Origin of the sequence: Zhongshania aliphaticivorans (assembly GCF_902705875.1) — a bacterium.
In the GTDB taxonomy this organism is placed as follows: Bacteria; Pseudomonadota; Gammaproteobacteria; order Pseudomonadales; family Spongiibacteraceae; genus Spongiibacter; species Spongiibacter aliphaticivorans_A.
The window spans coordinates 1-115,343 of sequence record NZ_CACSIK010000001.1 but is presented as its reverse complement, the minus strand read 5'-3'; the positions used below and the strand labels follow the sequence as shown (position 1 = coordinate 115,343).

111 protein-coding genes, 1 tRNA gene and 1 pseudogene (1 of these 113 running past the window's edge) are annotated in these 115,343 nt (G+C 47.4%); 50 read left to right on the top strand and 63 right to left on the bottom strand.

Annotated features, from left to right (window positions below):
* From AELLOGFF_RS00560 to glyA, 4 genes are all read right to left on the bottom strand, one after another.
* Positions 1-419, bottom strand: partial view of a riboflavin synthase gene (locus AELLOGFF_RS00560; RefSeq protein WP_159266835.1) — the 5' portion only. The gene continues 241 nt to the left of window position 1, outside the view; the window shows 419 of its 660 coding nt (coding positions 1-419); its start codon is at positions 417-419; its stop codon lies beyond the left edge, outside the window.
* Complete coding sequence (gene ribD, locus AELLOGFF_RS00555; protein WP_159266834.1) at positions 420-1,583, bottom strand: bifunctional diaminohydroxyphosphoribosylaminopyrimidine deaminase/5-amino-6-(5-phosphoribosylamino)uracil reductase RibD; 1,164 nt, start codon at positions 1,581-1,583, stop codon at positions 420-422.
* A 2-nt stretch (positions 1,584-1,585) separates the two neighbouring features.
* Positions 1,586-2,059, bottom strand: a complete 474-nt coding sequence (nrdR, locus tag AELLOGFF_RS00550) for a transcriptional regulator NrdR (protein ID WP_159266833.1) — start codon at positions 2,057-2,059, stop codon at positions 1,586-1,588.
* A gap of 128 nt (positions 2,060-2,187) precedes the next feature.
* Entirely contained in the window at positions 2,188-3,450 is a 1,263-nt protein-coding gene (glyA, locus tag AELLOGFF_RS00545) for a serine hydroxymethyltransferase (protein ID WP_159266832.1), read from the bottom strand.
* Between the two features lie 227 nt (positions 3,451-3,677).
* Here glyA and ettA point away from each other — a divergent pair, with 227 nt between their 5' ends.
* From ettA to AELLOGFF_RS00515, 6 genes and pseudogenes are all read left to right on the top strand, one after another.
* Positions 3,678-5,339 carry an energy-dependent translational throttle protein EttA gene (ettA, locus tag AELLOGFF_RS00540; RefSeq protein ID WP_159266831.1) on the top strand — a complete coding sequence of 554 codons (1,662 nt, stop codon included), beginning with the start codon at positions 3,678-3,680 and terminating at the stop codon, positions 5,337-5,339.
* 535 nt (positions 5,340-5,874) lie between these two features.
* Positions 5,875-7,569, top strand: a complete 1,695-nt coding sequence (locus tag AELLOGFF_RS00535) for an AIPR family protein (RefSeq protein ID WP_159266830.1) — start codon at positions 5,875-5,877, stop codon at positions 7,567-7,569.
* A gap of 73 nt (positions 7,570-7,642) precedes the next feature.
* Entirely contained in the window at positions 7,643-8,293 is a 651-nt protein-coding gene (gene lepB / locus AELLOGFF_RS00530) for a signal peptidase I (RefSeq protein WP_159266829.1), read from the top strand.
* Positions 8,294-8,947: 654 nt separating this feature from the next.
* Positions 8,948-9,166, top strand: coding sequence for an addiction module protein (locus AELLOGFF_RS00525; protein WP_159266828.1), 219 nt, complete (start codon positions 8,948-8,950; stop codon positions 9,164-9,166).
* 92 nt (positions 9,167-9,258) lie between these two features.
* Positions 9,259-9,474: pseudogene (locus AELLOGFF_RS18180) on the top strand (hypothetical protein); the annotation flags it as partial.
* Between the two features lie 73 nt (positions 9,475-9,547).
* A complete protein-coding gene (locus AELLOGFF_RS00515) occupies positions 9,548-9,709 on the top strand; it encodes a hypothetical protein (RefSeq protein ID WP_159266826.1) in 162 nt (53 codons plus the stop codon).
* Between the two features lie 114 nt (positions 9,710-9,823).
* Here AELLOGFF_RS00515 and AELLOGFF_RS00510 read toward each other — a convergent pair whose 3' ends face one another.
* The 7 genes from AELLOGFF_RS00510 to AELLOGFF_RS00480 all read right to left on the bottom strand — a co-directional run bounded on the left by AELLOGFF_RS00510 (position 9,824) and on the right by AELLOGFF_RS00480 (position 15,291).
* Entirely contained in the window at positions 9,824-10,093 is a 270-nt protein-coding gene (locus AELLOGFF_RS00510; protein WP_159266825.1) for a BrnA antitoxin family protein, read from the bottom strand.
* Positions 10,080-10,379, bottom strand: coding sequence for a BrnT family toxin (locus tag AELLOGFF_RS00505; protein WP_159266824.1), 300 nt, complete (start codon positions 10,377-10,379; stop codon positions 10,080-10,082). Before AELLOGFF_RS00505 ends, AELLOGFF_RS00510 begins: the two co-directional genes overlap by 14 nt.
* Positions 10,380-10,621: 242 nt before the next feature.
* A complete protein-coding gene (locus AELLOGFF_RS00500; RefSeq protein WP_159266823.1) occupies positions 10,622-11,368 on the bottom strand; it encodes an SDR family oxidoreductase in 747 nt (248 codons plus the stop codon).
* 72 nt (positions 11,369-11,440) lie between these two features.
* Positions 11,441-12,133: a histidine phosphatase family protein gene (locus AELLOGFF_RS00495; RefSeq protein ID WP_159266822.1), complete on the bottom strand. Its 693-nt coding sequence runs from the start codon at positions 12,131-12,133 to the stop codon at positions 11,441-11,443.
* Positions 12,133-13,206, bottom strand: coding sequence for a phosphotransferase family protein (locus AELLOGFF_RS00490; protein ID WP_159266821.1), 1,074 nt, complete (start codon positions 13,204-13,206; stop codon positions 12,133-12,135). The genes AELLOGFF_RS00495 and AELLOGFF_RS00490 overlap by 1 nt, the downstream gene beginning before the upstream one ends.
* Entirely contained in the window at positions 13,196-14,011 is an 816-nt protein-coding gene (locus AELLOGFF_RS00485; RefSeq protein WP_159266820.1) for an SDR family oxidoreductase, read from the bottom strand. Before AELLOGFF_RS00485 ends, AELLOGFF_RS00490 begins: the two co-directional genes overlap by 11 nt.
* 59 nt (positions 14,012-14,070) lie before the next feature.
* A complete protein-coding gene (locus AELLOGFF_RS00480) occupies positions 14,071-15,291 on the bottom strand; it encodes an acyl-CoA dehydrogenase family protein (RefSeq protein WP_159266819.1) in 1,221 nt (406 codons plus the stop codon).
* 99 nt (positions 15,292-15,390) lie between these two features.
* Here AELLOGFF_RS00480 and AELLOGFF_RS00475 point away from each other — a divergent pair, with 99 nt between their 5' ends.
* Positions 15,391-16,308 carry a LysR family transcriptional regulator gene (locus AELLOGFF_RS00475; protein WP_235035557.1) on the top strand — a complete coding sequence of 306 codons (918 nt, stop codon included), beginning with the start codon at positions 15,391-15,393 and terminating at the stop codon, positions 16,306-16,308.
* A gap of 77 nt (positions 16,309-16,385) precedes the next feature.
* Here the strand turns inward: AELLOGFF_RS00475 and AELLOGFF_RS00470 are convergent, their stop codons facing one another.
* Entirely contained in the window at positions 16,386-17,633 is a 1,248-nt protein-coding gene (locus tag AELLOGFF_RS00470; protein WP_159266818.1) for a malic enzyme-like NAD(P)-binding protein, read from the bottom strand.
* Between the two features lie 336 nt (positions 17,634-17,969).
* Positions 17,970-18,188: a 50S ribosomal protein L31 gene (gene rpmE / locus AELLOGFF_RS00465; protein ID WP_159266817.1), complete on the bottom strand. Its 219-nt coding sequence runs from the start codon at positions 18,186-18,188 to the stop codon at positions 17,970-17,972.
* A gap of 211 nt (positions 18,189-18,399) precedes the next feature.
* Here rpmE and AELLOGFF_RS00460 point away from each other — a divergent pair, with 211 nt between their 5' ends.
* The 6 genes from AELLOGFF_RS00460 (at position 18,400) to AELLOGFF_RS00435 (ending at position 25,521) form a co-directional block, all read left to right on the top strand.
* Complete coding sequence (locus tag AELLOGFF_RS00460) at positions 18,400-20,583, top strand: primosomal protein N' (protein ID WP_159266816.1); 2,184 nt, start codon at positions 18,400-18,402, stop codon at positions 20,581-20,583.
* Positions 20,584-20,684: 101 nt separating this feature from the next.
* Positions 20,685-22,439, top strand: coding sequence for an arginine--tRNA ligase (argS, locus tag AELLOGFF_RS00455; protein ID WP_159266815.1), 1,755 nt, complete (start codon positions 20,685-20,687; stop codon positions 22,437-22,439).
* A 3-nt stretch (positions 22,440-22,442) separates the two neighbouring features.
* Positions 22,443-23,039: an SPOR domain-containing protein gene (locus AELLOGFF_RS00450; RefSeq protein ID WP_159266814.1), complete on the top strand. Its 597-nt coding sequence runs from the start codon at positions 22,443-22,445 to the stop codon at positions 23,037-23,039.
* 117 nt (positions 23,040-23,156) lie between these two features.
* Entirely contained in the window at positions 23,157-23,696 is a 540-nt protein-coding gene (gene hslV / locus AELLOGFF_RS00445) for an ATP-dependent protease subunit HslV (RefSeq protein WP_159266813.1), read from the top strand.
* Between the two features lie 27 nt (positions 23,697-23,723).
* Entirely contained in the window at positions 23,724-25,040 is a 1,317-nt protein-coding gene (gene hslU / locus AELLOGFF_RS00440; RefSeq protein WP_159266812.1) for an ATP-dependent protease ATPase subunit HslU, read from the top strand.
* A gap of 85 nt (positions 25,041-25,125) precedes the next feature.
* Positions 25,126-25,521, top strand: a complete 396-nt coding sequence (locus AELLOGFF_RS00435; RefSeq protein WP_159266811.1) for a gamma-butyrobetaine hydroxylase-like domain-containing protein — start codon at positions 25,126-25,128, stop codon at positions 25,519-25,521.
* Positions 25,522-25,523: 2 nt separating this feature from the next.
* On the opposite strand, the gene AELLOGFF_RS00430 is transcribed toward AELLOGFF_RS00435, so the two are convergent.
* A complete protein-coding gene (locus AELLOGFF_RS00430) occupies positions 25,524-25,772 on the bottom strand; it encodes a hypothetical protein (protein ID WP_159266810.1) in 249 nt (82 codons plus the stop codon).
* 149 nt (positions 25,773-25,921) lie between these two features.
* Complete coding sequence (locus AELLOGFF_RS00425) at positions 25,922-27,307, bottom strand: PhoH family protein (protein WP_159266809.1); 1,386 nt, start codon at positions 27,305-27,307, stop codon at positions 25,922-25,924.
* A 357-nt stretch (positions 27,308-27,664) separates the two neighbouring features.
* Between AELLOGFF_RS00425 and AELLOGFF_RS00420 the strand changes: the two genes are divergently transcribed.
* Entirely contained in the window at positions 27,665-29,554 is a 1,890-nt protein-coding gene (locus tag AELLOGFF_RS00420; protein WP_159266808.1) for a VacB/RNase II family 3'-5' exoribonuclease, read from the top strand.
* Between the two features lie 82 nt (positions 29,555-29,636).
* Here AELLOGFF_RS00420 and AELLOGFF_RS00415 read toward each other — a convergent pair whose 3' ends face one another.
* Positions 29,637-29,993 carry a group I truncated hemoglobin gene (locus AELLOGFF_RS00415; protein WP_159266807.1) on the bottom strand — a complete coding sequence of 119 codons (357 nt, stop codon included), beginning with the start codon at positions 29,991-29,993 and terminating at the stop codon, positions 29,637-29,639.
* 90 nt (positions 29,994-30,083) lie between these two features.
* On the opposite strand from AELLOGFF_RS00415, the gene AELLOGFF_RS00410 reads away from it, so the two are divergent.
* Entirely contained in the window at positions 30,084-30,509 is a 426-nt protein-coding gene (locus tag AELLOGFF_RS00410) for an Rrf2 family transcriptional regulator (RefSeq protein ID WP_159266806.1), read from the top strand.
* Positions 30,510-30,613: 104 nt separating this feature from the next.
* On the opposite strand, the gene asnS is transcribed toward AELLOGFF_RS00410, so the two are convergent.
* The gene (gene asnS, locus AELLOGFF_RS00405; protein ID WP_159266805.1) at positions 30,614-32,008 is read right to left on the bottom strand and encodes an asparagine--tRNA ligase; all 1,395 of its coding nucleotides are present in this window, start codon (positions 32,006-32,008) and stop codon (positions 30,614-30,616) included.
* 161 nt (positions 32,009-32,169) lie between these two features.
* On the opposite strand from asnS, the gene AELLOGFF_RS00400 reads away from it, so the two are divergent.
* The 3 genes from AELLOGFF_RS00400 (at position 32,170) to AELLOGFF_RS00395 (ending at position 34,012) form a co-directional block, all read left to right on the top strand.
* The gene (locus AELLOGFF_RS00400; protein WP_159266804.1) at positions 32,170-32,910 is read left to right on the top strand and encodes a glycerophosphodiester phosphodiesterase family protein; all 741 of its coding nucleotides are present in this window, start codon (positions 32,170-32,172) and stop codon (positions 32,908-32,910) included.
* Between the two features lie 286 nt (positions 32,911-33,196).
* Entirely contained in the window at positions 33,197-33,322 is a 126-nt protein-coding gene (locus AELLOGFF_RS18120; protein WP_268818541.1) for a hypothetical protein, read from the top strand.
* Positions 33,323-33,556: 234 nt separating this feature from the next.
* Positions 33,557-34,012, top strand: coding sequence for a DUF962 domain-containing protein (locus AELLOGFF_RS00395; protein ID WP_200842574.1), 456 nt, complete (start codon positions 33,557-33,559; stop codon positions 34,010-34,012).
* A gap of 16 nt (positions 34,013-34,028) precedes the next feature.
* On the opposite strand, the gene AELLOGFF_RS00390 is transcribed toward AELLOGFF_RS00395, so the two are convergent.
* Positions 34,029-34,808: a methyltransferase domain-containing protein gene (locus tag AELLOGFF_RS00390; RefSeq protein ID WP_159266803.1), complete on the bottom strand. Its 780-nt coding sequence runs from the start codon at positions 34,806-34,808 to the stop codon at positions 34,029-34,031.
* Between the two features lie 272 nt (positions 34,809-35,080).
* A complete protein-coding gene (locus tag AELLOGFF_RS00385) occupies positions 35,081-35,281 on the bottom strand; it encodes a YdcH family protein (protein WP_159266802.1) in 201 nt (66 codons plus the stop codon).
* A 229-nt stretch (positions 35,282-35,510) separates the two neighbouring features.
* Here AELLOGFF_RS00385 and AELLOGFF_RS00380 point away from each other — a divergent pair, with 229 nt between their 5' ends.
* The gene (locus tag AELLOGFF_RS00380) at positions 35,511-36,638 is read left to right on the top strand and encodes a nitronate monooxygenase (protein ID WP_159266801.1); all 1,128 of its coding nucleotides are present in this window, start codon (positions 35,511-35,513) and stop codon (positions 36,636-36,638) included.
* Between the two features lie 41 nt (positions 36,639-36,679).
* On the opposite strand, the gene AELLOGFF_RS00375 is transcribed toward AELLOGFF_RS00380, so the two are convergent.
* Positions 36,680-37,294 carry a riboflavin synthase subunit alpha gene (locus AELLOGFF_RS00375; RefSeq protein ID WP_159266800.1) on the bottom strand — a complete coding sequence of 205 codons (615 nt, stop codon included), beginning with the start codon at positions 37,292-37,294 and terminating at the stop codon, positions 36,680-36,682.
* Between the two features lie 119 nt (positions 37,295-37,413).
* Here AELLOGFF_RS00375 and AELLOGFF_RS00370 point away from each other — a divergent pair, with 119 nt between their 5' ends.
* Together AELLOGFF_RS00370 and AELLOGFF_RS00365 are read left to right on the top strand one after the other, a co-directional pair.
* Positions 37,414-37,680: a DUF1145 domain-containing protein gene (locus tag AELLOGFF_RS00370; protein WP_159266799.1), complete on the top strand. Its 267-nt coding sequence runs from the start codon at positions 37,414-37,416 to the stop codon at positions 37,678-37,680.
* Positions 37,681-37,769: 89 nt separating this feature from the next.
* The gene (locus AELLOGFF_RS00365; RefSeq protein WP_159266798.1) at positions 37,770-38,567 is read left to right on the top strand and encodes a ParA family protein; all 798 of its coding nucleotides are present in this window, start codon (positions 37,770-37,772) and stop codon (positions 38,565-38,567) included.
* Between the two features lie 53 nt (positions 38,568-38,620).
* Here the strand turns inward: AELLOGFF_RS00365 and AELLOGFF_RS00360 are convergent, their stop codons facing one another.
* The 6 genes from AELLOGFF_RS00360 to AELLOGFF_RS00335 all read right to left on the bottom strand — a co-directional run bounded on the left by AELLOGFF_RS00360 (position 38,621) and on the right by AELLOGFF_RS00335 (position 45,469).
* Positions 38,621-39,094: an LEA type 2 family protein gene (locus AELLOGFF_RS00360; protein WP_159266797.1), complete on the bottom strand. Its 474-nt coding sequence runs from the start codon at positions 39,092-39,094 to the stop codon at positions 38,621-38,623.
* A gap of 85 nt (positions 39,095-39,179) precedes the next feature.
* Complete coding sequence (locus AELLOGFF_RS00355; protein WP_419183919.1) at positions 39,180-39,842, bottom strand: OmpA family protein; 663 nt, start codon at positions 39,840-39,842, stop codon at positions 39,180-39,182.
* A 165-nt stretch (positions 39,843-40,007) separates the two neighbouring features.
* The gene (locus tag AELLOGFF_RS00350) at positions 40,008-42,746 is read right to left on the bottom strand and encodes a CehA/McbA family metallohydrolase (protein ID WP_159266795.1); all 2,739 of its coding nucleotides are present in this window, start codon (positions 42,744-42,746) and stop codon (positions 40,008-40,010) included.
* 11 nt (positions 42,747-42,757) lie between these two features.
* Positions 42,758-43,144, bottom strand: coding sequence for an MAPEG family protein (locus AELLOGFF_RS00345; RefSeq protein WP_159266794.1), 387 nt, complete (start codon positions 43,142-43,144; stop codon positions 42,758-42,760).
* A gap of 156 nt (positions 43,145-43,300) precedes the next feature.
* Positions 43,301-44,440: an alpha/beta hydrolase family protein gene (locus AELLOGFF_RS00340; protein ID WP_159266793.1), complete on the bottom strand. Its 1,140-nt coding sequence runs from the start codon at positions 44,438-44,440 to the stop codon at positions 43,301-43,303.
* A gap of 255 nt (positions 44,441-44,695) precedes the next feature.
* Positions 44,696-45,469, bottom strand: coding sequence for a ferredoxin--NADP reductase (locus tag AELLOGFF_RS00335; RefSeq protein WP_159266792.1), 774 nt, complete (start codon positions 45,467-45,469; stop codon positions 44,696-44,698).
* Between the two features lie 124 nt (positions 45,470-45,593).
* On the opposite strand from AELLOGFF_RS00335, the gene AELLOGFF_RS00330 reads away from it, so the two are divergent.
* The gene (locus AELLOGFF_RS00330) at positions 45,594-46,472 is read left to right on the top strand and encodes a LysR family transcriptional regulator (protein ID WP_159269220.1); all 879 of its coding nucleotides are present in this window, start codon (positions 45,594-45,596) and stop codon (positions 46,470-46,472) included.
* Between the two features lie 13 nt (positions 46,473-46,485).
* Here the strand turns inward: AELLOGFF_RS00330 and AELLOGFF_RS00325 are convergent, their stop codons facing one another.
* Positions 46,486-47,697, bottom strand: coding sequence for a multidrug effflux MFS transporter (locus AELLOGFF_RS00325; RefSeq protein WP_159266791.1), 1,212 nt, complete (start codon positions 47,695-47,697; stop codon positions 46,486-46,488).
* A gap of 129 nt (positions 47,698-47,826) precedes the next feature.
* Between AELLOGFF_RS00325 and AELLOGFF_RS00320 the strand changes: the two genes are divergently transcribed.
* Positions 47,827-48,324: a MarR family winged helix-turn-helix transcriptional regulator gene (locus AELLOGFF_RS00320; RefSeq protein ID WP_159266790.1), complete on the top strand. Its 498-nt coding sequence runs from the start codon at positions 47,827-47,829 to the stop codon at positions 48,322-48,324.
* Positions 48,325-48,337: 13 nt separating this feature from the next.
* Here AELLOGFF_RS00320 and AELLOGFF_RS00315 read toward each other — a convergent pair whose 3' ends face one another.
* From AELLOGFF_RS00315 to AELLOGFF_RS00300, 4 genes are all read right to left on the bottom strand, one after another.
* Positions 48,338-49,966 (bottom strand): ShlB/FhaC/HecB family hemolysin secretion/activation protein, encoded by a 1,629-nt coding sequence (locus tag AELLOGFF_RS00315; RefSeq protein WP_159266789.1) that lies wholly within the window; start codon positions 49,964-49,966, stop codon positions 48,338-48,340.
* Positions 49,967-50,020: 54 nt separating this feature from the next.
* The gene (locus tag AELLOGFF_RS00310; protein ID WP_159266788.1) at positions 50,021-50,914 is read right to left on the bottom strand and encodes an OmpA family protein; all 894 of its coding nucleotides are present in this window, start codon (positions 50,912-50,914) and stop codon (positions 50,021-50,023) included.
* A gap of 186 nt (positions 50,915-51,100) precedes the next feature.
* Positions 51,101-51,910 (bottom strand): DUF4126 domain-containing protein, encoded by an 810-nt coding sequence (locus AELLOGFF_RS00305; protein WP_159266787.1) that lies wholly within the window; start codon positions 51,908-51,910, stop codon positions 51,101-51,103.
* Positions 51,903-52,295 carry a DUF4345 family protein gene (locus AELLOGFF_RS00300; RefSeq protein ID WP_159266786.1) on the bottom strand — a complete coding sequence of 131 codons (393 nt, stop codon included), beginning with the start codon at positions 52,293-52,295 and terminating at the stop codon, positions 51,903-51,905. The genes AELLOGFF_RS00305 and AELLOGFF_RS00300 overlap by 8 nt, the downstream gene beginning before the upstream one ends.
* A gap of 131 nt (positions 52,296-52,426) precedes the next feature.
* Here AELLOGFF_RS00300 and AELLOGFF_RS00295 point away from each other — a divergent pair, with 131 nt between their 5' ends.
* A complete protein-coding gene (locus AELLOGFF_RS00295; RefSeq protein WP_159266785.1) occupies positions 52,427-53,212 on the top strand; it encodes a DUF2889 domain-containing protein in 786 nt (261 codons plus the stop codon).
* Positions 53,213-53,418: 206 nt separating this feature from the next.
* On the opposite strand, the gene AELLOGFF_RS00290 is transcribed toward AELLOGFF_RS00295, so the two are convergent.
* Positions 53,419-54,126: an SIMPL domain-containing protein gene (locus AELLOGFF_RS00290; RefSeq protein WP_159266784.1), complete on the bottom strand. Its 708-nt coding sequence runs from the start codon at positions 54,124-54,126 to the stop codon at positions 53,419-53,421.
* A gap of 78 nt (positions 54,127-54,204) precedes the next feature.
* Here AELLOGFF_RS00290 and AELLOGFF_RS00285 point away from each other — a divergent pair, with 78 nt between their 5' ends.
* The 5 genes from AELLOGFF_RS00285 to AELLOGFF_RS00265 all read left to right on the top strand — a co-directional run bounded on the left by AELLOGFF_RS00285 (position 54,205) and on the right by AELLOGFF_RS00265 (position 59,834).
* A complete protein-coding gene (locus AELLOGFF_RS00285; RefSeq protein ID WP_159266783.1) occupies positions 54,205-55,650 on the top strand; it encodes a coniferyl aldehyde dehydrogenase in 1,446 nt (481 codons plus the stop codon).
* A 133-nt stretch (positions 55,651-55,783) separates the two neighbouring features.
* Positions 55,784-56,236: an ATP-dependent zinc protease gene (locus AELLOGFF_RS00280; protein ID WP_159266782.1), complete on the top strand. Its 453-nt coding sequence runs from the start codon at positions 55,784-55,786 to the stop codon at positions 56,234-56,236.
* Between the two features lie 60 nt (positions 56,237-56,296).
* Positions 56,297-57,202, top strand: a complete 906-nt coding sequence (rimK, locus tag AELLOGFF_RS00275; protein WP_159266781.1) for a 30S ribosomal protein S6--L-glutamate ligase — start codon at positions 56,297-56,299, stop codon at positions 57,200-57,202.
* Positions 57,203-57,212: 10 nt separating this feature from the next.
* Positions 57,213-58,277: a succinylglutamate desuccinylase/aspartoacylase family protein gene (locus AELLOGFF_RS00270; protein ID WP_159269219.1), complete on the top strand. Its 1,065-nt coding sequence runs from the start codon at positions 57,213-57,215 to the stop codon at positions 58,275-58,277.
* 504 nt (positions 58,278-58,781) lie between these two features.
* Entirely contained in the window at positions 58,782-59,834 is a 1,053-nt protein-coding gene (locus tag AELLOGFF_RS00265) for a helix-turn-helix transcriptional regulator (RefSeq protein ID WP_159266780.1), read from the top strand.
* Positions 59,835-59,965: 131 nt separating this feature from the next.
* On the opposite strand, the gene AELLOGFF_RS00260 is transcribed toward AELLOGFF_RS00265, so the two are convergent.
* The 6 genes from AELLOGFF_RS00260 to ahpC form a co-directional block, all read right to left on the bottom strand.
* Complete coding sequence (locus tag AELLOGFF_RS00260) at positions 59,966-60,796, bottom strand: hypothetical protein (RefSeq protein ID WP_159266779.1); 831 nt, start codon at positions 60,794-60,796, stop codon at positions 59,966-59,968.
* Positions 60,797-60,942: 146 nt separating this feature from the next.
* Complete coding sequence (locus AELLOGFF_RS00255) at positions 60,943-62,706, bottom strand: ATP-binding protein (protein WP_159266778.1); 1,764 nt, start codon at positions 62,704-62,706, stop codon at positions 60,943-60,945.
* Positions 62,707-62,776: 70 nt separating this feature from the next.
* A complete protein-coding gene (locus AELLOGFF_RS00250; protein WP_200842573.1) occupies positions 62,777-63,349 on the bottom strand; it encodes an HNH endonuclease in 573 nt (190 codons plus the stop codon).
* A gap of 111 nt (positions 63,350-63,460) precedes the next feature.
* A complete protein-coding gene (locus AELLOGFF_RS00245; protein ID WP_159266777.1) occupies positions 63,461-64,249 on the bottom strand; it encodes a hypothetical protein in 789 nt (262 codons plus the stop codon).
* A gap of 511 nt (positions 64,250-64,760) precedes the next feature.
* A complete protein-coding gene (gene ahpF / locus AELLOGFF_RS00240) occupies positions 64,761-66,356 on the bottom strand; it encodes an alkyl hydroperoxide reductase subunit F (RefSeq protein ID WP_159266776.1) in 1,596 nt (531 codons plus the stop codon).
* Between the two features lie 62 nt (positions 66,357-66,418).
* On the bottom strand, positions 66,419-66,988 hold the full coding sequence (gene ahpC / locus AELLOGFF_RS00235) for an alkyl hydroperoxide reductase subunit C (protein ID WP_159266775.1): 570 nt from the start codon (positions 66,986-66,988) through the stop codon (positions 66,419-66,421).
* 148 nt (positions 66,989-67,136) lie between these two features.
* Here ahpC and oxyR point away from each other — a divergent pair, with 148 nt between their 5' ends.
* Positions 67,137-68,033, top strand: a complete 897-nt coding sequence (oxyR, locus tag AELLOGFF_RS00230) for a DNA-binding transcriptional regulator OxyR (RefSeq protein ID WP_159266774.1) — start codon at positions 67,137-67,139, stop codon at positions 68,031-68,033.
* Positions 68,034-68,048: 15 nt separating this feature from the next.
* Here oxyR and AELLOGFF_RS00225 read toward each other — a convergent pair whose 3' ends face one another.
* From AELLOGFF_RS00225 to AELLOGFF_RS00180, 10 genes are all read right to left on the bottom strand, one after another.
* The gene (locus AELLOGFF_RS00225) at positions 68,049-68,561 is read right to left on the bottom strand and encodes a DUF1993 domain-containing protein (RefSeq protein WP_159266773.1); all 513 of its coding nucleotides are present in this window, start codon (positions 68,559-68,561) and stop codon (positions 68,049-68,051) included.
* Positions 68,562-68,727: 166 nt separating this feature from the next.
* Positions 68,728-71,331 carry a DUF6351 family protein gene (locus tag AELLOGFF_RS00220; protein WP_159266772.1) on the bottom strand — a complete coding sequence of 868 codons (2,604 nt, stop codon included), beginning with the start codon at positions 71,329-71,331 and terminating at the stop codon, positions 68,728-68,730.
* Between the two features lie 561 nt (positions 71,332-71,892).
* Complete coding sequence (locus AELLOGFF_RS00215; protein ID WP_159266771.1) at positions 71,893-73,668, bottom strand: sugar phosphorylase; 1,776 nt, start codon at positions 73,666-73,668, stop codon at positions 71,893-71,895.
* Positions 73,669-74,889, bottom strand: a complete 1,221-nt coding sequence (locus AELLOGFF_RS00210; protein ID WP_159266770.1) for a glycosyl transferase — start codon at positions 74,887-74,889, stop codon at positions 73,669-73,671.
* Positions 74,890-74,955: 66 nt separating this feature from the next.
* Complete coding sequence (locus AELLOGFF_RS00205; protein WP_159266769.1) at positions 74,956-75,780, bottom strand: HAD-IIB family hydrolase; 825 nt, start codon at positions 75,778-75,780, stop codon at positions 74,956-74,958.
* The gene (locus AELLOGFF_RS00200; protein WP_200842572.1) at positions 75,777-76,685 is read right to left on the bottom strand and encodes a phosphoribulokinase; all 909 of its coding nucleotides are present in this window, start codon (positions 76,683-76,685) and stop codon (positions 75,777-75,779) included. Before AELLOGFF_RS00200 ends, AELLOGFF_RS00205 begins: the two co-directional genes overlap by 4 nt.
* Positions 76,686-76,909: 224 nt before the next feature.
* A complete protein-coding gene (locus AELLOGFF_RS00195) occupies positions 76,910-78,346 on the bottom strand; it encodes a hypothetical protein (RefSeq protein ID WP_159266768.1) in 1,437 nt (478 codons plus the stop codon).
* 287 nt (positions 78,347-78,633) lie between these two features.
* Entirely contained in the window at positions 78,634-79,098 is a 465-nt protein-coding gene (locus tag AELLOGFF_RS00190; RefSeq protein ID WP_159266767.1) for an FKBP-type peptidyl-prolyl cis-trans isomerase, read from the bottom strand.
* 182 nt (positions 79,099-79,280) lie between these two features.
* Positions 79,281-80,237, bottom strand: a complete 957-nt coding sequence (locus AELLOGFF_RS00185; RefSeq protein WP_159266766.1) for a LysR family transcriptional regulator — start codon at positions 80,235-80,237, stop codon at positions 79,281-79,283.
* A gap of 186 nt (positions 80,238-80,423) precedes the next feature.
* Positions 80,424-82,607 carry a malate synthase G gene (locus AELLOGFF_RS00180; protein ID WP_159266765.1) on the bottom strand — a complete coding sequence of 728 codons (2,184 nt, stop codon included), beginning with the start codon at positions 82,605-82,607 and terminating at the stop codon, positions 80,424-80,426.
* Between the two features lie 329 nt (positions 82,608-82,936).
* On the opposite strand from AELLOGFF_RS00180, the gene AELLOGFF_RS00175 reads away from it, so the two are divergent.
* The 7 genes from AELLOGFF_RS00175 to AELLOGFF_RS00145 all read left to right on the top strand — a co-directional run bounded on the left by AELLOGFF_RS00175 (position 82,937) and on the right by AELLOGFF_RS00145 (position 90,861).
* Entirely contained in the window at positions 82,937-84,535 is a 1,599-nt protein-coding gene (locus AELLOGFF_RS00175; protein ID WP_159266764.1) for an isocitrate lyase, read from the top strand.
* 234 nt (positions 84,536-84,769) lie between these two features.
* Complete coding sequence (locus AELLOGFF_RS00170) at positions 84,770-85,333, top strand: hypothetical protein (protein ID WP_159266763.1); 564 nt, start codon at positions 84,770-84,772, stop codon at positions 85,331-85,333.
* 135 nt (positions 85,334-85,468) lie between these two features.
* Positions 85,469-85,954: a ribonuclease E activity regulator RraA gene (gene rraA, locus AELLOGFF_RS00165; protein ID WP_159266762.1), complete on the top strand. Its 486-nt coding sequence runs from the start codon at positions 85,469-85,471 to the stop codon at positions 85,952-85,954.
* 56 nt (positions 85,955-86,010) lie between these two features.
* On the top strand, positions 86,011-87,045 hold the full coding sequence (locus tag AELLOGFF_RS00160) for an LLM class F420-dependent oxidoreductase (protein WP_159266761.1): 1,035 nt from the start codon (positions 86,011-86,013) through the stop codon (positions 87,043-87,045).
* An 86-nt stretch (positions 87,046-87,131) separates the two neighbouring features.
* Entirely contained in the window at positions 87,132-88,865 is a 1,734-nt protein-coding gene (gene aceK / locus AELLOGFF_RS00155; RefSeq protein ID WP_159266760.1) for a bifunctional isocitrate dehydrogenase kinase/phosphatase, read from the top strand.
* A gap of 249 nt (positions 88,866-89,114) precedes the next feature.
* The gene (locus AELLOGFF_RS00150) at positions 89,115-89,942 is read left to right on the top strand and encodes an alpha/beta fold hydrolase (protein ID WP_159266759.1); all 828 of its coding nucleotides are present in this window, start codon (positions 89,115-89,117) and stop codon (positions 89,940-89,942) included.
* Positions 89,932-90,861, top strand: coding sequence for a sensor domain-containing diguanylate cyclase (locus AELLOGFF_RS00145; RefSeq protein ID WP_159266758.1), 930 nt, complete (start codon positions 89,932-89,934; stop codon positions 90,859-90,861). The genes AELLOGFF_RS00150 and AELLOGFF_RS00145 overlap by 11 nt, the downstream gene beginning before the upstream one ends.
* A 163-nt stretch (positions 90,862-91,024) precedes the next feature.
* Here AELLOGFF_RS00145 and dtd read toward each other — a convergent pair whose 3' ends face one another.
* The 3 genes from dtd to typA all read right to left on the bottom strand — a co-directional run bounded on the left by dtd (position 91,025) and on the right by typA (position 94,446).
* On the bottom strand, positions 91,025-91,462 hold the full coding sequence (dtd, locus tag AELLOGFF_RS00140) for a D-aminoacyl-tRNA deacylase (RefSeq protein ID WP_159266757.1): 438 nt from the start codon (positions 91,460-91,462) through the stop codon (positions 91,025-91,027).
* 87 nt (positions 91,463-91,549) lie between these two features.
* Positions 91,550-92,521 carry a prolyl aminopeptidase gene (gene pip, locus AELLOGFF_RS00135; RefSeq protein WP_159266756.1) on the bottom strand — a complete coding sequence of 324 codons (972 nt, stop codon included), beginning with the start codon at positions 92,519-92,521 and terminating at the stop codon, positions 91,550-91,552.
* Between the two features lie 119 nt (positions 92,522-92,640).
* Positions 92,641-94,446, bottom strand: a complete 1,806-nt coding sequence (gene typA, locus AELLOGFF_RS00130; RefSeq protein WP_159269216.1) for a translational GTPase TypA — start codon at positions 94,444-94,446, stop codon at positions 92,641-92,643.
* 199 nt (positions 94,447-94,645) lie between these two features.
* Here typA and AELLOGFF_RS00125 point away from each other — a divergent pair, with 199 nt between their 5' ends.
* Together AELLOGFF_RS00125 and AELLOGFF_RS00120 are read left to right on the top strand one after the other, a co-directional pair.
* Positions 94,646-95,956: a sodium-dependent transporter gene (locus tag AELLOGFF_RS00125; protein WP_159266755.1), complete on the top strand. Its 1,311-nt coding sequence runs from the start codon at positions 94,646-94,648 to the stop codon at positions 95,954-95,956.
* A 14-nt stretch (positions 95,957-95,970) separates the two neighbouring features.
* Positions 95,971-96,411, top strand: a complete 441-nt coding sequence (locus tag AELLOGFF_RS00120; RefSeq protein WP_159266754.1) for a hypothetical protein — start codon at positions 95,971-95,973, stop codon at positions 96,409-96,411.
* A gap of 32 nt (positions 96,412-96,443) precedes the next feature.
* On the opposite strand, the gene thiI is transcribed toward AELLOGFF_RS00120, so the two are convergent.
* Positions 96,444-97,898, bottom strand: a complete 1,455-nt coding sequence (gene thiI, locus AELLOGFF_RS00115) for a tRNA uracil 4-sulfurtransferase ThiI (protein ID WP_159266753.1) — start codon at positions 97,896-97,898, stop codon at positions 96,444-96,446.
* Between the two features lie 326 nt (positions 97,899-98,224).
* Here thiI and glnA point away from each other — a divergent pair, with 326 nt between their 5' ends.
* The 4 genes from glnA to ntrC all read left to right on the top strand — a co-directional run bounded on the left by glnA (position 98,225) and on the right by ntrC (position 102,976).
* Entirely contained in the window at positions 98,225-99,631 is a 1,407-nt protein-coding gene (glnA, locus tag AELLOGFF_RS00110) for a glutamate--ammonia ligase (RefSeq protein WP_159266752.1), read from the top strand.
* Positions 99,632-99,740: 109 nt separating this feature from the next.
* Positions 99,741-100,244: a DUF4124 domain-containing protein gene (locus AELLOGFF_RS00105; RefSeq protein ID WP_159266751.1), complete on the top strand. Its 504-nt coding sequence runs from the start codon at positions 99,741-99,743 to the stop codon at positions 100,242-100,244.
* 234 nt (positions 100,245-100,478) lie between these two features.
* Complete coding sequence (gene glnL, locus AELLOGFF_RS00100; protein ID WP_159266750.1) at positions 100,479-101,555, top strand: nitrogen regulation protein NR(II); 1,077 nt, start codon at positions 100,479-100,481, stop codon at positions 101,553-101,555.
* Positions 101,552-102,976: a nitrogen regulation protein NR(I) gene (gene ntrC, locus AELLOGFF_RS00095; RefSeq protein ID WP_159266749.1), complete on the top strand. Its 1,425-nt coding sequence runs from the start codon at positions 101,552-101,554 to the stop codon at positions 102,974-102,976. Before glnL ends, ntrC begins: the two co-directional genes overlap by 4 nt.
* Positions 102,977-102,997: 21 nt before the next feature.
* Here ntrC and AELLOGFF_RS00090 read toward each other — a convergent pair whose 3' ends face one another.
* Genes AELLOGFF_RS00090 through AELLOGFF_RS00075 form a run of 4 tightly spaced genes read right to left on the bottom strand, consistent with a single transcriptional unit; the run spans position 102,998 to position 104,756 of the window.
* Positions 102,998-103,459 carry a tRNA (cytidine(34)-2'-O)-methyltransferase gene (locus AELLOGFF_RS00090; protein ID WP_159266748.1) on the bottom strand — a complete coding sequence of 154 codons (462 nt, stop codon included), beginning with the start codon at positions 103,457-103,459 and terminating at the stop codon, positions 102,998-103,000.
* A gap of 55 nt (positions 103,460-103,514) precedes the next feature.
* Positions 103,515-103,994, bottom strand: a complete 480-nt coding sequence (gene secB, locus AELLOGFF_RS00085) for a protein-export chaperone SecB (protein WP_159266747.1) — start codon at positions 103,992-103,994, stop codon at positions 103,515-103,517.
* Between the two features lie 50 nt (positions 103,995-104,044).
* Positions 104,045-104,299, bottom strand: coding sequence for a glutaredoxin 3 (gene grxC, locus AELLOGFF_RS00080; protein WP_159266746.1), 255 nt, complete (start codon positions 104,297-104,299; stop codon positions 104,045-104,047).
* A 46-nt stretch (positions 104,300-104,345) separates the two neighbouring features.
* The gene (locus AELLOGFF_RS00075) at positions 104,346-104,756 is read right to left on the bottom strand and encodes a rhodanese-like domain-containing protein (protein ID WP_159266745.1); all 411 of its coding nucleotides are present in this window, start codon (positions 104,754-104,756) and stop codon (positions 104,346-104,348) included.
* A gap of 159 nt (positions 104,757-104,915) precedes the next feature.
* On the opposite strand from AELLOGFF_RS00075, the gene gpmM reads away from it, so the two are divergent.
* From gpmM to AELLOGFF_RS00060, 3 genes are all read left to right on the top strand, one after another.
* Positions 104,916-106,475, top strand: a complete 1,560-nt coding sequence (gene gpmM / locus AELLOGFF_RS00070; protein WP_159266744.1) for a 2,3-bisphosphoglycerate-independent phosphoglycerate mutase — start codon at positions 104,916-104,918, stop codon at positions 106,473-106,475.
* A 46-nt stretch (positions 106,476-106,521) separates the two neighbouring features.
* On the top strand, positions 106,522-107,628 hold the full coding sequence (locus AELLOGFF_RS00065; RefSeq protein WP_235035561.1) for a murein hydrolase activator EnvC family protein: 1,107 nt from the start codon (positions 106,522-106,524) through the stop codon (positions 107,626-107,628).
* A gap of 78 nt (positions 107,629-107,706) precedes the next feature.
* Positions 107,707-109,053: a S41 family peptidase gene (locus AELLOGFF_RS00060; RefSeq protein ID WP_159266743.1), complete on the top strand. Its 1,347-nt coding sequence runs from the start codon at positions 107,707-107,709 to the stop codon at positions 109,051-109,053.
* A gap of 183 nt (positions 109,054-109,236) precedes the next feature.
* Here AELLOGFF_RS00060 and AELLOGFF_RS00055 read toward each other — a convergent pair whose 3' ends face one another.
* The 6 genes from AELLOGFF_RS00055 to hisB all read right to left on the bottom strand — a co-directional run bounded on the left by AELLOGFF_RS00055 (position 109,237) and on the right by hisB (position 112,959).
* Positions 109,237-109,581: a type II toxin-antitoxin system RelE/ParE family toxin gene (locus AELLOGFF_RS00055; RefSeq protein ID WP_159266742.1), complete on the bottom strand. Its 345-nt coding sequence runs from the start codon at positions 109,579-109,581 to the stop codon at positions 109,237-109,239.
* Entirely contained in the window at positions 109,574-109,798 is a 225-nt protein-coding gene (locus AELLOGFF_RS00050) for a type II toxin-antitoxin system Phd/YefM family antitoxin (protein ID WP_159266741.1), read from the bottom strand. The genes AELLOGFF_RS00055 and AELLOGFF_RS00050 overlap by 8 nt, the downstream gene beginning before the upstream one ends.
* A gap of 328 nt (positions 109,799-110,126) precedes the next feature.
* Positions 110,127-110,903 carry an imidazole glycerol phosphate synthase subunit HisF gene (hisF, locus tag AELLOGFF_RS00045; RefSeq protein ID WP_159266740.1) on the bottom strand — a complete coding sequence of 259 codons (777 nt, stop codon included), beginning with the start codon at positions 110,901-110,903 and terminating at the stop codon, positions 110,127-110,129.
* Between the two features lie 12 nt (positions 110,904-110,915).
* Positions 110,916-111,650, bottom strand: a complete 735-nt coding sequence (gene hisA / locus AELLOGFF_RS00040) for a 1-(5-phosphoribosyl)-5-[(5-phosphoribosylamino)methylideneamino]imidazole-4-carboxamide isomerase (protein ID WP_159266739.1) — start codon at positions 111,648-111,650, stop codon at positions 110,916-110,918.
* A gap of 35 nt (positions 111,651-111,685) precedes the next feature.
* Entirely contained in the window at positions 111,686-112,354 is a 669-nt protein-coding gene (gene hisH, locus AELLOGFF_RS00035) for an imidazole glycerol phosphate synthase subunit HisH (protein WP_159266738.1), read from the bottom strand.
* Between the two features lie 11 nt (positions 112,355-112,365).
* Positions 112,366-112,959: an imidazoleglycerol-phosphate dehydratase HisB gene (hisB, locus tag AELLOGFF_RS00030; RefSeq protein ID WP_159266737.1), complete on the bottom strand. Its 594-nt coding sequence runs from the start codon at positions 112,957-112,959 to the stop codon at positions 112,366-112,368.
* Between the two features lie 81 nt (positions 112,960-113,040).
* On the opposite strand from hisB, the gene AELLOGFF_RS00025 reads away from it, so the two are divergent.
* From AELLOGFF_RS00025 to AELLOGFF_RS00010, 4 genes are all read left to right on the top strand, one after another.
* The gene (locus tag AELLOGFF_RS00025) at positions 113,041-113,439 is read left to right on the top strand and encodes an acetyl-CoA sensor PanZ family protein (RefSeq protein ID WP_159266736.1); all 399 of its coding nucleotides are present in this window, start codon (positions 113,041-113,043) and stop codon (positions 113,437-113,439) included.
* Positions 113,436-114,512 (top strand): A/G-specific adenine glycosylase, encoded by a 1,077-nt coding sequence (mutY, locus tag AELLOGFF_RS00020; protein ID WP_159266735.1) that lies wholly within the window; start codon positions 113,436-113,438, stop codon positions 114,510-114,512. Before AELLOGFF_RS00025 ends, mutY begins: the two co-directional genes overlap by 4 nt.
* 2 nt (positions 114,513-114,514) lie before the next feature.
* A complete protein-coding gene (locus AELLOGFF_RS00015) occupies positions 114,515-114,787 on the top strand; it encodes an oxidative damage protection protein (protein WP_159266734.1) in 273 nt (90 codons plus the stop codon).
* Between the two features lie 84 nt (positions 114,788-114,871).
* Positions 114,872-114,947 (top strand) — tRNA-Phe (locus AELLOGFF_RS00010).
* 55 nt (positions 114,948-115,002) lie between these two features.
* On the opposite strand, the gene AELLOGFF_RS00005 is transcribed toward AELLOGFF_RS00010, so the two are convergent.
* Positions 115,003-115,343, bottom strand: a 341-nt coding sequence (locus AELLOGFF_RS00005; protein WP_200842571.1) for a transposase, incomplete at its 5' end; no start/stop codon positions are given.

Here is a 115,343-nt window from a genome sequence, read left to right as displayed (position 1 = left end):
CATATCGACCCTTTGGACGCAATATAGTGCTCAATACTTTTCGGCGCTTCCACGGCAAGTCGAATCGAGCGCGCATCAGCCACGCAACTTAATACACTGCCAACCCCGTCGACGTGGCCACTAACAATATGGCCATCTAGACGACTGCTCGCCAACATCGCTCTTTCCAAATTTACCGATTGCCCAACTTTAGCCTTAGCAAAGGTGCTCAGCGATAAGGTCTCATTCGAAACATCCGCCCAAAACCCATCAGCGAGTATAGACACCACCGTTAAACAGACACCATTACTGGCAATGCTATCACCTAGCTTTACCTCTGCCATGGGCAAACTAGCACTGCTAATTTGCACCCGCATATCACCACCGCGCAGCTCAGTTGCTGCAATAGTGCCTACTGCCTCAATGATGCCGGTAAACATTTACACCCGCTCCGGTACATCTTCAGCGCCAACCGTATTAGGCACGCGGCAGTGGATTCGCCAATCTTTGCCCACCGCACGAATATCTACAATATCTAAGGCCTGTTGCTCTGCCATGGTGATCATTGGCCAGTCGAGCAAAGGGCGACCACTGCTTCCCATCACACATGGGGCCATATACACATACCATTCATCCACAATGCCGGCTCGCAATGCGGCGCCCGCCAGAACAGCACCGGCTTCTAATAAAACCTCATTACAATTCAGCTCGCGCAAATAAGCCATTAAGGCTGGTAAGGCCACCCGGCCATGGCCGTCATCTTCGATAATAACCACCGTTGCGCCTGCGGCCTCCAACGGTTTATGTCGCTCAACATCAGTCACCCGTGTGGCGATGAGTATCTCGCCACCGCCAGCAAATAATTTTGCGCCGACCGGTGTGCGCAGCGAAGAATCGACAATCACCCGTAATGGCTGACGCCAATCACCATCGAGCGCGATGGCAGCATCATCGTCGGCAGAAAAGTTTTCTGCTCGTACCGTTAATGCCGCATCATCATGTAAAACTGTTTCTACACCGCTTAATATTGCACAGCTCTGCGCGCGTAGCTTTTGGACATCTGCCCTCGCTGCGGGGCCGGTAATCCACTGGCTCTCGCCCGATGCCATTGCGGTTCGGCCATCAATACTACTCGCTGATTTCAGCCGCAACCAAGGTAGACCACCCCGCATCCGGCGCATAAACCCTATATTTATGGCTTCTGCCTGCGCGGTCATTAGACCCACATCAACCTGAACACCCGCTTCACGTAACCGTGTAATGCCACGACCAGCAACCAGCGGATTGGGGTCTTCTATCGCCACCACCACTCGGCTAACACCGGCATTAATCAGGGAGTCTGCACAGGGAGGCGTTCGCCCCTGATGACTGCAAGGCTCCAAGGTGACATACACGGTTGCCGCGCGCGCATCGGCTAAATTCGCCAGTGCATTCACTTCTGCATGGCCACTGCCGGCGCGCTGATGCCAGCCCTGCGCCAGCAGTTGATCATCGCGACAAATCACACAGCCAACTCGTGGATTGGGGCTGGTGGAATACCGGCCACGCTCCGCTAGACGCAGTGCTGTGGTCATCATCTGTCGGTCAAAATCACTGAAGCTCATGGCTACTCACCAAGCTCCGAACCGGGCTCTGCAGAGAGTCGGTCTATTTCAGCGCGAAATTCTTCAAGATCTTGAAAGCTGCGATACACAGAGGCAAAACGCACATAGGCAACATGATCCAGCGCCTTTAAGGCTTCCATCACTTGCTCGCCAACGTCGCGACTATCTATTTCACGCTCTCCGGTGGCTTGCAAACGCCGCTTAATGCCGCTGATTTCAGCCTCGATATTTTCGACGCTGACCGGTCTTTTTTCTAAGGCTTTTAACACCCCTGAACGCAATTTAATCTCGTCGAAGGGTTCGCGAGAGCCGTCAGTTTTGATGATTTTGGGCATCAACAGCTCAGCACTTTCATAAGTGGTAAACCGTTCAGAGCAAGACAAACACTCTCGACGACGACGAACCTGACCACCATCGGCCACTAAGCGCGAATCGATCACTTTAGTATCGTCAAAATTACAAAACGGACAACGCATGACTCTGCCTCAAGGGCTGGGGAATTGATCAAAGTTTAGCACAAGCATACTCAGGCTAAATGCCCACGGAGCAACATCGCTGCGCTAAAACCAGACGGCGCCAAAGCACCGTCTTTCGATCACTCTTGCTAGGCGTAAACAGGAAAACGCTTACAGATCGCTAACACTTTGTTTTTTACTTCTTCTATTTTGGCAGTGGCATCACCCGCTTCCAACGCTTCTAGAACATCACACATCCAGTTAGCCAACTCAACACACTCCGCTTCTTTAAAGCCGCGAGTGGTAACCGCGGGTGTACCAACACGCAGACCACTAGTGATGAACGGTGAGCGCGGGTCGTTAGGAACCGCATTTTTGTTGACGGTGATATTTGCTGCGCCCAAGGCCGCATCAGCATCTTTACCGGTATACGATTTACCGATTAGATCAACCAGCATTAAGTGGTTTTCGGTACCGCCAGATACGATATTAATACCGCGCTCGATGAAGGTATTCGCCATCGCCTTGGCGTTTGCCACTACTTGCTTTTGGTATACCACATACTCCGGCGCCATCGCTTCTTTAAAGCTAACCGCTTTTGCAGCAATAACGTGCATCAATGGGCCGCCCTGACCACCGGGGAATACCGCTGAGTTCAGTTTCTTTTCAATTGCTTCATTAGCCTTGGCTAAGATCAAACCGCCGCGTGGGCCACGCAGTGTTTTATGGGTTGTGGTGGTGACCACATCCGCATACGGCATGGGATTTGGATATACACCAGCCGCAACCAATCCCGCTACGTGAGCCATATCTACCATTAAATATGCGCCCACTTTATCGGCGATTTCACGGAATTTTGCCCAGTCAACAATACCTGAATAAGCAGAGAAACCCGCCACAATCATCTTGGGCTTATGCTCTAAAGCAAGCGCCTCAACCTGTGCATAATCAATTTCACCGGTTTCATTATTTAAACCGTACTGAACCGCATTGTAAGTTTTACCCGAGAAGTTGGGCTTGGCACCGTGAGTCAAGTGACCACCCGCGTCCAAACTCATACCCAATACCGTTTCACCCGGCAAAACCAAGGCTTGGTATACAGCGCCATTGGCCTGAGAACCCGAATGGGGTTGCACGTTTGCGTAATCTGCACCAAACAAGGCTTTAGCGCGCTCAATCGCTAGCGTTTCCGCTTTATCAACGTACTCGCAACCACCGTAATAACGCTTACCAGGATAACCCTCAGCGTACTTATTGGTGAGGGCAGTACCCTGCGCCTGCATCACTGCGGGGCTGGTGTAGTTTTCAGAAGCGATTAACTCGATATGCTCTTCCTGACGCACCTCTTCTTCTTGAATCGCAGACCAGATTTCGTCGTCGAAACCGGCAATTGTCATCTCTTTGCTAAACATCACTACCCCCGAGGCATACACAGGCTTTGAAAAGCCGCGCATTGTACAATAAATGCACGCTTTCGGCACCGTTTAATGCTATCCATAATGACCACCCAGATAATTCTCCGCCAGTAACTACCTAGCTCGACAAAACATTGCGGAACGGCGCAGCTTTCGGTACCGTTTCGCCTATTTAATTATCGTCGAATCTCGACGACCACGTGTTTTGTCAGGAGCCCGTCCGCATGGCGCAATTTGTCTTTACTATGAACCGCGTAAGTAAGGTTGTACCACCTAAACGCGAAATTCTACACGACATCTCATTGTCCTTTTTCCCCGGCGCAAAAATAGGTGTACTAGGCCTAAACGGTTCCGGTAAATCGACGCTATTAAAAATCATGGCTGGCCTGGATACCGAATTTAACGGCGAAGCACGGCCACAGCCCGGCACCAAAATTGGTTATTTGTCTCAGGAGCCGCCCTTAGACCCAAGCAAAGATGTCCGTGGCAATGTTGAGGAAGGCGTAGCTGAAGCCAAAAACGCCCTCACCGAATTAGATCAAGTTTATGCAGCCTATGCCGAGCCAGATGCGGATTTTGATGCCTTGGCTAAACGTCAGGCACAGCTAGAAGATATTATTCAGGCCACTGACGCCCACAACCTTGACCATAAACTCGAAATTGCCGCTGACGCGCTGCGCCTGCCGCCGTGGGATGCCGACGTTAACACCCTATCAGGCGGTGAGCGCCGACGCGTTGCCCTGTGCCAATTATTGCTATCGAACCCCGATATGCTGCTTTTAGACGAACCTACCAACCACTTGGACGCTGAGTCTGTGCATTGGCTGGAACGGTTTTTGTGTGACTTTCCTGGCACGGTGGTGGCGATTACCCATGACCGCTACTTCCTCGACAACGCCGCTGGCTGGATTTTGGAATTAGACCGCGGCCGCGGTATTCCCTATGAAGGCAACTATTCTGATTGGCTTGAAGCTAAAGATGCGCGCTTAGCACAAGAGGCAAAGTCGGATGCCTCTCGTAAAAAGACCATTGCCACAGAATTAGAATGGGTGCGCAGCAACGCCAAAGGACGTCAAAGCAAGAGCAAGGCGCGCTTGGCGCGTTTTGAGGAGATGAACTCTCAAGAATTCCAAAGCCGCAGTGAAACCAACGAAATCTACATTCCACCCGGACCTCGCCTTGGCGACAAAGTCATTGATGTAAACGGCGTTAGCAAAAGCTACGGCGACCGCGTGTTAATCAATGATTTGAGCATGTCGATTCCCAAGGGCGCCATTGTCGGCATAATTGGTGGTAACGGCGCGGGTAAATCCACCTTGTTACGGATGATTACCGGCAAAGAAACACCAGATAGCGGCACTATCGATATTGGCGAAACAGTCAAACTCGTCTCTGTAGAGCAGATGCGTGACAACCTAGACGACAACAAAACCGTCTGGGAAGCCGTGTCTGAAGGGCAGGACATTTTGCGTATCGGCAGCTATGAAGTGCCATCCCGCGCGTATATCGGCCGATTTAACTTTAAAGGCAGCGACCAACAAAAACGAGTGGGCGAACTGTCTGGCGGTGAGCGCGGTCGACTGCATTTAGCCTGCACCCTCAAAGAAGGCGGCAATGTATTACTGCTCGATGAGCCCTCAAACGATTTGGATGTTGAAACCCTGCGCGCACTGGAAGACGCCTTGCTAGACTTCCCCGGCTGCGCCTTGGTTATCTCGCATGATCGCTGGTTCTTAGATCGGATTGCCACCCATATCCTCGCCTATGAAGGAGATAGCGAGGCGGTATTCTTTGAAGGCAACTACACCGAATACCACGCTGACTTTGTGGCGAGAAAAGGGAAAAACGCCGGCCCCAAACGCGTGAAATACAAAAGGCTCAAGTAATACGCGAGCAGCAAAATGTGGGGGAATTACGAGTGCACATTAGCATGCAATGCATTCCCCCACGTAAAGAAAACTGAATATCAATATCTTGTTGGTGAGGCTCGGATCTGGCTGTAGTGTGCCAAAAGCGGTCATCATTTCTTTAGCTGTAACCTAGCTGTCTGTCGCCAAAGTAAACATCCAGATCGACCTATTCTCCGACGGAGCCAAATCTCATTCACGCTTATTAAAATCGTGTTCAGTAGAAGCGGGCTCACTAATTCTACCGACAGTCATCTAAGTTGTTGATTTATATTTAAACCGGTTTATGATCAAAAAAAGGGAATAAAGAAAAGATATAAGGAGTCAGTCTTGCTAACACCGACAGAATTTTCCGCGACACACACTCAAGCCTTTGATCGAAGAGCCTTTTTCAATGACCTCCCGAATATTCCCGCCGAGATAGGGGGCCAAAGTGATATAAGGCCCAAGTCTTCCTAATAAAACGGTTATAACTCTGGTAAGACTCAATCATCAACTAAGTGGTGAAATCGAAATGCCGAATAATGATCAAATCCTTTTGGGGGAACTCCTGCGGCAAGAAGCGGATGAATTCCAAGAATCGTTTACAGAAAGTGAGTTTTTTGAATTTTATTCAGCAATTCAGATACTCAAAGAGTATGAGCTTAGCTATGATGAAATTAAGGCAGGTATCGCTGGTGAAAGTCTAGATGGCGGCGCGGATTCCGTATTTACTTTCGTCAATGGTGATTTAGTTAAAGAGGATTCAGATGTAAAAGAAAAATATAAAAAGAACCCAGATATTGAACTCGTTATTATACAAAGTAAAAAAGAGAACGGTTTTGGGGAAGATGCCCTTTTAAAGCTATCAAGGCTATCTAAGAACCTACTGGACCTAGAGTTTGATCGGAATAAATTCTCTGGTAGATACAACGAGGCCGTTCTTTCTTCATTTGAGCTATTTAAACGCACGTATGTTTCTTTAGTGACAAAACGCCCTTCATTGAAGATTTGCTTTAATTACGCATCTATGGGTGTTGATGTTCACGCAAACGTCAAAAAGCAAGCTGACGATCTTATAAGCGATGTTAAAACTATGCTGCCTACTTCATCTGTAACTGTCAATTTTGTCGGTGCGAAAGAGTTGGTAGCATTGAGCCAAGAGAGACCTAACGAGGTGTTTAGGTTGCCTACCGTTGCAAATCCATTGTCAACATCAGAAAAGGTATTTGTGGCACTGTCAAATATTAGGGATTATTTCAAATTTATTTCAGACGAAAATGGGAAATTATTACGCCACATTTTTGAATCAAACGTAAGAGATTACCAAGGGAAAACTAACGTAAACAAAGAAATCCAAACTACCCTTAAGAGCGATATTAAAGAAGAGTTTTGGTGGCTTAATAACGGAGTAACTATTCTTGGTACCGACGCAACAACGCCCGGTGGCAAAGAACTAATTGTTCACAACCCCCAAATTGTAAATGGATTGCAGACATCATCTGAAATTCACAGATTCTTCACTGATAATCCTGACAGACTCGATAATGAAGAAAGATCAGTACTTCTTAGAGTAATTGTTCCTGAAGATGAAGAAACTCGTGACAAAATAATTAGAGCCACAAACAGTCAGACTCCGATACCAAAATCATCTTTGAGAGCTACGGATAATATTCACAGGAAGATAGAAGATTATTTCAAGCCTCGAGGACTGTTTTATGATCGCAGGAAGAACTTCTACAAAAACGACGGGAAAAAGCCTAAAGAAATAATTAGCATACCCTTTTTGTCTCAGTGTTTAATGTCTGTTCTTCTTCAGCGACCTGACACTGCCAGAGCTAGACCTTCGACCCTGCTTGAAAATGATGAGTCTTACGAAAAGCTTTTCCACGAAAATACCACTCTGAATACCTATTTTGTAGTTGCATCTTGGGGGCGAGACGTTGAGCTACGTTTGAAGGCGATCAAGAAGTATGAAGCTGCGGAAAATAGTGACATTAAGTTCTATGTTTTGTATTACTTATCTTGTGCAAAAATCAACAGCTTATATCCAAGCAATAATAAGATTGAAAATCTAGAAGCGGCAGATTTTCTTGAAGAAAATATTGATGCAGCTATTGATGCTTGTTACGACATTTATAGGGAGCTTGGCGGCAGCGACAAGGTTGCCAAGGGAGCCGATTATCTAGATAAAATCAAGGAGAAGTTGAGAGCGGAGTATGGGTTATAACAATCAACTCCAGTCTGACTGGCTGGTACTACGCGCGTTATGTGTTACCAATAATTTACATAGGAGAAACCTGATGAGAAATTGGATTTTTAAAAACTGGAAAGAAAATAGGTCGTTTTTTCTTTTTATCACTTTGATGTTTGTGTTCCGAAGTGCATTTGCCGATTGGAATACAGTTCCAACTGGGTCAATGAAGCCGACTATTCTTGAAGGAGATAGAATACTGGTTAATAAGATAGCTTACGACCTTCGGGTTCCGTTCACACATATCTCTTTATATAAGGTCTCTGATCCTGTGCGGGGTGACATTATCGTTTTTGATTCAAAGGTCTCTGGTAAAAAACTAGTCAAAAGAATTGTTGGTATTCCAGGTGATATTGTTGAGTTAAATAACAATGTTCTGCGCATCAACGGTGAACCGCTAGCCTATAAAGATATTGGTTCATCACAATTAACTACTGATAGAGTAGAAAATTTATTTGGCATCAAACACTCTATCAGAGTGAAAAAGAACGGCTCTAGATTGTCTAGCTTTAAGTCAGTAGCAGTTCCTGCTGAGTATTATCTAGCTCTAGGAGACAACAGGGATAATAGTGCAGATTCTAGAGTTATTGGTTTTGTTCCTCGAAATGAAATAGTTGGCAGGTCTAAAAGTGTAGTCATGTCATTCAATTATGAAAATTTTTATATCCCCCGAAAAGATAGGTTTTTTCACACGCTATAATTTTTAAAAGAAGATATGACTATGAGTACTATTTATGTATTACCTATTCCATTTGTGTTTTGTTCAACGCCGAAAGTGCATGTAGGGGCTGGATAGTCTATCACATAATCGGGTAGCCGAGGGTCTCCAACCCTCAGCCCCCACAACACCCTACATGCGGATCCACACAGGGCGTTTCACTAAGAATGGTGAAGCTTGATCCAAGCATCGCGCAATTCATAAAGTCCCTGAGATTTTAAATAAGCTTTGGACAAGGCTTGATTAATCCCCTATATTTTGGCGCTGCGCCATGGGCCTTCGCCTAAAAGCGCCGACTATTGATGCTGGTAATGCCACACAAATATGATGTTTTGACTCATCCACTCGCGTTTTGCCTTCCAAGGCCCTACTTTTGGTGCGCCCGGCCTCCTTCAGACCATCCCTCACGGCTTAGCCCTTACCATTCGCTAGTAGTTTATCGTCTACTTACAACATGGTGTTCGACGGTGATCTTCCTACAGAGAACTTTCACCTCATTAGTTTATGCCCATGCTGGGCGTACACAAGTCAAAGCAGTGGATTCGCTACGCTCTCCGCTGTTTGCGGCATTATATTTACTAAAAGCACCTCCCAAGCTATTATCTACCGCGTTATAAACGTCTTTGAGCTTACACCATGGACAACACAACAAAATCAGTTATTAATCAGGCACTTGAGTTATCGTCTCAGGAGCGAGCAATTATCGCTGAGCAACTTTTATCCAGCCTAGATCACCCAGATTCAGAGATGGACAAAATTTGGGCAAAAGAAGCCGAAACAAGGCTTGATGCACTTAAGCAAGGTAAAATCCAAAAAGTTCCCGCTGAATCGGTATTAGGCACCGGCAAGCGGTGAACGTTTCTTTCCTTGATGTTGCAATATCAGAGTTTAACGATGCTGTCGAATATTATCAGTCTGAATAAGAAGGTTTAGGTTTACGTTTCAAAACCGAGGTGAGTCGAGCAATTTCAAGAGTCGCTTCTCACCCCACCGCCTACCAATTACTAAGTGAGCGGACAAGGAGGTGTCTAATTGCTAAATTCCCCTACGGTATTATTTATCAGCAACTCGATAATGAGATTCTTGTTATAGCTATCGCACATCTTCATCGTCATCGTCATCGTCATCGTCAACCAGACTATTGGCTATCTCGTAAATCGTAAATATAATCGGTTAACCGAGGGTCTCCAACCCTCAGCCCCCGCATGCCGATCTGCACAGGGCGTTTCACTGAGAATGGTGAAGCTTGATCCAAGCATTGCGCAATTCATAAAGCCAAGAAAAACGTGGCAGTATTCGGACGAGTTTAAAGTTAAAGCCATTCCGTTAAGCTTGATTGACGAGATTCAAGTAAAAGAAGCTGCAGGCACAATCGAAAACGGCTGCATTCATGAATAGGATATAGCTCACCAATGGAATATGAGCGAAATGCAGCATGAAAAAGCAACGTGTCCGTTTTATCGGGTAAAGATCACCTAACGTGCCGGCAGACTGAGATCTTAACGCAAATCGTTACCGGCGGTTTTCTTGAACTTCTTTGGCGAGCCAGACTTTGATGAGAGATTGATAAGGCATGTCCCTTTTATTGGCCTCAACCTTGATGCTATCCAGCAAGCCTTCAGGGAGCCGCAATGAGATAGTCTTCGTTGAGGGCTTCAGGTTAGGAAGGATAGCTCGCTTAGCTTTGCTCAAATCCAAGTATTCACTTGAATCATGGTTTTCCCAAAACCCACGTTCTTCCTGCTCTGATTTAAAGTCCGGTATTCTCTTAAGCTTTGTCATAAATCATTTTCTCCTTCCGGTGCATGTCCCGGGCGGAAATTACACGTATGAGCGTGCCGGTTTCCCTGAGGGTAAAGGTGATGTGCAATTTTCTGCCATCATTGGTTTTGCCGTAGGCGTGGTATCTAACTTCCTTGTGACTATGTTTGTCGTCAAGCAACAGCAGAAGCGGATCGTTAAAAAACACCTGCTCGGCCTCAGCCTGAGCAACCCCATGTTTTTCTTCGCTTTTTCTGGAGTTTCCATCATCCCAGTCAAAGCCGGTTATCTTGTTTAGGCTGAGCATTTGTGTATGTTTTCATAATATACAAATATCGTCAAGGCGCTAACAAAGCCAAGCACCGCGACGTATTAGCGGCGCTATGTGCATGAGTGTTAATTTCATTAAGTGATATCTTGGGTAGTCGAAAAGATTCTGAATAGTACTAAGTTATAAGAAGAAATAAGAGATCATTTTGAAACTATGGGAGCTTCCGCAACCACAAATGTGGAATTTAACGGATGCACTCAACTCGGCCTCAACCACCTTCAGGTCATTTTAGACACAATACTCAAAGGAAATATCTTCATTGCCAAGCCAACCGCAACCCAAGGCCAAGCAGGCACTTTAGCTTCTGCGGGTTCTTTCTCAATAGCTTTGACTAGCGACTTACAACCCGATGCTAAATCGACTCTCATTGGTGCCTTTTTCATTCCCTCGTTGATTGGGGTAAGAATGAAGCCCGGTAAAATGCAGCTCACCTTTATTGGCGTGTTCATCATATCGGCGCGAATACCTTCGGTCATATTACGCAAACCAGCCTTACTCGCGGCATAAACATTTAAGGCTCTTGCACTACCCCGCAAGGCGCTCATTGACGATACCGTCACCAAGTGACCACTATTTTGCGCTCGCATTATCTCTAAGGCTGCTTCACACTGGGCCAAGGCACCCACAAAATTGGTTTCTGCGGTCTGTCTATTTGCCTCAAAATATCCTGTGCCTAAAGAGGCGCCTTTTCCCATGCCGGCATTAACAATCACGCGGTCCAAACTACCCATATCTTCTTTAAAGGCCTTAAACACCTCAAAAACTTGCGGATAATTACACACGTCTAATTCACGAATATACACACTGATATTGGGGTGCGCCGCTTCCAATTCTGCCTTTAACTCTAGCATTGGCTGCAAACGTCGCGCGCACAGGGCGAGATTACACCCTTTGGCGGCAAACTCTCTTGCCATGCCTTCGCCCAAGCCGGAGCTGGCACCCGTAATCAAAATATTCTTACGCATTTTTATTCCTTTCAAAAACATAAAAGCCAGGCCCACTTCAGTCAAGAGACCAAAGCTAACCAGACAAATTAGTTAACGGTGGCTGAGTAATTTTCGGTGGTGGCCATCAAAATGGCTGTGCTCATTGACACTTGCTAAATTCAATCCCGCTGAACCAGCAATAACTTTACTGTAGGCCGCATTGGCCAATTGCCAACTTAACTGGGCAGTCATGTCATTGCTTAAACCCAGTAATTTGCGGCACACCACAGAGATCGCGCCACCCGAGGTAAAAACAAAGACGTTGCCTTTGCGCCCCTCTGCTGCCGACAATAGGCCGCGCTCAACTCGCTGACAAAACTTATCCCATGTCTCTGGGTAATCAGCATTATGGTCGCCATTCACCCAGCGCGTCATTGCCATGGCAAAATGACGCTGAAAACCCGCACGCGGATTGTCCCCCGCCATGTCAGCTATCAAGGCATCTGCCTTGCCCGGTAGTGCCGTATACGCATCTATCAAGCCCTGATGGTCATATTCGTCCCAGTCTCGCGCTTCCTGCCAGGGCACATCATCTGACGACAAGTTTAATGCCGCCATACATTGCTCAGCCGTTTGTCGGTGGCGTCGCATACCGCCGCAAATTACGCTATTTGGTATCACCCCCCGTGCCGCGAAAGCCTCCCCAAGATGAGCAGACTGACGTATACCCAATTCTGAAAGCTGGTCGTAATCTTCGGCATCGAAGGACGCTTGACCATGACGAATTAAATACAGTGCTGGCACTATCTCTGCCTCCGAATAATTCGCTGGCAGCGACGATCTAAATACCAAACCACCAACCACATATTTTTAAATGCAGGGTTGTCGGTTTGCTTATGATGATAGCGATAGTAGATTTGCTGAATTATCACCGCCAAGCGGAACAAGCCAAACACTTCGTAGAAAGGCCATTTATCGATACTCAGGTCCATTTTTTCGCAGTAGTAAGCCACTACTTCGTCGCGGCTTAACATACCCGGCAGATGGGTGGGTTGACGCCGAGTGGCGCGCATTACTTTATCGTCGTCGGCTTGCACCCAGTAGGCAAGAGCACTGCCTAAATCCATTAAGGGATCACCGAGGGTTGCCATCTCCCAATCGAGAATGCCAAGCACCTCTGACGGCTGCTCTGGATTGAGCACGACATTATCAAAACGGAAATCATTGTGAATGACGCAAGTTCGGACATCGCCGGGGGTATTTTCTGCCAACCAAGCCATCACTTTTTTAAAGCTGGGCACGTTCCACGTCTTCGACTTTTGGTAACGCCCACTCCAGCCCCGCACTTGTCGCTCGCAATAACCTTCGCCTTTACCCAACGACGCCAAGCCCGCAAGCCCATAATCTACTTGGTGTAACGCGACGAGCTTGTCGACCACCGATAAACACAAATCCCGCGTCTGCTCAGCACTTAGGGATAAACCTTTGGGCATATTTGCCCGCGGGATTAAACCGGAAATACGGCGCATCACATAAAAATCGCAGTCGATTACCGACTGGTCTTCACAGAACGCCAACATCTCCGGCACAAAGGGAAAAACCGGCGCCAGCGCTGCCTGCACTTTATATTCCCGCCCCATGTCATGGGCCGACTTGGCTTTGGTGCCCTTTGGTGGTCGTCGCAAAATGAGGTCGTGAGTTGGGTACGCCAAACGGTAAGTCCAGTTCGAGGCACCGCCACTATACTGGGTGACCACTGGGTCACCGGCCAAACCATCAATCCGCGGTTTTAGCCATGCATCTACTGCGGCAATATCCAGCTCTTCACCCCGACGCACGCCACCAGCAACATCAACTAGCTTGCTATTATCTGACATCGTGCTTACTCATCATGCGGCGGGCTTGTTTTAGCATCAAGGCGCGGAAATGGGTAAACGGTAACCAACGCTTTAAGCGCCAAATATTGCGGCCTTCGGGGTGCGGTAAAATATAAAATTCGCCCTTTTCAATAGAGGCAAACACGCGACTGGCAATTTCATCGGCACCGAGCTTGGCTTTGTTCACCAAGCGCTGAGCTGCTGCTTGCGAATCGGCATCAGATGCCCGTACCGACTCAGCGAGGTTAGTACGGAAAAAACTTGGGCAAACCACGGATACCGCAATATTATCAGGGTCCAATTCCAAGGTGAGCACCTCAGAAATTGCCACCACCGCGGCTTTGGTCGCACAATACGACGCCATATTGGGCGGCGAAATCAGACCCGCCAAAGACGCCACATTCACCAAATGGCCACTGCCCTGCGCCTGCATCAGTTTGGCGAAAACTTTACAGCCCCGCACCACCCCAAGCACATTGATATCCATAATCCATTCCCAGTCACTCAATGGGAATTCAGTAATACCACCGGCAGAGGCAACGCCCGCGTTGTTCACAACCACATCGACACCACCCCATTCACTGAGCAGCCAGTCCGCCACAGCTTGCAAGGCACTCTCTTGAGTAACATCGCAATGACAGTAATGCGCGGTGGTTTTAGCTTGCAGTTCAGCCAAGGCTTCAGCGCCACGACCATCATCCACATCACCAATACATACCCAATAACCCGCGTCAGCGAAACAATTAGCCAACGCCCGACCCAAGCCGGACGCCCCTCCCGTGATAAAAACCCGCTTTGCACTCATTGAACCGTCGCCCCCGTCTGATCGTTTTGCATGTCACACCACTACCTGTGGGCAACGACCTATTTATATTTGGCTAACTCTACTCTGGCAATCAGCCCTCTGTGCACTTCATCTGGGCCATCCGCCAAACGTAGCGCCCGCGCCATCGCGAACATGGCCACTAACGGCGTATCGTTAGACACACCAGCGCCACCGTAGATTTGAATGGCCGCATCAACCACATTTTGCAGTACGTTTGGCGCCACTACTTTAATAGCAGAAATTTCAGTCAGCGCCGACAAGGCACCCACATTGTCAATTTTCCATGCTGCATACAGTGTCAGTAAGCGTGCCTGATCAATGGCAATACGCAAATCTGCTAAACGCTCTTGGTTACCACCTAACTTAATAAGCGGCTTGCCAAACGCGACCCGTGAATTACCGCGCTTGATCATCAGCTCAAGACCTTTTTCTGCTGCACCTAGGGCACGCATACAATGGTGTATTCTGCCGGGCCCAAGCCGACCTTGGGCAATTTCAAAACCACGGCCTGCACCCAAAATCATATTCTTTTTTGGGACTCGCACATTTTCAAACCACACTTCGCCATGCCCTTCTGGGGCATCAAAGGTATTAAATACAGGCAGCATGCGCTTGATCACTACGCCAGGTGTGGTCATGGGTACAAGCACCATTGAGTGCTGACTGTGACGAGCAGCTTCGGGGTTGCTCACCCCCATGAAAATACCGATCTCGCAACGGGGGTCGCCCACACCTGATGACCACCATTTTTTACCGTTAATCACCAAGTCGTCACCGTCCTCGACAATTGTTGCCTCCATATTGGTGGCATCAGAGGACGCAACATCCGGTTCTGTCATAAAGAATACTGAGCGAATTTTTCCTTCTAACAGAGGCTCCAACCATTGTTGTTTTTGCTCTTCGCTGCCGTACTTCCACAACACTTCCATATTGCCGGTGTCTGGTGCACTGCAATTAAAAATTTGTGGCGCAAGATGCGAGCGGCCCATTTCTTCCGCTAGCGGTGCATACTCTAGAGTAGATAATCCCGCACCGCGCTCATCGTCATGCAAAAAGAAATTCCACAGGCCAAGTGCTTTAGCCTCGGCTTTGAGCTCTTCTATTTTGGGGTCGACTTGCCACTTGGTCCAATCACCACCAGCGGAGCCAGCAAGCATCGCCGGCAATAATTCGGCCTCTACCGGCTCTATTCGCTCGCGGATAAAAGCGCGGACTTGATCAATTAATTCTTGGCAACGGGGGCTGTGATTAAAATCCATGACGTACTCTCCTCAATTATTATGTTAAACATACGACGTGTTTATATATCAGTCTAATTTATTATAAAAATGTTATATCATCATTTCTGTGAATGCTTTATGGCCAACAACAATATGGATCTAAATCTCTTTAAAGTCTTTGATGCGGTATATCGCGCCAACTCCCTTACCGAGGCAGCCAAAGCACTACACATTACCCAGCCGGCAGTCAGTAACGCCTTGGCACGCTTGCGGGAGCACTTTGACGACCCCTTGTTTGTACGCCGAGGCCGGAGCATTGCCCCCACACCATTAGCAGACAGCATTGCTGCCGAGATCAGTAATTCGCTGACCACCCTGCAGGAAAGTTTACACCGCGGCCAAGAATTCGACCCAACGACCTCCAAGCGCCGTTTTGTTATTAGTATGGGCGACCCCATGGAATTCGTCGCCCTGCCCAGCCTGTTAGCGCAACTGCAAAAAAGCGCTCCTGGCATTCGCTTACAAAGCCAGCGCTTAGTAAGAGATCAACTCAGCCGTCAATTAATCAGCGGCGAGCTATCCATGGCCATCGATATTCCCCAAGCCGTCGACCCCAGTATTGAGCAACAATTTTTATTTAGAGACGACTTATGGGTCATGATGCGCAAAAACCACCCACTGGCAGAGCATAGCCTAAGTTTGAAAAACTACCTGAATGCACACCATGTTTCGGTGTCTGGCCGCAGCCGCGGGAGTGTTATTGAAGATGCGGCTCTCAATCGCAAAGGCTTGAATCGCAATATTACTTTACGCGGGCAAAGTTACTACTCAGCCAGCCATATTGTGGCTGAATCCGATCTATTACTCACGCTGCCTCGGCATTTAGCGCTGCGCTTTCAAGACTTTTTACCACTACACATACTCCCACTACCAATGAAACTACCTGCTCTTGAGGTGCAGTTATACTGGCATCGCAGCGCCAATAATGACACCGCCCACCAGTGGCTAAGGGCGCAAATTCATCAGATTATTGCTCAGAACAATCGCGAAGAGTAATCGGCAGAATAACCAGATATAAAAAAGCCGTTGCAGAATACGGCAACGGCTTCGCGTGACACTTATTAAGAACTGGCTTACAGCAAGGGGTAATGTGCCGGATACGGTAGCTGAGCAACTCCGGTATCAACGGCAGCCTGCGCCACAGCGGCGGAGACTTTGCCCAACAAGCGGCGATCTACTGGCTTTGGAATAATATAGTCTGGACCAAACGTCAGCTCGTCAACACCGCATGCATCCATCACTACTTGTGGTACTGGCTCTTTTGCCAATTCACGCAGTGCATGTACAGCGGCAATTTTCATTTCTTCATTTATTGCGGTTGAACGCACATCTAGGGCGCCGCGAAAAATAAAGGGGAAACCCAAAACATTATTGACCTGGTTGGGGTAGTCCGAACGCCCTGTGGCCATAATGACATCATCCCGAACAGACAGCGCCAGCTCAGGCTGTATTTCTGGGTCAGGATTTGAACACGCAAACACGATGGGCTTTGGCGCCATAGATTTCAACATGTCGCCGCTTAATAAATTAGCGCCCGATAGACCAACAAACACGTCTGCATCTTTGATTGCATCACTCAGGGTGCGCGCATCCGTATCGTTCTGGAACTCTTCTTTATATTTGTTCAAGCCCGCACGACCTGGGTAAATCACCCCGCGACGGTCAATCATATAAATATTTTCGTACTTTGCGCCCACGCTAACAAGTAGACGCATACAGGCAATGGCTGCTGATCCCGCGCCAAGACAAACCACTTTGGCGGTTTCAATATTCTTGCCTTGGATTTCGAGGGCATTCAACATCCCTGCGGCGGTCACAATGGCTGTGCCGTGCTGGTCGTCATGAAACACCGGAATTGGGCACTGCTCTTTAAGCACTCGCTCAATTTCAAAACATTCAGGCGCTTTAATATCTTCTAGGTTTATACCGCCAAAGGTAATCGCAATGCGTTTTACCGTATCGATAAACGCCTCGCTATCTTCAGCATCAACCTCAATATCTATTGAATCAATGTCAGCAAAACGCTTAAACAGCAAGGCCTTGCCTTCCATAACCGGTTTACTAGCCAGCGGCCCGAGATTACCCAAGCCCAAAATAGCGGAGCCATTAGAAATGACCGCGACAAGATTACCCTTGCTGGTGTATTTATAAGCATTTATCGGATCTTTGGCGATTTCACGCACTGGCTCTGCAACGCCAGGACTATATGCCAACGACAAATCGTACTGCGTTTCCGCAGGTTTGGTCAGCATAATGCCAATTTTGCCCGGTGAAGGGAGAGAGTGGTAATCCAGAGCCGCCTGTTTCACATCTTTGGACATTCTTTATTTCCCAATTTTTGCTTTTTCACAAAGGGTGTTAAAGCTGTTGTAAAAGTATTCGCGCTGACGATAACAGTAGTATGACAAGGCCGTATTTAGCCAAACATAACAATACTCGCGTTTAGCAGCACTTAGCTGCGAATGATTATGGCGGTACTTATTATCGCTGCAATACTACACCGACAAGATTGGGCGAATTCACCCGCCACTGACACGACATCTGATTTACATGCTCACCAGAGCAAAAGCTAAATACAAAAATGCCCGGTCAAGTTACTAACCAGGCACTTTCTTAGCGTGGCTGCATATAGCAGACCACTAAGCACTACTGCGAGATTACGCTTTAGTGGTACCACGGCTGCCGAAACGCTTACGGAAACGATCAACACGACCGCCAGTATCCAGCATTTTCTGTTTACCGGTGTAGAACGGGTGGCAGGCTGAACAAACGTCAACGTGAAGTGCTTCACCAAGGGTTGAACGCGTTTCAAAGGCGTTACCACAGCTGCACGTTACGTTAATAGAAACATAATTCGGGTGGATATCTGCTTTCATGGGTCTTTCCTCAATGGTCGCCGCCACCCGATCTTTTGCCGGGCACCGCGCAGGGCTGACAAGCTTCAAAACTAGCTTGAAATTCAGGCGGCGAATATTAACAGAAATACCTCAATAAGCAAGTTAAGACGCACAAGCCACAAAAAGGCTGCTCTTATCGGCGACAGATTTCTTATACACTGCAACTTTTCGCCGTACTGATAACCCTGCCATGCCGAAATTTGTCACTGTTGCCGTTCCCTGCCCATTGCGTCGTGGCTTCGACTATCTGTGGCCTGACACCCTTCAGCAAGAGGCTAAAGTGGGTATGCGAGTCAGCGTGCCTTTTGGGCCAAGACGCTTAGTGGGGGTTATCTTTGCCACACCGACCAATAGCGACATTGCCAAACAAAAAATGAAGTCGGTTATTAAGGCTTTAGACGAGTCTCCTTGCCTGCCACCAGACCTTATACAACTGGGCCTCTGGGCCGCAGCGTACTACCACCACCCTGTCGGCGAGTGTTTTCAACAATTATTACCCATTACGCTGCGCAAAGCTGAGCCGGCAAAAGAGAAGCCCGCACAATATTGGCAATGCAGCGACGACATTACAAATCTCCCCCCGCTACCCTCTCGCGCTCACCAACAGCAAAGTTTGCTAGCTGTTATCGAGCAATCTGGGCGACTCTCTCGCCGCCAAATAAAAGATTTAGGCTATAGCAATACCGTATTAAACAATCTTATTAATGGTGGCTATCTAAGCAAGGCCGAAGCACCACTCGCGGCGGCAACATCAACACCGTCAACCAAACTAAGCTTAAATACAGAACAAGATCACGCAGTGAAAGCGATCTCCAAAGCGCTTGGCGGCTTTGACCGCTTTTTGCTCGATGGCGTCACCGGCAGTGGCAAAACCGAGGTGTATTTACGCGCCATTGAAGACTGCCTTGGTCGCGGCGAACAAACACTGGTTCTTATTCCTGAAATTGGCCTTACACCTCAAACCTTGCAACGCTTTGAACAACGCTTTCCCACTAATGTCAGCACCCTGCACTCGGGCTTAAGCGACAGCGAGCGTGTTCAAAATTGGAAAAAAATACAGTCCGGCGAGCATAAAATTTTACTCGGCACCCGCTCTGCCGTTCTAACCCCCTTCCATAAACTTGGGCTTATTATTGTTGATGAAGAACACGATGCCTCCTACAAGCAACAAGATGGATGGCGCTATTCTGCTAGAGATATTGCGGTAAAACGTGGCTCAGACCATTGCTGTCCCGTGGTATTAGGTAGCGCAACACCAAGTTTAGATAGTCTTCATAATGTGGCATTAGGCCGCTACCAACTCCTCGAGCTGCGTGAACGCGCCGGTGGCGCAAATGCTCCCAAGGTACACTTGCTCGATATTCGCAACGAAACGCTCGACGCCGGGCTTGGCAAATCATTATTAGATGCCACTGCCCAAACGCTAAACGAAGGCAATCAAGCCCTCATTTTTTTAAACCGACGAGGCTTTTCACCACAGCTGCAATGTCATAGCTGCGGCTGGCTGGCAAACTGCCAAGCCTGCGACGCAACACTAACCGTCCATTTTGGTCGGCGAGAGCTTCGCTGCCATCACTGTGGCGCTACCGAAACACTCCCCACCATCTGCCCACAGTGCCACAATCATGAACTTATTTTTCAAGGGCCAGGCACCGAACGCCTTGAATTAAGCTTGAAACAACACTTTCCCGATGTGCCGATTATTCGCATTGATCGCGACACCACCTCAGCAAAAGGCAGTATGCAGCTGCTTATTGATGACATCCATACCGGCAAACCGTGCATTCTAGTGGGCACCCAAATGCTGGCAAAGGGGCACCACTTCCCCGATGTCACCTTAGTGGGCATTATCGACATTGATGGTGGCTTATTTAGCGCCGACTTCCGCGGCCCAGAGCGCAGCGGCCAATTACTCATCCAAGTAGCTGGCCGCGCCGGCCGCGCCAATAAACCAGGCAAGGTTTACATTCAAAGCCATTGTCCTGACCACCCAGCGCTGCAGGCACTGGTCAATCAAGGCTACCAACCTTTTGCCCAGCAGCTGCTCGCAGAGCGAAAACTTTTCTCACTCCCCCCCGTTAGCTTCAGCGCCGTTATTCGCGCTGACGCAGTATCTCTGGAAAGTGCCGAGGCATTTCTTAGCCAAATCATAAACGCATTACCCACTGGCGACACCGCTTGGAGCATTGTTGGCCCACTCCCCGCCCCAATGGCAAGAAAAGCTGGGCGATTTCGCGCTGCTCTGATTCTGCAGTCCGAGCGCCGCAGCTTATTGCACCAACATCTTCATGCTGCCTGCGAGATTGGCGACCAATTGCGCAAACCTCAAAACCTACGATGGTCGGTCGATGTAGACCCTATTGATCTTTTTTAATCAGAATTGACCGCCATGAGAAACACCTCAAGACTGGCGGCGAGCAAGCTAAACAGCGATAATACGCGACCGTGTTTTGACCAAAGAGCTTCTGCCACACCATGAAAGAGAAAGTCGCCCACTATATCCAACAAGCCCTGCAAACCCTTCGCACGGCCCAGTCGTGGCCAGACGAGTTGGAAACTAACATTCAGGTAGAGCATACCCGCGACAAAACTCATGGCGATTTCGCCAGCAACATCGCGATGACCTTGGCAAAGCCATTAAAATCTAACCCCCGCGCCATCGCACAACAAATTGTTGATGCCCTACCTGATAACAACGATATAGTTAAAGTAGAAATTGCTGGCCCTGGGTTTATTAATTTCTTTATTAATGAAGCAAGTAACTTTCAAGTGCTTCACGACATTTTTGAACAGGGCGAAAACTTTGGCCGCCGAGCAGCAAACGGAAAATCTATTCAAGTAGAATTTGTTTCAGCCAACCCAACTGGACCGCTCCACGTCGGCCACGGCCGCGGTGCCGCTTACGGCGACAGTGTTGCCAATATGCTGGAAGCAACTGGTAATAAGGTCTGCCGCGAGTATTATGTAAACGATGCCGGCCGCCAAATGGACATCCTTGGCACCAGTGTTTGGCTGCGTTACTTACAAGCCTGTGGCGAGAACATCACCTTTCCAAGCAATGGCTACCAAGGCGATTACATTGCCGATTACGGCCGCGAGCTATTAGCGGAACACGGTAAAATTTTGCATTGCAGCGCCGAAGACGCCTTTGCTAACGTTTGTGATGACGCGCCTGAAGGCGACAAAGAAAAGCACATAGACGGGTTGATCAATAACGCTAAGGCATTACTTGGCGACAATTACAGCATCACCTTTGATAAAGGCTTAAATGCCATCTTAGGAGATATTCGCAGTGATCTTGCTGAGTTTGGCATTGAATACCAAGAATGGTTTTCTGAGCGCAGCTTAACCCAAGACCCCGACCAAGTTGACCGCGCAATCCGTAAACTTCAGGACAACGGCTACATTGAAGAGCGCAACGGCGCACTCTGGTTTATGTCGACTCGTTTTGGCGACGACAAAGATCGTGTTGTAAAACGTGACAATGGCCAAACAACTTATTTTGCCTCTGACATTGCCTACCACCTCAACAAGTTTGAGCGTGGCTTTGATACTGTGGTGAATATTTGGGGAGCAGACCACCACGGCTACATCGCCCGCGTGAAAGCCGCTCTTCAAGCGCTAGACATAGATCCGGACAAACTTGTTGTGAGACTGGTACAGTTCGTTTCACTGTATCGCGGAGATCAGCAAGTTCAGATGTCTACCCGCTCGGGCTCATTTGTCACCCTGCGCGAACTTAGACATGATGTTGGCAATGATGCGGCGCGCTTTTTTTACATTATGCGCAAGGCTGATCAAGCCACTGACTTTGATTTAGAGCTTGCCAAATCTGAAAGCAAAGATAACCCGGTTTACTATATTCAGTACGCCCATGCGCGAGTTGCCAGTATTTTGCGTAAACTCAGCGATCAGGGAGAAAAATGGACTCCTGAGCAGGGTTTAAAGCAAATATCAGTACTCAGTCACGACGTTGAAAAAGATTTGCTGGTCAAATTGTCACGCTACCCTGAAATACTAGGTAATGCCGCAGCCCAATTTGAGCCCCATGCCTTGGCGCATTATTTACGAGAGTTGGCGGGTGATTTCCACACTTATTACAACGCTCACAAAATGCTGGGAGAAGACACAGCCCTGCGTGATGCTCGTATTACATTAGCCTGTGCAATTAAGCAGGTACTACACAATGGATTGACACTGCTGGGGGTTTCCGCCCCAGAGGAAATGTAAAGTATGGCAACGCAAAAAAAAACAACACGCGGCGCAACCCGTAGCCCTGCGCGCTCGGGGTTTCCCGGCTTCGCACTCTTTGGTAGTGGCTTTGCCGGCGGCATTATTTGCTCAGTATTAGTTTACTCAACCATCATTAGCACTCAACCAGAGCGCGAAAAGCTTGCTGAAACCAAGGCTGCTGCCGCCAAAGAAAAAGCCTTGCAAGACAAAAAGAATGTCAGCTCAAACACCAAGTTTGATTTCTTTACTGTCTTACCTGAGCGAGAGGTCATTGTTACTGACGAGCAACGCCCCAAGCCAAAACCGCAAACACCCGTCAAAACGGTTAATAAACCGCCCGTAATCAAAGAAGACATCAGCGACGAACGCTATATATTACAAGCAGGCTCTTTTCGTCAGGGAGAGGACGCCGATCGCCGCCGAGCTCAAATCCTTATTCTCGGCCTAGATGCTAAAGTAGAATCGGTAGAAGCCAACGGTGATCGCTGGCACCGCGTCTATGTTGGCCCCTTTCAATCTCACAACACCCTAACTGATGCGCGAACAAAGCTCATCAATGAAAGCATAGACACCCTAGTTATTCGCCAAAAGAAATAGCCTTCGAGCTATTGGCAACCCGCCCTTGAAATCGTCGAGGGCGCCCCCACCTTTGTTTAACAAGAACGATCAATAAAACCCGATTCAACCCATTTTATTACTAAGAAGGAGTCCCGCGTGGAACAGTTTCGCGGCACCACAATTCTCTCAGCTCGCCGCAATAATCAAGTTGTCATTGGTGGCGACGGCCAAGTCACCATGGGCAATACCGTTATGAAAGGTAACGCCCGTAAAGTTCGCCGCCTCTATAAAGACCAAGTTCTGGCTGGTTTTGCCGGCGGCACCGCCGATGCCTTCACGTTGTTCGAACTATTTGAAGCCCAACTCGAAAAGCATTCAGGCAAATTAGTCCGCGCTGCGGTTGAACTTGCTAAAGCGTGGCGCAGCGAGCGCTCACTACGCCAACTTGAAGCACTGCTAATTGTCGCCGACAAAGAAACCACCCTTGTCATCAGTGGCAACGGCGATGTCATAGAGCCAGAAGACAATATGATCGCCATTGGCTCGGGAGGCTCTTTCGCAACAGCTGCTGCTCGCGCACTTATGGATAACACGGAGCTAAGCGCGGCCGACGTCGTGGAAAAAGGCTTAACCATTGCCGGCGACATCTGTATTTACACCAATCACAGCCGCACCATCGAATCACTAGAATACTAAGGCGCCACCGCGCCCTCGGAGCACTTGATGTCTACTATGACACCCCGTGAAATTGTTCACGAACTCGACAAACACATTGTCGGCCAGAATGATGCTAAACGCGCTGTTGCCATCGCACTACGCAATCGCTGGCGCCGCATGCAATTAGAAGAATCATTGCGTGATGAAATTACGCCAAAAAACATTTTAATGATTGGCCCCACCGGGGTCGGTAAAACCGAAATAGCCCGCCGCTTGGCAAAATTATCCAATGCGCCGTTCATCAAGGTTGAAGCCACCAAGTTCACGGAAGTTGGCTATGTTGGCCGCGACGTAGAATCTATTATTCGTGACCTAGTCGATGTCGCTATCAAGCTCTATCGCGAACAGGCAATGGAGCAAGTTGCCCACCGGGCCGCTGATGCCGCCGAAGAACGCATACTCGATGTCCTACTCCCTCCCGCTCGAGGAGAAAATGACAGCGACGATCGCAGCGATAACACCCGGCAATTATTCCGCAAAAAATTGCGCGAAGGCGAGCTTGATGATCGCGAAATTGATATTGAGCTGAACGCCACCCCCGTCGGCGTAGAAATCATGGCTCCGCCCGGCATGGAAGAAATGACCAGCCAGCTGCAGGGTATGTTTTCTAAACTGGGCAATGACAAAAAGAAAACACGCCGCATGAGCGTCAAGGCTGCCCTGAAGCAAGCCCAAGATGAAGAAGCCGCTAAACTTGTCAACGAAGAAGACCTGAAAACCCGCGCCCTCGAAGCTGCCGAGCAAAACGGTATTGTCTTTATAGACGAGATCGACAAAGTCGCCAAACGCCAAGAAACAAGTGGCGGGGATGTTTCTCGTGAAGGGGTGCAGCGAGATTTACTGCCATTAATCGAAGGCTGCACGGTCAGCACTAAGCACGGCGTCATTCGCACTGACCACATATTATTTGTCGCATCTGGCGCCTTTCATCTCAGCAAGCCTTCGGACTTAATCCCAGAGCTACAGGGACGCCTGCCGATTCGGGTGGAATTGTCAGCACTCACCCCTGAAGACTTTGAGCGGATTCTCACCGAGCCCCACGCCTCGTTGACGGAGCAGTACCAAGCACTTCTTGGCACAGAAGGCTTGAAGGTTGAGTTCAGCAAAGACGGTATTCGTCGAATTGCTGAAACCGCTTGGGAAGTGAACGAGCGCACCGAAAATATCGGTGCCCGCCGCCTGCATACGGTAATGGAACGCCTATTGGAAAGTATTTCCTTTGACGCCAGCGACAAAGAAGCTGTCACAATAGACTGTGACTACGTATCAGAGCAGCTCGGTGAGTTGGCGAAAGATGAAGACTTGAGCCGCTTCATCCTGTAAAAATATTAGCTAGCAACACCGAACCCGCCATTGAAAAATGGCGGGGATCTTACTTGGACACCTTCATCGACACGGGTAATATGAAATGGGCGCCCCACTCAATACCAACCCAAGTAATATAAAATTTCGCAAAAAATCTCAGCAACTCGAAATTAGCTATGCCAACGGCGAGCAATTTTCTCTTTCGAGCGAGTTTTTAAGAGTGCACTCCCCCTCTGCAGAAGTAAGAGGTCATGGCGCAGGGCAGGAAACCTTACAAGTTGGCAAAATTAACGTCCACATTACCGAACTGATTCCCGTTGGGAACTACGCCCTACAACTGGTTTTTAGTGACGGTCACGACAGTGGTATTTTTTCTTGGGGATATTTAAGGGAGTTATGCGAACAACATGACGAACTTTGGCAACGTTACCTAGAAAAACTCAATGAGAGCAATGCAAGCCGTGACCCCAATGAGCAGGTTGTTAAGTTTTTTAATTAACATTACTCACGCAATACGATTCTTGGGCTCAAATTAACGCCGCCATCTTCTTCTAGCACCCCGATATTCACCCCAGTCGAATTCTCAACCACAACCAAAGGCGGCTCAAACCGTGGCTGACGAATGAACTTTAAGGTCCAGCCAAAATTCTCGATACGGCGTAAAGCTATTTTTTGCATTTCAGTTAAGAGCTCTAAGGCGTTTTCAGGGACCGCTGGGCGCCCGTCTCGCTGCTCCTGAATAAGTGTCATAGTGAGGTGCCAAATTTGGTATTAGAAACTCACAAACTACCGCAGTATACAAACCAGCAATAGCCGTATATCACCATATTGACATCCCAAAAAAGCAAGGTTTTACGGCGCAGCCCTAGTACCGCGCCGTAAAAACCGTTAAAGATGCGCTAAAGGTTCTCCTCTGCAAACGCCGCTAGGCGTGAACGCTCAATACCATTTACGTGCATAACACCCGCATGCTCAAAGTTTTTACTCTTCTCTACCAAGTAGGTAAGACCAGACGTTAGCGGCGAGATATATTTATTGTCAATCTGGGCAAGGTTACCCAGCACAACAATCTTTGAGTTGACACCAACCCGCGTAATAATGGACTTCAGCTGAAATTGAGTCAGCCCCTGAGCTTCGTCAATCACAATATAGGCATTGTTAAACGAGCGTCCCCGCATAAAATTCAAAGACTTGAATTGTATATTTGCCTTGTCTTTCACGTACTCAATACTGCTGTAAGGCGACTCATCCGTGCCGTGCAAAACCTCTAAGTTATCTTCAAATGCGGCCAGCCAAGGGGCCATTTTTTCTTCCTCTGTGCCTGGAAGAAAGCCAATATCTTCTGCCATGGGTGGCGTAGAGCGGGCCACAATCATTTTATCAAAACGCTTTTCTTCCAAAATGGCATGTAAACCATAGGCTAATGCAATCAAGGTTTTACCAGAACCCGCTGGCCCTGTTAGCACCGTCATATCAATATGAGGCCTAGATATCAAAAAGAAGGCCATGGCTTGCTCAAAATTACGAGGACTTAGCCCCCACATACGCTGATGCATGAGCTGATCTCGACTCAAATCCTGCAATTCAAGCTTGTCCTCATCAACCGACTTAACCATACCGGCAAAACCGCTGTCGTCGTAGAGGAACTCATTGATATGCACTTTTGGCAGCACCGAGCGATTTAAAACGTGCAAGGTCTGACCGCCGTCCCTCAGGGTATCAACCTTGTCTACCTGCCCCCAGAAATTACCGGGCAAATGCTCGTAACCCTTTGCCATGTACTGAATATCATCAAGGACTCTATCCTTGCGGTAATCCTCTACGTTTTCTAAGCCCGAGCCCTTGGCCTTTAGGCGCATATTGATATCTTTGGTCACCAAGCATACGTAAGCCTTGGGACTTTTTACTTGTAAGTGCAATGCCACATTAATAATGCGGTTGTCATTCGCCTGCTGCTGACTGCCATCTAAGTAAGGTGCGGGAACGTCATGGTTAATGAGCTGATCAGGAAAAATCGCCAAGCTGCCAACATCATCCCCACCCCGCGCGTTGGGAATAGGCACGCCCTCTTGAATCGCCTTGGGGCTCGCATTAAAGAGAATTTTGTCGATTGCATTAATCGCTATTCTCGCTTCGCGACTCACATCTTTGTCGCGCCTGTCCTTGATATGGTCCAACTCCTCCAGCACGGTCATTGGTATAACCACTCGGTGTTCATGGAAGGCGCTCAGCGCCATGGGGTCGTGCAGCAATACGTTGGTATCAAGAACAAAGATTTTTTCCATAGGACACTCTCTGTTGGCAACAAAAATAAAGGCCAGCACCCAACACTGTCAAAAACAGTTGTTTAGGAAACCGGAAAAGAAAAACAAAGGAGAAGTGAGCACAAGCACTTAATAAGGCGTAGCGCTGTTGTCGCGAAGCTAAATAAAACCAGCGCGCAAAGATTTTTTGACTGTAAGCCCGAAGGCAACAAAAGCGTAACGGCAATAGACCGATCCATACAACACAGCGTAGCTTGATTATTAAAAGCGATGGCTATCATTGTCAACCGTTATCGCGGTGATATCGGAAGACTCCGTCACACATTTCCGCTACCCTGTACCCCTTTTTAGCGATCCGATTACAGGTACCATTGATTCATGCTCGACAAAAATGCCCTGCAGCAGTTAAATCAGCTGAAATCCAAAATTATAGAATCCAAAGACCAAGGCGAAGGCGAGGTTCGCGGCAGCCAAAGACGATTTGGCTTTGTTCGTTTAGATGACGGCCGTGATGTCTTTCTCGCCCCCGATGACATGCAGCGTGTCTTTCCGGGTGACCGAGTAAAAATCACAGTCCATACCGATGACAAAGGTAAGTTTAAAGCCGAGCTAGAAAAGCTGCTGGACAGCCCCTTAGACTGCTTTACTGGTCGCTATGTGGTCCGAGGTCAGGGCCACTTTGTTGAGCCTGATTTACCTCGCTTCAACAAATTACTGTTCATTCCACCTTCGCAGCGCAAAAAATGCAGCGAGGGCGACTTTTTGTACTGCCAAGTCGCACAGCACCCCTTTCGCGATGGCAAATCACAGGTCAAAGTCCTGGAGAATATCGGCAAACCCAGCGATGTAGGTGTTGAAGGAAAGTACATCCAACGCAAATTTAAACTGCCACGAGATTGGCCTAACAACTGCAGCATTGGCGAAGACAGCCGCGCTGAAGTACGCAAAGACCTCCGCGACACCCCGTTTATCACCATCGACTCGGCAGAAACTCGAGACATCGACGATGCCCTGTGGGCAGAAGCAAACGAAAACGGCTGGCAGTTAAATGTGGCCGTCGCTGACCCCAGTGCATTCATATCCCCAGACAGCCCTCTGGATCTGGCCGCAAAACAACGCGCCAATACCGTATACCTGCCCGGCTTCACTCAAACCATGTTGCCAAACCCGATATCACAGGGCAGCTGTTCACTGATGGCAAATGAAGATCGTGCAGCGATCGTATGCTCTGTTCAAGTTAGCCATCAGGGAGAAATCAGTGATATTGAATTCAGTGAAGCGCTGATTCGCTCGCGCGCCAAGCTAAATTACAACGATGTTCACGCTCATATCCACAAAACCGTAGACTTAGAACAAGCTTGTTTATCGGATTTATACGCCGCGAGCCAAGCGCTGCGAAACTATCGCAGCGAACATCATATAATGATGCCTGAACAAGCGGATTTTCACTTCAAGCTCAATGAGCAACGCAAAATTGAAAGTATTAGCAAGGTCGAACGCAATGACGCTCATCGCTTAGTTGAAGAATGCATGTTAGCGGCAAACCGCAGCGCGGCGGTATGGCTAGCGGATTCTCCATCACTCTATGTCTGTCACGCAGGCTTGCGAGAAGATCGCTACGAGAATATTCGCGCGGTTCTTCGTAAAGAGATCCCCGACTTGGCCGATAGTGATTTCGGACAATTACCAAACTATATCGCACTCATCAAAGCTAGTGAGAAGAGTGAATCCTCGCTACCTTTGCGAAGTATTTTCGCACGTATGCTACAACCCGGAAATATTAGCAGCTCGCCCCTGCCACACTTTGGGCTGGGCCTTGAATCCTACACCACCTTCACGTCGCCACTTCGCAAGTATAGCGACCTGCTGGTACAGCGGTGTATTCGAGCCAAGTTAAACAACGAAGAGTTGAGCCTTCCCGATGAAGAAGAGCTCGCTGCGCTGCAAGAGCGTATTCGCAATGGCCGGCAAGCAAGTAAGCAAATGGAGCAGTGGCTGCAATATCAATATTTGGCGCAAAACACGTCAGACACCGTTTACGATGCACGGATCGCCCACGTGAATGGCGGCGGCTTTACCGTTGAATTACTGGAAACCGGAATCAGTGGTTTCGTAGAAGCGCGCACTATCCCAGAAAAACTCAGTTTTGATGCGGATGCACTGCGCCTATTTAACGATAAACAGTCATTCCAGCTAGACCAACTAGTGAAGGTGAAAACATCGGAGCTTGATGACTTTCAACGCAAGCTCATGTTTTTGCTTGTATAGAATCCTAATGGTTTAAATAGACCAGCTAGTTGTGTGACTCGATTACGAGAGAAAAAATCGAGTCACACTTTCTCGCCAAGCCCTAGCGATTTAATACCTCATCGCGAACGCTATCGGCAATTTTAGCAACCTCACCAATATCATCTGCACTGACACCTAGCTCGCTCAACGTGCCCGCTAGGTTTTCTACCACGGCATTAAATTGATCATCATTAATCCCCATACCCGCATGCGCTGTGCGCATATCGTCACCGCTGTAATCACTTGGCCCGCCAAAGACCATGGTCAAAAATAGCTTTTGCTTTCTCGCCAAGGCAAACATGTCAATATTTTCAAAGAAAGCACTAATTCGCTCATCAGCGATAACTTTATCGTAAAAAATATCTACGGCTTTATCGACTGCAGCTTCACCACCAATCCGCTCGTATAACGATGTCATAATGACGCCCTTTACATAAGATGCAATTTTAATGCATGTTTAAAAAAGGGTATAATACGCTCACCTTTTAATAAAACGCAAGCTCTAACGATGAAACTTAGCAAGCAAACTGACTACGCCTTTCGCACGCTCATTTTTTTGGGGCACTTACCTGAAGGGCAATTAAGCACCATTCAACATATTTGCACCTATTACAATATTTCATCTAACCATGTATCTAAGGTGGTGATGCATTTAGTTCGTCTGGGATATATTGAGGCAATAAGAGGAAAAGGCGGCGGTATACGTCTATGCATGCCCGCAAAAAAAATCTCATTAGTTGATGTTTTAAAGCAATTTGAAACTACCCTAAAACCCATAGACTGTAAGGAGCAGCCCTGCCGTATTATCAGGAGCTGTAAATTAAAAGGTGTGCTGGAGGATGCCCTCCAAGCGTTTATTGACACTCTGAAGCCGTACACGCTAGCGGATATATTAGATGAGGAAACTCGGGCTATTCTCCTCGTAGATAAATAAGCCCAAGCGTGGCTTTGAGTGGCAAAGCGTAAAATTAAGAAGCTGCATAGTTAATAACGCCGTCGACAGACTTAAAGCGCCAGCGTTAATTCAATAACGGACTGTTAATAATCTGCATGCTTCGGGGTACGTGGAAATGGAATCGCGTCACGAATATTTTCCATACCGGTAATATAGTTCAGCAACCGCTCAAAACCCAATCCAAAACCCGCGTGCGCCACGGTCCCATAACGACGTAAATCGCGGTACCACTCCATACCCTCTACACCTTGCTCAAGCATCCTTCGCTCAAGCACGTCTAAGCGCTCTTCACGCTGACTGCCACCAATAATTTCTCCTATTCCTGGCGCTAATACATCCATGGCGGCAACGGTTTTCTCATCATCATTCATGCGCATGTAGAACGCTTTTATATCCTTGGGATAATTTGTCACGATCAACGGCCCGCCAACGTGCTCTTCACACAAATAACGCTCATGCTCAGACTGCATATCTAAGCCCCAACGTACCGGGAACTCAAATTTCTTCCCTGACTTTTCTAAAATCTTAATGGCTTCGCTGTAATCCATACGCTCAAACCCGGTGTGGGCCACTTTTTGTAAGCGCGCGAGCACACCGTCGTCGACAAACTGATTGAAGAACGCCAAGTCATCTTCACAATGCTCTAAAACGGCAGATAGCAAATAACGTAAGAAATCTTCAGCTAGCGCGGCATCATCATCAAGGTTTGCAAACGCAATTTCAGGCTCAACCATCCAAAACTCAGCAAGATGGCGGCTGGTATTGGAGTTTTCTGCCCGAAAAGTAGGCCCAAAGGTATAAACCTTGGACATTGCTAGGCAATACGCTTCTGCGTTGAGCTGACCCGATACGGTGAGAAACGACTCCCGACCAAAAAAGTCTTCACTAAAGTCGATGTCGCCAGAATCAGTGCGTGGCAAATTCATTAAATCTAAAGTGCTAACACGAAACATCTCGCCAGCACCTTCACAATCACTTGCTGTTATTAGGGGTGAGTTAACCCATTGAAATTCACGCTCATAAAAATAACGATGTACCGCATTGGCAAGCACCGTCCGCACCCGTGTAATGGCTCCAAAGGTATTCGTGCGAGGCCGAAGGTGCGCAACTGAACGCAAATACTCAAAACTATGACGTTTTTTTGCAATGGGGTAGGTATCGGGATCGTCGACCCAGCCGCAAACCTCAATATGCTTGGCCTGAATTTCAACGGCCTGCCCCTTCCCCTGAGACGCAACGAGTTCACCGCTGGCAATAACCGAGCACCCTGCCGTTAATTTCAGAACGTCGGCATCGTAATTATCCAGTTCTGCAGGGGCGACAACTTGTATCGCGGCATGTGCAGAACCGTCATGCACCGCTAAGAATGAAAAACCACCTTTCGAGTCTCGCCGACTGCGAATCCACCCTCTAACGGTTACTTCACATCCTGGCTCACATTGCCCAGCTAACAAGGCTTTTACCGATACCACAGACATAAGCTCTCCCAATAATTTAACTAAGGTCGCATTATATGCCCGCAATTCCAATAGCAATAGTCATTGCCTGCTAGGCTTTTATAGAAACGGCAACGACGGCCTTTATTCTAAGCAGAATAAATCGGATACTGTGGTGAAATTCAAATTGCGGTGCTGTTTTTATGCAAGCAGGAAATTTTGTCGCCCACCGCGGCTGGCGTCAACACTACCCAGAAAACACCCTTATCGCCTTTGAGCAGGCGATCCAAGCCGGCGCAATAAATATAGAGTTAGACATCCAGCTCAGCGCCGACCATGTGCCCTTTGCTTTTCACGATGCCGAGTTAAAGCGAATGTGCCAACGCGAAGGGCTTATCTGGGAATATAACGCGAGCGAACTGGATACATTTCACGCCAGTGAGCAGCTTCGCTTTGGCGAGACTTTCGCAAAAAACCCCATGTGCAGGCTAAGTGATATTGTTGCACTGCTTGAGCTCAACCCCAACGTTAATGCCTACGTTGAAATAAAAGAAGAGAGCCTCACCCAGTTTGGTGAGCACATTGTGGTCAACGCCATAATTAACGCCCTTAGACCTGTCGCATCACGCTGCGTTTTAATCAGCTTTGAATTACAAGCATTACACCTAGCACTTCACGAAGGCTGGGAGCGATTTGGTGCTGTCTTCGATACTTGGCCAGATTGGCAATCTGCAGCATTGGCCGAGCTTCAACCTGAGGTAGTTTTTTGTGATCGGAACTGTGTCCCGCCAGACTGCAAGCTCGCAACATTGCCATGGCCAATACTAATTTATGAAGTAGGCAACAAAACCGAAGCCGAGGACTGGTTTTCTCGTGGCGCTATTGCTGTCGAAACCTTTTTAATTGGTGAGTTATTAACCGAGTTTTCTTTATCGCCCAGTTAAAATCACAAATTTCGCCTATGAATTTAGGGCATTTAATACTTATTACAACAATGTAATCATAGCGCCATCATTACACTGACTTAACCGTCACATAAACATTCGGTAATAGAGGTGTTAAGTGCTTGTTTTGACTCACACCCAAAGCTTTCCAAATGATTAAAATAATGGCATCTACCACGTTTTAATCATCAAAACCCGCCTATCCCTGTAACCCACTTATTCCTTGCTTCTTCGTATACTGACTCCGTCATCAAGACAAACTATATTTTACAGACGGAGCAATACCATGACTCATTTACAAGAAGTAGTACAGAACCAAGACCCCAGCGTCATTGCAGAATTAGCAGCTAAATACAGCTTATTAGCTATTGTCGCCGTTGGCATCGCAGCTTGCTTTGTAAGTTTGGTTTAAATAACACAAAGTTCAGCCTGATATCCATCGTCTTCTCAGATTTATTTTATTGCGCGACCATACTCTGCTGAGTTAACTATAAAACCATCATCACACTCAGTTCTGAAGTAATATTGCCGCCAAGCATCGGCGGCAATCCCTTCTCTACCTGACGGAATATGTTACCACAGTCATTGACCCGCCTTCATCATTCACTTAGCGTAATACGTTTTAATTACTCTGTGGAGATCCTCTGTGCGCACGCTTGCTCAATGGCTTGATGAATATAATAGCTCGCACCAAAACCCTCGCAATAAGCGTATTCACTATTGGTGTGTACCTGCAATTGCAGTGTGCACTGTCGCATTACTATGGCTGATACAAATACCTGGAACACCGGTAAATCTTGGCCAGCTGATACTAATTGCCGCCATGTTCTTTTACGGTTATTTATCGGGGCGATTAGCACTAGGGATGCTCCCCTTCGTTATATTAATAGCTGCAGGCATCATGACTTACCAAAGCTATGTTGCCTTTCCTCTTTGGGTACCTGCGGCAGGAATTTGGATTATTGCTTGGGTTTTCCAGTTCATTGGCCATAAAGAAGAAGCCCAAAAGCCATCATTTTTTACAGATATTTTGTTTTTATTAATTGGCCCACTTTGGATTCTTGGCGCGCTGTACGACAAGCTTGGCATTCGCTTCCGCTAAGCCTAAAGCGCAACAATTACTGCGGCAAGCGGCAAAGCAGATGAACATAGCGCCCCAATGCCCAGAATGGCTCGTCTGCGCCGTATTGCCACTCAAGCGCCAAAACGTCATCTAGGCTCCGCTCAGCTCTAACCGCTCTTGGCATTAAATCATAGACAAGACGAATTCCACGTTTGGCAATCACCTCTACACCCGCTTGCTGCAATAAATCTATGACTTGCTCTGGGGTGCGTGGTGATGGCGGTGTCAACCCACCAGGATGACCAGAAAATGCTTTATCTCGTAATTTATAAAGATTGCCCTTCGCCATATTGCTTAAGATAAGGGCATTCACGTTATAAAACATTAAAGATAAATATCCCCCAGGCTTCATACCGGCAACTAAAGCACTGATTACCACCTCTGGATCAGCCACCCACTCTAGCACCGCATGACATAGCACGAGATCGAATACTGACTGATGCGCCTTATCTGTAGCCAATGATTGTATATCTGCGTGTCGAATATCAATATTAGCGCCAAGCCCCGCGGTCTCGATGTCTTCACGAGCCAAGGTAAGCATGTCAGCAGAAATATCATTGAGCAAAACGCTATGTCCCTGCGTGGCGATACGTGTCGCCATTTGCCCCAGGCCCCCACCCGCATCCCAAACCGCCAAATTTTGACCATTATTTAGCACTGGTAATTTGTCGCACAACTCTCGCCAACACAGAGCAAGGCGCAGCTCACCCTTGGCATTCCCATAAATATTTTTTTTAAAGCGCTCGGCAATACCGTCAAAGTTACGGTCTGTCATTTCTCATCTCTGTAACTAAAAAATAGATAATATCGAAGGTAGGTCTAGTGGGGCGCAAGCTTAAGCAAGCTGGTGGAGAATCTCAATGCAAAAAAAAGCCGGAGCATCGGCTCCGGCTTTTTAAAATTTTGACATCCTTTGTCGCATCCAATCCTTTGAACGCCAAGTCATCCTGACAGTGCCTATTATGCCCACTCTTAAAATAAGTAAAAGCAGACAACAGCAACACCTTGCGTGAGAAATATCTCACAAAAGGTTTTCACACCATCGTTTCAGGCATCTAAGTCAGGTATCAACTCGTCTTTTAACCACTGTATTTCATCCTTGATACGCAGCTTTTCCTTCTTTAAGCGCTGCAATAACAACTGGTTCTGATAGGGGTTTGCGCCCAATTCAGTTATTTCCGTATCCAATGCACGATGACGAATCTGTAAAAGTAAAATACGTGCGCTGATGGAGGGGATTTTGTCCATTTTTAAGCGAAATTCCTATACGGGATTAACGAAATCGTCACAATACTTACCATTTTACGCTGCGTCAGCCAGTCAAACCTAGGGCCACCAATATAAAAGAATACTGATCTTTTTAGTCAATAGCGATTGATTACTTACGCCATTGCCGACATCTAAGGGATCCGAAATACTCAACACCTAAACTCATGGCGCCAAGTAATCCTCGCCAAAATAAGTCAGGGGCGTAGTAATGTATACCGAAATATGTAAAAAGCTCGGCATTGAATATCCCATTTTTGCCTTTACCCACTGCCGTGATGTGGTGGTCGCTGTCAGCAAAGCGGGTGGCATTGGCGTTTTAGGCGCGGTAGGCTTTTCTCCAGAAGAGTTAAAGGAAGAGCTAGATTGGATTGACGAACATATTGGCGACCTGCCCTATGGGGTCGATATCGTTATCCCTCAGAAGTACGAAGGCATGGGGGATATGAGTCCTGAAGAACTTGAAAAAGAACTATGGAAAATGGTCCCTCAGGAGCATATCGACTTCGCACAAAAGCTGCTGACAGATGCCGGTGTACCGGAGTGGCCTGACGGCACTCACAGCATGGGCTTACTTGGCTGGACAGAAGCCACGGCTACCCCTTTACTTATGGAAGCATTGACCCGCCCAAAATGTAAATTAATAGCCAACGCGCTAGGCACCCCGCCTGCTGACAAAGTAAAAATGATTCAAGATGGTGGACGCTTAGTCGGGGCACTATGTGGTCGCGTAAAGCAAGCCAAAGCTCATAAAGACGCAGGCTTGGATTTCATCGTAGCCCAAGGTGGTGAAGGTGGAGGCCATGCCGGCGATGTAGGTTCAGTTGTTTTATGGCCCCAAGCCGTTGCCGCTGCCGCGCCGGTGCCCGTGCTTGCTGCCGGTGGGATCGGTACCGGTCAACAAATGCTTGCAGCAATGAGCATGGGTTGCGCCGGTGTGTGGACAGGCTCGCTATGGTTAACAGTGGAAGAAGCCCACGCTGAGCCAGCACAAAAAGACTCGCTACTAAACGCGTCCAGTGAAGACACAATACGCTCACGCTCTTGGACGGGAAAAACGTGCCGCATGTTGAAAAATGAATGGACGGCAGCATGGGATAGAGCAGACACACCAGACCCACTTGGTATGCCACTACAAGGCTTGGTTAGTGGTGATGGAATACGGCGTACAGCACGCTACGCCTCAGTGGGTGAATGTCAAAAAGTCGCCTTTAACCCTGTGGGGCAAGTGGTTGGTCAAATCAATCATATTGAGTCTACCCGCGCGGTTATTTTCCGCTTAGTCACAGAGTATGTTGATGCATTAGAAAGAATAAACCAGCTCATGCCAGATGAGTAATCACCTGTGGCTCCAGCGCCCTCGAAGCTGGAGCCACAAATTTATCCCCTCTCGGCCAAGACTCGCTCAACCGTATCAACGATCACTTGAGTTTGCCGGTCGACTTCAATATTAACCTTATCGCCGACGCGCTTTTCCGCAAATGTAGTTACCCGCAAGGTCTCTGGAATTAAGCACACAGAAAACTGCGCTTCCTCACGCTGATAATCCGCCACCGTTAAACTACAGCCGCTCACCCCCACAAAACCCTTTTTAAACACATACTTACTTAAAGCAATGGGTAGCTGAAAGCGTATTGTGCAATTGTTTGCAGTCTCTTCTATAGCAATAATTTCTGCGCTGCCATCAACATGGCCAGAAATATTGTGCCCACCAATTTCCGCGCCCTGTTTTGCTGAGCGCTCAACATTTACCCGATCACCAACATCCAAGCTCCCCAGTGTTGTTAGGGATAAAGTCTCCTGCATGGCATCAAAAGATACTCTGCCATCCTCAATACTCGTCACCGTCATACACACGCCATCTAAACCAACACTGGCGCCAATGGTTAAGTCTTCCAGCAATACCGGCGGTAAATCGATGAATAACTGGTGCAAACCCGGTTTGCGAACTACTTCCACTAATGGGTAGGCGCCATGCACAATTCCCGTGTACATATATTAATTGTCTCTGAATGAATAAAAGTTAAGTAACAAGATTGTAACAGGACTTGAAGCCCTTAGATCAATACTGCATTATGCAGCCACGTAGAAGAATAACGAAAGGTTCAAGGTTTATGATGACTCTGTTAAAAATTGGCCAGCTCATTTTCTGGATCGCCTTCGCTATTAATTTCGCATTTCCGTTACTGGGCGAAAATAGCCAGTGGCTAACATGGATAGGTATAGGTCTGCTCATTGCCCATGCCATCGAGTGTGTCATCTTTCACAAAGATATTCATCGCGAATACAGCAGTCCGCTAGAAGGCTACATTGTCGTCCTGCTTTTTGGCTTATTACGTACCGGCGAATGGATAGGCAAAAAAAATTCAACCGCCCCCTAAGCCCCGCCAACTGTTATTTGGGCCATAGCGCCTTAACACCAGAGCTGCTAGGATTAGTTTTTCCTATTAGAACCTCTTAGGGCAGCGTAATGAAGCGGGTAATATTCAATCAGAAAGGCGGTGTAGGCAAAACCAGTATTAGCTGTAACCTTGCCGCAATTAGTGCTTGGAAAGGGTTTAAAACCCTACTCATCGACCTTGATATCCAAGGCAATAGCAGTGAATACCTAATAGGCCCGCAATTCCGCGATCTAGAAGATAACGCTGCAGACTTCTTCAAACAAAAGCTGTCACTCTTCGGTAAAAGCAAAGACGCCAGTGATTGTATTTACGAAACCGAATTTGAAAACCTGTATTTAATGCCTTCCAACCCCGAGCTCGCCATTATTGAACGCGAGCTTGAAACACGTCATAAAATCTACAAATTACGAGACGCGCTTAACAAATTACAGGAAGAATACGAGCACATTTATATTGATACGCCACCGGCATTGAATTTTTATAGTCGGTCGGCACTCATCGCTGCAGACTCTCTGGTAATACCCTTTGATTGCGACAGCTTTTCTCAAGGTGCACTGCTAGGACTAATCGAAACTGTTGAAGAAATTCGCGAGGATCACAACCCTGAGTTGATCATAGAAGGCATTATTGTCAATCAATTTCAAGCTCAAGCCAGCCTGCCAACCCAGCTTATTGAAAGTATGAAAGCAGAAGGGCTGCCTATTTTTGACCAATATTTAAGTAGTTCGGTAAAAATGAAAGAGTCTCGTAGCAAGCAAATGCCACTCATTCATTACGCGCCATCGCATAAATTAACTCAACAACTCCTTAGCCTCCACGACAGTCTTAACTCGAAATCTAAGGGCACATCCGCTCAACAGGCATAAGTGCTACGTGGCAGCTTGAACCCTGCCACGTTCTTTTATCAATATGTAACCAATTACGGCGCAGTACTGCCCATACCAACTTTACCGACCTTATTAATCGTTATATCACCTAGACCAAAATTCGTTACCGCAGCGGTCAGGCTTAATTTGTAATCAAGATCAGACTGTAAATTACCCAGAATTTTACTCAAAACCCCAATGCCATTGAGCAGATTTACCTCAACAGGGATAACCAGCTGAGTTTGACCACTAGCCGGTAAACTAATCGCCTCATTTAAACTACCACCAGCCAGAGATTGGCCCTGCAACTCCAAGGTATACCTCAAGCGGCCAAGATTAATTGCAAAACTATTGGGGTTATCCAACTGCAAGCCCACTAACAACTTTTGCTGAAAACCATTCGCCGGCGCCATTTTAATGTTTGTGATTGCCACCTGCGGCTTTTCTATGGGATTAAAACCTGCACAGGCTCCGAGCAACAGGGCCACCGCCAAAACAAGGGTTACTCTATAAGTATTTTTGATCATTGCTTAAATCTCGCTGCGCTCTTAAACACAAACCTCAGACAAAAAAAGGGCGCCAAAATGACGCCCTTTCTTCAAACATCTACTTTTACTGAGTAGGTAACATTTCTATTTCAACACGTCGATTTTGCTCACGACCAGAAGCCGTGCTGTTATCGGCGATAGGGTCTCGTGGCCCATAACCTGTGGTACGAATACGACTTGCCACCACACCTTGGTTCATGAAATAACGACCAACGCTGCCAGCGCGCTGCTCAGACAATGTTTGGTTAGTTTGAAAACTACCAGTAGAGTCAGTGAAACCATTGATTTGCATAATGGTTTTATCGAACTCTTTAGCCACCAACACAACGCTATCTAGAACATCGGTGAAACCACCCTTGATCGCTGAACTGCCGGTATCAAACGTAATATTACCAGGCATGATTAGCTTAATGGTGTCACCAACACGCTCAACACCGACACCTGTACCTTCTAGGCGAGCACGAAGCTTAGCTTCTTGGCGATCCATATAATAACCGTAGCCACCGCCTGCAGCTGCGCCGACAATAGCACCCTGTAAAGCGCCTTTTTTACGATCGTCTTTACTCGATACTGCGGCACCCAATACCGCACCACCCAAAGCTCCCCAGCCGGCACCTTTTGCGGTATTGCTGGATTTTTCTTCTCCCGTATAAGGATCGATACTACATGCTGTAGCAAAAACAGCAGCGATTACTAATGTTGCCCAGCGGCTAACATTTATAGTCATATTCATTGGTGAACTCCCTCGTTCGTCATCGATCTGTGTGCCTGTACCACAATCATGACACAGCTATTATCAAAAAAAACATGCCAATATTCACAGCATTAATTTAAAACTGCACGTTAACTCGTCACATTTAGCACCCGCATTTAAGACAAGTAAACACTAAAACTAGTTCATCGCCTTGGGTGCTTGCCACTTCCGGTCACCATTGGCATCAATATATATAGGATTACTCAAGGCTAATGGTGCTAAATCTGGCATCAGCGCACGGTAAACCGCACCGGGCACCCCACTGACCTCAACCACCACATAAGAATCCGTATCGACAATAAGTTCAACGACTTTATGGTCGCCAGCCTCAACCTTTAACTGCCGGTAAATAGCGCCATTCACCCACACCGTCAGGGTGTCTACCGAGACCCACGGAGCTGTGTCAATTTGTATATGTAACTCTCCACGCTGCCCAGAAAAGGTCTCACCCATGCCAACGTCTGAATAAGCGTCTCTAAGCGTAACCGCCAACAAGGGCCCCGTTGTCATAAAACTATGCCCAGCCCGCACGGCATTAATAAAATCCGCTTCCGCTAAGGGCAGCTGTTTATTTGAATCAGGAATATAAACATAATTCCGAGGTGCCGCCACAACACTGCGAAGACCATGAGAGTCACTATTGCCTGTTGCGGCTCGGCGCGCCCCTTGATTTAACAAAGAAAACCAGTCATCACGAATTTGCTCATATACCGCAAACTCAGCACCATTAAGTACCTCAATGACATCAAAGTCGATATCACGAAAACCTGAAACCGGATCAGGCATCAATAAGCTACGATTATTAGCACTATCTAGGGGCTGCATGGGATCGTAGCTGCTACCGATCGAAAGATGATCAAAGTAGGCAAGATCACTATCAAGCGGGTCGGCCGCCCGAGGATGATTTAATTGAAAAAGTGCATCCGGAGCCTGTTCTCTCACCCCAGCAATCACTTCTCGTAGCGGTCGGTTTTCCACAGCAGGACTGCCGCCGGCAAATTCCATAGGTTTTGCCGTTAATGGAAAGGCATTGCTATGACCTACCGTCATTGGGGCATTAGCGGTGCGAGACATACCGGTCAATTCGCTGCCGGTAATCACTTGTACTCGACCATCTAAGCCCAGTGCAGCAACTCGCCCACCCTGCTCAATTAGCCTATTATGCTCGCTGGCTACTAGGATCTCGGCCCCTTGCGCGACAAAGCTCCGCAAACGCTCATCGAAAGGTAATATAGAATCAAAACTTGCCCCGCTATGAACATGTAAATCCGCAGAGTGCCAATCGCCGCCATACCAAATACGCTTTAAAGGAATAATAGGAAGCTCGCTAACTTTACCGGCAACCACCGTTAGTAGATATTCCTTAACCTCAAATTCCAACCCCCTCGCCGCCAGCACCCGATACTGCCCCGGAGGCAAGTCGACCTGATCGAGATCCGAATCAACCCCAGCCAAGTCAATACGATTACGTCGCAGCATTCCCGGCACCGACACACCCTGCTCGGTAAAACCCAGTAAGTCATTGCCAAATTCTGGTGTTGCCGTATCGCCAAAACCAAAAAAATGCAGGCTCATCGGTATACCACTTGGCAAGCGCAGGGCACCATTTTCACGAAATGCCCATCGACCACTGTCGTTACGTATATCAGCCAAAGAGAGCTCGCGAGTTATTTTTTGCCCCCACGGCGCCGTAGCCTGCATCTTTACCCATTGCACATGCTTTGGCAGACGAATATTAAAACTGCCATCAGCAGCAATTCTGCTTTGAGTCACGGGTCGGTCGTCTTGGTCCCAAACGGCAACAGAAACATCAGAATTATCAGCGTAACCTCGCAACCTAGGCCCCGTGTAAATTTGATCCGTGACCGACGCGACATCGGCGCGCTCGCCTAGCAAAACCTTGAACTTGGCTAGCATCTGCTCGTCCTTTTCCAAGTCCATAAACTGGTTCTGCAGCAGCGACAACCAAGTCAAACGCTCACTTTGAAACCACAGCGGCCTAGTCATCCAACCATGCATACTGTAGTCAGGGAACACGGCTAAAAATGTCGGTAAAGGCTGCCGACTACCATTGGCTTTAATTAGCTCAGCTGAGCGTAACTGAATGCCATAACTTATCTTGGTTTCATAAGTATCTGCACCCACTAGAATATTCCAGTCACTGGGCATCATGCCTTCTAATAGCGACGACACTTTACTGCGATCTATCTCGGGGTGCTCAAAACCGAGGGTTGCATCAGGAATATAGCTAGATAGGCTGAATGGGGTTAAGGAGCGCTGAGAATACAAAGTAAACAGACCGCTCATTTGCACTGGGCGGCCATCACCTATCCGCTCAATCCGCACATCAATCTCGAGCGTATCAACACCTTCTCGCAAGCGGTAAATGACGGTTTGACGAATACCATCACCTTCACCCACGGTAACAATATCGGCATGATCGCCGTCAATTAGTGCACTGACCTTTGAGACCGGAATGGCGGTATCTTTCGCCAAACCTGTCAATATATTCGCGTAGGTCCATTGATCATTGCCTTGTACGCAGTGACCAACATCAATCAGTGTACCGCCGCCAGCAACAATACCGGCGTGATGGTCAACATCACTAACCGCCACACAGATAGAACCATTTGACAGCCACCAATCACCAAGACCAGCGATACCATCTGGGCCACCACGAGGAAAACTATCAAACGTTTCGCGCTTTATTTGCTCTGCGCGTAATAATGATGGCGGTGGTGGCGGTTCTGCAACGGGCAGAAACTCTTCCGCATTTGCCAATCCCTCATCATCGCCGGACTCTTGCGCTAGGCCAGTTGTGCAAAATGCAAACCCCAGTAACAAGAAACACAACAGCCTTTGCCATTTATATATCACTGTCACTCGCCTTAAGCTGCCATCACAAATAATGAGATGCAGGCACCAAAACCCACCATAAACATCAAGGAGCGAAGAGCGTCTTTATTGGTAATATAAAAAATGGGATACAAGACTCTGGCCACTATAAATACTTCTGCCGCAATCGCAGATTTAGCCGCGTCAACACCCGCTAAATGCGCAATAAGCACCGCTGCCGTAAACACGGGCAGCGCCTCCCATGCGTTCTGTTGGGCGGCATATGCCCTTGCACCCGCCCCTTCTAACTGGGCATATTGTGCACGAGGGTGTTTATTATCCGCCTTGCCAAACTGCTTGCCGCGATAATATCCGCCCACTCCTGCCGTCAATATTGGGAGCAAGCACGCTATAAACACACACCAAAAGGCCACTGTCATCGTTATTCTTCCTTAGCAAATACTCTTAAATGCGCTTTTGTATTTCTACGCATGGGGCCAACATCACAACAAGCTGAATAAAAGTATTTAATATAACTGTCCATCTAGGTTTGTGGAAACCCTAACGAATACCTTATGCAATCAACACACTTTAGGCTATCTCATTGCCCGAGAAACACTCACCTCAGGAATTTCTTCAGGATAAATGCGGTACAAATACTCTCCCGCATCCTGACGTCGCAATTCACTCAAAGCAAACTTAGATTCAAAAAATGCAAAGACGGCTGCGACGGTCAACCACTGCTGACGAATTGGGTTCATTGCCGGCGGCAGAGGATCCATCGTGCATAGCTCTGACTGCGGCACAAGCAATATTCCCTCGTCAGTCTTGCCTATTTCTTCAGCCCATGACTCGTCTTGGGTCTTTTCCAAACCACGCGTCACTATGCTACAACCCAGCAAATCCGCATTATCAAGCCACCGCAAATAACTGCCTGGGGTCGCGTAGCCTGTATGAGACGCGTTATCCATGGTCACCAAAACCGCCCCCTCCACGTTGGGTAATATTGTCCCGGCATTGGTGTCGTAATCAATCATTGCATCTATGGGTGACGCAACCATCATAAAAGGAATATCTCTAGACTCATAAAAAGCGGGCCCAAACATAAACACTGGGCCGGCAATGGATACCGCCGCCGCTATACGTAAATCGGCGTTACTAGGATGAAATGCCGCTAAAGTAGAGGTCATGCCACCCAAAGATAAGCCCATTACACCAATATGACTCTCATCAATACGATCGTAAAATTGATGTCCCAACTCAGCGTCCCACGACAAGAATTGATCAATCAGAAAACTAATGTCTCCAGGCTGATAAACAACATCTTTCACCAACGGCCCACCGGGGGCGCTCATATTAGTAAGCGGGTAATCCATTGCCGCAACAATATAGCCATGACTTGCAAGATGTTCCGCGAGGTAGCTGCCACCAGTACGTGAAGACATAAAACCGTGGCTATAAATGACTAATGGAGCCGGCCCCACTAGATTTTCCGAATACCATATCCGCGTTTTTAAATGGCGCTCACTGCTGCCATTATAATCACCATTTTTTTGGGTAGGACGAGTGTCATCAATTAACGTGACATCAAAATAACTGACATCGTAACTCCCCTGCTCTAACCATTGGCGGCTCTGCGAATTTTCGGGTAAGGGCTCCGGCAACTTGCCAAATTTAACATAAGCACCCAGCCCCAATAACAATACCGTTAACAGCAATACCGTTTTTTTAAACATAACTCTCTCTTGCCTAGACTTAAGCCAATAGCTAACTTAACAAGGCTACTATTAGGACTCCACAATAAAACGCCTGCGACCTAATAATTACCTAAATAAAGCCGGTCAGCGTAGAGCTACGCTGCCGTAAAGACAACAGCTGATAGGTAAAATCAGTATGCTTTAATGAGGAAGTCACAAGAACAGTAAAAGTAACACCAGCAATAACGCAAAAGGCCCCTAAAAAGGGGCCTCTTCAAAAATACAAAAACAACATCAATGTTCGACAAATGCTCGCTCAATAACGAAGTGACCATAATTACCGCCACGGGTCTCTTGAAACCCTGCATCGTTAAGCATGCGACAAGTATCTTTTAACATACTCGGGCTGCCACAAATCATAAAGCGATCATCATCAGTATTTAGCGCCGGCAAACCAATATCCGCCATTAACTTGCCGCTGCGAATCAAATCTGTGAGACGTCCTTGATTAGCAAACTTCTCGCGAGTAACCGTGGGATAGTAAACCAACTTATCACGGACAATATCGCCAAAGTACTCATGTTGTGGCAAGTGGTTGCGGATAAAGTCTTGGTAGGCCAGCTCACTCTCATAACGAACCCCGTGCACCAGTACGATTTTTTCAAACTTCTCGTAGACCTCTGGGTCTTTAATAATACTCATAAAAGGGGCCAAGCCAGTACCGGTACTCAGAAGGTATAAATTTTTACCAGGCAACAAATTATCAGCCACTAAGGTACCCGTTGGCTTGCGGCTGACCAGCACCTCGTCACCCACTTTGATCTGCTGCAATTTCGACGTTAACGGGCCATCAGCCACTTTAATACTAAAGAACTCCAGTTCATCCTCATAATTCGCACTCACAATGCTGTATGCACGCATCAAATTGCGCTCACCCTGTTTTAAACCGATCATCGTGAAATGACCGTTTTCAAAGCGAAATGACGGATCGCGGCTAGTCTTAAAGCTAAATAATGTGTGATTCCAGTGATGCACGCTGGTAACCCGTTCAGAAACTATATTGCTCATAGAAAACCCCTTTTCAGTATTAACGTCCACACCGCGTTATTTGTCTTGCTTGCCAATACTGTAAGGGAAGGCTATGCTATCGGCAAAATGACTTATAATGATTTTTGATATCGACTTTACAAATATGCACTACACTCTACGCCAACTCGAAGTTTTTCTTGCCGCCGCTCACACAGAAAACATCACCCGCGCCGCAGAACAACTCTCTATGTCACAGTCAGCCGCCTCAAGCGCGCTTAAAGACCTTGAGCAACAGTTCTCAATACAGCTCTTTGATCGCATTGGTAAACGCTTACAAATTAACGAACTCGGCCGCGCCCTGCGCCCACAAGCACAGGCCTTACTCGATCAGGCTATTGCCCTCGAACAGGGTTTCCGTCGCCACGACCAAGTGGGTGAGCTTAATATTGGCGCCACCCTAACCATTGGCAACTACCTTGCTGTTGATATTATGGCGGAGTTCATCAATCGCTACCCCGCGGCAAAAGTGCAGTTAAATGTTGCCAATACCGCAACTATCAGCCAACAAGTTTTAAACTTCGACTTGGATATTGGTCTTATTGAAGGTGAATTACACCATCCAGATCTGGACGTAACACGCTGGCGAGAAGATGAAATGCAGATATTTTGCAGTGCAAACCATCCACTCGCCAACAAAACCCAGCTCAGCGATGCAGACTTACTCGGCGCACAGTGGATTTTACGAGAAGCTGGCTCGGGAACTCGGCAAGCGTTTGATCGAGCAGTAAACGAACTCCTGCCAGAATTAAACATCCGCCTAGAGTTACAGCATACCGAGGCAATAAAACGCGCAGTTGAAACGGGGCTGGGAATTGGCTGCCTATCAACACTATCCTTACAAACCGCTTTTGAGAGTGGTCGGCTGGTGCCCTTAACCGCGCCCAATCGAGATTTTAAACGGTACTTCTACTTTATTTTGCACCGTCAAAAATACCGCAGCGAAGGTATTTTGCGCTGGTTAGAACTCTGCGAACAAAGTTAACCGCCGTCAAAACTTACTTAGCCGCATCTGCCAGCTCAGCAAAAGCGTCCTTTGGCGGTTTGGGCACCACCCATAACGCAATCGCGGCGGCAACAAACATCGTAATTGTCATCGGCCACATTTTTTCACTCAAAAACAATGTAGACACCACACTAACTAAACCGGCAATAAGATATTGAGCACTACCTAATAATGCCGAAGCAATACCGCTGTGATGCGGAAAAAACTGTAAGGCACTTGCCTGTGAATTACCCATAACACCGCCCAACGCCCCGACACTGGCCATAATCAGCGGCACCGCAATCCACAAGGGCGGCATAAACCCACTACTTATCAGCAACGCCGCAGTAGCAAAACATTGCAGCACCATCGCCTTAGGTAATATTCGAGCTGCGGGAACCCTATTTAAGAAATAATTATTCACTCGGTTTGCAACCGCTAAAGTCACGATGTTGGCGGCAAACAACATGGAAAACTGGGTTTCCGTTACGCCGTAGTGATCAATATAAATCAGCGCTGCATTAGCTAGAAATGTCACCATGACACTAAAAGCTAAACCCTGAGACACCAAATAACGCATCGCCACACGGTTACTTAACACAAAACGATAGCGTGCCACCAAGCCTTCTTGAGCAGGCGCCATCGACGTCGCCAAGCTCTTTGATGATCGTGGAACAAACAGTAAGGCCATGAGAAATACTAATAGCGTATACCCAGCTAAAACAAAGAACACCATGCGCCAGCCACTTACACTGTACAAAAAAGTGCCAATGCTTGGGGCAACTGCAGGCGCAATAATGGTAATTAACATAATTTGCGAAAACAGCTTTGCGGTTGCCTGCCCCTCAGTGTGATCACGAATAATGGCAGGGACCACTACCGATGCAAAACCACCGCCCAAAGCCTGTAAAAACCGAGCCACCCAAAAAACGTGCAACACATCAGTGGAAGCAATGGCCAAACTCGCGGCGGCAAAAATCCCTAAACCAATATATAAAACTGGCTGTCGGCCAATATAGTCACTAATTGGACCACCGAAAAACTGGCCAAAACTCAGACCCAAAATATACAAACTTACTGTCACCGCTATATCTTGCACCGGCACAGCCAATTCGCCCGCAATAGCAGGAATGGTTGGTAGGTACATATCAATCGCCAATGGCGATAACGCAAAAATCAACGCCAATGCAAGAATTACGCGTAAGGGCGGCATTGAGGAAATCATAATTAGTCCGTATTTATCTTTCCGGAAAGATAGTATCTGGAAATTATCTTCCCAGCAAGATAATATTCAATCGCACACCGGGTAAAACACGGCTTATTACACAACTTAAATCCTACATCGAGATTGAAAATGAGCGATAAACGCATCTCTATTGCCAGCCTACGTTTACGTCAAAAAAGCAATTGGCCAAGTATGTATGAAGCCACACATCCCGCCGTTCTTAGAATACTTCGCGCAAGCGATATTTTTATGGGGCAAACCGCACAGAGCTTAAAACATCTCCAGCTATCTCACGCCGAATTTGACGCACTTGCCACCATTCGCGCTCAGCCGGCACCTTACCAAATTTCCCCTACGGAATTATGTAAAACCTTGCTCATCAGCTCTGGAGGACTAACCAAACTGTTATATCGGCTAGAGGCGGCAGGCTATATTACCCGTCCACCAAGCTCAGAGGACAGGCGTAGCTTACTAGTTCAGCTCAGCCCTAAAGGAAAAGAAATCATTGAATCACTCGTCGGCCCAACCAAAACACTGCACACTGAGCGCCTGCGCAACTTAACGAGTGAAGAACAGCAACAACTCGATAATTTATTGGACAAAGTACTGGCCGATTACGAAAGCTAAAGGCCAAGCCTTATTAAAACGTCCAACGCAACCGCCAGAAGAAATCACTCTCTAAGGTCTCGATATACGCCTTGTCAACGACATCATCCATAACGGACACCGCCGCAACGAGCTCAGTTTCGAAACCAGCACCGAGCTCAACACTTAAACGAAGACCGGCATCAGCCACAGACTGATCCGAACCTAGCTCTCCAGACACACCATTGAAACTGCTGGCACCATATTCAGCAAAAGCTATCAACTCTAATGGCAGCCCAAAAACACGGTGCTTGGCAGTGATGGCAGCGTGAACAAAATAACCATTATCACCAATCAATACCCCCGGCAAATACGCACTGAGGCTATTCATGCCCCCCAAGACATACTGCTGCTGCTGAGGCAATTGGGTATCGTCTGTAAACTGAGCGTCTAAACTCAAGGACAATTCGTAACTGGGACTTAATGCATATTTATAGCCTAGCTTGGGACGCAGCATTATAAAATCAGCAGAACGCTGCCCCACGCCAACACCGTCACTACTATCTGATTCTAAACTACCGCCATCGCCAACCCCGCCCCGTATTGATAACTGGGCTTTAAAGTAAGAAGGTGAGTCAGCCAATGCGCCACGCGATGAAAATTTCGTACCGAGCTCTAGAGTTTGATACGACTCATCTAATAAGGGTTGTGCCTGTAAGTCCGACTGAATCTCTGAGTTTACATACTCAAGGCGCTCAAAAATCGACCAGCGCCGCACAGGGTTGCTATAGAGCACTTGCTCACCTGATAAGGTGGCAATATCAATTTCTGCATCTAAATTAATCGCCGAAGTACCTGAGGGCGTACAGGCGATTAACGGTGGCAAGCAAAATCCTCCCCCGGCATTGGTCGCAACCTGAGGCTGGCGCTGATACTCAATATGGGTAAGGTCCACACCATATAAACCAAAGGTAAACGGGTGCTCAACACTAAAATCAACTTGTTGGTAACCGTCGCCATCACCAGCCTCACCAAATTCTTCAAATATGGTTTTATAAGCAAGGCTCGCCTCTGTACCGGATGCAAAACGATGCCGCACACCAGCCACACCAAAATACCGCCCCAAAAACCGACTGCCTTTATTGTTCATTTCCAGCACTACATCGGTAGCGTCATGATCCGTAAGCGGAACCTCTCTAAAGTCGAGGATGACTTGATCATCGTAGTGCTGCTCATAGGCAATGCTATACGCTAGACCGGCCCGCTTAGCCTGGAGATCTGCCAACACCCTAGCACGATCAAACTCAGCCAAACTTAAATCATCATCACCCACAAGCCCCTGAAAATGCGCTGTGATCGCTTTATCACCTCGAATTCCCTTTACGCTTGCCTGATTCACGAGAACGGTTACGGTATCATCAATGCGAAAATAGCTAATGCCAACCAATAAATAACCGGCATTATAATATCGTCGTGTTAGGGATGTTATCGCCGCTGACGGCGTGTCTGCCGCGGCCAAAATTGATGTAATTTGCGCCGGTGATAAATATTTATTCCCCACTACGCGCATGGTAATACCCGCTACCACGGCGGTAATCGCCTCTGCATTTTCCAAGGTCGCAGCTTCTATTTGGGTATGAGTCGCTAGCTGCGGTGGCATTACCGGTGGCAGATCAATTGCCATTCATTTTCTCCTAAACTTTTCGGCTTATTTGGGGCTGAACCGCCCCAGAATTACTCAGAACGTCTGACGCTCTATCACTTTCAATTCCACACGCCGATTCATTGCACGACCTTCGGCACGGCTATTATCTGCTCTCGGTGAGGCTTCACCGTAACCCTTAACTTGTAATCTTGATCTTGCGATACCGAGCTGAACCAAATAATCCCGTACTGACGCTGCCCTCGACACCGACAACTGCAAGTTATACTCAGCATCGCCGGCATTATCGGTGTAACCTCCAACCTCAATGAGAGTCGCCGAGGATTGCTTAATCATGTCGGCAACAGTGGTGAGAATTTCTTGTGCCGCAGGGTTTAGTTGATGGCTATCATTCGCAAACCAGACGCCTTCCAAGGTCAGGCCCCGTGGGCCATCTAGATAACAGCCATTAGCCAATACTTTTTTCCCTGGGGGCGTCTCCAAACACTGATCGTCCTGATCACAAACACCGTCGCGATCAGCATCTGTGCACTGATACGGCTGAGATTGTATTTGGCCAACAACAAACACCGGGTCAAGGTTAACCAGAGGTATCAGGGCGGGCTGATCATCGGCCGGTGAGGTCGGGGTAAACACGGCGTCCACAATATTATCCACTACCGAGACCACGGGTATATCCATGGCTAATAAATCGGTTGATTCCTGGTCGGTCAAGCTCAACTCAGCGATACCACCGTCGAGCACGCCATCGCCAACACCACCCAATACTTCACTAACAACACCATCAAGTGCAGTGACGGTGTCATCCAAATCAATACCCACCGCCGATGTTACTGGCGTTACAACGTCAAGAAGACCTGTTTGAGTCAGTATATTTTTCAGCAATCCAGCCTGAACGGGCATACACACAAAAATTGCAGTAAATACCAATATCACCGCAAATACGCGATTATGTTTTTGTTCCATCATGTAAGCCGCTCAACCCTTAAGCTATAAATTGGTTTGTACTAGTCAATGCTTAAAAACGCTGTGCACAGAGACTCAGTCATAATAAACATCCATATATGAAGTTTATTCGAGATAGCCCCTGCTTTAAAAGCAACTATTTCTAGGAAATACCGTTTTGTGATTAGTAACCCAAAACCACTCGGCCACTTACTTACCAGCAATCACAGAGGCTTTGGCCTGCTCAAACTCAGCATCGCTAAGCGCACCAGACTTATGCATTGCCTCCAGCTCCTGCAAAGCTTCTACCAAGGTTTTCTCATCACGTCGAGGTGGCGCATACCCAGCCGTAAGTAGCGTATCAGCCGGCAGTATTCCACCACCGCCAACATCTAGCGCTTCGCGGGTTTCGTCCACCAAGCCCAACCATTGGCCAATTTTTCTAAAAATTCGCGCAAGTCCTCGCCACAATTTGGGAAGCAGCCAAATCAACAAAAACAGAAAAGCAACAAAGCCGATTAAGAATAACACCGGATGATTTAAAGCTACCCACAAACCACCAAATACCGCCACATCTTCAGTAAACGACGCCAGCCAATTGCTGACCGGCTCCGGTGAAGTATTAATTAACACTCGCGTACTGGCTTTTGCGGCATGCGTTACCGAGGTGACCGAGCCCCCCACAATACCCGCCGCAAGTTGCAACGCGGGACTCACATCACCCACAGTATTAGCGGCAAGCAGCGCGCCGGCAGGAATGCGGATAAACGTGTGAAGCGCATCCCAGCCGGTATCCACACCGGGAACCTTATCGGCAAAAAACTCCACGGCGTACATTAACCCAGCCGCCAACATCACCGCCGGATCCTGCACAATCTGTAAATTTTCAGGCAATTCAATGTTACCTGTAGAACCGCCAAAACCTAAAACTAAAATCGCCGCATACAGGTTAAGCCCACTTGCCCACGCCACCCCCATCGTCAGAGATATCACCGCGATTAGTTGCTGGTACTCATCCATTGTCTTGTTCTCCGCTTCGCTGTAACTGGCGAGCCAGCAGCAAGCATATCACTACTGTACTGATTTCGAAGCCCAGTGCGGACAAACTATAGATAGAGACATCCCCAGCCAACACCAAACCAATAAGCCGGCCAGCACCGATTCCGCCGGCAACCACCCCATTTAAAAACAGAACATGACAGCGCCATGATGGTCGCAATATCGCAAATAGTACCGCGGCAGCAATGGCCAGCTCCATGCCACCGTACATTGCCCGCAATTCTGCCTCTCCTGTTGCATTTAATGCTGCCACTCCAGCATATGACGACAACGCAGCAGGGTCGTAAAGCAACCAAGCCCCAATCCCAAACCAGCTCAACATTAAATAAATCAAAAATATCAGCATCTAAGGGCTCCGTTTTATTTTTCTATGCCTGAGAAACCACGATGACCGAAAGCGTCACTCAAATAGACCGCTACGGTCACTCTCTTTATACACCAAGTCGCTAATATCGTAGCTTATTGTGGAGAAAACCAATGTCAACGACAGCAGACTACCCCGAAAACCCAGATTACGGCCGCGGTCGCTATCGCCGGCGCATACGACTAAGCAACAACGGCATGCGGGTTTATGGCGAACTTGAAGACACCCACCATGCTTTTCGCTGCACGGTGAGCCATGATGGGCATTACGTTACAGATATTCAAAGCGACGTGATACGGATCCCTTTTGACACCTGCCCCAGTGCATCCGCGCCAATTCGTAAATTAATTGGCTTGCCGCTGTGTGATGACATCCAGGAGTTAATCCCCAGCACAGATACGCAAGGAAACTGCACCCATTTACTCGATCTCACGCTAATGACGATACGTCACGCACGCAGAACGCAAACTGAATGGCTTTACGATATCTGTATTGAAGATCAGCTTGATGGGCAAGCTGCCCGCACTGAAATAAGAACAAATGGCGAACTTAGCCACAGCTGGACAACATTAAACTGGAGTATTGTTGAACCCGAGATACTCAAAGATAAAGTGCTATATAAAGGCTTTAGTAAATGGGCCAGCGTCGAATTTAGCGGCGACCAAAAAGAGGCCGCATTTGCGCTGCAAAAAGGCTATTTTGTCTCTAGCGCGCGACGTTACAATTTAAATACTCAAGCGGGCCAACCGGCAATAAAAGAGGCCCAAGTAATGCAGGGGGCATGCTTTACCTATAGCTCCCCTCAAATAGAGGTCGCAGTACGCACTGCCAATAATGCCCGTGACTTTAGTGACACGCCCGAGCAGCTTCTCACCTTCCAAGAACCAAGCAAATCGTGAGCTATTTCACACAAAACCCTATGTGTACGCACAAATACGAATATTTTCGACATGCTGCTGCCGTTAATCTACAAGCATCAACTTGTTACATGCTTCCAAACCACGGTCTCCATAGTAGCACCCCCGCTTCGCACCCGTTTATAGGGTGCTTTTTTTTGGCTGGACATAAAACAGTCAATGTAAATACACCCGCCATCGCCAAACCCTTACTTCAACAGAAACACCACATTCAGGTTTGCGCTAACGGTCTCTTTGCCCAACAACATTGGCGCCGCGCTCATTTTGGCATCCATCATGACCATTCGCTCCTGACGGATAGGTGCACTCGCCCCTTCATCAATATGGTATACCCCTGCCAGCCGACGCCCAAAACCAGCCGCCAACGTTGCCGCTTTAGCATTGGCATCGGCCATGGCCGCTTGCAGCGCTTGAGCCATCAGCTCATCGCGATTAGACACGTCAAAACTCACATTACCCAGCTCTGTTATACCCGCCTGCACCAAGGCATCAAGCACAGCGCCGTAACGATTCAATTCATTCAGCGTCAGGTCAATGCTGCGTTCAACGCGCTGACCGCGCAGCAAACGCTTGCCATCCTGCCACTCATAATCCGGGTAAATTCGTATCTGCGAAGCGCGAATATCCGTATCTGGAACACCCTGCTCACGCATGGCCGTCAACACCCGAGCGGTGCGCTCATCGACGCGAGATTTGGCATCCACCGCGGTATTACGAGTTTCCGAAATTTGCAGCTGCAAACGCGCAATATCTGGCAGCGCCTCGGCCTCGCCGTGTGCAGAAACGACCACATGAGGCGAATCTGGCAGCGTCTCTGCAACCGCCAACACTGGCAGCAAAGCGCACACAACAAACATGATTTTCCGATTCAAACTATGACCTATTCGGCTCTTCATTTACCTATTCCTTATCAAAAATATTATTAGCCTACTTAACATTCACCACTGCATGACAATAACTACAAGGAGAATTTTATGAGTACACCAGATAACAATCCCGTTCTAACAGCAATGCACACTACCCTAGAGCGGCAGCGCAAACTAGTTACGGCCAGCCCTGTAAGTGCCGAGCTACGTATTGACCGCCTGTCACGAGCCATCGATCTTATTTTTGATAATCGTGACCGTATCGTCGACACCCTAAGCAAAGATTTTGGCCACCGCAGTAGCCACCAATCTCTCATGTCTGACATCTACGCCACTATTGAGTGCCTCAAACACAGTAAAAAGCACCTAAAAAAATGGATGCGAGTAGAGACACGAAAAGCGCCATTCCCCATGAACATCATGGGCGGAAAAGCGAGGGTAGAATATCAACCCAAAGGCGTCATCGGCATTATCGGCACCTGGAACTTCCCATTAAACACCGTGTTTGCGCCACTGGCGGGCGTACTTGCCGCCGGTAATTGCGCCATGATTAAGTGCTCCGAAGTCACCCCAAAGACCGGCGCCCTGCTTGAAGAGCTAGTAAACACGTATTTTTCCAACGACGAAGTGGCCGTATTTAATGGTGGACCAGATATTGGCGCACACTTTTCTGCCCTGCCCTTCGATCACCTAATTTTTACCGGTGCGACCAGCATCGCGCGTCATATACTTCGCGCCGCCGCCGACAACCTTTGCCCAGTGACATTAGAGCTGGGAGGAAAGTCACCGGTTATCATCAGCAATAGCTACCCCCTTCACGACGCGGTAGAGCGCATTTTTTCTGGAAAAGTTTTGAATATGGGGCAAGTCTGCCTGTCGCCAGATTATGTGTTTGTGCCGGAAGACCAACTGGATGAATTTTGTGATGCGGCAAGTAACTACGTTTGTACTTTGTTTCCCAACGTCCTTAACAACCCAGATTACAGCTCCGTGGTGAATGCGCGCCACTACCAACGGTTGAGCAGCTATCTTGACGATGCGCGCGACAAAGGCGCCGACATCCGCGAAATAAACCCCGCTAATGAAGATTTCACCCAGCAACAAAATAGCCATAAGATGCCGCTAACCCTTATCGTGAATCCCAGCGACGATATGCTGGTGATGCAAGAAGAGTTATTCGGTCCCATCATCTGCATCAAAACCTACACGAACCTGGACGACTGCATCAATTTCATCAATGATCGCCCCCGACCGCTGGCGCTTTACTACTTTGGTAAAAACCCCAATGAGCAACGCCGCATACTAGATTCAACGGTTTCCGGTGCGGTGACCATCAATGATGTTATTTTCCATGTAAGCTGCGAAGACCTTCCTTTTGGCGGCATTGGCCCCAGCGGCATGGGCAGCTATCATGGCCTTGACGGTTTTAAAACGTTTAGCCACGCCAAAGCGGTTTATAAACAAAGTAATATCAACCTCCAAAAGCTAGGCGGCATGCTGCCACCCTACGGTGACAAATGTGATAAAACGCTCAATTCCATGATTAGAAAATAAAGCACCCCACTGCGGCGACAAGGTGAATTTACTTTGTCGCCGCGCATCGAAAAAACCTGCGTGAAAAGCTATTCCCCAACACACTAAGTCGCTATGCTGGCGGTCTGAACGTCTGACTATAAAGAGGCCTCATTTGGCACAGACAACATTAGGATGGCGAGAGTGGGTTAGCCTGCCCGAGCTGGGAATCAGCGACGTCAAAGCAAAAATTGACACCGGTGCACGCAGCTCTTCGCTGCACGCGATCGATATTAATCCGATAGATGAAAACGGTGAAAAGTGGGTAGAGTTTAAAGTTAACCCCGTACAACACCAAACGAGCACCCTAAAACCCTGTCGAGCTCGAGTTAAAGACTATCGGCAAGTCACAGACTCTGGTGGCCATCGTAGTATGCGCTACGTAATAGAAACCACGCTCTGTATTGGCGAACAACAATTTACCGCAGAAGTGACACTGGCAGACCGCTCGCAAATGATGTTCCGGATGTTATTGGGCCGTACCGCAATGAAGAACCGCTTTGCCGTCGATCCAGGAAAATCTTACTGTGTAAGTCAAAAACCCTCGCCGCCATCGGGAACTATTTAAGCGCCCAGCGGATCACAGCACACCAGCCGCCGCCCTGCACAACAACGAGATACTTTCATCATGAAAATAGCCATACTATCACGCAATAAACGCCTCTATTCCACCAGCAGATTGGTTGAAGCTTGCATAGAACGCGGCCATGAGGTGCGAGTACTAGACACCCTCAAATGCTATATGGAGCTGAGCTCTCAAGAACCTGTGGTCTGGTATAAAGGTGAAAAGCTAGAGGGCTTTGATGCCATTATTCCTCGCATTGGCGCCTCTATTACTCCCTACGGCCTAGCCGTTATTCGCCAATTTGAAATGCTGGGCACTTACAGCCTAACCGAATCGGTTGCATTAGGACGATCACGAGACAAATTGCGCGCCCTGCAATTGCTGTCCCGTAAAAATGTCGGCATGCCAATATCCAGTTTCGCCCATGATGTTCACAATACCAAAGAGCTCATCAAACTGGTTGGCGGTGCACCGGTTGTCGTCAAATTACTAGAGGGCACTCAGGGGCGTGGCGTGGTATTGGCAGAAACAGCCAAGGCAGCAGAAAGTGTGATTGACGCGTTTCGTGAATTAAAAGCCGACTTCCTCGTTCAAGAATTTATTAAAGAAGCCGGCGGCGCCGACGTTCGCTGCCTAGTCATTGGCAAGAAAGTGGTTGCCGCCATGCAGCGAACTGCCGCTAGCGGAGAATTCCGTTCTAATTTGCATCGCGGCGGCACGGCCGAGCTTACTCGCCTCACACCTGCCGAGCGCGCTACCGCTGTAAAAGCGGCGCAAATTATGGGCCTTAATGTGGCCGGTGTTGATATTTTACGCTCGTCCCGCGGCCCATTGGTCATGGAGGTAAATTCCTCACCTGGCCTTGAAGGCATAGAATCTGCCAGCAAGAAAAATGTGGCTGGCGAAATCATAAAATTCATTGAAGAAAATGCCGGGCCGAATAAAAATAAGACCCGAGGCACAGGCTGAAAACACCAATATGCAAACACTAACTATTGCGGGCGTCGAGATCGTCGCCGGTACGCGTCAACAGATAGAGCTTCCTGTTGCCAACCTTTATACCCACACCGAATTATCCATGACGGTGAAAGCCGTGAGTGGGCGCAAAGCAGGCCCCACACTGTTTGTCAGCGCCGCGATTCATGGTGACGAGATTAACGGTGTAGAAATCGTCCGGCGCTTACTACAACACAAAGCCCTGCGCTCCTTACGCGGCACCCTACTCACCATCCCCATCGTGAATGTTCATGGCTTTTTAAACAACAGTCGCTATCTACCCGATGGCCGCGACCTTAACCGCTCATTTCCAGGCTCGCCAAAAAGCTCGCTGGCGGGACGCATGGCCCACACCTTTCTCAATGAAGTTGTGCTGAAATGCACCCACGGAATAGATCTTCACACCGGCGCAAGACATCGCAGCAACCTGCCGCAAATTCGCGCCGACATCAAAGATAAAAGCACCCTCGCGATGGCAGAGAGCTTTGCCGCGCCGGTAATTTTACATTCGTCGACTCGAGACGGTTCCCTGCGCGAAATTGCCAGCTCCAACCAAATTCAAGTCCTGCTTTACGAAGCCGGTGAAGCGCTGAGGTTTGATGAGGTTGCCATACGTGCAGGTGTTAGCGGCATATTAAACGTCATGCGCCACATTGGTATGCTGCCGCCATCGCGTAGCAAAAAAAGCAAGCGCAGCAGTATGATTGCCGGGCAATCAGCCTGGTTGCGCGCAACTAGTAGCGGCGTCTTAAGAGCCATAGTCCCGCTGGGTGCCTTTGTTACAAAAGGCGATGTGCTGGCTCTAATCTCTGACCCCTTGGGCGACAGCGATTCTGACGTAAAAATAATGGCCAGTGACGACGGCATCGTTATTGGCAGAACATTTTTACCCCTCGTTTATGAGGGCGACGCCTTATTTCATATCGCTAAATACAAGGCAAATATTGAAGAGGCCCTCGAGCAAGTAAATGCCTTCAGAGAAGCCTTTGAACCCGAGATATACCCCATCGCAGACGATTATGACGATCATCCGCCGATTGCGGGCTAGATAAATTGACGACCAGCTGCCACGGCGCTGGTCGTAGCTTACATCGCTTACTCTCAGCAAGATCTATTTGGGTAAGCACACTTAGGGGGGATTATTTCTTAAAATATCTAGCGTTTGTCTGCTCTTGGTGTCGCACCGTAGATCAGTGAATCGTTGTTCTTTGCCGCCATTAGAAAAAGTAGCATCCATGCTTCAAGCACTAATTAATCAGCGTGTCAGTCCCTCCACCACCCTAGTCTCAGATTGCTAGGCACTTAATGTCATACATCCATATATCTTATAAATACTTAACAAGCACAACTAGAATTGCTCGTTGCGTAATCTAACGCTATAGTTTGTTCTTCGCATCCCCTAGATTGGGGAGATGAGGTAGAAAAAGCTTTAGCGATGCACAAGAAGTGATGCAAAAGCGTGTACGTTAGGCCATATTAATTGATGCACAGCGGTAAATTGTCTCAACTTATTGGGGAGCTGTATCGACACGCGCATATCGCGGACGGATGGATGGCTTTTTTTGCCATGCTAGAAACCGAGATTCCCTCTCGCTCTACAACCCTGATGTTTGAGGAAATTGAAACACACACCACCGACATGGTGCTATCTCGTCATATAAGTGATGACGAGCTCCAAGTATACGGTGAGCATTACATTCAAACTGACGTCTGGGCCAAAGAAATGGCCGAACTACCGCTGTTTACCTTCCACAGCAACGAAGTGCTATCTGATCGTATTTTTTTATCCTCAGAATTTTATGCCGATTACACCAAGCCCTTAGATATACGCTACGCATGCGGCGCTTACATAGAAGATCCAAAAATTGGCCAAGCATTTAGAGTCACCATTCAACGCGGCCACCGACACAAACCTTTCAGCCAAACGGAACTCGACACCCTAAACCTCTTTATTCCGCATTTACAAAATGCGCTCACCATCTACAAACGTCATATTGCACTGGAATCACTGCAAAGCGGATTTAACGCAATCACGACCATACTGGACAGTGCCGCGTACCTGCTGCGCTACGATGGCACACTGGTCTCAAACAATAAACTAGCCGAAGAATTACTTAGCCAAGATGCTGCGCTTGTCAGCGGAGGCAAACTCAGCTTTAAATCTCATAAATTACGAGAAACCGTAAACCAGCTAATCCACAGCCTCGGTCAATTCATTGAGAATAAAGCCAGCGCATCTCGCACTTATGCGCGCACCGAAAATTATCAAATCAGCGTCGAACCCCACCTGCTCCCAAGCCTCACTACTGACGATCAGGAATTAGGTATCTTGCTGCAAATTAAACATATTGAGTCTCACATTGACCTTGACATCGCCGGTCTAGAAACCCTTTTTAAACTGACAACAAGCGAGGCCAACGTGACACGCCTTCTTGCCCGAGGCATGGTGGTTAAAGACATCTCAGACAATATGGGGGTCAAGGAAAGTACCATTCGCTCACATCTTAAAGCAGTGTTCTCCAAGCTGCGTGTTCGCTCCCAAGCTGAATTACTCACAAAGGTGAACGCCTCCTTGGCAAGAACACGGCTTGAGCTTAGCTCTTAAACTAGGCCGCTCTGTCACCCTTTAGCGGCCCTACAGAATTAATCGACTTGGCAGGACTATTTCAGGAAAGCAGCCATTAGCAACACATCCAGAAAGAGTTGCCAGTGCGGCATCCTCGCTTACTTGATTTGTTAGGGCTGGTTGTTTCGCTCTATATTATTAACAATGGCAACAGCTGATTTTTCCGCCCACAAAGACATTGCAACATTTAATGATTCAGACACTACAGCGAGCTCTCTTTTTCCAAGCGTTGAATCATAAAATGAAGAGTAACTATTAAGCTCATCATTGGAGATATTACGATATATATAATATGACGTGAGAATAGCCTGCTGTTCTAATTGTGGAGTTAGCATTGCCCTCATAGAATTAATCTCCTTATTTATATCAACAGTAACTTCACTCCCGTTTTCACTTTCAGCTGTCATAAATGCTGACATCATGGCCTTGATTACCTGAACGGTCATTTCAACCATCAAACTTACCATATCTGTCGATACTACAAGGCGACGTATGGCTTGTGTAGTTTCAGGTGTTGGAGGTGATACCTGAAGGTCGGCGATGTATCGGAGGAGGTTATTCTGGAAAAGTGGGTCAGAAGATTCTGCTTCTGCTGCAGTAATTTTCATAATTAAAGAGCTTCTCCTCCACTCTAGCAATTCAGAAATCTCACGGTTATTTGAGTTATTCTGAATATGGTTGCTAATAGAGGCTTTTATATCAGAGGGATCCCATGCATCAGTAAGTACTAGCATGACCTCTTTTTCTACTTCAGGATTTTCTGCGGTGAGAAGCCGTTGGTTGATCATTGCATCAATCTGGACTGGCATTGAGTCAATCATTTCTTCAATGCCAGATAGCTCGATATATTGCTCAATCGTTTCTTCAGGGATATTTTCAATCGATGCTAATGCTTGAAAGCTTATTAAGCTAATCCATAGAAAATGTAATGCAGCCTTCATATATTCCCCCTTGGTAAAAAAATTTATTCTTTATTTATCAGTATTTCTAAGCTTGGATTAGATTGGCAGGTTAAAGACCCTAACGCGCACAACACCAGAAGAACGAAGCGTAGTTTTTCCGAGTGCTTGTGATTGTTATACGTTTTTTATGCATGTGCTTCGCCACCAAGCTCTACTAAAAGCCAATTCAACTGATTTCTTGCATTTGAAATAATCTCGTCGAAAATAACAACCTCAGAATTGGGCTCTTTATTATAGTGCGGCGGAAGGTCTTGACCTCTTTTCCCTCCTACTAATAGAACCTTCATTTCGGAATTGGTATAAGGTACGAAATCATTTCGATACGCAGTAGCCTGCTGGTAGTCTTTGTGCCTTAAGCTATGGCTTGGCCGCTTAAACTCAATCAAAAGATATTCATTTGCAAAGTTGGCATTTAGAAGAAGATCAGGACGTTTATTAGCTCTTTTACCTGTATACTTTTTTTCTAAATAATCTTCGACCTGACGCTTTAATGTTTTATTACTGCTAAACACCGAATAACTAATACCAAAAATCCACAGACACTTTTCAAGAGCAGTGTGAACCACGCTTTCCTCTGTATCATCTCTTTTACAAAGCTCCTCAAACCGGTCAAGGAACTCCAATCTGCTTTTAGCTTGTTCAGCTACGATTGCCAGCTCTGCCAAACCAAACTCAGTCAATGCTTCAGCTAGCTTAGCTATATCCGAGTGTTGAGCATCATGTATGTAATCCAATACCGCACGATAGTCTGTTCGTTCAAGAGCATCTAACAATACTCCGACTATAGGTTCCACCTTTGATTCTGGCTCTCCATAGTACCTACCCAAAATTGACTTTATTGCTTTGTCTGCGTATTGCCTTTTATATTCTGGAAGCTCTGCGAGTCTTTCATTAATTCTTTTCTTTAATCTTGCTTGAGCAAGATTCATTTCACGGCCATATTCTTCTTTGACTTTGTCTTTGATTATCGGTCGTATATAATCTGCAACCTCTTGGTACAACTCGCTATTTTCTACCAGCGCTCCCCAATCAGCGGTCACGTGGTCAAATAAGCCATCAACCTCTACCTCGCCATATATTTTCTCCAACAGTTTTGGAGGAAAATCATCTTCCTGATCTAGCCCGAAGAAATCGGGACTACCAACAGTTTTACCTCCAACTCTTATAGATATTCCTGGCTGCTTCAACTTGCCTTTTTGGCTTGATACTGTGAACTCTAGGTTCACGCTTCCAGCAGACGGGAGTTCTGCTTTATGTTCAGTATAATTCCCCTGTATATCATCAATACCTAAGGCTTTGTCATTAACCATTACATCAAAATCTTCTTCACGACCATACTCTTGAAGCAATTGCTGTCTCATTTTTTCAGGATTCGGAAATGCCAGCCCATGAATGAGATCTGATAAAGTAATCTTGGTTCCTTGAGTATCTTGGTCACAATCTTCAACTATAAGGTTGATGGGAAGGTCTTCGATATCAGTTGCGTTTTCAAAATCCTTTGTAGATATTGAAAACTCACACTTTTTTCCTCTGGACCATGTTTCTAATCGCATCGAGTTTGCTATCATTAAGCCTGCGAATTTACCTATGCCTTTCTTACCTTTGACTTTTCGCTTCTTTACCGCTGTAAGCTCCCCCCGCCTTTTTCTGCGATCACTTGCAATAAATAAATATTCTCTCAGTAATTCTTGTTCTGTCATTCCACAGCCGCTGTCATACACAGTAATTGGATTATCCGTCATCGGCTCAGGAAGAAAAACATTTACTGATGGGGCGTCAGCATCCCAAGCATTATCGACCAACTCCTTGAGGGCTCTCTCAGTCGATCTATAGTTTTCCGAGAGCAGCTTGGCTAATCTTGTATCAACTTGAAATGCAATTTTTTTCATAAATCATTCCATTCCGTGAAGCTAAATTACGTATAACGCCTTGCACAGCGCCGCGAACAGCTGCCATTTGTTATAGCTTTGCATGTGTTTTGGCTATTTTTTGATTTATTTCAGTTGCCAGCGTTTGGGCTTGACGCATGGTGTTTTGTACTGACTCCCAATTTGCCCAATGCTGCTCCCATTTTTCTTTACCAACAACAGATTCAAAATCTACTTTTGTTGGCTCCAGCCACGCCTCGTATTTATTCAGCTTTTCGATGCGTTGTTCGAGGTCAGGTACACCCCTAGATTTTGGAGACAGTTTAGCAGAACTCACAATCCAAGCTTGCCACGGCTTATTTCCTTTCGATTGATTGCACTTTCCACATGCAGGCACAAGATTGTGAATTTCAGAAATGTAGCCTGTAGGTTTTTTGTTTAGTACTAGAGGCCGCAAATGATCCCACTCTGAAGCCACAGCCCCGCAGTAGACGCACTGGAAACTATCATGATCCATTCCAAGAATATCTAGTGCTTCTTTCACCTGTTCATTTGTTGGAGCAATTATCGGAATAATTGAGTTTATAAATGAATTCGTGATGCTTGATGATCTCCCAGTAATTTTCATTGGGGTTGGCATTCTGAATAGTGCTAAGTAATCCATGGCTCTCTTTAGCTATAACGCCCGGCTCACCGAGCAAATTTATGGTGGCGGCTTTTGTGCGTGTTATTGCACAAAAGGTGACAGCGGAAATTTGTCCGGTGCAGCCGTTTGTTAGAAGCTACCTCGGGTAACTATGATTCTTAATATTAGCAATGACCATTTGATTGAGTCATAGACCAAAGCCGTAACTACAGGCTTTGTTCCGTGTACATCGCCCATGTTCGATCTAAGCTTTTGCATAATAAAAGCCGCTTGATTTAGAGAGCCACTAAGATTTTTTTCAAGTGGTTTATAATCCGACTCTACCCAGTTAATTTCTTGAAGCTCTCTTATCAATGATTCTTTTGCCCCAACAGCTTCAATGGACTTATTAATTCTTTCTTGAAAAGACGCACTATTTGGATCACCTAACCCGTACTCTTCATAAATCATGCTCGTAACAGAATCCAAAGCACCACATGAAGCAGATAGCGAACCACTTAAATCACCGTCTCTTAATCTACTTGCTGCTTTCAGTATATCTTCATGAGCTTTCTCAGGGATTTCTCTTAATTCTGAAATATCAAATATTTCTACTGGCAAAAGGGTTGTTCCTGAGAACTTCCAACCAACTCTAGCCAATACCCGGTCTAACTCGCTGGATAATTCAGGCTTTCTTATTAAGACTTCCTCGCAACAAATAGACGCTACACTCCCAGACTCCTCGGCATTCATTTGCCCAATCTGGCAATCAATAGCGCTAAGCAGTTGTGATTTTGATGCGCCATCTTTCGGTTTTTGTTCTAGGTGAGCCAAAAGGGCCATATCTATACTGGTGTAACCGATAATTTCCTTAATAACACCGAAGCTAAAGTTGTTAGTCAACGATGACCTAATTGGACCCCAAGGTATTTTCTTCATTCAGGTGATCATCCTTATTGAGCTTCTAACATTTTAATCATACGCATGCTCGTTTCGCCAAAATCGATATATCAACAAAGCTAGCGCAACTTATTAATTTACTTAAGAAAAACAAGGGGTTCATACTTAGGTGCGTTTCGACAAACGAGCTCGTGTAGTTGTAATTTTGGAGGGGGGTCTCATATGTACTGCCTCATTTCCCTATGTTCTTGTTCTTAATTCCATTTTCCGAGTGACTGCCGACAAAACGAGCGTTACACACTGGATATACGAGCATATATCTAGATGCCGTAAAAATATACTAATTATTTGGCCCGTACAAAAGGTGCCGTGCAGCTCATTGGCTGGCTCCACCTCACCGAGACTCAATCGTTAATTATGTGACTGCTGAGTGTCCGCTTTTGGGTAAATCGATACATAACGAACACTCAGGGCACGGCCTAAACAGCCTGCTCAAAAACCAAAAAAGCCCCTAAAAAGGGGCAAAGAGGTGTTTTAAAACGGGATGGGCTTAAGCCGCTTGCTCCTCGGCATTTTTAACTGGGGTCTCGTCGACACCCTGGCGAATTAGATAATCAAAGGCCCCCAAGGCAGCTGTTGCTCCACTACCCACTGCAATAACAATTTGCTTATACGGTGAGGTGGTCACATCCCCTGCGGCAAACACACCCGGAATTGAGGTTTCACCACGTGCTGACACTTCAATTTCTCCCCGCGGGGTTAGCGCGACACTGCCTTTAAGAAACTCTGTGTTTGGTACTAGGCCAATCTGCACAAAAATACCGGCTAGAGACACCTGCTTAGATTCATTCGTTTTACGATCTACATACTGCAAGCCTGTCACTCGCTGACCATCGCCAAGGACTTCGGTGGTTTGAGCGCTGGTAATAATGTCGATGTTCGCCATTGAACGTGCCTTGCGCTGCAATACATCATCAGCACGTAGCTTGTCGTCAAACTCCAACACCGTCACATGGCCGGTAATACCCGCAAGATCGATGGCGGCTTCAATTCCCGAATTCCCGCCACCAATCACAGCTACTGATTTGCCTTTAAATAATGGCCCATCACAGTGGGGGCAGTAAGCCACACCTTTACCACGGTATTCCTGTTCACCTGGTACATTCATTTCACGCCACCGCGCACCGGTTGCCAGTAATACAGAGCGACTGCGCAATACCGCGCCACCATCCACGCTTACTTCTATGCTGCCATCTTCTGCCACTGACAGTGCCGACGCCTGGTGCCCAGACATAATATCGACATCATAAGCGCCTACATGCGCTTCAAGATTAGCGACTAACTTTGGCCCTTCAGTCTCGGTTACTGAAATAAAATTCTCGATACTCACGGTATCTAAAAGCTGGCCACCAAATTTATCGGCCAACACACCTGTGCGTATGCCTTTTCGGGCGGAATAAATTGCTGCCGATGCTCCTGCTGGGCCACCGCCAACAACAAGCATGTCAAACACGTCTTTTTCATCGAGCTTTTTAAGGCTTCTGACGCCTGCATTTTTATCAATTTTCTTCAGTATATCGGCGAGGTTAATCCGCCCTTGCGAAAACTGTTGGCCATTCATAAACACGGTGGGAACGGCCATCACCTTGCGTTCATCGACCTCTTCTTGAAACATCGAGCCATCGATCATTTCATTACTAATTTGCGGGTTAATGGCCGCCATCATATTTAGTGCCTGTACAACTTCTGGGCAAGTTTGGCAGCTCAATGAAATATAGGTCTCAAAACGGTATTCACCGTCTAGGTTACGCACTTGCTCAATCAGCTCTGGATCAACTTTAATTGGGTGGCCACCGCTATGCAGCACCGCCAATACCAAGGACGTAAATTCATGGCCAAGCGGGACCCCTGCAAACCGCATTTCTGTACCGTTAACAACAGAGCGTACGCCCATTGCTGGCCGGCGTGCACTTGTGTCGTCACCTTCAACAAGGGTGACCAAATCAGACAGCGCACTGATATCATTCATTAACGATTGAAGCTCACGGGATTTGTCTTGGCCATCTAGATACGCGACCAGTTCCACCGGTGATTTAAGATTTTGGAGGTAGGCCTCCAATTGTTTTTTCATATTCGCATCTAACATAACGACTCCCATAAACTCTGAATTCTTTTTAAAAATGGCCCCTAGCAGGGGCCAACTAACGCTTAAATTTTGCCAACAAGGTCTAGTGACGGAGACAGTGTTTCTTCACCTGGCTGCCAAGCTGCTGGGCAAACTTCACCATCGTGATCTGCAACATACTGTGCCGCTTGTACTTTGCGCACTAGCTCTTTTGCAGAACGGCCAATACCTAGATCGTGCAATTCAGCGACTTTAATTTCGCCTTCAGGGTTAATAACGAAGGTGCCACGTAGCGCCAAACCATCTTCTTCAATCATCACGCCAAAGTTGCGAGAGATTTTTCCTGTTGGATCACCAATCATTGGAAATTGGATCTTGCTAATGGTGTCTGAAGTGTCATGCCATGCTTTATGAGTAAAATGGGTATCGGTAGAAACAGAGTAAACTTCTACACCCATTTCCTGCAGCTGCGCATAGTGATCAGCCATATCACCTAGTTCGGTGGGGCAGACAAAGGTAAAATCAGCAGGGTAGAAAACCACAACCGACCATTTGCCTAATAGATCAGCATCGCTAACATCGACAAAATCACCGTTGTGATAGGCTGTTGCTTTAAAGGCTTGTACTTTGGTGTTGATAATTGTTGGAAACATAATGTCACTCCTGACGTTGTAGTAGTAAATTCGGCAAGGTAAACACAACTCGCCTTAAGCTCAGGAGTGATATTACGGAAGGGCTTCGACAGTATCTAATCGATCATTATTATGGTATTAATAGGTTTTAACGATCAAAAGTAGAGCGATGATAAAAATACGTGACCTACAGTATCTTGATGCCGTAGCGAGAGAAGAACATTTTGGGCGCGCAGCGGAATCTTGCTTTGTTAGCCAACCCACCTTAAGTGGGCAAATTATGAAGCTGGAAGATCAGCTCGGCTTAACGCTTTTTGAGCGCCACCGAAAAAAAGTGATGCTCACCCCCGCTGGCAGGGAATTGTTATCACGCGCTAGACAGGTTTTACGTTCTGCAGAAGCCTTTGAAGAAGCGGCAAAAGCCCTTGCAGACCCACTGAGTGGCGACCTGCACATTGGCCTGATTCCAACAGTAGCGCCTTATCTTCTGCCCCACATCATGACAACGCTGGGCGCCACGCTTCCTAATATCAATTTTTACCTACATGAAAACCAAACAGATGTGCTGCTTCAGCAATTAGATGAAGGCAAACTCGACGTACTCATCCTAAGTTGGCTTCCCACTATGGAGGGCATGGTAGAACGCTATACCTTATTTAACGAGCCCTTGGTTTTAGCCTCGCCCAATAAGCACCCGCTAGCCCAGAATGACGCATTAACCCTAAAAGACTTGAATGGTCAGTGGGTACTCACACTAGAAGATGGCCACTGCCTACGTGATGAAGCGTTAGATTACTGCTTTAGCGCTGGCGCTCGAGAAGACACACGCTTTCAGGCAACCAGCCTTGAGACCTTGCGCTATATGGTTGCCAGCGGCATGGGGATTACCCTCATTCCGGAGCTAGCTATAAAAGAAGGTGAACACGGACTGCAGTACACACACTTTAAGGCGCCCGTACCGAGCCGAGAAATCTGCTTACTAGTCAGGCCAAACTATTCCCGAATGCAATGCGTACGAGCGGTGGTGTCTTCAATCCGTAGCTCGATGGCGCAGTATGTTGGCTAACACCCAATGAGGCGCTTACTCTATATAAGGAATAGCGCCAAGATAATCTAACTTACCTACATCTACACCATTGTGACGCAAAATTGCGTAGGCAGTGGTTACATGAAAGTAGAGGTTAGGGATGACAAAGTTAATGGCAAAAGCACTACCCAACATTTGCTTATCATTACGCCAAGGCAGGTTGATTACCCGCGATGCAGTGTCGGTAAAATCCGCCTCGGTAAACGTTGCCAAATAATCCTGAACTGCCGCAATCCGAAGATACAATTCCTCTAGCGTTGTTTCGCTATCTTCATGTTTGGGCGCGCTATCTGCTTTACCGGCTAAGCGCGCCGCACCCAGTTTTGCTGTATCACAACACACTTGTACTTGACGCACTAAAGGAAACTGATCAGGCGCTAAACGAGAAGTAAGCAACACTTCAGGGTCGATTTTTTTGTCTTCAGCAAACACCGCCGCTTTTTCTAATATCGATTTTAAATTGCCAAGCATCTTGCTCGCCTGAACTACGGTAATATCGTAAAACATAACTCCCCACCTTATTAAATAATTTGAGTACGCCTAATAAAATTGGGGCCTCAGAGGCAAGATTCAATCCCGCCCCAATAATTAATTGAAAATCACACACTGCCCTCTCGGGTAAGTACGAAACGAGATTACCCGCCGAACAAACAGTTCAGGCAAGGCCTTCCTGCTACCGGCTTAATTCAAATGGTGCCGACGCCCAGCCGGTACGAGATCCCTGCGGCGGTGGTGGTAACGGTTGACCACCAATAACAACACCCTCTGCAGTACCGTACTCCAGCCACGTTTGCGTGGCTTGGGTACCAACACCAGCTTGGCTGTAATCACAAACCCCGTCAGGAAAAATAGCACGTACCTGCTCTACAAATGCGGTTACATCTGAGATCAATGGGTTAGCGGCGTAATCCACTGGATCGACAGGGCGCAGCTGACATTTATTATTCCACGTTTCAATACCGTCCCCCGCCACAGTGCGCGGCGTGCCAAAACGGGTTTGAACCAAGGTGTGCTGTAACTCCGCCAATGGCTCTGTCAATTGCGCGGAGGCGCCGGAGCTGTCGTAAGCGCTGGCGTCTAAACCGCAAGCCTGATTCGCCACTTGATCAAACACCACGCCAGCCTCAGGCGGTGGAGATGGAAAGGTAGAGGGAATCGGTACAATAGGCGTTGGATATAAAAGATTACCGGTGAATGGAATAATAGGGCCATTATCACTAAGTAAAGTTTGAACTGATAAACAGCGATCTCTGGCAGCCGCCGGTTTATTAGCAACAACCTTTTCAGCCAAACTCACTTCACTGGCATCTGCCTCAATCGCCGACATCCAGTCATCCATCACCACCAAGGCCTCAGACGAATACACCGTGTCACCCGCCAACGGAATTTGACCAAACCAGATTACATGATTATCAAAATGACCTTGCTTAGCCTCTAAGCGTGCCCGCATTTGCCAAGAGTGATAAGCATCGTGGGCAATACCTGGGTCCGCGCCCCGTAAATCAATAATTGCAACATTACTCAGGTGTTCGGCGGTATTAATGGCCCCCGTCTTATAGGCATTACTCAACGCCAGTGGGTCAGCCGTAATTCGCTCTGGCTGCTGTCTTACATCAACGGTGAATCCGCCAATATTTTGGTTTAAATCTAAAAATTGATCTGCGGTTATCGCGCCTTCCTGTAAGGCGCTTAAGCCATATTGAACGCCAATGTTATCCAGCGGTATACCACCATACCCATAGCCCAAGATCTGCTCATTTTGCGACCAAACATCCTCGGTACGCGTACCAAACTGGGTTTTCATATAATCAATAATGCCGCAACGCAAACCATCAATCTTTGTTTCGGCATTATAAACTGGGACCGCATCACGCAGACCTGAACAATTTTCCTGATCGGGATAGGCCGATGGAAAAAAGGCCAAGTCCGACACAATAGGATTCAGCGGCAAGTGTCCATACACCAAGCTCCATTGTATAAAGGGAATAAAATTTGGATTAAACGACGGCAAATTATCAGGGTTAAAATCAGCCGGATCAGTAGGATAGCGACTGCCAAAGTAGGTATTCAATAAGTTGTAATCTGCAAACTGAGTTGCCGTTGTCCAAGCATCGGGGTATGAACACTGCACTATAAGACCTTGATATATACCAGGATACGCATTCGCCACATGCTGCTGCGCAATTGCTCCACCAGAACAACCTGTGCCTATTGTGTAGCGCAGCTCGCCATAGGTTTCAACAATATGCTCTTTGGCCATCATTAATGACTCTGCGGAGGTCACTAAATTTACATTATGGCCAAGGTTAGACTGAGCGGTAGACAAGGTTAAAAATCCACGACTTAAAGCCACCGTTATACTGTCTCCCAGAAGTAACTCACCCCCATCGGGTGCCGTGCCACTAATATCACCATTGGGTGGATTTCCGGGGCCATAGCTCACCCCCACATTTCCGCCATGATGAATCAATAACTTGCCATTCCACTGTGACTGCGGCGCAAAAGGTGTCCACTCAACACCGGGCTGGAACAACGTCATTATTTGATAACGATCACGATTTTGAACACCACGCTCCACTCTCACAATAAACGGCAACTCTTCGCCATTATCGGTGGTAGTCATAGCAATATCACTTTCCGCTGGCGGATTAGCTGGGTCGTATGACAGAAATGCCGGAGGAAGCTCCATGCTAGCTGGGTCAAAGCTCGTCAATAAAGCCTGTAGTCGATTGGCAGGCACATATTTAAAGCTATATTCAGCAGCCTGATTACACTGCGCATCTAACGCTGCGTCATTGGTACATGTCCACGGCTGTACCTGCGGGCCTGAGAAGACTGGACCACCATTTGGATGATTAACAATGGTTGTTGTTAATACCGACTGATCAGCTAATGTAGCCACAATTTCATTGTCACCCAGCGCCAACCCCTCAACCAACCCCATGAGTCGACCATCACTACGCGCAGCAAATATGTGACTAATATCGCTACCTCCAGCGGTTACAATCACACCGTCCAAATTCGCGGTATCCTCCGCAATGACTTCTATCAAAGCATTGCCACCACTGATCAAATCTGAACGATTAGATAACACCCGAATCTGCCCCTCGCCAACAACTGGGGTATTATCGTTGGGCGTATCGTCACCCACCGTATCTACAGGGTTTGAGTCTAACCCACCTCCAGAATCGCCAGAACCACCACAGGCAGAAAGTAACAACGTCGATAGCATGACGCAGACGGCAATAAGCCATAATTTAACGGAGAGCAATTTCATATCAACAACCTTTATCTATTCTTATTATGTGGCCTGACCGCGCCATGCAGACTAGACCCCACCCAAACCCGCTCGACAACGCCTTGGGAACAGAGCAAGCCTAACACCAAAATCTCATTTTTAATATATGTGTCATAGTGACGACATGACACACAATTGGAGCACCTTAAAGGAAGCTAAGATTCACCCATAAGGTGCCCGCTTTAGACGCCTTTTGGTAAAAGTGACCCATGGCCAATTTATAGGAGAGTGCTTTTGTCGTGCGCCATAAACGACTGCTCTGACAAAAAAGAGGAGGATGAGCGAAATAATTCTGCAGGCGCAACACCTGTGTATTGTTTAGAAGACCACGGGCTTCCATTCACACAGGCCCACCAGCAGCAACATATTTCAATTGTGGCATATTGCTAAAATCAAGTAGTGAGTCCTTGACGAGGAAGTAACTGTGGCACCCACTAGCATACGATTGGGCCAAGACCTTAATGATAAAGCTACCATTATGGTGAAAGCCATTGAACTGAACGCCTCCCAAGCAGATTGAGTATTGGGCCAAAAGTGCGTTTATTGCGTTGCTGTTACATTGTCACAGCGGCGCAACCAACGATACTCATAGGGCTCAAGCACTAGACTTGCCTGACTGCGCACATCTACATCGTCATTCAGTATATCTAGCCAATGGGCGGTTTCATCTAAGTTCAAATCTGCGAGTAAGATTTCTTGCCGCTTGGCACTGATATTATAAATAGCCACGATAGCAGCGCCACTGCTGTGGCTTTCACGACGAATACCAAATACCTCATCACCCAAATGCAATGGGTATTGTGCAGCGTTGGGGTGGAATGCTGCTTGCGCAGAACGCAATGCGATTAAATCCTTGAGGGTTTGAAATATTCTCGCGTGATGGCTATTGGTGCCAAGTTGCGATTCAAGATCGTCTGCTACCCATTGATGGCGATTTATCGAACGATTATGGCTGGTGTGTAAGACACGGTTTTCATCATTCTCTGTCGCCAACAAACTGTGAATATAAAACGCGGGGACACCTTGAACGGCTAGCATCAGTGCGTGCGCGCACACAAAGCGCTGCTCTTGAAAACCATCTTCGCCGTCATTTTCATTATCTGGGTATAGGTGGCGACGCATAGCATCGAACAAACTAATATTTATTTCGTAAGGTCGGTTATCGCCATTGGCTAAGGTTCGCCACGATACGCGACCGCCACTTTTTTGCATTAATGCGACCATCTGATTGATGTCCGCATCATCTAACAAACCTTCTGCAGGACGAAGGCCAATGCCGTCGTGCGAGGCAATGAAATTGAAATAGGTGGTGCCATCTTGCGCAGCCGGCATACCCATCATCCATTTTTTTAGTGCTTGGCAGCTGCCGCTTACCATTGTATTGATAAGCAAAGGAGGCAGCGAAAAGTTATAGACTAGATGGGCTTCATTGGCATTGCCGAAGTACGCCAAATTCTCACGAAGCGGAATATTGGTCTCGGTAATAATAATTGCTTCTGGCACAGCATGTTCTATTAAAGTTCTTACCAAGCGAACCGCTTCGTGGGTTTGCTCTAAATTCAGACTCGTTGTACCGGGAATTTTCCACAAAAATGCCACCGCATCAAGCCGGAAAATTTTCACTCCCATGTCTAAGTAATAACGAATTATTTTTACAAATTCTAATAATACTTTAGGATTTTGAAAATTCAGATCAACTTGGTCATGGCTGAACGTACACCAAACATGACGCTTGCCATCTAGGGTTTGTACTTCATTAAGAAGCGAGCTTGTACGCGGCCTAACCACTTCGCTTAAGTCGGTTTTGGGATCGACTTCAACAAAATAATCCATGCCGGGATCACGACGCTGTTTAAAATTTTCAAACCATAAACTACGACTTGAGCAGTGGTTAATAACCAAATCTGCCATTAAGTCAAAGTCACGCGCGATAGCATTAATATCTTTCCAGTCACCCAAAGAAGGATTAACTTCCACATAATTTATAACTGAAAAACCATCGTCTGAGCTGTAAGGGTAAAACGGTAAAATATGAACACCGCTGATTAAACCGCGTAATTCCCTACGCAGAAAATCATGTAAGGTGTGCAACGGCCACTCACCCTCTCGCAATATTGAGTCACCGTAAGTGATAACCAAAGTATCACTCTCGTCCCAAAGGTTTTTATGCGCCGACGGCATAAAACAACGGTGGTCTAGCGCCATCAAACCCACTATGTCATCGAGTAGTGCGGCTTTTTCAAGATCGGGGTACAAGACCTCTAAATGAGCACTAATTCGTTCACGTAAATGCTGTTGCGGCGCTATTTCCGTCATTCAGGAAAACTCCTCATTGTCAGCGATGACTGCAGCCATCATATTGTCTAAAAGTGTGGGTTCCGCGCTACAGACACGGTTCCAACTAGGTATAAACGGGGTTTCCATTGGGTTCTCTAAAAACATATTACCGGCTTTTACAATATTCTGAGCAAACAATTCAACGGCCTGCTCTTCGCGATGCAGGTCTAAATCTAGCCCGTTCATCACCGCATCATTGCGATAACTATCCACAAAATCTAAAGCTATTCGGTAATAAGTGGCCTTGATAGAACGAAACGTTTCGCTATTAAACACCACACCGTTTGTTGCCAGTTTTCTAAACATGGCCTTGGCAATATCAATAGACATTTTTGATAAGCCGCCACTGTCGTCTGCTTCAGATAAGGCTTGATGCTTATGATCATAAACGTCGGCAATATCTACCTGACACAAACGGTTAGTAGAGTAGTTGCGGTACATTTCTGATAAAACACCAATTTCTAATCCCCAGTCGCTGGGAATTCGAAGGTCATTCAATACGTCTTTACGCATTGAAAACTCACCAGATAGTGGATAACGATAACTATCCAGATAGTCTAAGTAATCAAGAGAGCCCAGGACTTTTCCTAGGGATCGAATCAAAGGGGTTACCAGTAAGCGGCTTACCCTGCCATTAATTTTGCCATCGGCAACCCGCGCGTAATACCCCTTACAAAACTCATAGTTAAAGCTGGGGTTGGCCACTGGATAGAACAGCTGTGCCAATAGACGGCGGTCATACGTGAGAATGTCGCAATCGTGCAATGCGATGGCTTCGGCTCGTCCTGATGCCTGAACATAGCCCATACAAAACCACACATTTCGGCCTTTGCCAAGTTCAGCGGGCGATAACCCTCGCTGTTTCAGACGCTCGTCAATGGCCTGTAATCTTGGCCCATCATTCCAAAGTACACGATGACGCTGAGGCAATTTACTAAAAAACTTTAATGCATAGCGATACTGTTCTTCCGTTGCCTGATCAAGACCAATAATAATCTCATCGATATAATCTACTTTCGCAATTTCATCAATGATATTGGACAGCGCAGAACCTTCTAATTCCGAAAATAACGATGGTAGTATCAGCGCCATAGGCCGCTGTTTAGAAAAACGGCGCAACTCATTTTCTAGGTCTTCAAGCGGCCTATCAACAAGGTTGTGCAGCGTAGTTACAATGCCATTCTGGTAAAAATCGCCCATAAATTTCTCATTCTATTTATTACGTTTACGCAAATATCTACTGCTAAAATTGACCCGCAATAGACCTCACTTCAACAATTTTAATAATGTTTCATTCCAACCTGCAGGACCACAACTTTCGGTCAGCATAATTTCACCCTGCGGCTCACTGATTGCTGGCGGCGCGTGATAATCAGACCTCACAACAACACCAATATCTGCCGCGGCAAGCATGGCGATATCATTGCCACTGTCACCCAGTGCTATAACCCGTGGCGCAATTTCATTGTCAGAGTATAAGCTCGACACCAGCCACGCCATAGCAACACCCTTATTTGTAGGCCCCATGATATGATAAAAACGCCCACCTTTCAGAGCCTGTAAACCGACGCCCTTCAGATCTTGGGTAAACTGCTGCCATTGCACTTCGCTATCTTGCCAACAAATAGGCTCAGAATACTCGCGCTGCAGTGCGCGCTCTGCATCAGCAAACCCTAAGCCGGTCATTTCCTGCAAGGCTGGCGCATCTAAGTCACTAAAGCCTAAAAACTGATAACCCTTTTCCTCTCGCCATTGACTAAGCAGTGTTAAAACATCACTACGGCGGGGGGCAAAGCGTTTATGTCTAGCGCCGTCGATTGCCTCCATATCCGCATCAGCCAATAGCTCACACCCTTTGGGGACCACTACCGCCGCCCCGTTTTCAACAATAAACGGGAAAGGATTGTTAAGCCGCTCTGAAAGCGGCATGAGTTCGGCGCTGGTCTTACTGGTATTTAACACCCATACAATAGACTTTTCCTTTAGCATCGCCAATGCCGGCTCTGCAGCGGCAAAGGAATAACTATCGTGATCTAAAAGCGTGCCATCTAAATCTGTAAAAATGATATCTCTTGGTAACGCTGTGCTCATTCTCTCTCCCGGTACTGCACATCCAATATTTCACGATGTACACCTAGTGACATTACACAATTTGCCTTTGCAGGTAAGGTATTTAAGCAATGGGTGGTTAATCTCTCATAGTGCTGTATAAATCGCAGAATCTCCGCTTTGCTCATTACTCCCGATGTTTCCGCACCTGCCAATTGGCGCTTAGCCAATTTTTCCTCTTGTTCGCCTCGCCAATTCGCGACACAGCTAAAACTTGGAGCTTTCAACATCAGCAAGTAATCCAGCTCAGCAAATAATTGCTGGTACTCACCACTTAAACAGGTATTGACGTACTGACGCCAATGGCCGTCGGCGTCTTCTAAGCGCTCTAATTCATTCATAGCGAGATCAACATCTGCCGCTTCCTGTGGCGTAGCACCTACACACCAGCCTTCAAAGACAATTAAGTCTATTGGCCCAAGCACTTCAGGCCAATCAGATTCTGCCGCCCTATCATCACAGGCTTTATTAAACCTCGGCAATAATAGACGTTCACCCTCCGTTAGTGCCCGTAACTTTGCCACCGTCGCCAGTGCGAGGGGAATATCATGCGTTCCCGGAACACCGCGGGTACGCAGTAAAGGGTGAGTAGTCTCAGCAAGCTGTTGACGCTCTGCCAAGGTGAGATAGAAATCATCAAGCGACAAAAGCGCTACATTTAAGCCGCTTTGCTCCTGTAAATACCAGTAGATTAGTTCAGCTAGGGTAGACTTCCCACTCCCCTGTGAGCCGTGAATTCCTAGAACAGGCGTAACATCTGACGCTGCCATGACGGCACGAAAGTGCTCAATAAAGGGTATAAATATACCTTCGGCCTGCTCTCGGTAGCTATTAGGAAGCTTTTCCCTGTCGAGGAAGGTTTTTATATTATCTAATGCGGTAGGCAAAGCACCCTCCTGAATACACTTGTCAGTATTAACCTTAGACTACTTTGGCAGCTAAGTACTACAAGCAAATTAAGCAGGTTTCTTGCCAGCTTCTTGAAAAAGAGGGGCGCAAGTAACGTAACGAGACGTCACAACGCTAACAGCAGTATGCATACTTGGTAGTCCATCACCCGTCATTGCAAATACCGATAGCGAAGTGACACATCTAAGCCCGTTGACGATCGCTACTGCGTACAACTTAGCGCGTCTTTCTGACGCTCTTTCGACATAAAAGCAAAGCAGCCACAATAGTGCTCCTTACCCTGACATGACGCTCTTTGCTTTTCCAAGGCCTCAGCCTGCATGATTTCAAGCTTACGCTGAGCTTCCGCGATTCGTGCTTTTTGTGTACTTGCGAGCTCAGCTGCTTTCTGCCGACGAAGCATCGCATCACGCTTCTCTGCTTTTTCATATGCGCTTAGCAGCGACGCTAACTCTTGATCTGAAGCCGCAAGATCTCGCTCAAGTGTTTCCTGCCGGCTTTCACGGCTGCCACCTGCTGCACGCCACTCTCGGCAAGCTCGATCCCTCTCAGCCTTAGCCTTCTTCCTCGCACGTCGCTCCTCATAACTTTGATCAGAGTAGTTCTGCGTAAGGCATAACTTAAATGTGCATTTACACTGACTAGGAAACTCAGCTTCACGCCGATCAAAATCTCGCTGTGCATCACGTTTTATTTCTTTGATGCGCTCAATGTCTTTGGCAATATTTGTAGACGCCTGACCAACGCTTGCCATCGCCTTTTCATCTTGTTTAGCGACATTCTGCTCAGCCAATATTAGCGGATCAGTCTCTACTTTTTTGCCGTAGCGATACTTTGTAAATACGGGAACGCCGTTCTCTAGACGCGCACCGTCGTAAGGTTTGCCATGAAAGAACTTACCCGCAAAAATGACATTACCCTCTTTATCTGTAAGCAAACCTTGGCCACTAGGCTCACCACCGTAAGAATATTGACCTTTGTATACCCTACCATCTGAGAACTCTAAACGCCCTTGGGCCGTCAATTGACCTTTATCTACAAAACCTCGATAAATGCGACCATCTGGATAAGTGGCAGTACCAACACCATGCGGCTTTATACCCTTAGATGGCCCCTCCCATTTAGCGCCATCCAGTCGCCTTGCCCTTGCCGTTTCACTGGCAGAGAAAGACTTAGCCAGAGTACGCTCAGAAAGCTCTGTGGCTACTTTCTCCCAAGGGATTAATCCAGTAGATCCGCCAGAAGTAAAGGCTAAGGCATAAACCTCACCCGCCTTGCTAACATCAATCCTTGCCTTTGCGCCCACAAACTCATTTCGAGACATGAACAAAAACTGGCTGCGAGGAACAACTTCAAGCAGCTCATAATCACCAGGCCAAACTTCTAGCTTGTAATAGTTATCATTTGTCATTTCACCCATTTCGTTGCCATTAAGATGCAACATAAATTTTGCTTGGCGCATGGCTTCCAAAAAAAACACTCTATCAAAAACATAGACAATAGACTTGCCTGGTGAAGGGGTTCCAACTTTGAAATTTTGGCCATCAGAGTCTGAGTTACTCGGCTGACTTGTACACGCACTTAGGCTGAAAAGCGCTAGCATTAAGGTAATAACAAATAAGGATGATCGTAGAAACACGGCGGCACTTACTCCTAGTTAGTAAGAAATCTACAATGATTTCGCTGCGATAATAGTGCAACGAGAGCGCTGAAGCGGGAATGCAGGAATAACACTTTTTGACTAAGAACAGAAATAGATCGTGCCGCGGGGCATGTCATATTAATTCGGTTATCGGGATCATTTTTAGGCATAAATAACTACAGGCTAGTCATCCAATCCACCTGCATTTTAATCCTATTATTTTTAAAGCGGGGAACCGCGAGCGTCAGCCGTGACGCTCGTAGCTTTATTTACGATGCTTGTGCTTAGTGAGCGTGACCGTGAGTCAACTCTTCTTCACTTGCTTCTCGTACTGATTCAATGCTGACATCAAAATTCAGTACTTTTCCTGCCAGTGGATGATTGGCATCTACCGTGACATTTTCGTCATCGACTTCTTTTACAACAACCGTCTGCATTTGACCACCAGCGCCTTGCGCCTGAAACTGCATACCGACTTCAATCTGGTCAACACCTTGAAACGCCGCACGAGGTACTGGCTGAATCAATTCTGGGTTTAATTCCCCGTAGCCATCTGCTGGCTGTACAGTTACTTTCATCGCATCACCGATGGTTTTGCCTGCCAACTCATTTTCTAGACCCGGAATGATACCGCCGTGGCCATGTAAATAAGCCAATGGCTCCTGACCTTTAGAAGTATCAATTTCGACACCGTCGTCGTCAGTCAGGGTGTAGTGAAATGCCACTACGCAATCATTCGCAATAATCATGGGAGCCTCCCGTTAAAATAAGTTTCTAAGCATGACAGTTTTACCCAATGAGGTCACGTAAGAGCCAAAATTTATTGGAAATTGACCGATATTAAGGCCTTTTTCGGCAATATCGACGAGCCAGCCTGAAATTAAATCGGAGACAAAATTCAGAACCACGGGCAAGCTAAATCTATAAACGTTTATGATGCCCGGTCTGGATCTTTTATTTCTTGCCCTACCTCAACAATTCGACGACGCAACCAAATATGACCAGGATCGTGCTGTAGAAGCGGGCTCCATGCCAATTTTAATTCAATGGGAATAATCATGAAGGGCGGTTTACGTGTTGCCAAACGCGGATCTTCATCATACAAGCGCGCCACCTGAGTTGGCAGCGTGGCAATAAGATCGGGATGTTTAGCGAGTAGTGCAGCCACCTGATAGTGGCGAGTGAAAACACGGATTTGGCGTTCATGGCCGCATTCAGCCAAGGCTTCATCAACCCAGCCAAGTCGCTGACTATCGCGCTGACTCATACCGCGCCCTACTCCCATGCCGGTTTTACTAACCCAAATATGCGGCGCGGCTAAAAAGGCGTCCATATCAAAGTTATTGAGTGCGGAATTTTCACTACTCATCAAACAAGAAAAACTATCTCGCCACACGGTAGCCTGATGAAACGACTGGGGCAGACGATCAAAACGGTTGATCGCCATATCAATTTTGCCCTGCTCTAAGTCCTGAAAAGTAACATCACTGGGTGTTAACACATCCAGGGTAATATTGGGGGCTTCCTGTCTGAGCTTAAAAAGTAAGGGCATGAGCAGTGTTGACTCAGCATAATCGCTGGCCATAATGCGAAAAACCCGCGTACTTTCTGCGACCTCAAAGTCCGACACAGGTAACACAGCCTGCTCTACCGACGACAAGATGGTACGCACCTGCGGTTGTAACTCAAGAGCCCGCTCAGTGGGCGTCATGCCCTCACTGGTTCGCACCAACAAAGGGTCATTAAACAAATCTCGCAACCGCCGTAAGCCATTACTCAATGCTGGCTGGGTAATTCCTAGTTGCTCGGCCGCCCGCGTCACATTTTTCTCGCGCAATAGCACATCGAGATAAACAAGTAGATTTAAATCTATACGCGACAGATTCATAGCAAGAATAACTCCGCATGAAATAATAATTAAAGGTGATTATGTGCGTTTTTTGAGCAATCTGCCAGCACCCACTTCTGGCGCCTTAAAATCTCAGCTGAGTGCAGAATAAAAAAAGGCCCGGAAAATCCGGGCCAAGCCTCACTGACAGGAAACTGCTACTAACATCAATTTAGTTTGTACAAATTAGCCCACAAGCTGTGCTTTGTACTCAATACGGCGGCGATGCAAAACGGGTTCTGTGTAACCACTTGGTTGCTCACACCCCTTAAGCACTAATTCCAAGGCAGCCTGAAACGCGACGCTACCATCAAAATCATTTGCCATTGGCGTATACCCTGGGTCGCTTGCGTTCTGACGATCAACAACCGCAGCCATTCGCTTGAGGGTTTCAAGTACCTGAGCTTCTGTGCACACGCCATGACGCAGCCAATTAGCAATGTGCTGACTAGAAATACGCAGCGTGGCGCGGTCTTCCATCAAGCCAACATCATTGATATCTGGCACTTTAGAACAACCCACGCCGTTGTCGATCCAGCGCACTACATAACCCAGCATACCCTGCGCGTTATTATCCAGTTCTTGCTGGATTTCTTCGGCGCTCCAATTGGGGTTTTCCGCGACGGGGATAGTAAGAATATCGTCTAAGGCTGCACGCTGACGGCTAGCCAACTGCTCTTGCACAGACAGAACATTCACCTGATGGTAGTGCATCACGTGAAGTGTGGCTGCCGTTGGCGATGGTACCCAAGCGCAGTTTGCACCGGCTTGTGGGTGACCAATTTTAGCCTCCATCATTGCGGCCATTTCGTCTGGCATGGCCCACATACCTTTACCAATTTGAGCGTGACCACTTAACCCACACGCCAGACCAATATCGACGTTCCAATCTTCGTAGGCCTTGATCCAAGCCTGCTGCTTCATATCAGCTTTACGAACAAACGGACCCGCTTCCATGCTGGTGTGAATTTCATCACCCGTGCGATCTAGGAAACCGGTATTAATGAAAATAACGCGCTCAGGCACGGCGGCAATACAGGCTTTTAAGTTAACCGTGGTACGGCGCTCTTCATCCATAATGCCAATTTTTAGGGTATTACGGGCAAGGCCTAGGGCGTCTTCAACTCGTGAAAACAACTCTGCAGCAAAGGCCACTTCTTCAGGACCATGCATTTTTGGCTTAACTATATAGACGCTACCAGCTCGAGAGTTGCGCAATGCACCCGTTTGTTTTAAGTCGTGCATGGCGGCCAACACGGTCACCATGGCATCCATAATACCTTCGGGTACTTCGTTGCCATCGGCATCAATAATGGCGCCATTAGTCATTAAGTGACCAACATTACGCACTAATAACAAGCTGCGGCCATGTAGAACCGTCTCACCACCCGCCGCTGCGGTGAAAACGCGGTCAGCCGCTAAAGTACGAACCAACTCTTTGCCGCCTTTCATAAAGGCTTCTTGCAAATCGCCTTTCATCAGCCCCAGCCAATTGCGATAAACTTCAACCTTATCGTCTGCATCCACGGCAGCAACAGAGTCTTCACAATCCTGGATAGTCGTTAGCGCAGATTCCAAAACAACGTCTTTAACGCGAGCTGGATCGTCCTTGCCAATGGGGTGCTGATCATCAACTTGAATATCGATATGAAGACCGTTGTTGATTAACAAAATATTGCTTGGCGCTTTTGCGTCACCAAGATAACCCACAAACTGCGAAGGATCGGCCAAACCACTAACGCTACCGTCCGCCAAGGTCACAGCCAAAGCGCCATCAACCACACTATATAGCGTTGCATCTGCGTGACTACCGGCACTCAAACTAGCGTGTTGATCAAGAAATTGACGCGCATACGCAATTACTTTTGCGCCGCGCACAGGGTTATAACCTTTACCTTTATCTGCGCCGTCAGTCTCAGGGATTACATTGGTGCCATATAAAGCATCGTATAGGCTACCCCAACGCGCATTTGCCGCATTAAGTGCATATCGTGCATTCATGACCGGTACAACTAACTGTGGCCCAGCCAGTGTTGCTATCTCTTGGTCGACATTTTCTGTTGCTGCATTAAAGTCCGCAGGCTCTGGCAGCAAATAATTAATCTCTTCTAAAAACGCCTTGTACTGCGCCGCATCAAATTTTCCAGTATTAGCGCGATGCCACTCATCTATCTGCGCCTGAATCTGCTCACGCTTTTGCAACAAATCACGATTCTTTGGCGCTAAATCCTTTAAAATTTCCGCCATTGCAGCCCAAAATGTATCGGGACTTACTCCAGTGCCCGGAGCAATTTCATCATTAACCAAACGATAAAGTACATCAGCAATGTGAAGACCGCTGTGCTGCACTCTGGAAATGGCCGAGGACATAAATACTCCTTTATATGATCAAAATTTGGCAAAAAATTAGATGACTATCCTAGCAGCTGAGGATAATTCTGCAAATTTATCCATATTATCACTGCTATTCCCGCTGTGAATACTTCGTGTAGCTAAGCATCTATATAGCCACCCGCTCACCACTATTTATTTGCAGTTATCTCGTTATGTAGCTATATAGCTGCTCTATGGGCAACGTGCAAACCGTCATTCTCAAAAAAAATAGTGGGCATAATAAGTATAAATTAGAAAAATTAAACCGCCACGCGTACACTAGCCAGCGTTAAATCACCCAACAAGCAACAAAATAGGGACCACATATGTCAACTCTACAAGCAGACATCCAAGCAGTTGCCGCTCTTAAAGAACAGGCAGGTAGCAGCTGGGACGCCATCAACCCCGAATCTGCAGCACGCATGCGTGCCCAGAACAAATTCAAAACTGGCCTAGATATCGCTAAATACACTGCCGATATCATGCGCGCAGATATGGCGGCGTTTGACGCTGACAAAACCAAGTACACCCAATCTTTGGGCTGCTGGCACGGCTTTATCGGCCAACAAAAAATGATTTCTATTAAGAAACATTTCAACGGCCAAACTGATCGTCGCTACTTGTACCTGTCTGGCTGGATGGTTGCTGCACTGCGCTCTGAGTTCGGTCCTTTACCTGACCAATCAATGCACGAGAAAACCTCTGTTGCTGACTTGGTTAGAGAATTGTACACCTTCCTTCGTCAAGCTGACGCACGTGAATTGGGCGGCCTATTCCGCGCCCTAGACGCAGCTCGTGAAGCTGGCGATAGCGCTGAAGAAGCTAAGATTCAAGACCAAATCGACAACCACGTTACTCACGTAGTGCCTATCGTTGCTGATATCGATGCGGGTTTCGGTAATGCTGAAGCCACTTACCTGATGGCTAAGCAAATGATCGAAGCCGGTGCTTGCTGCCTACAGATCGAAAACCAAGTTGCCGATGAAAAGCAATGTGGTCACCAAGACGGTAAAGTAACTGTACCTCACGCTGACTTCCACACTAAGCTTCGCGCACTGCGTTACGCTTTCTTGGAACTGGGTGTCGACAACGGTCTTATCGTTGCACGTACTGACTCTGAAGGTGCTGGCCTGACTAAAGAAATCGCGGTTGTTAAAGAGCCAGGCGACCAAGGTGACGTTTACAACTCTTTCCTAGACGTTGAAGAAATCGACGTAGCTGACATGGCTGAAGGCGATGTTGTCTTTAACCGCGGCGGCAAACTGGTTCGTCCTAAGCGTCTGCCTTCTGGTCTATACCAATTCCGTCCAGGTACTGGCCACGAGCGTTGCGTATTCGATTGTATCGAAGCGATCAATGCCGGTGCTGACCTGCTGTGGATTGAAACAGCAGTACCGACTGTTCACGAAATCAAAGGCATGATGGATGACGTTCGTAAAGTTCACCCAGATGCAAAACTGGTTTACAACAACTCACCTTCTTTCAACTGGACGCTGAACTTCCGCCAGCAAGCATATGATGCAATGGTTGAAGCAGGACAAGACGTTTCTGCCTATGATCGCGCAAGCCTGATGAGTGCTGAATACGACGAGTCTGAGCTTGCTGCAGCAGCTGACGCTCGCATCAAGACCTTCCAGGCCGATACTGCCCGCGAAGCGAACGTATTCCACCACTTGATCACTCTGCCTACTTACCACACTGCGGCACTGTCTACTGACAACCTCGCCAAAGAGTACTTCGGTGAAGAGGGTATGCTCGGTTACGTTAAAGGCGTACAGCGCAAAGAAATTCGTCAGGGTATTGCCTGTGTTAAGCACCAAAACATGTCTGGTTCAGATATGGGTGACGACCACAAAGAATACTACGCTGGTGAAAACGCCCTTAAAGCTGGCGGCGCGAAAAACACATCAAACCAGTTCAACTAAGTTGCACTTGGTTTTCAGAAAACTAGCTTGGCGATAGCAGTTAGATCACCAAGCTAATTATCTGACGATGACATTAAAGGCGGCCTCTTTTAGAAGTGGCCGCCTTTTTTGTACTCAAACCATAGATCCAATTCAACACAAAATGGATACACCCTAACGATACGAAGAATCAAAAAGCGTTTTACGCTAAAATCCATGATCTCCCATCCTCAATCTGACTAAGTGATTTCAATTATGGCTGATATACCCGACTCCATTAAAGACGCTAAAGCGCTGTTGAGCGAGCAAGGATTTGCCACCAGTAACATTTGGTATCACGGCACTTCGTCAGCACTCGCTGATTCCATCAAAGAACATGGCTTAAAGCGCTCTGGCGACAAAGAGATTAAAGCCGCAGCAAAAAAAACCATGGCCACCATAGGCAATAGCTACACCGAATCTATCGAGCCGGTTTTTCTCACTCAAAGTAAGGAATTGGCCTACTACTGGGCAGAACAAACCGTGCGCAACCGCAGCGTGCGCATTGAAGGCAGCGAACAAGCCGTTGTATTTTCAGCAACGCTACCCGAAGCCTTAAATGCCAAGGTTAAACCCGACGTGGGTGCAGCGAGCTTATTGCTGGTCAAAGAAGGTGAAAACTTTATGGCCTATCTCGCCAGTATTTACCAAGCCCACGGCTTTGGTATACCTGAAATAGATTTAATGAAGGCAGACCGTTTAGAGTATCTAAATAAATTGGGCATGGCCTACCTTGATAGTGATATTGATGTCGCACACCTAGACATAGTGACCAGCTAAAAGCGCTCAAAAACAAAACTTAGCGTTTATTAGCCCTAGACTCTTGGCGCAACATGCTAGGAAATCTGAACCAATTGCGCTAATTTGTAAGATTCCAAGTTAGCAGTTTTCAAATGTAAATCTACGGAGGCTACGGTGTCAGTATCTACACCCGATTTGTGCGACGAATATGGCGACAAAGTACGCGTTATTGAAGGCCCGTTTCGTCATTATGGCGGCAACCAAAATTTCAGCGGCCAAATTGCCACCATAAAATGCTTTGAAGACAACTCCAAGGTAGCAGAACGCGTTAAAGAAGCCGGCAAAGGCCGCGTTCTCGTCGTCGATGGCGGTGCCTCTCCACGACGCTCACTACTGGGCGACAATCTTGCCAAAGCTGCCGTCGATAACGGCTGGGCCGGCATTGTGATTTACGGCTATCTACGCGACGTAGAAGAAATAGCCATTATGCCACTGGGCATCATGGCGCTAGGCAGCGTACCGCGTAAAACAGAAAAACTCGGCGATGGCCGCTGTGACATCCAACTGGAGTTCGGCGGAACTACCCTTGCTGCAGGCGACTATTTATATGCGGATCTAACTGGCATCATCGTGTCATCAGAACCCTTAGAAACGCCATAAATTTACTGCGACTTACCCTCAGACACTAACAATAAAACCACTTGTGGGAGACACACATGAAACTAGGACTACTACTTGGCTACTCTGGCGCCAAACTATCGCTACCAATGGATACCGTCAAGCAGGCCGAAACCCTCGGCTTCGATTCTGTTTGGACCGCTGAGGCCTATGGCTCAGACGCCGTGTCACCGGCGGCCTGGATACTAGCGCAAACGAGTACGATAAAAGTGGGCACCGCGATTATGCAAATGCCTGCGCGCACGCCTGCTATGTGCGCCATGACCGCCATGAGTCTTGACCAACTCTCTGGCGGTCGCTTTATTGTCGGTCTTGGCGCCTCAGGCCCCCAGGTTGTAGAAGGCTGGCATGGCGTACCCTACGGCAAGCCCGTCACTCGGACCCGCGAATACATTAAAATCATGAAGACAATCTTCGAACGCCAAGGACCGGTGGAGTTTGATGGCGGCATGTACCAAATGCCCTATAAAGGACCTGGCGCAACGGGGCTAGGCAAGCCATTAAAGTCGATTTTGCATGGCGACCCCAATATTCCCATTTACACTGCATCGATTACGCCTGCCGGAGTCTCGGCCTCCGCTGAAGTTGCCGACGGCGTGTTCCCTGTGTGGATGAGCCCAGAAAAATACTCCGTCCTTGAACCAAGTATCAATAAAGGCTTAGAAAAAAGCGGCCGCAATAAAGCCGACTTTGATGTAGCCCCTTTTGTCGGCGTTATTATGGATGACAATATTGACGGCTGCCGCTACTTCATTAAAGATTTTCTTGCTCTTTACATTGGCGGCATGGGCGCAAAAGGTAAGAACTTTTACACCGACTATGCAACACGAATGGGTTACGGCGATGCCGCAGAGCAGGTGCAAGACTTATACTTAGCGGGCAAAAAAGACGATGCCCGTAACGCCATACCTGACGCCCTCGTAGACGAGATTGCCCTAGTTGGCCCAGAAGCACGGATACGCGAGCGCGCCGCCGATTGGAAGGCGGCATCTCAACGCGGCGAAATTAATTCTATGCTGCTCAATTGCGCACAACCCGAAGCTATGGAAGTCATGGCCGACTGCTTCCTTTAAATGCTGTAATTGACCAGCGCGGCTGCTTAATTTTTTAAGCGAAACCGCTGGTCAGCTGATTCGTAACAACAGGACACCAAGCTAACGTGACCACTAATACCCGCCGCCTAGCCATGGCAATTTTGAATGGTTTTGACGCTTTCTTTGCCGAGTACAAAAATATAACCCTAGGCGCCCAAGCTCGGTTTGAAGCAGCCGACTGGCACGGCGCCCAAAGAGCCATTCGCGACCGGCTTTCACTGTGGAAACAAAAACGCTCGATTGTGGCAGAAGCGGCGTACACCATTACTGGTGGCAGCGTAGAAGACCGCGATAACTGGGAAATAGCCAAGCAAGAGTATGGCGAGCTTATTCAACACCATGACAATTACGAAATTGCTCAATCCTTTTTCAATTCAATTTACTGCCATGTTTTTGATCACGAAAAAATCCGTGACATTCACACCTTTGCTTTAACCTCCAATCAAGAGCGCCCGCCAATCGCCAGCGAGTCCATACTCAAACGCTATCGCTTTAACGGTGACAACGCAGCAGAAATTGTTGAATCAATGCTAGATGACTGCGAGTTCAACATCCCATGGGAAGACAAGCATCGCGACGTCGGTTTTATTATGAATGTCGTCAATCGAATTTTAATTCCCAAAATTCGTGACAATGATAAAGAGATTGTTGTTGAAACCTTAGAGTCATTATTCTTCCGCAACAAGGCAGCCTACTTAGTTGGTCGAATTGTAAGCGGCGACTTTAATATGCCTTTCGTGCTGCCTATTTTACACAGCGAACACAAGTCAATTTTTGTCGACACGGTATTGTACGACCCAGATGACATATCGATTCTTTTTAGTTTTAGTCGCAGTTATTTCATGGTCGACACGTCCATTCCCTCAGAATACATTGCCTTTTTACACCGGCTGATGCCCCACAAAGAAATATTCGAACTGTATAGCGCTATTGGCATGCCCAAACATGGTAAAACTGAGTTTTACCGCTTTGCAGTTAATGACACCCAAAGCAGTGAAGACCCCTATATTATTGCCCCAGGCATAAAAGGCATGGTCATGCTGGTGTTTACTCGCCCCGACTTTGGCTATGTTTATAAAGTCATTAAAGATAAATTTACGCCACCTAAAGACATGAGCCAAGAACATGTCCGCCAATGTTATAGCTTGGTAAAACGCTGGGACCGCGGTGGCCGGATGGCAGATACCCAAGAGTTCAACAATTTAGCTTTTGACCGACGCCGTTTCTCCGATGAGCTCATCGCAGAACTACAAAAAGAAGCCCCCTCAAAAGTAAGAATTAGTGGCAACGCACTTTTACTCAAACACGTTTATATAGAACGTAAAATGATTCCGCTCAATCTTTACCTTAAAGACTGCAATGACGATCAATTACACAGCGTGATGGGTGAATACGGCAATGCCATTAAGCAATTGGCCGCAGGTAATATTTTCCCTGGCGACATGCTCCTGAAAAACTTTGGCGTCACGCGTCACGGCCGAGTGGTTTTCTATGACTATGATGAAATTTGTCCGCTGACTGACTGCAATTTTCGCAAGCTCCCCGAGCCTAAAAATGACGAACAAGCCATGGCTATACAACCTTGGTATGAGGTCAATCCTGAAGATGTTTTTCCTGAAGAGTTCCGCCTCTTCTTTTCAGGTAATCAGCGCGCTAAAAAAGTTTTTGACGCACTTCATAGCGAACTTTATGAACCCGCCTATTGGCAAGGCCTACAAGATACAATTCGCAATGGCTACGTGGCGGATGTATTCCCATATCGGAAAAAACAACGCTTCCAACAAAGACTGTCAATTTAGAATTGTTAATCTATAAAAAGTGCTACGGGCTCTTTTTATAGATTTCCCATGATCCAAATCATTTAATTTAATCCTAAGGTCAAACACCAAAGCCCTAATAGCAGAGACTGTAATTTACGACGGAAACCGTCTAATTAACCGCACTCCATAAGTGTATATACCTACATCTATAGATCGACTCTCGGTTTATCCTAGAAAATCCTCACTCCCCTTTTTCCTTCTAAAAACATAGTCTCATCAGGATAAATAATGCCCGCGATGGATGTATTACGCCGGAACAATGTGCAAATTATCGGTAATGGTGAACACACCTTACTAATGGCTCACGGTTTCGGCTGCGACCAGAATATGTGGCGTTTTCTAACACCCAGCTTACAAAAAAACTTCCGCATCGTTTTGTTTGATTATGTCGGCTCTGGTCACTCCGAGGTATCCACTTACTCGTCACAAAGATACAGTCAACTAGAAGGTTATAGCCAAGACGTAATCGAAATTTGTGACGCCCTCAAACTGCAAGAAATTACTTTTATCGGCCATTCTGTAAGCAGCATGATCGGTCTTATTGTTGCAAATCAGCAACCTAACCTTTTCTCCAAATTAATAATGGTGTGCCCCTCACCGTGTTTTTTAAATCTTCCACCTGAATATATGGGCGGCTTCGATCATCAGGATCTTGAAGAATTAATTTCACTTATGGATAAAAACTATATCGGGTGGGCCAATTACCTCGCACCACTTGTATTAGGCTCTGCACATCAAACAGAATTACTTGACGAGCTTACGGGAAGCTTCTGCTCCACCGATCCCATCATTGCCAAGAATTTTGCCAAAGCCACCTTTTTTGGTGATCATCGAGATCTATTAAGTAAAACCCTACTGCCCTGCTTACTCCTGCAAAGTAGTGACGACATACTGGCACCACTTTGTGTTGGCCAATATATGAAGACCGCAATTGCCAACAGCGAGCTCCATATCATAGAAGCTCATGGTCACTGCTTACATATGACCCATCCAGAAAATATCAAAGATAAAATAACAGAATTTGCTCTACGCAATATGCTCAGCCATGAAAACTAGAATATTGCCACCAGATAGCAATGTTGCCACGAATTTTGCCGATCACTTTATTGGCGGATTAATGGTAAGCGATGAGCATCGTCATATTATATTCACCAATAGTTATTTTAAGCAGGAGCTCGATTGGGAGGACTCTCACCTACTAGGTAAAAACATCAACACTTTGTTCAGCGGTGCATCACAAATATTTTTTGATACCTATCTTTTTCCAATTATTTCTATAGAAGGTCAGTGTGAAGAAACACAGGTCACACTACTTAAAGGTAATGGTGAACGGCTACCCGTTGTGATCTATGTCCGTAGCTCACCAGACAAAGATGGTTTACTTTATTGGACAATTGTTCCATCAACTAATCGTGACAAACTCTATAACGAGCTCATATCAAATCGTGAGCGCTTAGAAGCTCAAGCTGAAAGATTGAACTCACTGGCCACCGTCGATGAACTTACTGGGGTAAACAATCGTCGTGAACTCATGCGCTTAAGTGAAACCCTGCTAGATCAAGCAATACGAAGTTCTAGGGAAGTTGCTCTTCTGTTTATTGACATAGATTATTTTAAAGTAATAAACGATACCCATGGGCACGCCTACGGTGATCTAGCCCTCAAGCAGTTAGGAAAAATTTTAAATGAATTCGGGCGCAGTTCCGATATTATCGGCCGCTATGGCGGTGAAGAGTTTATCATTGTTTTTCCTGACGCTAGTCGCGACGCAGCACAACGCTACGCCGAGCGGATTCATAAGTTAGTTGAGAAAATACACTTAACCGTCAGTATTGGCGTTAGCCAAATCAAAGCAAGTAATGCCACGCCACTAGATGTTTTAGTCGAGAGTGCTGACAAGGCCTTATACCAAGCTAAATCCGCCGGAAGAAACCGTACTGTTTTTTCAGACAATATCCAAGGCTCACACGCTTAATCGTTATGACCTAGAAACAGAAAAATACTGCACAGATAATGTGCTAAATAAAAGCCGTCAACTTAATAAACGTTTTACGTACGTTATATTTCCCATTATGGCTAACAAGATGCAGATATTTACGAAGGCTTAATAGCTGCTCGCCAGGCTTTTCTTCAACAAATTAGGATTCGAGCATGAATGTTACGGGCCCGTCATTCAACAAGCTTACCTGCATGTCTGCTCCAAACTTACCGCTTGCGACCTTTCCGTGTACTTGTTGCAACTCAGCCAAGGCGTACTCATACAAAGCTTGGGCTACTTGTGGCTCTGCCGCTAATGAAAAACCGGGACGACGACCTTTTCGGGTATCCGCCGCCAAGGTGAACTGCGAAACTAACAGCACACCGCCATCTACATCCGTTACGGATTGATTCATTTTGCCTTCGTGATCAGAAAATATCCTGTACTGCAGCAGTCGGGTCATCATTTTACTGACCGCATTTTCATCATCGTGTTTTTCCAACCCTAAAAACACCAAGAGCCCCTGAGCTATCTCACCCACACACTCGCCGTCCACTTCAACACGGGCAAATTTAACCCGTTGCAATAACGCTTTCATTTAAACTCACTATTAAAATTTACTAGCCCTTCACTAAGCTCTCAGGCCTTTATCACGAGGATTTTCTTGACCAAGAAAACCACTACCTCAATAACTTAACTCACCACCGCTTAACAAGTCAGCAACTTCATTGCTCGCCTTTACCAAGGCATCCGCAATACTAGGTTCAAAGGCCGAGTGTCCCGCGTCTCGAATAATATGGAGCTCAGAACTCGGCCACGCCTTATGCAGCTCTAGCGCGCTCTCTAATGGACAAATCATGTCATAACGACCATGAACAATAATTCCCGGAATATCCGCCAACACCGACATATTATCCAGCAATTGATTTTCTGCCATAAAGGCCTCATTAACAAAATAATGCGTTTCAATATGCGACATTGACACTGCGGTGTGTGCATCCATTAAATGATCAGCAACGTCGTGATGAGGCCGCAGTGTTGAGCAGCGTGCCTCCCAAAGCGACCATGCTTTTGCCGCTGACATTCGAGCCACTTCATTTTCTCCGTGTAGCACTCGGTGATAGGCTTGAATTCGGTTTTCGCCTTGACGAGGCGTTACACAATCATAAAAACTTTGCCAGTAATCAGGGAATATTCGACTTGCCCCACCCTCGCCATAAAACCAATCAAGCTCTTTGCTACGGCACAAAAAAATTCCCCGCAAAATCATCGCATGTACACGGTCGGCATGTTGTTGAGCGTAAGCAAGGCTCAAGGTTGAGCCCCATGAGCCACCAAACAACACCCACTTGTCGATATCTAGGTGCTCTCGAATGGATTCCATGTCACTGATTAGCGCTGGCGTGGAGTTATTATCTAAACAGGCATGTGGTTCTGAGCGCCCGCAGCCGCGCTGATCAAATAATATTATGCGATAGCGCTCAGGATCGAAAAAACTCCGTGCTCGCGGGCTACACCCCGCACCCGGACCACCATGAACGAAAAGCACAGGTATGCCGTCTGGATTTCCCGACTCCTCAACATACAAAACATGAGGCGCCTCAACGGCTAATTGATAAGTATGAGAAGGCTTTATATCTGGAAACAAAGTAAGCATATCAATAACCAATATCAGAATGTCGCTTACTGAGTGTAGCGCAGTCCGGTAGGTATCGAAATGAAGTCTGGCGAGAGAAGATATAAGCGGCTACAGAACGTAGCCGCTCAAAGCTGAAATTACTTAGCGCGCTTGCGCTCATTCTCTTTCAGTAGTTTCTTACGTAGGCGAATACTTTTTGGCGTCACTTCTACTAGCTCATCATCTTCAATGAACTCTAATGCCTGCTCCAAAGTATGCTTAACATGTGGTGACAATGTTAAAGCATCGTCTGTGCCTGAGGCACGTACGTTGGTGAGCTGCTTCGCTTTAGTTGGGTTAACAACCAAGTCATTGTTACGATTATGTAAACCAATGATTTGGCCTTCATAAACTTCTGCCGCGTGACCCAAGAATAAACGGCCGCGATCTTGCAAGTTGAACAAACCATAGCTCAGGGTTTTGCCCGCAACCATAGAAACCATAACGCCGTTTTGACGACCCGCTAGTTCACCGCCTTTCACTTCACCGTAGTGATCAAAAACGGTTGTCATAATACCGCTACCCGAAGTCATGGTAAGAAACTGACCACGGAAACCGATCAAACCACGCGCAGGTGCAATAAACTCAAGCTTTACACGACCTTTGCCGTCTGGCTCCATATTGGTCATCTCAGCTTTACGCAAGCCGAGCTCTTCCATAACAGAACCTTGGTGCTGCTCTTCTACGTCGATAACAACGTGTTCAAACGGTTCTTGAATCACGCCATCAACTTCACGCTGTACTACTTCTGGACGAGAAACACCCATTTCGAAACCTTCGCGGCGCATAGTTTCGATTAATACCGAAAGGTGTAATTCACCACGGCCAGATACTTTGAACTTATCTGGTGAGTCACCGGTTTCAACACGCAGTGCCACGTTATGAATAAGCTCTTGGTCTAAGCGGTCACGGATATTACGCGAAGTAACAAACTTACCTTCTTTACCAGCAAACGGTGAATCGTTTACTTGGAACGTCATACTTACCGTAGGCTCATCAACACTTAATGGTGGCAAGGCTTCTGGGTTACTAGGTGCACACAAGGTATCTGAGATATTTAAACCTTCGATACCAGTTACACAAACAATCTCACCCGCCTTACCTTCTGCGACTTCAACACGTTCAAGACCGAGGTAGCCCATCACGCTAAGCACTTTACACTTGCGAGATTTACCGTCTGCGCCAACGACAACTAGCTGGTCATTTGGCTTCATGGTACCGCGAGTAATACGGCCTACACCGATAACGCCAACGTAGCTGTTGTAATCTAGGGCAGAGATTTGCATTTGTAAGGGGCCGTCTACGTCGACTTCTGGCGTAGGTACTTTGTCCACAATCATTTGGAACAACGGCGTCATGTCTTCTGCCATGTCTTCGGCATCTAAGCCAGCAATACCATTTAAGGCCGAGGCAAACATGATAGGGAAATCTAATTGCTCATCTGTTGCGCCAAGACGGTCAAACAAGTCAAAAACTTGGTCTACCACCCAGTCAGGACGCGCACCGGGGCGGTCTACTTTGTTTACCACAACAATCGGTTTCAAGCCTTGCTCAAACGCCTTTTGGGTAACAAATCGAGTTTGCGGCATGGGGCCATCAACCGCGTCGACCAACAGCAATACACTGTCTACCATCGACAATACCCGCTCTACTTCGCCACCGAAGTCGGCGTGACCAGGGGTATCAACAATATTGATACGGTAGCCGTTCCACTCAATTGCGGTGTTTTTGGCAAGAATGGTAATACCGCGTTCTTTCTCCTGGTCGTTGGAGTCCATGACTCGCTCAGAGTCTTGGTTACGGCGATCAAGGGTTCCCGATTGACTCAACAGTTTATCCACTAGCGTGGTTTTACCGTGGTCAACGTGGGCGATAATAGCGATATTGCGCAGCGTATCAATCATGGAGGGGCTTCGTTGTTGGATAAAATGGCCGCGCATTATACACCAGCCCTAGCCCGCATAGCAGTAACTGAGCAATTTATATTCACCCCAAACAACTATTACCATAATTAACAGCCAATGGTTGCCGCTTGGGCATCCAGCCGATTGCCGTTACAATCGAATGACATTGACCGCAACTGCCCTATGGATACCGACCTCAATGACCACCAATATCACATGGAAGAGCCGCTGGACGTTTATTCTCGCCGCGACAGGATCGGCCGTTGGACTGGGTAATATTTGGAAATTTCCTTACATCACCGGCGAATATGGCGGCGGCGCCTTTGTTCTTGTCTACCTTGCCTGCATTCTCCTTATTGGTATACCGGTGATGATTGCAGAAATTATGGTGGGCCGAGCCGGCCGCAGCGACCCCGTACACAGCATGAGTAAATTAGGAAAAGCAGAGGGTAAGTCCAGCAACTGGGGCGCAGTTGGCGCAATAGGTATCTTAGCCGGCTTAATGATCATGATGTTCTACAGTGTCGTCGCTGGCTGGGCATTGGATTATGTTGCCCAGAGTATTAGCGGCGCCTATCTTGATACTCCAGCCGATGCGATTGAGGCCAACTTCTCGCAACTGCTTGGCAGTCATTCTCAGCAATTTCTCTGGCACAGCGTCTTCTGCCTTGTCACTGCATCTATTGTTGCTGGCGGCGTTACCAACGGCATCGGCAAATCGGTCGATATTCTCATGCCCATCCTTTTTGGGTTTTTACTATTATTGCTGGGCTATAGCTGGATAAACGGCGATTTTAGCGCCGGCCTACACTTTATGTTCGACACCGACTTTAGCAAACTCAGCAGCGAGGCCGTGCTGGTTGCGATGGGTCACGCATTTTTTACTTTGAGCTTGGGCATGGGCGCCATTATGGCTTACGGCGCCTACTTCCCCGGCACAAGCTCCATAGGCAAAACAGTGTTAACCATCGCCGCACTTGATACCGTGATTGCGCTTGTAGCCGGAATGGCCATGTTCCCCTTGGTCTTTGCCAATGACCTTACCCCCGGCCAAGGCCCAGGGCTTATGTTTGTTACGCTACCCATCGCCTTTTCAAATATGACCGGCGGTCAATTTTTTGGAACCATATTTTTTGCACTGGTCAGCATTGCCGCGCTGAGCTCCGCTATTTCACTGATTGAGCCGGGAGTTGCTTGGCTAGAAAAATACGGTATTAAACGTCCAGTATCGACCTTTAGCTTCACCGCTATTGCCTGGCTTGGCGGCATAGCCTGTATATTTTATGGCGAGGTCTTTAATGCATTAGACTACATTACCGCCAATATTATGCTGCCCTTGGGCGGCTTGATGATCGCCCTTTTTGTAGGGAGGGCCCTATCCCGCCCCTCGGTTTCTGAGCACGTAGGCATGGGAGATGGCATATTATTCAAATGCTGGTGGTTTGCACTCCGCTATCTAGCTCCCGTTGGCATCGTTCTTATTTTCTTTAACAGCCTTAAACTTATCTAAACAGGATCAACTTTGTGCGCAATATCACTTTAAACGTTTTCGTTATTTCAGGCCTACTGGGCTTTGGCGGTCTTTACTACTACAGCGGGGAGGTAGAGGCGCATTACAAATCAAATGCAGATCGTTATTTAAAAGCGTCGCTAGAAAAAATTTCCAGCTGGGAGGTGAGCGACCTAAAATCAGAGCTAGGCCAAGAGACATTAAAAGAAGTTAGCGATCAACAGCTCACAGACTTAACCGCCAGCTATCGACACCTGGGCGCTTTCAGCAGCATGGATGAACCGTCTTTTTCGCGCTTAAGCGGTGCTCTATCCATTCTTAATCACCCGCCTAAATTAAGCTACAGCAGCAATGTTCGCTTTGAACACGGCAGCGCCATTATGACGGCAACGCTGACCCTAGAAGACCAGCACTTTAAATACTACAACTTCAGCCTGGGCAAACCTGCAGAATAGCTCGCTTGCGCCCACCTTCTTTACCGCCGTCATTACGACGGCCGGTATACCTTAACGTTACTGAAGCCTTGCTCAATTAAATGCGAAGCATGCAGGCGACTCATTACACCTTTATCACAATACAAAAGGTAAATACGAGACTGATCCAGCTCGGCAAATCGACGATGCAACTCAAAGAATGGCACAGCCTGCACCTCACCGCTTGTTACTTTTAGTGGCTTGCGATCAACCTCATCGGGATGACGGACATCCAAAATAACCGAATCCGGTAGCGGTATTGGTAGTACCTCAACCTCAGCGACTGTTTTATCTTCATCAGCCAGCTGATCGATATTAATAAAATCCGCCGCTGCAATAGCTCGCTCCAATACAGCAAAATCAAAATTAGCTTCTTGAGCTGCTATCTTCTCCGGCTTGGCTTTCGTGGTGGGCTTAACGGAAATCACGCCGCAATACTCCGGCATATTCGCGGCAAACTCTTCGGTACCAATGGCTGCCGCGGTTTTAATAATGTCAAGCTTGTCCATGGTAATTAACGGCCGCAGGACAAGTGTGTCGGTGGCTTGATCGATAACCGATAAGTTCTGTAAGGTCTGGCTAGAAACCTGAGCCACTGCCTCTCCTGTAACAAGTGCCGGCACCTCTAACTGGGCGGCAACCTGCGATGCCGCGCGCAACATCATTCGCTTAAGAATTACTCCCATTTGCGAGTTTTCAACATTTTTGAGAATTTCTGCAACTACATCTTCAAACGGCACACTCACAAATTTAACTCGGTGCGATGCGCCATATTTAAGCCACAAATACAGGGCAACCTCTTTTACACCTACCTCGTGCTCGCGCCCACCAAGATTAAAGAAGCAAAAATGGGTACGCATACCCCGCTTCATGGTCATATAACTGGACACCGTGGAATCGAAGCCACCCGAGATTAAAGACATCACCGCATCGACCGTACCCAAGGGAAATCCACCCAAGCCTTCAATACGGCGATTAACGATATACACCTGCTGATTGCGCACCTCGATGCGTACAGTGACATCGGGGTTGCGAAGATCAACACCGGCGGATTCAACATGCTGATTTAAACCACCACCCACATAGCGCTCAACCTCACCGGAATTAAAGTCGTGCTGCCCAACTCGCTTACAGCGAACCACAAAACGCTTACCGCGAAGGCTATCACCCACAGCCTCGCGGGTTTTCTCATAAATATCGTGAACATCAACCAAAGGGTATTCTGCGACCTCGATCGCATGGGCAATACCCGGCGTTTGACTCAGCACCACAACAAAACCCTGAAGTACGAGAGGGTCAGTACTCCGAGTCTCCAAGGTAATTCGATCCCAATCACGGATAATCGTTAGATCAGGGTCAAGTGGTAACAATAATTTGCGGAGGTTATCCCTAAGCTGTTGCGTAAACTTCTTTCGCACGGGCTTACTTTTGATAATAATTTCTGGAAACAGCTTAACGATAAATTTCATTGCAAGGTCGCACATCTAAATGGGCGGCCATTATAGCCGCCCAAAGCACAAGACGCAGCCCAAAGCCAGAAAGCACCACTAAAGTGCAAAATAAATCACGGCGCACCATAAAGGTTCTTTTTTTGCACTGGTACGCACAATCATCAACCATAAAATGCTGCTACCCAATCCGAGCCAACCATTAAGCACAATTAAACGGCATATATTTTGCTTTTCCGGTTCACAGATTGCGCTGCTATGCGGCACAATAGATTGCGAATATAATCATCATCAACTCGGCCTAGCCGAACTTTTAGCAGACTCTACTATTCTGGAGGACGTACATAATGTCAGAGCAAACTCTGAAGTTAATCGCCGATAACGACGTGAAATGGGCAGACATGCGCTTCACCGATACTAAAGGCAAAGAGCAGCACGTCACCATTCCGGCGACAGAAATTGATGCCGGTTTCTTTGAAGACGGCAAAATGTTTGATGGCTCGTCCATCGCCGGCTGGAAAGGCATTAACGAATCAGACATGATCCTCATGCCAGATGACGAAGCCTCTATTTTAGATCCCTTCACCGAAGAAGCCACTATCATCATTCGCTGCAACATCGTAGAACCCTCTACTATGCTGGGCTATAACCGCGACCCACGCTCTATCGCTCAACGCGCAGAAGACTATATGCGCTCCAGCGGCATTGCAGACACTGCACTGTTCGGACCAGAGCCTGAGTTCTTCATTTTTGACGACGTAAAATGGAAAGTCGCAATGGAAGGCGCAAGCTACGCCATTGCATCTGACGAAGCGGCGTGGAAATCTGGCGACAATTTTGAAGAAGGCAACACTGGTCACCGCCCTGGCGTTAAAGGTGGTTACTTCCCCGTTCCTCCTGTCGATAGCCTGCACGACCTTCGCGGCGCAATGTGTAACGCAATGACTGACATGGGCCTTACTGTAGAAGTACACCACCACGAAGTGGGTACTGCTGGACAATGCGAAATCGGCGTTGGCCCAAATACCTGTGTGAAAAAAGCTGACGAAGTACAAGTACTGAAATACTGCGTACACAACGTTGCTCACGCCTACGGCAAAACAGCTACATTCATGCCTAAGCCTATTGTTGGCGACAACGGTAGTGGCATGCACGTTCACCAATCACTAAGCAAAGACGGCGTTAACCTGTTTGCTGGTGATGTTTACGGCGGCCTATCTGAAACTGCTTTATTCTACATTGGCGGTATCATCAAGCATGCGCGCGCTATCAACGCCTTCACCAATGCGTCTACTAACTCGTATAAGCGCCTGGTTCCTGGCTTTGAAGCACCTGTTATGCTGGCTTACTCAGCGCGTAACCGCTCTGCCTCGATCCGTATTCCTTTTGTTCCTAATCCGAAAGCACGTCGCGTAGAAGTACGCTTCCCTGATCCATCAGCCAACCCTTACCTTGCGTTTGCCGTGTTGCTAATGGCTGGCCTAGACGGCATCAAGAACAAAATCCACCCTGGCGACGCTGCAGACAAAGATCTTTATGATCTACCTGCAGAAGAAGCAGCAGCAATCCCTACAGTGGCTTCTAGCCTAGACCAAGCCCTGCAAGCACTTGATGCAGATCGCTCGTTCTTAACTGCTGGCGGTGTATTTGACGACGATACTATCGACGCTTACATTGCGCTAAAAGCACAAGAAGTAGAACGTCTTGCCATGACAACTCACCCTGTTGAGTTCGACATGTACTACAGCGTGTAATCATTTACCCTGCTGTATAAAAAAACCCGCTTCGGCGGGTTTTTTTATACTTGTAGCTCAGCGCACACCGCGCCATTATTAATAAGCCTTTTGCTATCTCGGAGTCATTATGCGCGGCCTATTATTATTGAGCCTCACCATCACCCTCTCTACAACAACCGCTCATACCGAGATATACCGTTATATTGATGAACAAGGCAACACGGTATATTCCGACAAAGCATCCGAAAACAGTGAAACCCTCAGCCTTCCGGCCATCAACACCACGCCTAGCCTCGATATAAAGAAATCCAAACCCAAGCAAAAACCAAACAAAAACCTCACTGCAGACGACAACCGTGTCCGGATACGCTCCCCGCAGAATAACGCCATCATAGCCAATGGCCTCACAGCAACCACCGTCGAGGTGAGCACTGACGAACCCCTACAACAAGATCAAAAAATACGGATTAGCGTGGATGGCAACACAACCATCACAGATACCACTACACGTTTAAGTATTCCGCAATTACCACGCGGCCCCCATCAAATCACCGCCACTATTATCAACGCAGAGGGAAAAATTGTGTCCTCCGACCAGATAAATGTCATGGTTTACCGCCCCACAAACTAAGATCAAAACCCGAAATTAGCCGCTGTTTACTCGCACCCCATTCGGGCATAATGACAAATACTGACCCATTTTGCCCCAACTAGAGGCTGACCACCCTAATAGAATTAAGCCCCACAATAGGGCTTTTCCATCTTTGGCGACAAAATATTGTTACGTTCACCATTACAAATCACAACTTGCGCTTGGCCTAGATATTGCTACTAGGCCAGACATAACGAACATACTGGCGACAATATGCCTCTGAACAATATTTACCATCAAATTCTCGACAACCTTAAAACAGCCATACTGTTGGTCGAGCCGAACCTGACCGTTAGCTATATCAATCCCGCCGCGGAATCTTTGCTGGCAGTATCTGACCAGCGCATACACGGCGAAGCTATTACCAAGCTTTTTCACGAGCAAGAAGACACCCTAGTTAAACTGCTTGATGCCATTAATAATTGCGAGGCCTACACCAAACGCGAAACCATCTTAACCTTGCGCTCTGGCACCGAAATCACCGTAGACTACGCCGTTACCCCCGTTACTGAAAATCGTCGTACATCGCTCATCATTGAGCTCCAACCACTAGACAGGCTTATTCGCATCAGTCGTGAAGAGGGTCTACTTTCATCTCAGCAAAATAGCCAGGCATTGATTCGCGGTATCGCTCACGAAGTCAAAAACCCACTAGGGGGGTTACGAGGCGCAGCCCAACTGCTTGCCCGTGAGCTGAGCGACCCCAAACTTCACGATTACACCAATATTATTATTGAAGAAGCCGATAGACTGAGAAACCTAGTCGATACCATGCTAGGCCCTCATCGTGCACCAGAGAAAAAGCCCACTAATATTCACGAAGTTCTAGAGCGAGTCAGACAACTGGTTGAAGCAGAAAGTGATGGCAGTGTCCGAATTCATCGCGATTACGACCCAAGCATTCCCGACGTACTCGCAGACAGAGAACAGCTTATACAAGCCTTTCTCAATGTGATGCGCAATGCCCATCAAGCGCTGCGCCAGCATGCGCAGAATGACAGCGACCCTACTATCACCATTAAAACTCGAACACTTCGCCAACTCACTATTGGCTCGAACCGGTATCGCCTTGTTTGCAGCATAGACATTATAGACAACGGCCCAGGCATACCCCAAAACCTTCTCGCCTCTATCTTCTTGCCCATGGTTAGCGGCCGCGCAGAAGGTACCGGACTAGGACTGTCTATCGCACAGTCAATACTCAACCAACATCGCGGACTTATCGAATGTAGCAGCGAGCCCGGCAACACCGTTTTCTCGCTACACATTCCCCTGGAGCAAGCCTCATGAGCCAAGCTAATTCCGTCTGGATTGCAGACGACGATAAATCAATACGCTGGGTGCTCGAAAAAGCACTGACTCAGGCTGGTATTGAAACACGTTGCTTTGAAAACGGTGACGAGTTATTGGGAAATCTGGAATCCGACGTTCCCGACGCCATCATTAGCGACATACGCATGCCCGGCATTGACGGGTTAAAATTATTATCCCGAATTACTGCTGCCCACCCCGGCCTACCCGTCATCATAACGACCGCACATTCAGACCTAGACAGCGCGGTAGCCTCTTACCAAGGGGGCGCGTTTGAATATTTACCCAAGCCTTTTGATATAGATGAAGCCGTCGCGACCACGCAACGGGCTCTACAGCACGCTCACAAAAACCGAAATTTACTGCCCGAGCAAGCCCCGCTTGAAGCCACTGAAATCATCGGTGAAGCACCGGCAATGCAGGAAGTTTTCCGCGCCATTGGCCGCTTGTCGCAATCCAATATCACTGTGCTTATCAACGGCGAATCCGGCACAGGTAAAGAGCTAGTTGCCCAAGCACTTCACCGCCACAGCCCACGCGCAGCAAAACCCTTTATTGCCCTGAATATGGCAGCTATCCCCAAAGACTTGATGGAATCAGAGCTTTTCGGCCATGAAAAGGGCGCCTTCACCGGTGCCACCGCTCAACGTCGCGGTCGCTTTGAGCAAGCAAACGGCGGCACATTGTTTTTAGATGAAATTGGTGACATGCCAGCCGATACTCAAACTCGCTTACTGCGCGTCTTAGCTGACGGCGAATTCTACCGAGTGGGCGGACACACCCCAGTAAAAGTCGATGTGCGGATTATTGCGGCAACCCACCAAAATCTAGAGAAACTGGTTAAAAACAACACCTTTAGGGAAGACCTTTTCCACCGCATCAATGTTATCCGCATTCATTTACCGCGGCTTTCCGAGCGCCGGGAAGACATTCCAAAACTTATGCAGCACTTCTTTACCCGTGCGGGTAATGAGCTCAATGTTGACCCAAAACGCCTGCGCCCAGAAACCGAAGAATATCTTTGCCAAATGGAATGGCAGGGGAACGTTCGCCAGCTAGAAAACACCTGCCGCTGGCTAACGGTGATGGCTGCTGGGCGAGAGATTCACATAGACGACTTGCCACCAGAGTTACTGGAACGTCCACAAGGTGAAGCCGCGCCGGCATCCAATTGGCAGGACAACCTTAAACGCTGGGCCGACCAAGAATTAATGCTAGGGCGAGATAAGTTATTAGACCGAGCGGTTCCACAATTCGAGCGCATCATGATTGAATCGGCGCTCAAATACACTCATGGCCGCCGACGCGATGCCGCCAACCTCTTGGGATGGGGGCGGAACACGCTAACACGTAAAATCAAAGAACTAGGCATGGGCGGCAGTGACGATGACGATGATTAAGATCATCGTCAAATGCGGTAGCTAAGCACCTATAAACCCATTTTGCCGCCACGCCTCATAACTTACTAAGGCAACGGTATTTGACAAATTAAGGCTGCGAGAACTCGCTATCATCGGCACTTTCAAGCAGTGCTCAAAGCCCAAATCATCACGAATATTTTGGGGTAAGCCGGCAGTTTCTGAGCCAAACAACAACACATCACCCGGCTTAAATTCAGCATCTGAATAGCAGCGACTACCTTTGGTGGTTAAGGCAAAAATACGCTGACCCGCAACTTCCTTCAGAAAACTTTCATAATTAGCGTGCCGACTCAAACGCGCAAGATCTGAATAATCTAGTCCAGCGCGACGAAGCTTTTTCTCTTCAAGATCAAACCCCAAGGGTTCGATTAAATGAAGGTGACAGCCATTATTCGCAACCAAGCGAATAATATTCCCCGTATTAGGCGCAATACGCGGTTCGTGTAAGGCAATATGAAACATACAAGGACGGCAAAAGGAGGGCTAGCTTTGCAGCAAACCCTCCTCAGCCACTGACTCAGTGAGTCGTCGTTTCAGATGCGGCTTGTTGCTCCGCCTGCTTTTGCTGCGCTTGACGATATAGCCCTTCAAAATTGACTGGCTGCAAAGCCAAGGCTGGAAAACCGCCTTTAACCACTAAAGAATCTACAGCTTCACGCAAATAAGGAAACAGCATATTAGGGCACGCAATACCCAATAATTGACCTAACTGTTCGCCTTCTACACCCTCAGCCAAAAACAAACCGCCTTGGTGAATTTCTACCAAGAACGCCGTTTCATCGTCTTCAAGCTTAGCTGTAATAGTGACGGTAAGAATAACTTCAAAATTATTATCCGCTACTTTGCTACTGCGAGTATTCAGGTCGACCTGTATCTTTGGCTTCCAAGTCTTAGTAAAAATAACAGGGGCGCTTGGCGACTCAAACGACGCATCTTTAATATAGATACGCTGCAAAGCAAACTTAGCTGGGGCCGGGGCTTGTGCTTCTTCTGACATTATTTCCTATTTCCTAATGCTGGGTATTTAAAAACAAGTTCACCTACTTATTACGAGGCGAGCATTTCATCAAGCTGAGCTTGTCGCTCAAGGGTCATCAGCTCATCACAACCACCAACATGGGTATCACCTACCCAAATTTGTGGAACCGTTCGTTGACCAGTACGAGCCAATAAATCTTTACGAAGATCATTGCGGCCATCGACCGGAATCTCTTCAAAATCTACACCTTTGCTACCGAGCAACTGCTTGGCGCGAACACAAAAAGGGCAGAACCGTGTTGTGTAAATTGTTACCTTTGCCATACTCACGTATCCCCTTTTATACCATCACTCATTTCAGACTGCTCGATTATTTAACCAATGGCATTTGCATTGCCTGCCACTCACCAATACCACCCTTTAAGCGGTGTACCTGAGTATAACCTTTGGCTCCGAGTTTTTTACCCGCCGCGCTTGAGTGCTGACCAAGCTTACACACCAATACCACCGGCTTTTCTTTGTCGGCGAGGCTGTCCATTTCTTTGTCTAATTTAGCAAAGGGCATATTCACCGAGTCTAATATATGCCCCTTGGCATATTCAGCTTTATCACGTAGATCGACAATCACCGCACCCTGTTGATTCAACAAGCTCACCATTTGCTGAGGTGTAATAGATTTACCTGCGCGTCGTGTCTCGTGAAAATTAAGTAGTAATAGACACGATATTAATGCCGATATGAGTATCCATTGTTCAGCCAAAAAAGGGATTAATTTTTCCATGAAAACTCTCGTTATGCGTCGCGGTGAACATAATTCGCGAAAAAAGCGAGAGTATACACTGCCCCCGAGCAATTCTCACCCTTCCCCGCATAGCCTCTCTACGCCGAAAAAGTTACAATGACACACTAACTTCCGCCGATTTAAAATGGTTTTCTTACTATGACCGACGCCCAAACCAAAAAACCCGTTGTATTAATCATACTCGATGGCTTTGGCTACCGCGAAGACCCAAAAGACAACGCTATTTTTCACGCAAAAACACCAAACTGGGACAAGCTGTGGGAAACATCTCCCCACACCCTGATCTCAGGCTCCGGGTTAGATGTTGGGCTGCCAGACGGTCAAATGGGCAATTCTGAAGTTGGTCACATGAGTCTCGGCGCCGGCCGCATTGTGTACCAAAGTATTACCCGCATCGATAAAGACATCGCTGATGGCGATTTCTTTACCAACCCAACCTACACTAAAGCTGTCGACAAAGCCGTCAACGCTGGCAAAGCCGTCCACATATTAGGGCTGCTCTCCGCTGGCGGTGTTCACAGCCATGAAAATCACATTCTAGCCATGATGGAACTTGCCGCCAAACGTGGCGCCAAGCAAATTTATCTTCATGCATTTCTTGATGGTCGCGACACACCACCACGCAGCGCCCAGAAATCCATAGAACTGATAGACCAGAAATTTGCCGAGCTTGGCACTGGCCGCATCGCCTCAGTTATCGGTCGCTATTACGCGATGGATAGAGATAATCGCTGGGATCGTGTCGAAAAATCCTACGACCTGCTCACACTTGCACAATCTGACTACCGCTATAACACCGCCAGCGACGCCCTCGCCGCAGCCTATGCCCGCGACGAAAATGATGAATTTGTCAGTGCCTCTGTGATTCAAGGCGATGACCAGGCCGATGCTAACTTCAAGGACGGCGACAGCGTTATATTTATGAATTTCCGTGCGGACCGCGCCAGAGAAATTACCCGTGCCATTGTCGACAAAGACTTTGACGGGTTCGAGCGCAAAGCCGTCCCCGATTTAGCTGAATTTGTGATGACGACCGAATACGCAGACAGTATTAAGGCCGCCATTGCCTACCCGCCAGAAAAAATGCACAACAGCTTGGGTGAAGTACTCGAAAACACCAACAAAACCCAGCTTCGTATTGCCGAAACCGAAAAATATGCCCACGTTACGTTTTTCTTTAGCGGCGGCCGTGAAGCCCTTTACCGCGGTGAAGACCGTGAGCTTATTGCCTCGCCCGACGTCGCTACTTATGACTTGCAGCCAGAAATGAGCGCACCCGAAGTAACTGAAAAACTAGTCGCTGCCATCCGCAGTGGTAAATACGACAGCATAATTTGCAACTACGCCAACGGTGACATGGTAGGCCATACCGGCATATTTTCTGCCGCCGTTAAAGCCGTAGAGGCATTAGATGCAGCCATTAAACAAGTAACCGATGCAGTAACAGAAGTAGGCGGACACTGCTTAATCACCGCTGACCACGGCAACTGCGAACAGATGGTTGACTATGACGCTGGCCAAGCTCACACCCAGCACACCACAGAGCTTGTTCCGTTAATCTACGTTGGCAATAAAACCAACACTACCTTGCAAGAAACCGGTGGCAAGCTTGCCGATATTGCACCTACCATGCTGGCGTTAATGGGTGTAGAGCAACCTAGTGAAATGACCGGCGTTAATTTGTTGCGCGACGCCTGAGTTTATTAAAAAGGTGCCACGCGCAAGACATATTCGCACTCTCTTTGTGGCCTTACTGCTGACATGTTCAGCAGTAAGCGCCAACAACGAAAATACCCAGCGCCAACTGAACGATCTCAATAAAAAAATCAGCTCTTTAAAAAAGTCGATCAACAAACAACAAGGCGATCGCAGTAATACCGCCAAAGCCCTACGTAATATCGAAAAAGATATTGGTGTTTTAGCTGCCAAACTTCGAGATACCAGCAACAAGCGCGATCAACAACAGCGCAAACTTAGCGAATTAGAAAATCGCCAACAGCAACTTCGCAAGCAACAAATAGAGCAAAAAAATCTCATTGCAGAACACGTCCGCAATGCCTACACCCTAGGTAAAGAAAGCCAATTAAAAATGCTGCTTAATCAGGAGCAGCCAGAAAAACTCAGTCGAACGCTTACCTATTTTGATTACTTCAATCGCGCCCGCAGTGAGCAACTGGCAAAATACCGCGCCACACTCACCGAACTAGATACATTGAAACCTGCCATTAAGGCAGAGGCCCAAGCGCTGGCAGAAACTAGCGCAACACTACAATCTCAGCAGCAAACCTTGGTACAACAAAAGCAACAGCGCGCCAACGCCTTAGCCGGTATTGATCAATCGCTGCTTAATAAAAACCATTCACTTAACACTCTCGACAAGGAACGCAAAAGCTTAGAAAGCGTCCTACAAGAGGTTGAACGTGAAATTACCAATATTGCGATCCCCGAAAGTTACAAACCCTTTAATGCTATGCGTGGGAAAATGCCCTGGCCAGTTAAGGGCAAACTGCTTAACCGCTACGGCGCATCCAGACAAGGCAGTGCGGTAACTTGGCAGGGCATCCAAATTGCGGGCAGCGAAGGTGACTCCGTTATATCCATTCACAATGGTCGCGTTGTATTTGCCGACTGGTTACGCGGTGCAGGTTTACTGATTATTGTTGATCACGGTGGTGGTTACTTAAGCTTGTACGCGCATAACCAAAGCCTACTCCGTACCGAGGGCGACTGGGTTAAAGGCGGTGAAGCCGTTGCTACAGTGGGAAATAGCGGTGGCCAGCGCCAAGCAGGGCTTTACTTTGAGATTCGCTATAAAGGCCGCCCCACCGACCCTAATCGCTGGTGCCAATAGCCAGTAATGGGGCGGAGTAATCACCGATAAAGCAAGATACAATAGCTATTGATTGAAGCCGTTCTAGGAATTTATGCAATGCCAGACATAGTTCGCCACACCCTTTCCGGCCTCTTGGTCATTCTTTTGACCAGCGGGTTAAGCGCATACGCGGATGTCGAAACATCCGAGCAAGAGCTCACGCCTGCTACACAGGGCGAACTACCCTTACAAGCATTAAGAAATTTCGCGGATGTATTCAACCAAATTCGCCAAAGTTACGTTGAAGAAGTAGACGACGAAACACTGCTGGAAAACGCCATACGGGGCATGCTCAGCGGCTTAGATCCGCATTCGGACTATCTGGACGCCAGCTCTTTTGAAGATCTCCAAAACCATACCAATGGCGAATTTGGCGGCCTTGGCATTGAGGTCGGTATGGAGAATGGCTTTATTAAAGTTGTTTCTCCCATAGACGACACCCCTGCAGACCGTGCCGGTATTCAAAGTGGCGACCTCATCATACAGATCGACAACAAGCCTATTAAAGGCCTCAACCTGCAAGAAGCCGTTACCCTCATGCGAGGCCCCGCTGGCAGCAAAACGATTTTAACCATTCTTCGTAATGGCGTTAGCGCACCGTTTGAAGTCCCACTCAAACGTGATGTTATTACCGTCGCCAGCGTACGCGGCGAATTACTAGAACCGGGCTACGGCTATATTCGTATTTCCCAATTTCAAAGTCGCACAGGTGAAGATCTCCAAAAAGAACTCGCAAAACTCAATGCCGGCCGCAAAGAATTACAGGGCTTAATTTTAGATTTGCGCAATAATCCCGGCGGCTTGTTGCAAGCATCAGTTCACGTCGTCAATGAGTTTATTGATGAGGGGCTTATTGTTTACACCCAGGGAAGACTCCCCAACGCCTATAGCCGCTTTATGGCCAATGACAGTAAACCGGCTAACAGTACGCCTCTGGTTGTCTTAATTAATGGCGGCTCAGCCTCTGCGTCAGAGATTGTGGCTGGCGCCCTGCAAGATCACCGCCGCGCGGTTATTATTGGCACACGGAGTTTCGGTAAAGGCTCGGTACAAACAGTGCTGCCGCTATCAGAAGAAAGCGCCATCAAACTTACCACCGCCCGCTACTTCACACCCAGTGGCCGCTCAATTCAAGCTCAAGGTATAGAGCCCGATATTATTGTTGAACGTGCACGAATTGAAACATTAGCGCCAGGCATAGAAATAACTGAAGCCGATTTAGCCGGTCACCTTGGTAGCGGCGATGGCCAAGAAAGCACCAGCGTTAGTCGCAAAGCTGAAAAAGGTCAACGGGAAGGATTAGCCGCCGACGATAACCAAGTCTATGAGGCTCTCAATTTACTAAAAGGCATGTACATTATGTCTATGCCAAAAACGGCCTCTTCCGACATCAACACGCCATAAACTCTGGCCATACATTAAAGGGTCAAAAAGGCTAGTATTAACAGTAAGTCGGTGCTTCTTAGGAAGCCTTGGCTTGAGAGGCATCAACTGTCACAAAACCGGCATGCACTCGCTAAGCAAAATATCATGGCAACTGCTTCAATGGCACTACCCCCATTGATACAGCGCTTTCTTAAATCGGATTCAGTCTAGTTTTATTGTTGTCTCATAGAGCAGTTGCGCGACACTTTGACGGCTATCCATAACCACCACAAGAACAACCCTATTCTCCTCATTATCTACACGATAATAAACCAGGCTGTGCTGATCTATGAGTAATTGTCGATAATCATTAAACCCGAGCACAGAAAGCCGCTCACTAACTGGCCCTGAATACGGATTGCGACTTAAGGCTGCAACCTTGAGCTTAATCAAATCGCGAGCGGCAGTGGCAACCTCTGCCCCGTATTTGGAATTTAAAAAAGCACACAATTTTTGCAATGTTATTTTAAAGGTGGGCGTGGCAATAACCTTGAAGGCCTTAGACATCAAACGCCTCATCCAGAGAGAGAGAACCCTTCTGATTCAAGCTGCGCTCAGAAAGGTTTATCAGTTTCAGCAACGCTAAGGTTTCTTGTTGCTCACGGTAAGCCACAGCATCTTGAATAACATAGACCTCCTTACCATTCTGTGTAACGTGAAGAGGCGTATCCAAAGAAAGGCTGTTAGCATTAGCTTTAAGGTAAGAAACTGTCTGTATATTCATGGTCGCCGCCAAATCAGTCTAAATATAGACTGATTATAGCCCTGCGATTAGTAATTTGCCAAATTCATATTCGACACCCAAATATTGTCGATTCCAAGTAACCCCGTTTACCTCAATTAAGAACTTAAATACATGCAGTCCAACCCTAAAATGAAAATACTTCTTTCACCACACAAAGGAGCTATCCGATTGTTTTAGAAGGCAGTTTATAGCCTTAAGCTGCTGCAAAAAAACGGGCTTCCCTTTCGAGAAACCCGTTAGCGATTGGAGAATGTTTCGCGGCCTAATGGACCTAATTCAACTTCCCGTGTTGTGAGGCATCAAAAGTTTATAAGCGAACTTCAATGCCTCGCCCAGCCATATAGGCTTTGGCCTCTGGAACAGTATATTCAGCGAAATGAAAAATACTGGCCGCCAACACGGCGTCAGCCAAGCCTTCTTCAATTCCCGCTACTAGATGATCGAGATTCCCCACCCCTCCAGACGCAATCACCGGCACAGGCACCGCCTCTGAAATTGCCCGAGTTAACGCTAGGTCATAACCAGCTTTAGTGCCGTCACCATCCATACTGGTAAGCAGTACTTCACCCGCGCCATTAGCCACCATTTTAACGGCCCACTCAACGGCATTAATGCCGGTTGGCTTACGACCGCCATGGGTGAAAATTTCCCAGCGGGGACGGCCATCAGCTTCATCGGCAACACGCTTGGCATCAATAGCAATCACGATGCACTGCGAACCAAAGCGATCTGCCGCTTCGCTAACAAATTCTGGCCGCTGAATGGCAGCCGAATTAATACATACCTTATCGGCACCTGCGTTTAGCATGGCGCGAATGTCTTTTATCTCGCGAATGCCGCCTCCAACTGTCAGTGGAATAAACACTTCAGCGGCAATTTGCTCAACAATGTGTACGGTGGTTTCGCGCCCTTCGTGGGTGGCGGTAATATCCAAAAAGGTGATTTCGTCCGCACCCTGCTCATTGTAGCGTTTGGCTACTTCGACAGGATCACCGGCGTCACGAATACCCACAAAATTGACGCCCTTTACCACGCGCCCTTTATCCACATCTAAGCAAGGAATAATACGTTTAGCCAAAGCCATAGAATAAATCCTTTACTTCTGTTGGTCGCAATAACGCTGCGCTTCAGCTAAATCTAGCTCGCCTTCGTAAATAGCGCGACCTGTAATTGCGCCCAAAATACCAGCCTCAGCAACCGCTTGCAGAGCGCGAATATCATCCATATTTGTCACTCCGCCAGAGGCAATCACGGGTAAGCCAGAGGCCTTCGCCATCGCAACGGTTGCATCCACGTTCACACCCTGCATCATGCCATCACGGCTAATATCGGTATAAACAATAGAGCTAACGCCATCTTGCTCAAAACGCTTTGCCAATTCCGTTGCAAGAAGGGTAGACACTTCGGCCCAGCCATCTGTGGCTACCAAACCATCTTTGGCGTCTAAACCCACAATGACCGAACCTGGAAATGCCTTGCATGCTTCGGCAACAAATTTAGGCTCTTTTACCGCCTTTGTGCCAATAATGACGTAATTCACGCCAGCATCTAAATACTGCTCAATAGTATCTAACGAGCGAATGCCGCCACCAATTTGAATGGGCAGATCAGGGTAAGCTTTGGCAATCGCGGTGACCGCCTCACCATTAACCGGCTTACCTTCAAAAGCGCCATTTAAATCAACTAAATGTAAGCGACGACCACCTGCGCTTACCCAGCGCTCAGCCATTTCTACGGGGTCATTGCCATACACCGTAGATTCGCCCATCTCACCCTGACGCAGACGCACACATTGCCCGTCTTTTAAATCTATCGCGGGGATAATCAACATAACTCAAACCTAAGGATAAAAATCCGATAATTAAACTAGTTAGAAACAGGGTAAAAATTCGCGCTTGGGCGATCCCACTTCAAGAAATTACTGAGCAAACGCAAGCCAGCATCACCACTTTTTTCTGGGTGAAACTGCACAGCGAAGACATTTTCACAGGCCAAAGCGGCATGTACTTGAACACCATATTCGGCAGTACCTGCAACAAAATCCGGCGCATCCACATAATAGCTGTGCACAAAATAAAACCGGCTAGCGTCGTCAATACCGTCCCACAGCGGGTGTTCCTGCGTATGGGCAACATTATTCCACCCCATATGAGGGACTTTTAATCTGGCACCCTTACTGTCACGCAGATCCGCACCAAAAAATTTGACCGACCCAGGCAAAATATCCAGACACTCGACCCCGCCGTTTTCCTCGCTATTCTCCAGCAATGCCTGCATTCCAAGGCAAATACCCAGCAGGGGCTTTTGCGCCGCCACTTCCTGTATCACCTCATCGAGACCACGGGCTTTTAACTCAGCCATGCAGTCTCTAATAGCACCAACTCCAGGGAAAATGACCCGATCAGCAGCCAAAATAGCTTCAGGGCTATCGGTTACGATCACATTGACGCCGTCACCCACTTTCTCAAGTGCACTGGCAACCGAGTGTAAATTACCCATGCCGTAATCGATGACGGCAACGGAAGAAGAACTCATACAACTAAATCCTAAAGACTGCCTTTTGTAGAAGGCGTGATACCGGACATACGCTCATCTGCTTGTAACGCCATACGAAGCGCCCTGCCAAATGCCTTAAACACCGTCTCGGCTTGGTGGTGTGTGTTTTTACCACGCAAATTGTCGATATGTAATGTGACCTTGGCATGGTTTACAAAGCCGTGGAAAAACTCAGAGAATAGGTCTACATCAAAACCGCCCACGCTGCCGCGCGTATATGGCACGTGATACTCAAGCCCCGCGCGGCCAGAAAAGTCGATAACCACCCGCGACAAAGCTTCATCTAAGGGCACATAGGCGTGACCGTAGCGAGTAATGCCTTTTTTATCACCGACAGCCTCCGCAAAGGCCTGCCCCATAGTAATACCAATATCTTCTACGGTGTGGTGGTCATCAATATGTAAATCGCCCTTGGCGTGCACGTCCAAATCAATAAGGCCGTGACGAGCAATCTGATCCATCATATGATCAAGGAATGGAACCCCTGTTTCAAAGTGAGACGATCCCGTACCATCAAGGTTCACAGTCACAGTAATTTGAGTTTCTAGGGTGTTACGGCTGATCGTAGCTTTGCGCTCGTTCATCGACGCCTCATCGGTTATTTGCTTACAATAGCGTATTATAAAAAATCCCGACTCGTATTACACCAAGCAGAAGCGTCATAAATGCCTGTATATGCCGAAATAATTACCCAGCCAGCACCGCAAGATGCGGCTGACCTAGAAATACTGTATCCCAACGACAGTGAAAAACTCCTTGCGAACGCCGTTTCCGGTAAATTAATTATCTACGGCGGCCGCTTTAATGGCCGATTATTATCCGCCTTTACCCTAACGCCAATATACGGTGGCGACTATCAAATAGCCCGCCTGTCAGTACGTGAAGTCACTCGCCGCCGCGGCGTGGCGCGACAGCTTATCATTCAGGCAATGAAACAGTTACCTGACAATTTAAGCTCCATTTCCGCCGATCTTCGCAACGCACCTGAGCTTATCAATTTATTTGCCGAACTTGGCTTCCAAGCCAACAACAATCTTTGGTGCTGGCAGCGCGGCAGTAAATGATAGACACAGATTCCCCCGCATTCAGCCAACAGTTACTCGCGTGGTTTGATATTGCCGGACGCAAAGACTTGCCTTGGCAGCAAAATATCACCCCATACCGTGTTTGGGTTTCAGAAATTATGCTCCAGCAGACCCAAGTCACCACCGTCATTGATTACTATCAACGCTTTATGGCCCAATTTCCCACGGTCACAAGCCTGGCTGAGGCACCCGTAGACCAAGTACTCGCCTTGTGGACTGGGCTGGGATACTACGCGCGCGCGCGAAATCTTCATAAAGCAGCAAAGCTAGTTTGCGATAAGTTTGATGGCGAGTTTCCACATGACCACCAACTGCTTCAGCAACTACCCGGTGTCGGCCGCTCCACTGCAGCAGCAATTTTCTCCATTGCCTGCCATGGCCGCGCACCCATCCTCGACGGCAATGTTAAGCGAGTACTAACACGCTATGCTGCCATTGAAGGTTGGCCTGGAATAAAGCACGTAGAAAACCAGCTCTGGGAGCTCGCCGAAGAACTTACTCCAGAGCACAGAGTTGCTGACTACACCCAAGCAATCATGGATCTTGGCGCCACACTTTGCACTCGCAGAAAACCCCAGTGCAGTCAGTGCCCAGTGCAGAACAATTGCACTAGCTTCGCTGCCGGCACTCAAACTCTTTATCCGAGCAAAAAACCCAAGAAGGCCATTCCCACTCGACAAGTTTTCATGCTCATCATTGAAAATAAGCAAGGCGAAGTTTTGCTAGAACAGCGCCCAGCCAGTGGTATATGGGGCGGCTTATGGAGTTTTCCGGAATCTGCAACTAGCGACGAATTAGATCACTACCTAGACAAAAATTGCATTGCCAATACCACCAGACAACAGTGGCCAGTCATGCGCCACACTTTCAGCCATTTTCACCTAGAAATCACACCTATCCACGTTCGTCTTGATCGCGATTTTAATACGGTCATGGAAGCCAAGCAGCAGCTTTGGTATAAGGGACACCCTGAACAACACGTCGGCCTCGCCGCACCAGTGAAAAAACTACTCGACGCCGTATTTAGCGCAGACTTACTAAGAGAAGCCTAATCATGACCCGCACCGTTTTCTGCAAGAAATACCAACAAGAACTAGAAGGCCTAGAAAAAGCCCCCTACCCCGGCCCTAAAGGCCAAGACATCTTCGAAAATGTATCCAAAAAAGCATGGGAAGAATGGCATACCCACCAAACCATGCTTATTAACGAAAAACACCTCAGCATGATGGAACCCGCATCAAGGAAATTCCTTCAACAAGAGATGGACAAGTTTCTATCCGGCGAAGACTACGAAAAAGCAGAGGGTTACGTACCCCCTAGCGAATAAGTCTGTCTTAAGAGGGCTTGACTCGCTGTTTCGGAACAGGTTTAATACGCGCCTTCTGAGAGGCAGCCAAAGCCCTCAAAATAGGCCCAGATAGCTCAGTCGGTAGAGCAGAGGATTGAAAATCCTCGTGTCGGCGGTTCGATTCCGTCTCTGGGCACCATCATTTTTACTCATAAAATCAACGGCTCTACAACATTAACGGGGGATAGCATTCATCAAACCCTGTTTATAATACCGTCCCATCCACAATGGGCCAGCACTCGTAATCGATAATTCTCAAAGTTTCTAAAACCATACGCTCGACGCGACATCATTTCCATCTTGTTGTGAAAGCCCTCTGTAATACCATTGCTCTTAGTGAATCGCCACATGGCCACAATCGGCTGTAACCATGATCGCAATGTTCTAGCTAAGCTATGTAGCGGGCTGGCCCCTAGCTCTTCAATCAAGGCCATAAACGCCGGCAATTTAGCTTTCGCTCTTTTCCTTGCCAGTGTCTTAAGTAGTACAAATCGGATGAGCCGTTGTTTGGCCACATACAGCGCCTGTAGTACTG

Excerpts from the sequence above, each read along its gene's own strand:
- ribD (WP_159266834.1), bottom strand. The coding sequence starts at position 1,583 with ATGAGCTTCAGTGATTTTGACCGACAGATGATGACCACAGCACTGCGT.
- nrdR (WP_159266833.1), bottom strand. The coding sequence starts at position 2,059 with ATGCGTTGTCCGTTTTGTAATTTTGACGATACTAAAGTGATCGATTCG.
- glyA (WP_159266832.1), bottom strand. The coding sequence starts at position 3,450 with ATGTTTAGCAAAGAGATGACAATTGCCGGTTTCGACGACGAAATCTGG.
- ettA (WP_159266831.1), top strand. The coding sequence starts at position 3,678 with ATGGCGCAATTTGTCTTTACTATGAACCGCGTAAGTAAGGTTGTACCA.
- AELLOGFF_RS00535 (WP_159266830.1), top strand. The coding sequence starts at position 5,875 with ATGCCGAATAATGATCAAATCCTTTTGGGGGAACTCCTGCGGCAAGAA.
- lepB (WP_159266829.1), top strand. The coding sequence starts at position 7,643 with ATGAGAAATTGGATTTTTAAAAACTGGAAAGAAAATAGGTCGTTTTTT.
- AELLOGFF_RS00525 (WP_159266828.1), top strand. The coding sequence starts at position 8,948 with ATGGACAACACAACAAAATCAGTTATTAATCAGGCACTTGAGTTATCG.
- AELLOGFF_RS00515 (WP_159266826.1), top strand. The coding sequence starts at position 9,548 with ATGGTGAAGCTTGATCCAAGCATTGCGCAATTCATAAAGCCAAGAAAA.
- AELLOGFF_RS00510 (WP_159266825.1), bottom strand. The coding sequence starts at position 10,093 with ATGACAAAGCTTAAGAGAATACCGGACTTTAAATCAGAGCAGGAAGAA.
- AELLOGFF_RS00505 (WP_159266824.1), bottom strand. The coding sequence starts at position 10,379 with ATGCTCAGCCTAAACAAGATAACCGGCTTTGACTGGGATGATGGAAAC.
- AELLOGFF_RS00500 (WP_159266823.1), bottom strand. The coding sequence starts at position 11,368 with ATGCGTAAGAATATTTTGATTACGGGTGCCAGCTCCGGCTTGGGCGAA.
- AELLOGFF_RS00490 (WP_159266821.1), bottom strand. The coding sequence starts at position 13,206 with ATGTCAGATAATAGCAAGCTAGTTGATGTTGCTGGTGGCGTGCGTCGG.
- AELLOGFF_RS00485 (WP_159266820.1), bottom strand. The coding sequence starts at position 14,011 with ATGAGTGCAAAGCGGGTTTTTATCACGGGAGGGGCGTCCGGCTTGGGT.
- AELLOGFF_RS00480 (WP_159266819.1), bottom strand. The coding sequence starts at position 15,291 with ATGGATTTTAATCACAGCCCCCGTTGCCAAGAATTAATTGATCAAGTC.
- AELLOGFF_RS00475 (WP_235035557.1), top strand. The coding sequence starts at position 15,391 with ATGGCCAACAACAATATGGATCTAAATCTCTTTAAAGTCTTTGATGCG.
- AELLOGFF_RS00470 (WP_159266818.1), bottom strand. The coding sequence starts at position 17,633 with ATGTCCAAAGATGTGAAACAGGCGGCTCTGGATTACCACTCTCTCCCT.
- rpmE (WP_159266817.1), bottom strand. The coding sequence starts at position 18,188 with ATGAAAGCAGATATCCACCCGAATTATGTTTCTATTAACGTAACGTGC.
- AELLOGFF_RS00460 (WP_159266816.1), top strand. The coding sequence starts at position 18,400 with ATGCCGAAATTTGTCACTGTTGCCGTTCCCTGCCCATTGCGTCGTGGC.
- argS (WP_159266815.1), top strand. The coding sequence starts at position 20,685 with ATGAAAGAGAAAGTCGCCCACTATATCCAACAAGCCCTGCAAACCCTT.
- AELLOGFF_RS00450 (WP_159266814.1), top strand. The coding sequence starts at position 22,443 with ATGGCAACGCAAAAAAAAACAACACGCGGCGCAACCCGTAGCCCTGCG.
- hslU (WP_159266812.1), top strand. The coding sequence starts at position 23,724 with ATGTCTACTATGACACCCCGTGAAATTGTTCACGAACTCGACAAACAC.
- AELLOGFF_RS00435 (WP_159266811.1), top strand. The coding sequence starts at position 25,126 with ATGGGCGCCCCACTCAATACCAACCCAAGTAATATAAAATTTCGCAAA.
- AELLOGFF_RS00430 (WP_159266810.1), bottom strand. The coding sequence starts at position 25,772 with ATGACACTTATTCAGGAGCAGCGAGACGGGCGCCCAGCGGTCCCTGAA.
- AELLOGFF_RS00425 (WP_159266809.1), bottom strand. The coding sequence starts at position 27,307 with ATGGAAAAAATCTTTGTTCTTGATACCAACGTATTGCTGCACGACCCC.
- AELLOGFF_RS00420 (WP_159266808.1), top strand. The coding sequence starts at position 27,665 with ATGCTCGACAAAAATGCCCTGCAGCAGTTAAATCAGCTGAAATCCAAA.
- AELLOGFF_RS00415 (WP_159266807.1), bottom strand. The coding sequence starts at position 29,993 with ATGACATCGTTATACGAGCGGATTGGTGGTGAAGCTGCAGTCGATAAA.
- AELLOGFF_RS00410 (WP_159266806.1), top strand. The coding sequence starts at position 30,084 with ATGAAACTTAGCAAGCAAACTGACTACGCCTTTCGCACGCTCATTTTT.
- asnS (WP_159266805.1), bottom strand. The coding sequence starts at position 32,008 with ATGTCTGTGGTATCGGTAAAAGCCTTGTTAGCTGGGCAATGTGAGCCA.
- AELLOGFF_RS00400 (WP_159266804.1), top strand. The coding sequence starts at position 32,170 with ATGCAAGCAGGAAATTTTGTCGCCCACCGCGGCTGGCGTCAACACTAC.
- AELLOGFF_RS18120 (WP_268818541.1), top strand. The coding sequence starts at position 33,197 with ATGACTCATTTACAAGAAGTAGTACAGAACCAAGACCCCAGCGTCATT.
- AELLOGFF_RS00390 (WP_159266803.1), bottom strand. The coding sequence starts at position 34,808 with ATGACAGACCGTAACTTTGACGGTATTGCCGAGCGCTTTAAAAAAAAT.
- AELLOGFF_RS00385 (WP_159266802.1), bottom strand. The coding sequence starts at position 35,281 with ATGGACAAAATCCCCTCCATCAGCGCACGTATTTTACTTTTACAGATT.
- AELLOGFF_RS00380 (WP_159266801.1), top strand. The coding sequence starts at position 35,511 with ATGTATACCGAAATATGTAAAAAGCTCGGCATTGAATATCCCATTTTT.
- AELLOGFF_RS00375 (WP_159266800.1), bottom strand. The coding sequence starts at position 37,294 with ATGTACACGGGAATTGTGCATGGCGCCTACCCATTAGTGGAAGTAGTT.
- AELLOGFF_RS00370 (WP_159266799.1), top strand. The coding sequence starts at position 37,414 with ATGATGACTCTGTTAAAAATTGGCCAGCTCATTTTCTGGATCGCCTTC.
- AELLOGFF_RS00365 (WP_159266798.1), top strand. The coding sequence starts at position 37,770 with ATGAAGCGGGTAATATTCAATCAGAAAGGCGGTGTAGGCAAAACCAGT.
- AELLOGFF_RS00360 (WP_159266797.1), bottom strand. The coding sequence starts at position 39,094 with ATGATCAAAAATACTTATAGAGTAACCCTTGTTTTGGCGGTGGCCCTG.
- AELLOGFF_RS00355 (WP_419183919.1), bottom strand. The coding sequence starts at position 39,842 with ATGACTATAAATGTTAGCCGCTGGGCAACATTAGTAATCGCTGCTGTT.
- AELLOGFF_RS00345 (WP_159266794.1), bottom strand. The coding sequence starts at position 43,144 with ATGACAGTGGCCTTTTGGTGTGTGTTTATAGCGTGCTTGCTCCCAATA.
- AELLOGFF_RS00340 (WP_159266793.1), bottom strand. The coding sequence starts at position 44,440 with ATGTTTAAAAAAACGGTATTGCTGTTAACGGTATTGTTATTGGGGCTG.
- AELLOGFF_RS00335 (WP_159266792.1), bottom strand. The coding sequence starts at position 45,469 with ATGAGCAATATAGTTTCTGAACGGGTTACCAGCGTGCATCACTGGAAT.
- AELLOGFF_RS00330 (WP_159269220.1), top strand. The coding sequence starts at position 45,594 with ATGCACTACACTCTACGCCAACTCGAAGTTTTTCTTGCCGCCGCTCAC.
- AELLOGFF_RS00325 (WP_159266791.1), bottom strand. The coding sequence starts at position 47,697 with ATGATTTCCTCAATGCCGCCCTTACGCGTAATTCTTGCATTGGCGTTG.
- AELLOGFF_RS00320 (WP_159266790.1), top strand. The coding sequence starts at position 47,827 with ATGAGCGATAAACGCATCTCTATTGCCAGCCTACGTTTACGTCAAAAA.
- AELLOGFF_RS00315 (WP_159266789.1), bottom strand. The coding sequence starts at position 49,966 with ATGGCAATTGATCTGCCACCGGTAATGCCACCGCAGCTAGCGACTCAT.
- AELLOGFF_RS00310 (WP_159266788.1), bottom strand. The coding sequence starts at position 50,914 with ATGATGGAACAAAAACATAATCGCGTATTTGCGGTGATATTGGTATTT.
- AELLOGFF_RS00305 (WP_159266787.1), bottom strand. The coding sequence starts at position 51,910 with ATGGATGAGTACCAGCAACTAATCGCGGTGATATCTCTGACGATGGGG.
- AELLOGFF_RS00300 (WP_159266786.1), bottom strand. The coding sequence starts at position 52,295 with ATGCTGATATTTTTGATTTATTTAATGTTGAGCTGGTTTGGGATTGGG.
- AELLOGFF_RS00295 (WP_159266785.1), top strand. The coding sequence starts at position 52,427 with ATGTCAACGACAGCAGACTACCCCGAAAACCCAGATTACGGCCGCGGT.
- AELLOGFF_RS00290 (WP_159266784.1), bottom strand. The coding sequence starts at position 54,126 with ATGAAGAGCCGAATAGGTCATAGTTTGAATCGGAAAATCATGTTTGTT.
- AELLOGFF_RS00285 (WP_159266783.1), top strand. The coding sequence starts at position 54,205 with ATGAGTACACCAGATAACAATCCCGTTCTAACAGCAATGCACACTACC.
- rimK (WP_159266781.1), top strand. The coding sequence starts at position 56,297 with ATGAAAATAGCCATACTATCACGCAATAAACGCCTCTATTCCACCAGC.
- AELLOGFF_RS00270 (WP_159269219.1), top strand. The coding sequence starts at position 57,213 with ATGCAAACACTAACTATTGCGGGCGTCGAGATCGTCGCCGGTACGCGT.
- AELLOGFF_RS00265 (WP_159266780.1), top strand. The coding sequence starts at position 58,782 with ATGGCTTTTTTTGCCATGCTAGAAACCGAGATTCCCTCTCGCTCTACA.
- AELLOGFF_RS00260 (WP_159266779.1), bottom strand. The coding sequence starts at position 60,796 with ATGAAGGCTGCATTACATTTTCTATGGATTAGCTTAATAAGCTTTCAA.
- AELLOGFF_RS00255 (WP_159266778.1), bottom strand. The coding sequence starts at position 62,706 with ATGAAAAAAATTGCATTTCAAGTTGATACAAGATTAGCCAAGCTGCTC.
- AELLOGFF_RS00250 (WP_200842573.1), bottom strand. The coding sequence starts at position 63,349 with ATGGATTACTTAGCACTATTCAGAATGCCAACCCCAATGAAAATTACT.
- AELLOGFF_RS00245 (WP_159266777.1), bottom strand. The coding sequence starts at position 64,249 with ATGAAGAAAATACCTTGGGGTCCAATTAGGTCATCGTTGACTAACAAC.
- ahpF (WP_159266776.1), bottom strand. The coding sequence starts at position 66,356 with ATGTTAGATGCGAATATGAAAAAACAATTGGAGGCCTACCTCCAAAAT.
- ahpC (WP_159266775.1), bottom strand. The coding sequence starts at position 66,988 with ATGTTTCCAACAATTATCAACACCAAAGTACAAGCCTTTAAAGCAACA.
- oxyR (WP_159266774.1), top strand. The coding sequence starts at position 67,137 with ATGATAAAAATACGTGACCTACAGTATCTTGATGCCGTAGCGAGAGAA.
- AELLOGFF_RS00225 (WP_159266773.1), bottom strand. The coding sequence starts at position 68,561 with ATGTTTTACGATATTACCGTAGTTCAGGCGAGCAAGATGCTTGGCAAT.
- AELLOGFF_RS00220 (WP_159266772.1), bottom strand. The coding sequence starts at position 71,331 with ATGAAATTGCTCTCCGTTAAATTATGGCTTATTGCCGTCTGCGTCATG.
- AELLOGFF_RS00215 (WP_159266771.1), bottom strand. The coding sequence starts at position 73,668 with ATGACGGAAATAGCGCCGCAACAGCATTTACGTGAACGAATTAGTGCT.
- AELLOGFF_RS00210 (WP_159266770.1), bottom strand. The coding sequence starts at position 74,889 with ATGGGCGATTTTTACCAGAATGGCATTGTAACTACGCTGCACAACCTT.
- AELLOGFF_RS00205 (WP_159266769.1), bottom strand. The coding sequence starts at position 75,780 with ATGAGCACAGCGTTACCAAGAGATATCATTTTTACAGATTTAGATGGC.
- AELLOGFF_RS00190 (WP_159266767.1), bottom strand. The coding sequence starts at position 79,098 with ATGATTATTGCGAATGATTGCGTAGTGGCATTTCACTACACCCTGACT.
- AELLOGFF_RS00185 (WP_159266766.1), bottom strand. The coding sequence starts at position 80,237 with ATGAATCTGTCGCGTATAGATTTAAATCTACTTGTTTATCTCGATGTG.
- AELLOGFF_RS00180 (WP_159266765.1), bottom strand. The coding sequence starts at position 82,607 with ATGTCCTCGGCCATTTCCAGAGTGCAGCACAGCGGTCTTCACATTGCT.
- AELLOGFF_RS00175 (WP_159266764.1), top strand. The coding sequence starts at position 82,937 with ATGTCAACTCTACAAGCAGACATCCAAGCAGTTGCCGCTCTTAAAGAA.
- AELLOGFF_RS00170 (WP_159266763.1), top strand. The coding sequence starts at position 84,770 with ATGGCTGATATACCCGACTCCATTAAAGACGCTAAAGCGCTGTTGAGC.
- AELLOGFF_RS00160 (WP_159266761.1), top strand. The coding sequence starts at position 86,011 with ATGAAACTAGGACTACTACTTGGCTACTCTGGCGCCAAACTATCGCTA.
- AELLOGFF_RS00150 (WP_159266759.1), top strand. The coding sequence starts at position 89,115 with ATGCCCGCGATGGATGTATTACGCCGGAACAATGTGCAAATTATCGGT.
- AELLOGFF_RS00145 (WP_159266758.1), top strand. The coding sequence starts at position 89,932 with ATGAAAACTAGAATATTGCCACCAGATAGCAATGTTGCCACGAATTTT.
- dtd (WP_159266757.1), bottom strand. The coding sequence starts at position 91,462 with ATGAAAGCGTTATTGCAACGGGTTAAATTTGCCCGTGTTGAAGTGGAC.
- pip (WP_159266756.1), bottom strand. The coding sequence starts at position 92,521 with ATGCTTACTTTGTTTCCAGATATAAAGCCTTCTCATACTTATCAATTA.
- typA (WP_159269216.1), bottom strand. The coding sequence starts at position 94,446 with ATGATTGATACGCTGCGCAATATCGCTATTATCGCCCACGTTGACCAC.
- AELLOGFF_RS00125 (WP_159266755.1), top strand. The coding sequence starts at position 94,646 with ATGACCACCAATATCACATGGAAGAGCCGCTGGACGTTTATTCTCGCC.
- thiI (WP_159266753.1), bottom strand. The coding sequence starts at position 97,898 with ATGAAATTTATCGTTAAGCTGTTTCCAGAAATTATTATCAAAAGTAAG.
- glnA (WP_159266752.1), top strand. The coding sequence starts at position 98,225 with ATGTCAGAGCAAACTCTGAAGTTAATCGCCGATAACGACGTGAAATGG.
- AELLOGFF_RS00105 (WP_159266751.1), top strand. The coding sequence starts at position 99,741 with ATGCGCGGCCTATTATTATTGAGCCTCACCATCACCCTCTCTACAACA.
- glnL (WP_159266750.1), top strand. The coding sequence starts at position 100,479 with ATGCCTCTGAACAATATTTACCATCAAATTCTCGACAACCTTAAAACA.
- ntrC (WP_159266749.1), top strand. The coding sequence starts at position 101,552 with ATGAGCCAAGCTAATTCCGTCTGGATTGCAGACGACGATAAATCAATA.
- AELLOGFF_RS00090 (WP_159266748.1), bottom strand. The coding sequence starts at position 103,459 with ATGTTTCATATTGCCTTACACGAACCGCGTATTGCGCCTAATACGGGG.
- secB (WP_159266747.1), bottom strand. The coding sequence starts at position 103,994 with ATGTCAGAAGAAGCACAAGCCCCGGCCCCAGCTAAGTTTGCTTTGCAG.
- grxC (WP_159266746.1), bottom strand. The coding sequence starts at position 104,299 with ATGGCAAAGGTAACAATTTACACAACACGGTTCTGCCCTTTTTGTGTT.
- AELLOGFF_RS00075 (WP_159266745.1), bottom strand. The coding sequence starts at position 104,756 with ATGGAAAAATTAATCCCTTTTTTGGCTGAACAATGGATACTCATATCG.
- gpmM (WP_159266744.1), top strand. The coding sequence starts at position 104,916 with ATGACCGACGCCCAAACCAAAAAACCCGTTGTATTAATCATACTCGAT.
- AELLOGFF_RS00060 (WP_159266743.1), top strand. The coding sequence starts at position 107,707 with ATGCCAGACATAGTTCGCCACACCCTTTCCGGCCTCTTGGTCATTCTT.
- AELLOGFF_RS00055 (WP_159266742.1), bottom strand. The coding sequence starts at position 109,581 with ATGTCTAAGGCCTTCAAGGTTATTGCCACGCCCACCTTTAAAATAACA.
- AELLOGFF_RS00050 (WP_159266741.1), bottom strand. The coding sequence starts at position 109,798 with ATGAATATACAGACAGTTTCTTACCTTAAAGCTAATGCTAACAGCCTT.
- hisF (WP_159266740.1), bottom strand. The coding sequence starts at position 110,903 with ATGGCTTTGGCTAAACGTATTATTCCTTGCTTAGATGTGGATAAAGGG.
- hisA (WP_159266739.1), bottom strand. The coding sequence starts at position 111,650 with ATGTTGATTATCCCCGCGATAGATTTAAAAGACGGGCAATGTGTGCGT.
- hisH (WP_159266738.1), bottom strand. The coding sequence starts at position 112,354 with ATGAGTTCTTCTTCCGTTGCCGTCATCGATTACGGCATGGGTAATTTA.
- hisB (WP_159266737.1), bottom strand. The coding sequence starts at position 112,959 with ATGAACGAGCGCAAAGCTACGATCAGCCGTAACACCCTAGAAACTCAA.
- AELLOGFF_RS00025 (WP_159266736.1), top strand. The coding sequence starts at position 113,041 with ATGCCTGTATATGCCGAAATAATTACCCAGCCAGCACCGCAAGATGCG.
- mutY (WP_159266735.1), top strand. The coding sequence starts at position 113,436 with ATGATAGACACAGATTCCCCCGCATTCAGCCAACAGTTACTCGCGTGG.
- AELLOGFF_RS00015 (WP_159266734.1), top strand. The coding sequence starts at position 114,515 with ATGACCCGCACCGTTTTCTGCAAGAAATACCAACAAGAACTAGAAGGC.